The sequence below is a fragment of the Curvibacter sp. EU05-FHT14A10 genome (assembly GCF_058791075.1).
On sequence record NZ_JBYTDE010000008.1, the window covers coordinates 56,754 to 167,834 of the forward strand.

Annotated in this window: 107 protein-coding genes, 1 tRNA gene and 1 riboswitch (1 of these 109 cut by a window edge); of the genes, 65 read left to right on the forward strand and 43 right to left on the reverse strand. The window is 66.1% G+C overall.

The genetic code is table 11. The features are described from left to right. Window positions 1-57: 57 nt before the first annotated feature. Window positions 58-1,731, reverse strand: a complete 1,674-nt coding sequence (locus AC3WUT_RS16550) for an MBL fold metallo-hydrolase (protein WP_492348174.1) — start codon at window positions 1,729-1,731, stop codon at window positions 58-60. A gap of 202 nt (window positions 1,732-1,933) precedes the next feature. On the opposite strand from AC3WUT_RS16550, the gene AC3WUT_RS16555 reads away from it, so the two are divergent. The 6 genes from AC3WUT_RS16555 to bufB all read left to right on the forward strand — a co-directional run bounded on the left by AC3WUT_RS16555 (window position 1,934) and on the right by bufB (window position 7,802). Next, a complete protein-coding gene (locus AC3WUT_RS16555) occupies window positions 1,934-2,941 on the forward strand; it encodes a Bug family tripartite tricarboxylate transporter substrate binding protein (protein ID WP_492348175.1) in 1,008 nt (335 codons plus the stop codon). A gap of 57 nt (window positions 2,942-2,998) precedes the next feature. Beyond that, entirely contained in the window at window positions 2,999-3,874 is an 876-nt protein-coding gene (gene dapF / locus AC3WUT_RS16560; protein WP_492348176.1) for a diaminopimelate epimerase, read from the forward strand. 36 nt (window positions 3,875-3,910) lie between these two features. Then, window positions 3,911-4,609, forward strand: a complete 699-nt coding sequence (locus AC3WUT_RS16565) for a DUF484 family protein (protein WP_492348177.1) — start codon at window positions 3,911-3,913, stop codon at window positions 4,607-4,609. Window positions 4,610-4,671: 62 nt separating this feature from the next. After that, window positions 4,672-5,610, forward strand: a complete 939-nt coding sequence (locus AC3WUT_RS16570) for a tyrosine recombinase XerC (RefSeq protein ID WP_492348178.1) — start codon at window positions 4,672-4,674, stop codon at window positions 5,608-5,610. Between the two features lie 159 nt (window positions 5,611-5,769). Then, window positions 5,770-6,057, forward strand: coding sequence for a BufA2 family periplasmic bufferin-type metallophore (bufA2, locus tag AC3WUT_RS16575; RefSeq protein ID WP_492348179.1), 288 nt, complete (start codon window positions 5,770-5,772; stop codon window positions 6,055-6,057). Window positions 6,058-6,134: 77 nt separating this feature from the next. Then, entirely contained in the window at window positions 6,135-7,802 is a 1,668-nt protein-coding gene (gene bufB / locus AC3WUT_RS16580; protein WP_492348180.1) for an MNIO family bufferin maturase, read from the forward strand. Between the two features lie 30 nt (window positions 7,803-7,832). Here bufB and AC3WUT_RS16585 read toward each other — a convergent pair whose 3' ends face one another. The 3 genes from AC3WUT_RS16585 to AC3WUT_RS16595 are packed head-to-tail and all read right to left on the reverse strand — an operon-like array spanning window position 7,833 to window position 10,977. Further along, a complete protein-coding gene (locus AC3WUT_RS16585) occupies window positions 7,833-8,978 on the reverse strand; it encodes an ABC transporter permease (RefSeq protein ID WP_492348181.1) in 1,146 nt (381 codons plus the stop codon). Then, window positions 8,975-9,961 carry an ABC transporter ATP-binding protein gene (locus AC3WUT_RS16590; RefSeq protein ID WP_492348182.1) on the reverse strand — a complete coding sequence of 329 codons (987 nt, stop codon included), beginning with the start codon at window positions 9,959-9,961 and terminating at the stop codon, window positions 8,975-8,977. The genes AC3WUT_RS16585 and AC3WUT_RS16590 overlap by 4 nt, the downstream gene beginning before the upstream one ends. Beyond that, window positions 9,958-10,977, reverse strand: a complete 1,020-nt coding sequence (locus tag AC3WUT_RS16595; protein ID WP_492348183.1) for an HlyD family secretion protein — start codon at window positions 10,975-10,977, stop codon at window positions 9,958-9,960. The genes AC3WUT_RS16590 and AC3WUT_RS16595 overlap by 4 nt, the downstream gene beginning before the upstream one ends. Window positions 10,978-11,164: 187 nt before the next feature. Here AC3WUT_RS16595 and lepB point away from each other — a divergent pair, with 187 nt between their 5' ends. The 22 genes from lepB (at window position 11,165) to ftsZ (ending at window position 37,192) form a co-directional block, all read left to right on the forward strand. Continuing rightward, entirely contained in the window at window positions 11,165-11,830 is a 666-nt protein-coding gene (gene lepB, locus AC3WUT_RS16600; RefSeq protein ID WP_492348184.1) for a signal peptidase I, read from the forward strand. Window positions 11,831-11,888: 58 nt separating this feature from the next. Then, entirely contained in the window at window positions 11,889-13,091 is a 1,203-nt protein-coding gene (locus tag AC3WUT_RS16605; protein ID WP_492348185.1) for a class I SAM-dependent rRNA methyltransferase, read from the forward strand. A 162-nt stretch (window positions 13,092-13,253) separates the two neighbouring features. Next, window positions 13,254-14,312 (forward strand): CobW family GTP-binding protein, encoded by a 1,059-nt coding sequence (locus AC3WUT_RS16610; protein ID WP_492348186.1) that lies wholly within the window; start codon window positions 13,254-13,256, stop codon window positions 14,310-14,312. Window positions 14,313-14,563: 251 nt separating this feature from the next. Then, window positions 14,564-15,361 carry an RNA polymerase-binding protein DksA gene (gene dksA / locus AC3WUT_RS16615; RefSeq protein ID WP_492348187.1) on the forward strand — a complete coding sequence of 266 codons (798 nt, stop codon included), beginning with the start codon at window positions 14,564-14,566 and terminating at the stop codon, window positions 15,359-15,361. A 36-nt stretch (window positions 15,362-15,397) separates the two neighbouring features. Next, window positions 15,398-17,254, forward strand: coding sequence for an STAS domain-containing protein (locus AC3WUT_RS16620; protein ID WP_492348188.1), 1,857 nt, complete (start codon window positions 15,398-15,400; stop codon window positions 17,252-17,254). Window positions 17,255-17,355: 101 nt separating this feature from the next. Beyond that, window positions 17,356-17,904, forward strand: coding sequence for an ATP-dependent protease subunit HslV (hslV, locus tag AC3WUT_RS16625; RefSeq protein ID WP_492348189.1), 549 nt, complete (start codon window positions 17,356-17,358; stop codon window positions 17,902-17,904). A gap of 56 nt (window positions 17,905-17,960) precedes the next feature. After that, window positions 17,961-19,295 carry an ATP-dependent protease ATPase subunit HslU gene (gene hslU, locus AC3WUT_RS16630; protein WP_492348190.1) on the forward strand — a complete coding sequence of 445 codons (1,335 nt, stop codon included), beginning with the start codon at window positions 17,961-17,963 and terminating at the stop codon, window positions 19,293-19,295. Window positions 19,296-19,600: 305 nt separating this feature from the next. Next, complete coding sequence (gene mraZ / locus AC3WUT_RS16635; RefSeq protein ID WP_492348191.1) at window positions 19,601-20,029, forward strand: division/cell wall cluster transcriptional repressor MraZ; 429 nt, start codon at window positions 19,601-19,603, stop codon at window positions 20,027-20,029. Window positions 20,030-20,038: 9 nt separating this feature from the next. Next, window positions 20,039-20,965, forward strand: a complete 927-nt coding sequence (rsmH, locus tag AC3WUT_RS16640; RefSeq protein WP_492348192.1) for a 16S rRNA (cytosine(1402)-N(4))-methyltransferase RsmH — start codon at window positions 20,039-20,041, stop codon at window positions 20,963-20,965. Between the two features lie 61 nt (window positions 20,966-21,026). Beyond that, the gene (ftsL, locus tag AC3WUT_RS16645) at window positions 21,027-21,338 is read left to right on the forward strand and encodes a cell division protein FtsL (protein WP_492348193.1); all 312 of its coding nucleotides are present in this window, start codon (window positions 21,027-21,029) and stop codon (window positions 21,336-21,338) included. Further along, on the forward strand, window positions 21,335-23,068 hold the full coding sequence (locus tag AC3WUT_RS16650; protein ID WP_492348194.1) for a peptidoglycan D,D-transpeptidase FtsI family protein: 1,734 nt from the start codon (window positions 21,335-21,337) through the stop codon (window positions 23,066-23,068). Before ftsL ends, AC3WUT_RS16650 begins: the two co-directional genes overlap by 4 nt. Beyond that, entirely contained in the window at window positions 23,068-24,591 is a 1,524-nt protein-coding gene (locus AC3WUT_RS16655) for a UDP-N-acetylmuramoyl-L-alanyl-D-glutamate--2,6-diaminopimelate ligase (RefSeq protein WP_492348195.1), read from the forward strand. Before AC3WUT_RS16650 ends, AC3WUT_RS16655 begins: the two co-directional genes overlap by 1 nt. Before the next feature lie 8 nt (window positions 24,592-24,599). After that, window positions 24,600-26,018 carry a UDP-N-acetylmuramoyl-tripeptide--D-alanyl-D-alanine ligase gene (locus tag AC3WUT_RS16660; RefSeq protein ID WP_492348196.1) on the forward strand — a complete coding sequence of 473 codons (1,419 nt, stop codon included), beginning with the start codon at window positions 24,600-24,602 and terminating at the stop codon, window positions 26,016-26,018. A 30-nt stretch (window positions 26,019-26,048) separates the two neighbouring features. Next, window positions 26,049-27,227 (forward strand): phospho-N-acetylmuramoyl-pentapeptide-transferase, encoded by a 1,179-nt coding sequence (gene mraY, locus AC3WUT_RS16665; RefSeq protein ID WP_492348197.1) that lies wholly within the window; start codon window positions 26,049-26,051, stop codon window positions 27,225-27,227. A gap of 3 nt (window positions 27,228-27,230) precedes the next feature. Next, window positions 27,231-28,895, forward strand: coding sequence for a UDP-N-acetylmuramoyl-L-alanine--D-glutamate ligase (gene murD / locus AC3WUT_RS16670; protein WP_492348198.1), 1,665 nt, complete (start codon window positions 27,231-27,233; stop codon window positions 28,893-28,895). Further along, entirely contained in the window at window positions 28,892-30,166 is a 1,275-nt protein-coding gene (gene ftsW / locus AC3WUT_RS16675; RefSeq protein WP_492348199.1) for a putative lipid II flippase FtsW, read from the forward strand. The genes murD and ftsW overlap by 4 nt, the downstream gene beginning before the upstream one ends. After that, window positions 30,163-31,227, forward strand: coding sequence for an undecaprenyldiphospho-muramoylpentapeptide beta-N-acetylglucosaminyltransferase (gene murG, locus AC3WUT_RS16680; RefSeq protein ID WP_492348200.1), 1,065 nt, complete (start codon window positions 30,163-30,165; stop codon window positions 31,225-31,227). The genes ftsW and murG overlap by 4 nt, the downstream gene beginning before the upstream one ends. Beyond that, complete coding sequence (murC, locus tag AC3WUT_RS16685) at window positions 31,224-32,684, forward strand: UDP-N-acetylmuramate--L-alanine ligase (RefSeq protein ID WP_492348201.1); 1,461 nt, start codon at window positions 31,224-31,226, stop codon at window positions 32,682-32,684. Before murG ends, murC begins: the two co-directional genes overlap by 4 nt. Then, window positions 32,684-33,661 (forward strand): D-alanine--D-alanine ligase, encoded by a 978-nt coding sequence (locus tag AC3WUT_RS16690; protein ID WP_492348202.1) that lies wholly within the window; start codon window positions 32,684-32,686, stop codon window positions 33,659-33,661. The genes murC and AC3WUT_RS16690 overlap by 1 nt, the downstream gene beginning before the upstream one ends. Before the next feature lie 6 nt (window positions 33,662-33,667). Next, complete coding sequence (locus tag AC3WUT_RS16695; RefSeq protein WP_492348203.1) at window positions 33,668-34,453, forward strand: cell division protein FtsQ/DivIB; 786 nt, start codon at window positions 33,668-33,670, stop codon at window positions 34,451-34,453. Between the two features lie 48 nt (window positions 34,454-34,501). Next, complete coding sequence (gene ftsA, locus AC3WUT_RS16700) at window positions 34,502-35,731, forward strand: cell division protein FtsA (protein ID WP_492348204.1); 1,230 nt, start codon at window positions 34,502-34,504, stop codon at window positions 35,729-35,731. A 225-nt stretch (window positions 35,732-35,956) separates the two neighbouring features. Then, entirely contained in the window at window positions 35,957-37,192 is a 1,236-nt protein-coding gene (gene ftsZ / locus AC3WUT_RS16705; RefSeq protein ID WP_492348205.1) for a cell division protein FtsZ, read from the forward strand. A 60-nt stretch (window positions 37,193-37,252) separates the two neighbouring features. On the opposite strand, the gene AC3WUT_RS16710 is transcribed toward ftsZ, so the two are convergent. After that, window positions 37,253-38,269: an SGNH/GDSL hydrolase family protein gene (locus tag AC3WUT_RS16710; protein ID WP_492348206.1), complete on the reverse strand. Its 1,017-nt coding sequence runs from the start codon at window positions 38,267-38,269 to the stop codon at window positions 37,253-37,255. A gap of 121 nt (window positions 38,270-38,390) precedes the next feature. Further along, a complete protein-coding gene (locus AC3WUT_RS16715) occupies window positions 38,391-40,178 on the reverse strand; it encodes a methyl-accepting chemotaxis protein (protein ID WP_492348207.1) in 1,788 nt (595 codons plus the stop codon). A 311-nt stretch (window positions 40,179-40,489) separates the two neighbouring features. Here AC3WUT_RS16715 and lpxC point away from each other — a divergent pair, with 311 nt between their 5' ends. The 3 genes from lpxC to thiC all read left to right on the forward strand — a co-directional run bounded on the left by lpxC (window position 40,490) and on the right by thiC (window position 43,741). Continuing rightward, window positions 40,490-41,413: a UDP-3-O-acyl-N-acetylglucosamine deacetylase gene (gene lpxC, locus AC3WUT_RS16720; protein ID WP_019574093.1), complete on the forward strand. Its 924-nt coding sequence runs from the start codon at window positions 40,490-40,492 to the stop codon at window positions 41,411-41,413. Between the two features lie 27 nt (window positions 41,414-41,440). Next, window positions 41,441-41,617, forward strand: a complete 177-nt coding sequence (locus tag AC3WUT_RS16725) for a hypothetical protein (protein ID WP_492348208.1) — start codon at window positions 41,441-41,443, stop codon at window positions 41,615-41,617. A 27-nt stretch (window positions 41,618-41,644) separates the two neighbouring features. Continuing rightward, window positions 41,645-41,767: riboswitch (TPP riboswitch) on the forward strand. A 108-nt stretch (window positions 41,768-41,875) separates the two neighbouring features. After that, complete coding sequence (gene thiC, locus AC3WUT_RS16730) at window positions 41,876-43,741, forward strand: phosphomethylpyrimidine synthase ThiC (protein ID WP_492348209.1); 1,866 nt, start codon at window positions 41,876-41,878, stop codon at window positions 43,739-43,741. 60 nt (window positions 43,742-43,801) lie between these two features. Here thiC and AC3WUT_RS16735 read toward each other — a convergent pair whose 3' ends face one another. Together AC3WUT_RS16735 and ruvC are read right to left on the reverse strand one after the other, a co-directional pair. Next, window positions 43,802-44,110, reverse strand: a complete 309-nt coding sequence (locus tag AC3WUT_RS16735) for a hypothetical protein (RefSeq protein ID WP_492348210.1) — start codon at window positions 44,108-44,110, stop codon at window positions 43,802-43,804. A gap of 135 nt (window positions 44,111-44,245) precedes the next feature. Beyond that, complete coding sequence (gene ruvC / locus AC3WUT_RS16740; protein WP_492348211.1) at window positions 44,246-44,797, reverse strand: crossover junction endodeoxyribonuclease RuvC; 552 nt, start codon at window positions 44,795-44,797, stop codon at window positions 44,246-44,248. Between the two features lie 134 nt (window positions 44,798-44,931). On the opposite strand from ruvC, the gene AC3WUT_RS16745 reads away from it, so the two are divergent. Further along, window positions 44,932-45,552: a hypothetical protein gene (locus AC3WUT_RS16745; protein WP_492348212.1), complete on the forward strand. Its 621-nt coding sequence runs from the start codon at window positions 44,932-44,934 to the stop codon at window positions 45,550-45,552. A gap of 9 nt (window positions 45,553-45,561) precedes the next feature. Here the strand turns inward: AC3WUT_RS16745 and mtgA are convergent, their stop codons facing one another. From mtgA to AC3WUT_RS16770, 5 genes are all read right to left on the reverse strand, one after another. Further along, entirely contained in the window at window positions 45,562-46,293 is a 732-nt protein-coding gene (gene mtgA, locus AC3WUT_RS16750) for a monofunctional biosynthetic peptidoglycan transglycosylase (protein WP_492348213.1), read from the reverse strand. A gap of 16 nt (window positions 46,294-46,309) precedes the next feature. Then, the gene (gene aroE / locus AC3WUT_RS16755) at window positions 46,310-47,140 is read right to left on the reverse strand and encodes a shikimate dehydrogenase (RefSeq protein WP_492348214.1); all 831 of its coding nucleotides are present in this window, start codon (window positions 47,138-47,140) and stop codon (window positions 46,310-46,312) included. Between the two features lie 80 nt (window positions 47,141-47,220). Next, window positions 47,221-48,081, reverse strand: coding sequence for an energy transducer TonB (locus tag AC3WUT_RS16760; protein WP_492348215.1), 861 nt, complete (start codon window positions 48,079-48,081; stop codon window positions 47,221-47,223). A gap of 30 nt (window positions 48,082-48,111) precedes the next feature. Further along, the gene (locus tag AC3WUT_RS16765) at window positions 48,112-50,172 is read right to left on the reverse strand and encodes a ribonuclease catalytic domain-containing protein (protein ID WP_492348216.1); all 2,061 of its coding nucleotides are present in this window, start codon (window positions 50,170-50,172) and stop codon (window positions 48,112-48,114) included. A 14-nt stretch (window positions 50,173-50,186) separates the two neighbouring features. Next, a complete protein-coding gene (locus AC3WUT_RS16770) occupies window positions 50,187-50,774 on the reverse strand; it encodes a YqiA/YcfP family alpha/beta fold hydrolase (RefSeq protein ID WP_492348431.1) in 588 nt (195 codons plus the stop codon). Window positions 50,775-50,931: 157 nt separating this feature from the next. Between AC3WUT_RS16770 and AC3WUT_RS16775 the strand changes: the two genes are divergently transcribed. The 3 genes from AC3WUT_RS16775 to tldD all read left to right on the forward strand — a co-directional run bounded on the left by AC3WUT_RS16775 (window position 50,932) and on the right by tldD (window position 56,058). Then, complete coding sequence (locus AC3WUT_RS16775) at window positions 50,932-53,058, forward strand: HDOD domain-containing protein (protein WP_492348217.1); 2,127 nt, start codon at window positions 50,932-50,934, stop codon at window positions 53,056-53,058. A gap of 85 nt (window positions 53,059-53,143) precedes the next feature. Further along, window positions 53,144-54,298, forward strand: a complete 1,155-nt coding sequence (gene rodA / locus AC3WUT_RS16780; RefSeq protein WP_492348218.1) for a rod shape-determining protein RodA — start codon at window positions 53,144-53,146, stop codon at window positions 54,296-54,298. A 299-nt stretch (window positions 54,299-54,597) separates the two neighbouring features. Continuing rightward, window positions 54,598-56,058: a metalloprotease TldD gene (gene tldD, locus AC3WUT_RS16785; protein ID WP_492348219.1), complete on the forward strand. Its 1,461-nt coding sequence runs from the start codon at window positions 54,598-54,600 to the stop codon at window positions 56,056-56,058. 17 nt (window positions 56,059-56,075) lie between these two features. Here the strand turns inward: tldD and AC3WUT_RS16790 are convergent, their stop codons facing one another. Then, window positions 56,076-58,421, reverse strand: coding sequence for a membrane-bound PQQ-dependent dehydrogenase, glucose/quinate/shikimate family (locus AC3WUT_RS16790; RefSeq protein WP_492348220.1), 2,346 nt, complete (start codon window positions 58,419-58,421; stop codon window positions 56,076-56,078). Window positions 58,422-58,997: 576 nt separating this feature from the next. Here AC3WUT_RS16790 and AC3WUT_RS16795 point away from each other — a divergent pair. Further along, on the forward strand, window positions 58,998-60,122 hold the full coding sequence (locus AC3WUT_RS16795) for a 3-deoxy-7-phosphoheptulonate synthase (protein WP_492348221.1): 1,125 nt from the start codon (window positions 58,998-59,000) through the stop codon (window positions 60,120-60,122). Between the two features lie 107 nt (window positions 60,123-60,229). Then, the gene (gene rocF / locus AC3WUT_RS16800) at window positions 60,230-61,168 is read left to right on the forward strand and encodes an arginase (protein WP_492348222.1); all 939 of its coding nucleotides are present in this window, start codon (window positions 60,230-60,232) and stop codon (window positions 61,166-61,168) included. Window positions 61,169-61,178: 10 nt separating this feature from the next. Here the strand turns inward: rocF and AC3WUT_RS16805 are convergent, their stop codons facing one another. After that, a complete protein-coding gene (locus AC3WUT_RS16805; protein ID WP_492348223.1) occupies window positions 61,179-62,105 on the reverse strand; it encodes a LysR substrate-binding domain-containing protein in 927 nt (308 codons plus the stop codon). 115 nt (window positions 62,106-62,220) lie between these two features. On the opposite strand from AC3WUT_RS16805, the gene AC3WUT_RS16810 reads away from it, so the two are divergent. From AC3WUT_RS16810 to AC3WUT_RS16820, 3 genes are read left to right on the forward strand one after another with little or no spacing between them, the layout of a single operon-like run. Continuing rightward, entirely contained in the window at window positions 62,221-63,162 is a 942-nt protein-coding gene (locus tag AC3WUT_RS16810) for a hydroxymethylglutaryl-CoA lyase (protein WP_492348224.1), read from the forward strand. A gap of 37 nt (window positions 63,163-63,199) precedes the next feature. Continuing rightward, window positions 63,200-64,345 carry a CaiB/BaiF CoA transferase family protein gene (locus tag AC3WUT_RS16815; protein ID WP_492348225.1) on the forward strand — a complete coding sequence of 382 codons (1,146 nt, stop codon included), beginning with the start codon at window positions 63,200-63,202 and terminating at the stop codon, window positions 64,343-64,345. A 51-nt stretch (window positions 64,346-64,396) separates the two neighbouring features. After that, window positions 64,397-65,365, forward strand: a complete 969-nt coding sequence (locus AC3WUT_RS16820; RefSeq protein WP_492348226.1) for a tripartite tricarboxylate transporter substrate-binding protein — start codon at window positions 64,397-64,399, stop codon at window positions 65,363-65,365. Window positions 65,366-65,398: 33 nt separating this feature from the next. On the opposite strand, the gene AC3WUT_RS16825 is transcribed toward AC3WUT_RS16820, so the two are convergent. From AC3WUT_RS16825 to AC3WUT_RS16895, 15 genes are all read right to left on the reverse strand, one after another. Then, a complete protein-coding gene (locus AC3WUT_RS16825; RefSeq protein ID WP_492348227.1) occupies window positions 65,399-66,166 on the reverse strand; it encodes a hypothetical protein in 768 nt (255 codons plus the stop codon). Window positions 66,167-66,323: 157 nt separating this feature from the next. After that, complete coding sequence (locus tag AC3WUT_RS16830; RefSeq protein ID WP_492348228.1) at window positions 66,324-67,028, reverse strand: hypothetical protein; 705 nt, start codon at window positions 67,026-67,028, stop codon at window positions 66,324-66,326. Window positions 67,029-67,146: 118 nt separating this feature from the next. Beyond that, window positions 67,147-67,959, reverse strand: coding sequence for a sterol desaturase family protein (locus AC3WUT_RS16835; protein WP_492348229.1), 813 nt, complete (start codon window positions 67,957-67,959; stop codon window positions 67,147-67,149). Window positions 67,960-67,984: 25 nt separating this feature from the next. Next, window positions 67,985-68,182 (reverse strand): IPTL-CTERM sorting domain-containing protein, encoded by a 198-nt coding sequence (locus AC3WUT_RS16840; protein ID WP_492348230.1) that lies wholly within the window; start codon window positions 68,180-68,182, stop codon window positions 67,985-67,987. A gap of 136 nt (window positions 68,183-68,318) precedes the next feature. Then, complete coding sequence (locus AC3WUT_RS16845) at window positions 68,319-69,002, reverse strand: SDR family NAD(P)-dependent oxidoreductase (protein ID WP_492348231.1); 684 nt, start codon at window positions 69,000-69,002, stop codon at window positions 68,319-68,321. A gap of 226 nt (window positions 69,003-69,228) precedes the next feature. Then, window positions 69,229-69,645, reverse strand: a complete 417-nt coding sequence (locus AC3WUT_RS16850) for a PIN-like domain-containing protein (RefSeq protein WP_492348232.1) — start codon at window positions 69,643-69,645, stop codon at window positions 69,229-69,231. Next, on the reverse strand, window positions 69,642-70,364 hold the full coding sequence (locus AC3WUT_RS16855; protein ID WP_492348233.1) for a DUF433 domain-containing protein: 723 nt from the start codon (window positions 70,362-70,364) through the stop codon (window positions 69,642-69,644). The genes AC3WUT_RS16850 and AC3WUT_RS16855 overlap by 4 nt, the downstream gene beginning before the upstream one ends. 313 nt (window positions 70,365-70,677) lie before the next feature. Further along, entirely contained in the window at window positions 70,678-71,136 is a 459-nt protein-coding gene (locus AC3WUT_RS16860; protein ID WP_492348234.1) for a GNAT family N-acetyltransferase, read from the reverse strand. Window positions 71,137-71,246: 110 nt separating this feature from the next. After that, entirely contained in the window at window positions 71,247-71,807 is a 561-nt protein-coding gene (locus tag AC3WUT_RS16865) for a hypothetical protein (RefSeq protein ID WP_492348235.1), read from the reverse strand. Between the two features lie 144 nt (window positions 71,808-71,951). Beyond that, window positions 71,952-72,026, reverse strand: a tRNA-Arg gene (locus AC3WUT_RS16870). A gap of 58 nt (window positions 72,027-72,084) precedes the next feature. Continuing rightward, window positions 72,085-76,254, reverse strand: coding sequence for a translocation/assembly module TamB domain-containing protein (locus tag AC3WUT_RS16875; protein WP_492348236.1), 4,170 nt, complete (start codon window positions 76,252-76,254; stop codon window positions 72,085-72,087). A gap of 8 nt (window positions 76,255-76,262) precedes the next feature. Beyond that, window positions 76,263-78,197 (reverse strand): autotransporter assembly complex protein TamA, encoded by a 1,935-nt coding sequence (locus AC3WUT_RS16880; protein ID WP_492348237.1) that lies wholly within the window; start codon window positions 78,195-78,197, stop codon window positions 76,263-76,265. Window positions 78,198-78,249: 52 nt separating this feature from the next. Beyond that, window positions 78,250-79,440, reverse strand: coding sequence for a vWA domain-containing protein (locus tag AC3WUT_RS16885; protein ID WP_492348238.1), 1,191 nt, complete (start codon window positions 79,438-79,440; stop codon window positions 78,250-78,252). 28 nt (window positions 79,441-79,468) lie between these two features. Continuing rightward, complete coding sequence (locus AC3WUT_RS16890) at window positions 79,469-80,104, reverse strand: GNAT family N-acetyltransferase (RefSeq protein WP_492348239.1); 636 nt, start codon at window positions 80,102-80,104, stop codon at window positions 79,469-79,471. A gap of 61 nt (window positions 80,105-80,165) precedes the next feature. After that, entirely contained in the window at window positions 80,166-81,008 is an 843-nt protein-coding gene (locus AC3WUT_RS16895; protein ID WP_492348240.1) for an AAA family ATPase, read from the reverse strand. Between the two features lie 112 nt (window positions 81,009-81,120). Between AC3WUT_RS16895 and AC3WUT_RS16900 the strand changes: the two genes are divergently transcribed. Then, complete coding sequence (locus tag AC3WUT_RS16900) at window positions 81,121-81,786, forward strand: c-type cytochrome (RefSeq protein WP_492348241.1); 666 nt, start codon at window positions 81,121-81,123, stop codon at window positions 81,784-81,786. A gap of 96 nt (window positions 81,787-81,882) precedes the next feature. Here AC3WUT_RS16900 and AC3WUT_RS16905 read toward each other — a convergent pair whose 3' ends face one another. Continuing rightward, entirely contained in the window at window positions 81,883-82,317 is a 435-nt protein-coding gene (locus AC3WUT_RS16905; protein ID WP_027475901.1) for a DUF1841 family protein, read from the reverse strand. A gap of 102 nt (window positions 82,318-82,419) precedes the next feature. Next, window positions 82,420-83,223 (reverse strand): IclR family transcriptional regulator, encoded by an 804-nt coding sequence (locus tag AC3WUT_RS16910; protein ID WP_492348242.1) that lies wholly within the window; start codon window positions 83,221-83,223, stop codon window positions 82,420-82,422. Window positions 83,224-83,413: 190 nt separating this feature from the next. Between AC3WUT_RS16910 and AC3WUT_RS16915 the strand changes: the two genes are divergently transcribed. From AC3WUT_RS16915 to pcaF, 3 genes are all read left to right on the forward strand, one after another. After that, window positions 83,414-84,130: a 3-oxoacid CoA-transferase subunit A gene (locus AC3WUT_RS16915; RefSeq protein WP_492348243.1), complete on the forward strand. Its 717-nt coding sequence runs from the start codon at window positions 83,414-83,416 to the stop codon at window positions 84,128-84,130. A 14-nt stretch (window positions 84,131-84,144) separates the two neighbouring features. After that, window positions 84,145-84,792, forward strand: a complete 648-nt coding sequence (locus AC3WUT_RS16920) for a 3-oxoacid CoA-transferase subunit B (protein ID WP_492348244.1) — start codon at window positions 84,145-84,147, stop codon at window positions 84,790-84,792. Window positions 84,793-84,862: 70 nt separating this feature from the next. Continuing rightward, window positions 84,863-86,065 (forward strand): 3-oxoadipyl-CoA thiolase, encoded by a 1,203-nt coding sequence (pcaF, locus tag AC3WUT_RS16925; RefSeq protein WP_492348245.1) that lies wholly within the window; start codon window positions 84,863-84,865, stop codon window positions 86,063-86,065. A 39-nt stretch (window positions 86,066-86,104) separates the two neighbouring features. On the opposite strand, the gene AC3WUT_RS16930 is transcribed toward pcaF, so the two are convergent. Further along, window positions 86,105-86,746 carry a trimeric intracellular cation channel family protein gene (locus AC3WUT_RS16930; RefSeq protein WP_492348246.1) on the reverse strand — a complete coding sequence of 214 codons (642 nt, stop codon included), beginning with the start codon at window positions 86,744-86,746 and terminating at the stop codon, window positions 86,105-86,107. A gap of 102 nt (window positions 86,747-86,848) precedes the next feature. On the opposite strand from AC3WUT_RS16930, the gene AC3WUT_RS16935 reads away from it, so the two are divergent. Beyond that, complete coding sequence (locus tag AC3WUT_RS16935; RefSeq protein ID WP_492348247.1) at window positions 86,849-87,478, forward strand: nucleotide-binding protein; 630 nt, start codon at window positions 86,849-86,851, stop codon at window positions 87,476-87,478. Between the two features lie 62 nt (window positions 87,479-87,540). After that, window positions 87,541-87,996 carry a MaoC family dehydratase gene (locus AC3WUT_RS16940; protein ID WP_019574047.1) on the forward strand — a complete coding sequence of 152 codons (456 nt, stop codon included), beginning with the start codon at window positions 87,541-87,543 and terminating at the stop codon, window positions 87,994-87,996. A gap of 18 nt (window positions 87,997-88,014) precedes the next feature. Here AC3WUT_RS16940 and trmL read toward each other — a convergent pair whose 3' ends face one another. Both trmL and AC3WUT_RS16950 read right to left on the reverse strand, forming a co-directional pair. Continuing rightward, window positions 88,015-88,506 (reverse strand): tRNA (uridine(34)/cytosine(34)/5-carboxymethylaminomethyluridine(34)-2'-O)-methyltransferase TrmL, encoded by a 492-nt coding sequence (gene trmL / locus AC3WUT_RS16945; RefSeq protein WP_492348248.1) that lies wholly within the window; start codon window positions 88,504-88,506, stop codon window positions 88,015-88,017. A gap of 60 nt (window positions 88,507-88,566) precedes the next feature. Next, window positions 88,567-89,247, reverse strand: a complete 681-nt coding sequence (locus tag AC3WUT_RS16950; protein WP_492348249.1) for a ComF family protein — start codon at window positions 89,245-89,247, stop codon at window positions 88,567-88,569. Window positions 89,248-89,313: 66 nt separating this feature from the next. On the opposite strand from AC3WUT_RS16950, the gene AC3WUT_RS16955 reads away from it, so the two are divergent. From AC3WUT_RS16955 to AC3WUT_RS16990, 8 genes are all read left to right on the forward strand, one after another. Continuing rightward, entirely contained in the window at window positions 89,314-90,228 is a 915-nt protein-coding gene (locus tag AC3WUT_RS16955; protein WP_492348250.1) for a methyltransferase domain-containing protein, read from the forward strand. A gap of 93 nt (window positions 90,229-90,321) precedes the next feature. Continuing rightward, entirely contained in the window at window positions 90,322-90,798 is a 477-nt protein-coding gene (locus AC3WUT_RS16960; protein WP_492348251.1) for a DUF2244 domain-containing protein, read from the forward strand. Between the two features lie 67 nt (window positions 90,799-90,865). Then, a complete protein-coding gene (coxB, locus tag AC3WUT_RS16965) occupies window positions 90,866-92,035 on the forward strand; it encodes a cytochrome c oxidase subunit II (protein WP_492348252.1) in 1,170 nt (389 codons plus the stop codon). 38 nt (window positions 92,036-92,073) lie between these two features. Then, window positions 92,074-93,693, forward strand: coding sequence for a cytochrome c oxidase subunit I (gene ctaD, locus AC3WUT_RS16970; RefSeq protein WP_492348253.1), 1,620 nt, complete (start codon window positions 92,074-92,076; stop codon window positions 93,691-93,693). Between the two features lie 25 nt (window positions 93,694-93,718). Beyond that, window positions 93,719-93,829, forward strand: a complete 111-nt coding sequence (locus AC3WUT_RS16975; protein WP_492348254.1) for a cytochrome oxidase small assembly protein — start codon at window positions 93,719-93,721, stop codon at window positions 93,827-93,829. 10 nt (window positions 93,830-93,839) lie between these two features. Beyond that, entirely contained in the window at window positions 93,840-94,463 is a 624-nt protein-coding gene (locus tag AC3WUT_RS16980; RefSeq protein WP_492348255.1) for a cytochrome c oxidase assembly protein, read from the forward strand. Further along, the gene (locus AC3WUT_RS16985; RefSeq protein WP_492348256.1) at window positions 94,460-94,681 is read left to right on the forward strand and encodes a DUF2970 domain-containing protein; all 222 of its coding nucleotides are present in this window, start codon (window positions 94,460-94,462) and stop codon (window positions 94,679-94,681) included. The genes AC3WUT_RS16980 and AC3WUT_RS16985 overlap by 4 nt, the downstream gene beginning before the upstream one ends. A gap of 55 nt (window positions 94,682-94,736) precedes the next feature. Beyond that, entirely contained in the window at window positions 94,737-95,618 is an 882-nt protein-coding gene (locus AC3WUT_RS16990; protein ID WP_492348257.1) for a cytochrome c oxidase subunit 3, read from the forward strand. A 134-nt stretch (window positions 95,619-95,752) separates the two neighbouring features. Here the strand turns inward: AC3WUT_RS16990 and AC3WUT_RS16995 are convergent, their stop codons facing one another. Next, complete coding sequence (locus AC3WUT_RS16995; RefSeq protein WP_019574036.1) at window positions 95,753-95,971, reverse strand: twin transmembrane helix small protein; 219 nt, start codon at window positions 95,969-95,971, stop codon at window positions 95,753-95,755. A 15-nt stretch (window positions 95,972-95,986) separates the two neighbouring features. Between AC3WUT_RS16995 and AC3WUT_RS17000 the strand changes: the two genes are divergently transcribed. Genes AC3WUT_RS17000 through AC3WUT_RS17020 form a run of 5 tightly spaced genes read left to right on the forward strand, consistent with a single transcriptional unit; the run spans window position 95,987 to window position 100,134 of the window. Beyond that, entirely contained in the window at window positions 95,987-96,757 is a 771-nt protein-coding gene (locus tag AC3WUT_RS17000) for an SURF1 family protein (protein ID WP_492348258.1), read from the forward strand. Next, a complete protein-coding gene (locus AC3WUT_RS17005; protein ID WP_492348259.1) occupies window positions 96,714-97,448 on the forward strand; it encodes a redox-active disulfide-containing membrane protein in 735 nt (244 codons plus the stop codon). Before AC3WUT_RS17000 ends, AC3WUT_RS17005 begins: the two co-directional genes overlap by 44 nt. Before the next feature lie 4 nt (window positions 97,449-97,452). Next, entirely contained in the window at window positions 97,453-98,625 is a 1,173-nt protein-coding gene (locus AC3WUT_RS17010) for a COX15/CtaA family protein (RefSeq protein ID WP_492348260.1), read from the forward strand. Continuing rightward, window positions 98,622-99,518 carry a heme o synthase gene (cyoE, locus tag AC3WUT_RS17015; protein WP_492348261.1) on the forward strand — a complete coding sequence of 299 codons (897 nt, stop codon included), beginning with the start codon at window positions 98,622-98,624 and terminating at the stop codon, window positions 99,516-99,518. The genes AC3WUT_RS17010 and cyoE overlap by 4 nt, the downstream gene beginning before the upstream one ends. Window positions 99,519-99,522: 4 nt before the next feature. Next, window positions 99,523-100,134 carry an SCO family protein gene (locus AC3WUT_RS17020; RefSeq protein WP_492348262.1) on the forward strand — a complete coding sequence of 204 codons (612 nt, stop codon included), beginning with the start codon at window positions 99,523-99,525 and terminating at the stop codon, window positions 100,132-100,134. A gap of 43 nt (window positions 100,135-100,177) precedes the next feature. On the opposite strand, the gene AC3WUT_RS17025 is transcribed toward AC3WUT_RS17020, so the two are convergent. Both AC3WUT_RS17025 and rpoH read right to left on the reverse strand, forming a co-directional pair. Next, window positions 100,178-101,158 (reverse strand): Bug family tripartite tricarboxylate transporter substrate binding protein, encoded by a 981-nt coding sequence (locus AC3WUT_RS17025; RefSeq protein ID WP_492348263.1) that lies wholly within the window; start codon window positions 101,156-101,158, stop codon window positions 100,178-100,180. A 135-nt stretch (window positions 101,159-101,293) separates the two neighbouring features. Next, window positions 101,294-102,238: an RNA polymerase sigma factor RpoH gene (rpoH, locus tag AC3WUT_RS17030; RefSeq protein ID WP_492348264.1), complete on the reverse strand. Its 945-nt coding sequence runs from the start codon at window positions 102,236-102,238 to the stop codon at window positions 101,294-101,296. 321 nt (window positions 102,239-102,559) lie between these two features. On the opposite strand from rpoH, the gene AC3WUT_RS17035 reads away from it, so the two are divergent. Together AC3WUT_RS17035 and AC3WUT_RS17040 are read left to right on the forward strand one after the other, a co-directional pair. Then, window positions 102,560-103,144, forward strand: a complete 585-nt coding sequence (locus AC3WUT_RS17035) for a helix-turn-helix domain-containing protein (protein WP_492348265.1) — start codon at window positions 102,560-102,562, stop codon at window positions 103,142-103,144. Next, the gene (locus AC3WUT_RS17040) at window positions 103,141-103,671 is read left to right on the forward strand and encodes a GNAT family N-acetyltransferase (protein ID WP_492348266.1); all 531 of its coding nucleotides are present in this window, start codon (window positions 103,141-103,143) and stop codon (window positions 103,669-103,671) included. The genes AC3WUT_RS17035 and AC3WUT_RS17040 overlap by 4 nt, the downstream gene beginning before the upstream one ends. 362 nt (window positions 103,672-104,033) lie before the next feature. Here AC3WUT_RS17040 and AC3WUT_RS17045 read toward each other — a convergent pair whose 3' ends face one another. Next, window positions 104,034-105,407: an aminotransferase-like domain-containing protein gene (locus AC3WUT_RS17045; protein WP_492348267.1), complete on the reverse strand. Its 1,374-nt coding sequence runs from the start codon at window positions 105,405-105,407 to the stop codon at window positions 104,034-104,036. A gap of 93 nt (window positions 105,408-105,500) precedes the next feature. Between AC3WUT_RS17045 and AC3WUT_RS17050 the strand changes: the two genes are divergently transcribed. Both AC3WUT_RS17050 and AC3WUT_RS17055 read left to right on the forward strand, forming a co-directional pair. Then, complete coding sequence (locus AC3WUT_RS17050) at window positions 105,501-105,644, forward strand: hypothetical protein (RefSeq protein ID WP_492348268.1); 144 nt, start codon at window positions 105,501-105,503, stop codon at window positions 105,642-105,644. Next, window positions 105,641-105,874, forward strand: coding sequence for a hypothetical protein (locus AC3WUT_RS17055; protein ID WP_492348269.1), 234 nt, complete (start codon window positions 105,641-105,643; stop codon window positions 105,872-105,874). Before AC3WUT_RS17050 ends, AC3WUT_RS17055 begins: the two co-directional genes overlap by 4 nt. 214 nt (window positions 105,875-106,088) lie before the next feature. Here the strand turns inward: AC3WUT_RS17055 and AC3WUT_RS17060 are convergent, their stop codons facing one another. Genes AC3WUT_RS17060 through AC3WUT_RS17070 form a run of 3 tightly spaced genes read right to left on the reverse strand, consistent with a single transcriptional unit; the run spans window position 106,089 to window position 108,818 of the window. Further along, window positions 106,089-106,553: a group I truncated hemoglobin gene (locus tag AC3WUT_RS17060; RefSeq protein ID WP_492348270.1), complete on the reverse strand. Its 465-nt coding sequence runs from the start codon at window positions 106,551-106,553 to the stop codon at window positions 106,089-106,091. Window positions 106,554-106,582: 29 nt separating this feature from the next. After that, window positions 106,583-107,542 carry a DUF3034 family protein gene (locus AC3WUT_RS17065; protein WP_492348432.1) on the reverse strand — a complete coding sequence of 320 codons (960 nt, stop codon included), beginning with the start codon at window positions 107,540-107,542 and terminating at the stop codon, window positions 106,583-106,585. 10 nt (window positions 107,543-107,552) lie between these two features. Continuing rightward, a complete protein-coding gene (locus AC3WUT_RS17070) occupies window positions 107,553-108,818 on the reverse strand; it encodes a hypothetical protein (protein WP_492348271.1) in 1,266 nt (421 codons plus the stop codon). 123 nt (window positions 108,819-108,941) lie between these two features. Here AC3WUT_RS17070 and cutA point away from each other — a divergent pair, with 123 nt between their 5' ends. After that, window positions 108,942-109,304, forward strand: a complete 363-nt coding sequence (cutA, locus tag AC3WUT_RS17075) for a divalent-cation tolerance protein CutA (protein ID WP_492348272.1) — start codon at window positions 108,942-108,944, stop codon at window positions 109,302-109,304. 89 nt (window positions 109,305-109,393) lie between these two features. Here the strand turns inward: cutA and ftsY are convergent, their stop codons facing one another. Then, complete coding sequence (gene ftsY / locus AC3WUT_RS17080) at window positions 109,394-110,812, reverse strand: signal recognition particle-docking protein FtsY (protein WP_492348273.1); 1,419 nt, start codon at window positions 110,810-110,812, stop codon at window positions 109,394-109,396. Between the two features lie 28 nt (window positions 110,813-110,840). Between ftsY and AC3WUT_RS17085 the strand changes: the two genes are divergently transcribed. Continuing rightward, a protein-coding gene (locus tag AC3WUT_RS17085; protein WP_492348274.1) for a M16 family metallopeptidase crosses the window boundary here: on the forward strand, window positions 110,841-111,081 show its beginning. 1,229 nt of this gene lie beyond the right edge of the window; 241 of the gene's 1,470 nt are visible here — the first part of the coding sequence; the start codon lies at window positions 110,841-110,843; the stop codon falls past the right edge of the window.

A 111,081-nucleotide genomic window follows, 5' to 3' on the forward strand; every position in this document is an offset into this window, starting at 1 on the left:
TGGAAGAAAGTCGCGACTTTCTTCCAATGGGCTGCAAAAAAGTCGCAATTCCGGGCCTCAGCCCAATGTTGCATCCAGGCTGCGCAGGCGCTCCACATGGGCCAGCAGTGAGCGTTTGGCCACCGGCCACAGGCGGGTAGGCACGTCGGCGTAGGCCAGTTCCACCCATTGTTCAGGGGTGCCCTCGGGGCGTTCGCGCATGGCGGCCAGCACCTTGGCCTCGCGTTGCAGGCGGTGCGCCTTGAGCTGGGCGATGGCGGCCCGCGCCTGGCCCAGCACATAGCCATGGGCCGGCAGGATGAAGTCCACGCCCGCGCGTTCGCAGGCTTGGTCCAGCAGATCCAGCGAGTTGATGTAGTCGGCCATGTTGCCGTCAGGAGGATCGACCACCGTGGTGCTGCCATTGAGGATGTGGTCGCCCGAGAACAGCAGGCCGTCCTCCAGCAACAGCAGGCACAGGTGATTGGCCGCGTGCCCGGGGGTGTGCAGCACCTCCAGGGTGTGGCGGGGCGCGGCCTCGCCAGGGGCTTGCAGCAGCAGGCGTTCGCCATGGGCCAGGGCTCGTTCGGGGCTGAATTCGCTGGCCGCGCGGGCGGTGGGGGCCGAGGCCAGGCCGAGGATATCGGGCACCGGGCGCCCATGGCGCCGGCACAGGGCCTGCAGCGGGGCGGCGCCGGGTGAGTGGTCGGGGTGTGAATGGGTGCAAACGATGTGGCGGATGTCACCGCCGGCAGCGCGCCACAGCTTTTCCAGGTGCTCGGTATCGGCCGGGCCAGGGTCGATGGCGATGTAACCGGTGTCGGGGTCGCCCACCAGGTAACTGTTGGTGCCCGGGCCGGTCATCACGCCCGGGTTGGGGGCGGTCAGGCGTTGCACGTTCTTCAGCAGGGCCACCGGGCGATCGGTCTGCCAGGCCAGTTCGTGCACGATCTGGCCGTCGGGGCAGACCAGGGCCAGTTCGCCGTAGGGCTGTTCGTGCTCCATGTAGCGGGCTTCGTGCCCATTGAGCAGGCCAGCGCGTGGGCAACTGGTCCACAGCGGCTGCTCGCTGGCGCAATCCGCCAGCACGGCGTCGACCGTGGTGTAGGCCTGCAGCCGCTCCAGGGTGCGGATGGTCGGGAAGATGATGAAGAACTGGCCGGCCGCATGGCGGGCCAACGCCTCGGCCGGGCTGACCCACACCGGTTCGAACTGTTCGGCCTCGTCGGCCACGGGCGTCTGGTCGGCCGGCATGCGGGCCACCAGAAAGGGCACGTCAAAGCGCCTGGGCAGGTCGCGGTCGGTGATCCAGTGCGCCAGCACAAACACCTGGTCGGCCGCCATCCGCAGGCCCAGGGCCTGACATTGGGCGGCAAAGGCTTGGCTGCGGTCCAGTTGGGCGATGGTGCTGGCATCGGCAAGCCGGCCGTCGGCCTGCCAGGCCAGCAACACGCCCAACTCCTCGAAGCTCTCGCGGATGGCCGCGATGGCCCGCGTCAGGTTCAGGTCGCTCTGGCCCGGGCGGCGGCGCGCCTGGGCGTGAGAGGCCGCGTCCAGCGCATCGATGCCCCCCCCTGGGAACACATAGGCGCCCGGGGCAAAGCTGGCGCTCATCGAACGCCGGGTCATCAGCACCTCGATGCCGGGCTGCCCATGGGGGCTGGTGGCATCGCGCAGCAGCAGCACGGTGGCGGCGGGGCGCAGGGGGGCGGGTTCGCGTGAAGGGTGCAAAAGCTGGCTTGAACGGGTCATGCGGGCCATTATCGGCAGCGGTGTCGGGGGCGTTGACACCTTCAGGACTGGGGTTTCCCCCAGGACCATCAGGTCGGCACGGTGTTTGCTCGCGACACGGCAGGGCATAAGCAAAGATGTTCCAGGCATGTGCATCTGGTCACAATGCTGCGATTCCTTTCGATTCCGTTTCACCCCTTGTCGATTTTTCGGGAGAGCCTTGATGACAAAACCCCTTCGCCGCGCGCTGTGGCGCCATGGCTTCAACTGGCTGGCTGCCGGCCTGATCGGCGTGGCCGGGCCGGTGCTGGCCCAGGGCGACTGGCCGCAGCACGCGTTGACCGTGGTCATGACCTTTCCGGCTGGTTCGGGCGTCGACGTGGTGGCGCGCCACATCCAGGAGCCCCTGGGCAAGCAACTGGGCCAGCCGGTGGTGATCGACTACAAGCCCGGTGCGGCAGGCAACATTGCCAGCGAGTTCGTGGCGCGGGCCAAGCCGGATGGCTACACCCTGGTGTTCGGCACCGCGGCCACCCATGGCAGCAATGCCGCGCTGTACAAGAAGCTGTCCTTCGACGTCGAGAGCGACTTCGTGCCGGTGGCCCCGGTGCTCGATGTGTCCAACGTGCTCACCATCAACCCCGACGTGATCAACGTGAAGACGCTCAAGGAGTTCGTCGACCTGGTCAAGGCCAACCCCGGCAAGTACAACTTTGCCTCGACCGGCAATGGCACCGGCACCCACATGGCCTTTGCCGAGTTCAATGCCCGGGTCGGGCTGGACATGATCCACGTGCCCTACAAGGGCGGCCCCGAGGCCATGACGGCCGTGCTGCGGGGCGAGACCTGCTGCATCATGAACCAGGTGCAGACGGTGTTGAACCAGTACAAGGCTGGCAAGGTGCGCCTGCTGGGGGTGACCACGGCCAAGCGCGTGGGTGCGGTGTCCGAGGTGCCCACCATTGCCGAAAGCGGGCTGCCGGGCACCAAGGGCTTTGACAGCTCGATCTGGTTTGGCCTTTTTGCCCCCAAGGGGACCGATGCCCGCATCGTGCAGCGCCTCAACAGTGCGGTGCAGGCGGTGTTGGAGAACCCAGAGGTCAAGGCCAAGCTCGAAAGCGCGGGCAACAGCGTGCGCCTGGAGAACCCAGAACAGTTCAAGGCCACCGTCAAGGCCAATCGGCACAAGTGGGCCGAGGTGGTGAAAGCCGCCAACATCACCCTGGAGTGAGCCCAGGCCCGGCGCCCCGGCTTTCGCCGCGGCGCCGGAAGCCCCGATAATCGGGGCATGCAGATCCGCTTCACCAAGATGCAGGGCGCCGGCAATGATTTCGTCGTGCTCGACGAGACCGCCGCCCGCCTGCCCCTGAGCCCGGCGCACTACCGCTACCTGGCCGACCGCCACTTCGGCGTGGGCGCCGACCAGATCCTGACTGTGCGCCCCGGCCCCGCACCCGGCATCGATTTCGAATACATCATCCACAACGCCGACGGCGGCGAGGTGGAGCAGTGCGGCAACGGCTCGCGCTGCTTTGCCCGCTACGTGCGCGACAAGGGCCTGACCACCAAGGATGCGATCCGCGTGCACACCCGCGCCGGCATCATCGAGCCGGTGCTCAATCCCGATGGCCGTGTCACCGTCGACATGGGGGCGCCGGTGTTCGAGCTGGCCGACATCCCCTTTGATGCCACCGATCTGCAGGCCCGGCCGCACGGTTCTTGGCAGCTGTGGCCGTTGGCCCTGGCCGGCCAACCCGCGCTCGATGCGGTGGCGGCGGCCGTGGTCTCCATGGGCAACCCCCACGCCGTGACCCTGGTGGACGACGTGGACACCGCCCCGGTGGCCAGCGTGGGGCCCCTGGTGGAAAGCCATCCGCGCTTTCCGCGCCGGGTCAACGTGGGCTTTCTGCAGGTGGTGTCGCGCAGCCAGGTGCGCCTGCGCGTGTTCGAGCGCGGCACGGGCGAAACCCTGGCCTGCGGCACCGGGGCCTGCGCAGCGGTGGTGGCAGGCATTCGCCTGGGCCTGCTTGACGCCCGTGTCGACGTGCAGACCCGCGGCGGGCAACTCACCATCGAATGGGCCGGCCTGGGCCAGCCCGTGCGCATGACCGGCCCTGCCGTGACCGTGTTCGAGGGCCAGATCGATGTGCCCGACAACCTCTGATTTCCTTCTGACCGTCTTCTTGAGCCCGCCCTCCCCATGACCGCAATCCAAACCCCTGGCATGAACCCGATCACCGAAGACGACATTGCCAACTACCTGGCCAATTCGCCTGATTTCTTCGAGCGCCACGCCGAGGTGCTGGCCAGCGTGCAGATGACCAGCCCGCATGGCAACCGCGCCGTGAGCCTGCAGGAGCGCCAGGCTGAGATGCTGCGCGACAAGATCAAGACGCTCGAAGGCCGCATCATGGACATGATCCGGCACAGCAACGAGAACGCCATCATTGCCGACAAGCTGCAGCGCTGGGCCCTGGGCCTGTTGCGCACCGAAAGCCCGCTGGAGCTGCCCGAGCGCATCGCGGCCGATGTGCGCGGCCAGTTTCAGGTGCCCCAGGTGGCCATCAAGGTCTGGGGCGTGTCGGCCGCGCACGCAGAGCAGTCCTTTGCCCTGGGCGTGAGCGATGACGCCAAGACCTTTGCCTCGTCACTGACGGCGCCCTTCTGCGGCGCCAACCCAGGCTTTGAAGCGGTGCAGTGGCTGGCCGATCCGGCCGCCGTGGTTTCGCTGGCTCTGCTGCCGCTGCGCGTGGGCGCCATCGGCAGTGCCTCGCCAGCCTTTGGCATGCTGGTGCTGGCCTCGCCCGACCCGCAGCGCTTCCACAGCGGCATGGGCACCGACTTCCTGGAACGCATGGCCGAGCTGGCCAGCGCGGCCCTGACGCGCCTGCGCGACTGAGCGGGCCTGTGGACGTCGGGGATCGCGCTCTCCAGCCCCAGGGCCAGTCACTGAGTCAGCCCTTGATTCAGCGCTACCTGGACCATGCGCGCTACGAAAAGCGCCTGGCGGCGCGCACCCTGACTCTCTACACCGAACACCTGACGCGCCTGCAAAGCCTGGCCGACACGGCCGGCCTGGCCCTGCCGGCCGTGCCCCCGGCCCAGGTGCGCCGCTGGGCCGCCCAGTTGCACGGCGCCGGCCTGGGCGGTCGCAGCATTGCGCTGGTGCTGTCCTCGTGGCGAGGCTTTTATGCCTGGCTTGGGCGCGAGGGCCTGATCGCCAGCAACCCCGTGGCCGACGTGCGCGCCCCCAGGTCGCCCCAACCCTTGCCCAAGGCCCTGGGGGTGGACGCGGCGGTGCAACTGGCCGAGCACGACAACCCCGACGACGACCCCTGGCTGGAGGCGCGTGACGCCGCCATGGTCGAGCTGCTGTACGGCTGTGGCCTGCGTGTGAGCGAGCTGGTGGGACTGGACCTGCAGGCCAGCGCCGAGGCGCACCAGCAAGGGCGAGGCTGGGTTGACCTGCACGAGGCCGAGGTGCATGTGATGGGCAAAGGCAGCAAGCGACGCAGCGTGCCGCTGGGCCGGGCGGCCCTGGCGGCCCTGCAACGCTGGCTGACGCTGCGCGGCGGCGAGCTGGCGGGCGCGGCCAGCACCCAGCCGGCCCTGTTCATGGGGCGCCATGGCACCCGGCTGACTCCGCAGTCGGTGTGGCAGCGGCTGCGCCGTCGCAGCCTGCAGGCCGGTCTGCCGGCCGCCGTGCACCCCCACATGCTGCGCCACTCGTTTGCCAGCCATGTGCTGCAGTCCAGCGGCGACCTGCGCGCCGTGCAGGAGCTGCTGGGGCACGCCAACATCAGCACCACCCAGGTCTATACCCGGCTCGATTTTCAGCACCTGGCCAAGGCCTACGACGCGGCCCATCCCAGGGCCCGCAAGAAGCCCGGGCCTTCATGAGCCTGATATTTCAGTTTTTTTGAGTTGCTCTTGTAAGAAGTGAGTGCCGAGACCGACTGACGTGCATCGGAGGCAGCTTCAGCGCTGTTCCGGTAGGACGCAGGCCCCGCCCGTGTCTTTCAGCCATTCATTCACTTTCATTGAATCAGGAGTCACCTCATGAACGCTACCACTCTCAAGTCTGCCGCTTCTTTCGCCCTGGCCGCATCGGCGCTGGCCTTCGCTTCGGCCGCCATGGCTGCCGACACCCCCATGGGTGGCATGGGCAAGTCGGTGGGCGCCAAGGACACCGTGCATTGCTACAACGTCAACGATTGCAAAGGCATGAGCGATTGCAAGACGGCTGAACACGCCTGCAAAGGGCAAAACGAGTGCAAGGGCCATGGCTTCAAGGCCCTCGGCGCCGGTCAGTGCCTGAGCAAGGGCGGCACCATCAGCGATCTTTGATGGCCTGATCTGCCGATCTTTCAGGGGCACGGCAGCGTGCCCTTTGTTCACTGTTTTCACGGTTGCCGCCCGCTGGTATGAGCCCTACCTCCTCTGAGTCGCCCGGTTTCGGCCTGGGCTTGCGCACGCCCCACTACGGTGATTTTCTGGCGGGTCCGCAGCCCCTGGATTGGCTTGAAATCATCACCGACAATTTTCTGGTCGAAGGTGGCAAGCCGCTGGCCATGCTGGATCGCTTCCGCCGTGACTACCCGATGGCCATGCACGGCGTGGCCATGTCCATCGGGTCAGCCCAGGGCCTTGATCTGGCGTACCTGGCCCGCGTCAAGGCCCTGGCCGACCGCGTGCAGCCGATGTGGGTGTCCGATCACCTGTGCTGGACCGGCACACCGGGGCGCTGTCTGCACGACCTGTACCCGCTGCCCTACACCGAAGAGGCGGCGCGACGGGTGATCGCCCACATCCGCCAGGCGCAGGACGTGCTGCAGCGTCGTCTGGTGCTGGAAAACGTGTCGAGCTACTTGCGCTTTCGCGATTCGGCGAGTGCCGAATGGGAGTTTTTGACGCACGTGGTCGAAGCGGCCGACTGCGATCTGCTGCTGGACGTGAACAACCTCTACGTCAGCAGCGTGAACCATGGCTTTGACCCGCAAGACTATCTGCACGCCTTGCCGGCGGCCCGGGTGCGGCAAATCCACCTGGCTGGTCATTCGCGCGATGGCACCCACATCATCGACACCCATGACCACCCCGTGGCACCCGAGGTCTGGGCGCTTTACGCGAGTGCCTGCCAGCGCTTCGGTGCCGTGGCCACCATGATCGAACGCGATGACCACATTCCCCCCTTGTCGGTGCTGCTGGCCGAGTTGGGGCAGGCCCGCGACATCGCCCGCGGGCCACTGGCGGGGGCCGCCCCTGCTGGCCCGTCAGCCGCCTTGCGTTGGCCGGCTGTTGCCGCCACCCCGCTGATTGAACTGCAACACAGCCTCAGCGCCTGCCTGCTCGACCAGGTGCCTGCCGAACAGGCGCTGGCCTTGCTCGACACGGCCCCGTTGGCCGGCACACAGGGCTTGAGTGGCGAGCGCGGCCTGGCCATCTACCGCAACGCCTACCGCGCCCGCCTGGCCGAGGTGCTGGCCGATGCCCACCCGCGCTTGCTGCGCTACATGGGGGGCGACACCTTCGAGGCCGAGGCTCGTTTGTTTGCGGTCACCCACCCGCCTGCGGGCGAAGGGCTGGGCCGATATGGTGCTGGCCTGGCTGATTTTCTGCGGGCCCGCTACCCGCGCAACCTTGAGCTGTATGAGCTGGCGCGGCTGGACTGGGATCTGCGCGCTTGCTTTGACGGGCCCGACAGGCCGGCTTTGAGCGCCGAGGCTGTCCAGGCGGATACCGAGGGGCGCTGGTTGCAGCGCAGCCCGGCTTGCCACCCGGGCCTGGTCTTGCGCGAAGTGAGCACCAATGTGGTGGCCTTGTGGCAGGCATTGGAGGCTGACGACGCGGTGCCTGCGCCCGAGTCCCTGCCGCAGAGTCGCTGCCTGGGCGTGTGGCGCCAGGGCCATCAGCCCCACTTCCGCACGCTTGACGTGGGCGAGGCGATCTTCTTGCGGGCCTTGCAGGAGCCCGGCGGCCACTTGGCTTTGGTGATCGAGCGCTTCAATGGCGGGCCTGTGCTGCCTGAACCGGCCGTGCTGGCCGGCTGGTTGCAACGCTGGTGGGCTGAAGGGTGGCTGGACGGACATTGAGCTTGGCTGAAACCGCCGCGGCCCGGCGCATCAGTCCAGGGTCTGGCGGTATCGCCACAACGCCAGCGCGCCTGCCACACCGAGAAACGCCAGCAGCGGCCACACATCGGGCCAGAGCTGGGCCAGCCCGTTGCCCTTGAGCAGGATGCCGCGCACGATGCGCAGAAAGTGCGTCAGCGGCAGCACCTCGCCGACGCGCTGGGCCCACACTGGCATGCCGCGGAACGGGAACATGAAGCCCGACAGCAGCATCGAGGGCAGAAAGAAAAAGAAGGTGGCCTGCAGGGCCTGCAACTGGTTGCGCGCCAAGGTCGAAAAGGTGAAGCCCACCGCCAGGTTGGCCAGCATGAACAGGCCGATCATGCCCATCAGCAAGCCCAGACTGCCCACCATGGGCACTTCGAACAAGGCCCAGGCGGCTGCCAGGATCACGCCCAGCTGTACGTAGCCCAGCACCACGTAGGGCAGGATCTTGCCCACCATCACCTCCAGGGGGCGCACCGGGGTGGCCAGCAGGTTTTCCATCGTGCCACGCTCGCGCTCGCGGGTCATGGCCAAGCCGGTCAGCATCACCATGGTCATGGTCAGGATGGTGCCGATCAGGCCCGGCACGATGTTGTAGCGCGACAGGCCCTCGGGGTTGTAGCGCCGGTGGATGCGCAGCTCGAAGGGGGCCAGCCCCGGGCGCAGGGCCTGCAGCGGCCCGACCAGGTCATGCTGCAGGGCCGTGGGGGTCAACTGGCCCAGTGCCGCCATCGCGTTGCTGGCCGCACTGGGGTCGGTGGCGTCCACGCTGACCAGCAGCGCCGGGTGTTCGCCGCGCACCAGCCGGCGCGAGAAATCAGGCGGGATCACGATCAGGAACTGCACCTCACCATCTTCGATCAGGCGATCGCCCTCGGCCTCGCTGGCCGGCTGGCGGGTGATGTGGAAGTAGCCGGTGTTCTGCATCGCGGCCACCAGGCTGCGGGCGATGGGGCTGGCATCGGTGCTCACCAGGGCGGTGGGCAGGCCCTTGGGGTCGGTGTTGATGGCGTAGCCGAACAGCACCAGTTGCAGGATGGGTACGCCCACGGCCATGGCAAAGGTGGGCCGGTCGCGCAGCATTTGCTGGCATTCCTTGATGAAGATGGCCAGCATGCGGGCCAGGCTGAAGCGGTGGAGGCTCAGGCTCATGCGGACTCCCGTGGGGTGCCTGGGCCGAAGTTGTCGGCTGCCTGTCCGATCAGGCTGATGAACACATCCTCCAAGTCCGGTGCGGCAGGCTCCCAATGCAGGTCGGCACGTTGCCGCCAGGGCTCGATGGCGGCTTGAAGGCGGGCCGGGTCGCGGCCGGCCACGTGCACCGACTGGCCAAAGGCCGCGACACTGAGCACGCCGGGGGCGACCTTCAAGGGGGCCACCAAGGCGGTCAGGTCGGTGCCCGCGCCCAGGCCCTGGACCGACCAGACGCACAGGCCGGACTCGGCCACGATCCGCTCGGCCGTACCGCGTGCCAGCACTTCACCGTAGGCGATGTAAACCAGTTCGTGGCAGCGTTCGGCTTCGTCCATGTAGTGGGTGGACACCAGCACGGTGATGCCCTCGGCGGCCAGGCGGTGGATCTCGTCCCAGAACTCGCGTCGCGCCTTGGGGTCGACGCCGGCCGTGGGTTCGTCCAGCAACAGCAGGCGGGGTTCGTGCAGCAGGCAGGCTGCCAGCGCCAGGCGCTGTTTCCAGCCCCCGGAAAGGGCGCCTGCCAATTGGGTCTGCCGGCTGGCCAGGCCCAGGCGTTCCAGGGCCTGATCGACTCTGTAGCGACGCCGGTCCAGTTCGAACAGGCGGGCCACGAAATCCAGGTTCTCGCGGATCGACAGATCCTCGTACAGCCCGAACTTCTGCGTCATGTAGCCGACCTGCCGCTTGATGGCCGCGGCCTGGCGCCGGATGTCCAGGCCCAGGCACTGGCCTTCGCCGGCGTCGGGTGTCAGCAGACCGCACAGCATGCGGATGGTGGTGGTCTTGCCGCTGCCGTTCGGCCCCAGAAAGCCGCAGATGCGACCGGGTGCCACCTGAAGATCGACCTGGCGCACCACCTCGCGACCGTTGTAGCGCTTGGTCAGACCACGCACATCGATGGCCCAGCCTGGTGGGCTCGGCCCGTCCTGAGCCGGGTTCATGGCCTGGCCCCGGCGCGCACGTCCAAGCGAACATCCAGGGGCTGGCCCGGTGGCAGGCGCAGCGCATCGGCGGGTGAGGGCAGGGCCTCGACCAGGAACACCAGGCGGGCGCGCTGGCTGTTGGAGTAGATCACCGGTGGGGTGTATTCGGCCTGGGGCGAGAGGGCGCTGATGCGGGCGGGTATGGGGGGGCCGCAACCATCGCAGCTCAGGCTCACCACCTGCCCCGGGCTGAGCGCGCCGCGCTGGTCTTCGGGCACGTAGAAGCGGGCCTTGCGCCGTTCGGGCGGCAGCAGGGCCACCACGGGTTGGCCCGCGTTCACGTACTCGCCCACCCGGAAAAAGGTGTCGGCCACCAGGCCGGCGGCCGGGGCGTACTGGCGTGTCTGCTGCTCGCGCCACAGGGCCTGCTCCCGGGCCTGTGCCGCGGCGCGGCTGCTGGCCTGGGCCGCCGCCTGCGCGTCGCTGCGCGCGGGCAACCGGGCCACCCGCAGGGCGGCCTGCAACTCATCCACCCGGTCCTGGGCCTGCCGGGCGGCCGTGGCCGCGTCGTCCAGGCGAGAGCGAGAGACAAAGGATTGGTCCACCAACTGCTGGTTGCGTCGCCATTCGGTCTGGGCCCGGTCGGCCTGGGCGCGGGCCTGCGACAGTTGGGCCTCGGTGACGGCGATTTCGTCGAGTCGCCGGCCCTTGGCACTGTCGTCGGCCTGGTGGCGTGCCGTGTCCAGCCGGGCATCGGCTTCGGCTCGTGCGGCCTGGGCGGGCTGGTCGTCCAGGCTGAACAACAGGGCCTGAGCCGACACCGTCTGGCCTTTTTGCACCGGGAGCGTGCGCAGGGTGCCCGCCACGGGGGCCGAGAGGTACACATAGTCGCCCTCGACATAGCCCGACCAGGCCGGTTCGGTCGCGGGCTGACAGGCGCTGAGGAGCAGCAGCAAGCTCAGTGGAAGAGCCAGTGCCGGTGGCGAGGGGCGGCGCCAGGCGGTCAGTTGGAGGGGGCGGGCGAGGGAGGGCATGGGGCATTCTGGTCGCCTGCCCCCTGTGTTGACTTGATTCATGTCAAGGGCTGCTGGGGCGCTGGCTTAGCCCAAACTTAAGCGCGCCGCGGCAGGCATGCGGGCCGGCCGCGCGGGCCCCATACTGCGGCTGGGCAGGCGAGCGGTCTCTTCGTGGGGACGGTCTGCTGTGAAAGGCAAAAACGCCATGTGGTACTGGCTCCGTTCCAACCGTTCCTTTCTGTTGCTGCTGATCGGCTTTGGCCTGTTCCGCACGGCCGTGGCCGACTGGAACCCCATCCCTTCGGGTTCCATGCGCCCCAGCCTGCTGGAGGGCGATGTGGTGTTGGTCAACCGGCTGGCCTATGACCTCAAGCTGCCCCTGACCGATGTCGTGCTGGCCCACCTGGGCGAGCCGCGGCGCGGCGACGTGGTCACCTTTTCGTCGCCGCAGGACGGCACCCGACTGATCAAGCGCCTGGTGGCCCTGCCCGGCGACGTGGTCGAGATGCGTGATGAAGTGCTGTGGATCAACGGCGAACAGGCCCGCTACGAGCAGGCCGAGGTTTTGAAGGAGCCCTTGCAAGACGGAATGCAGCGGCCAGCCACCCGGCTGACCGAGTCCATCCAGGGACACCAGCGCCGCGTGCAATGGCTGCAGGGGGTGTCGGCCCGCTCCAGCTTCGGCCCGGTCACCGTGCCCCAGGGGCAGTACCTGATGCTGGGTGACAACCGCGACAACAGTGCCGATTCGCGCTACATCGGCTTCGTGCCGAGGGCCTTGCTGATCGGCCAGGCCCGGGGCGTGCTGGTGTCGGCCGACATCCTGGGGCATTGGATGCCGCGCTTCGAGCGCTTTGGGCAACGCCTTTGAGGTGGGTGAAAGGTCGTCTTTTTAGGTTGGGCGGTAAAAGGAAGGACAATTCCGCCCCATGAAAACGATTCGACTGCGCGAAGGCAAGGAGCGCTCGCTGCTGCGCCGCCACCCCTGGATTTTTGACTCGGCCATTGCCAAGGGCGGTGGCGATGCCGGAGAGACCGTGCGCGTCGAGGCCGCCGACGGGCGCTTTCTGGCCTGGGCCGCCTTCAGCCCGGCCTCGAAGATCAAGGCGCGGGTCTGGAGTTTTGACGAGGCCCAGCGCATCGATGCGGCCTTCATGGGCGCTGCGGTGAAGCGCTCCATCGCGGCGCGCGCCTGGTTCGATGTGCAGAGCAACGGCATCCGCCTGGTGCATGGCGAATCGGATGGCTTGCCGGGCCTGGTGGTGGACCGCTACGACGACACCCTGGTGGCCCAGTTCGGCACCGCTGGCATGGAGCGCTGGAAAGACGTGCTGGCCGACGCCCTGTTGCACGAAACCGGCCTGAGCAAGTTGTACGAGCGATCTGACGCGAGCTCGCGTGCGCTGGAGGGCCTGCCCGAGGTCACGGGCTGGCTGCGCGGCGGCACCTTGCCCAATGGCCAGCCAGCCCCCACCGGCATCACGCTGCGTGAGCACGACTGGCAATTGACGCTGGATGTGGCCGAGGGCCACAAGACCGGCTTCTACCTGGACCAGCGCGACAGCCGCCAACGCTTTGCCGAAGTCACCCGCCAGCGTCAGTTCGGCAGCGTGCTGAACTGCTACTGCTACACCGGTGGCTTCTCCGTGGCTGCGTTGGCCGGCGGCGCGGCCCATGTCACCTCGATCGATTCTTCGGCGCCGGCCCTGGAGCGGGCCCGGGTCCACGTGGCCTTGAACGGCTTTGCGGCCGAGCGTGCCGAATTTCTCGATGCCGATGTCAATGCTTCGCTGCGCCGTTTCGGGGCCGAGGGGCGCACCTTTGACGCGATCATCCTGGATCCGCCCAAGTTTGCTCCGACCGCGGCCCATGCCGACCGGGCTGCCCGCGCCTACAAGGACATCAACCGGCTGGCGTTCAAGCTGCTGGCGCCCGGGGGCGTGCTGTTCACCTACTCGTGCTCGGGTGGCATCAGTGCCGATCTGTTCCACAAGATCGTGGCCTCGGCCGGCAGCGATGCCGGGGTGGACGGCTACATCACCGAACGCCTGGGCGGTGCCCCGGACCACCCGATGACGATTGCCTTCCCCGAGGGCGAGTACCTCAAGGGCCTGGTGGTGGTGCGGCGCTGAGCCAAGCCCTTGCCCGGCAGGGCTTGAAAACCGGGGCTAAACTCCTCAGATCAGGGGTTTGGCCCGGGTGTTGCATGCGCCCGCCGCGTCCACCCCAAGGCACCCCGCCCGCCGCTGCTGCCGCCCCACTTCTGCCGTCTCTCATTTGCTGAAAGTCTTGTCATGGCCCTCATTCCCGTCACCATCCTCACCGGTTTTCTGGGTTCCGGTAAAACCACCTTGCTCAAGCGCGTGCTCACCGAGGCCCATGGCCAGAAGATCGCCGTGATCGAGAACGAGTTTGGTGAAGAGAACATCGACAACGACATCCTGGTCAGCAACACCGAAGAGCAGATCATCCAGATGAGCAATGGCTGCATCTGCTGCACCATCCGTGAAGACCTGCGCGAGACCCTGCAACTGCTGGCGGCCAAGCGCCGCAAAGGCATGCTCGATTTCGAGCGCATCGTCATCGAGACCACCGGCCTGGCCGACCCGGGCCCGGTGGCCCAGACTTTCTTCATGGACGAAGAGATCGCTGAAACCTACCTGCTCGACTCCATCCTGACCCTGGTGGACGCCAAGCACGCGGCCCAGCAACTCAACGATCGCCAGGAAGCCCGTCGTCAGGTGGGCTTTGCCGACCAGATCTTCATCAGCAAGACCGATCTGGTGGCGCCCGAAGAGGTCGAGGCCCTGAAGCATCGCCTGTCCCACATGAACCCGCGCGCCGCTCAGAAAGCCGTGCATTTTGGTGAGGTGGCGCTCAGCGAGGTGTTCGACCTGCGTGGCTTCAACCTCAACGCCAAGCTCGACATTGATCCGGATTTCCTGAAGGAAGACGATCACGATCACCACCATGATCACCATGACCATGCGCCGGGCGAGGCCTGCAACCACCCCTCGCACCAGCACGGCGGACACGGTCATCACCACCACCATGATGACGACGTGAAAAGTTTTGCCTACAAGGCCGAGCGTCCTTTCGACCCGGCCAAGCTGGAGGACTTCCTGGGCGCGATCGTCAACATCTATGGCCCGCGCATGCTGCGTTACAAGGGTGTGCTCAACATGCAGGGCACCGAGCGCAAGGTGATTTTCCAGGGCGTGCACCAGCTGATGGGCAGCGACCTGGGCCCCCAGTGGGGACCCGACGAAGCCCGCGTCAGCAAGATGGTGTTCATCGGCATCGACCTGCCGCGCGACATCTTTTTGCAGGGGCTGGAGCAGTGTCTGGTCTGATCGAGTGACTCGATCGTCATTCCGTATCAAAAATGCAGCAAATGGGCTTGCCTGAGCAGGCAAAAGCCCTAGACTTGCGTCTTTTTGCGGGGGCGGTGGGTCATGAATGTCTCGATTCTGCAACGGTTGACGGCACGCGGGCGCATCCCTATACAATCGCGCCCCGGTCAAAGAGCGGTCCTGCGCACCGGCTCTTTCAAGCCGGCACGCTGGCTTGAGGCGATGGCGCCGGCCTTGCGAGGAGACAGTCTTTGAAAGCCCCCGCCAGCAAAACCAAGGCGGCAGCACCGGTGGTGGCCAAGACGGCCAGCGCAGTGATGAAGGCAGCGGCCTCTCCGGCAACACCGGATTCGGCCAAGACGGTGACTCGCAAGCCGGCCGATCCAGCGTCAGCCGTGCGTGCCGGGAACGAAGTTCCTGCCCCTGCCGAAGATGGGTCTCCGCAACGCAGTGCGCGCCCATCTTCCAGACTGACCCAATTAACCGTACCATCCATGGCCACGGCTTCAGCCGTGGCGTCCACCGCCGCCAAAGCCAGCTTTCTCAACACCATGCCTACGACAATGAACGCTTCGCCCTCCCTTTCGGCGATCAAGAAAGACCCCAAGCTGGCCAACAACTGGAAGACCAAGTCTGTTGAACAGCTGACGGACGAAGAAGTGCTCGCCATGCCCGACACCGAGTACATGAACGAAAAGCAGACGGCTTTCTTCCGCCTCAAGCTGACCCGCCTCAAGCAGGACATGCTGAACAACGCCGGTGAAACCACCGAGCACCTGCGCGAAGACACCGTGGTGGTGCCCGATCCTGCTGACCGCGCCACCATCGAAGAAGAGCATGCGCTGGAGTTGCGCACCCGCGATCGTGAGCGCAAGCTGCTCAAGAAGATCGAGCAGTCGATTGTCCGCATCGACGCTGGCGACTATGGTTACTGCGATGAAACCGGTGAGCCGATTGGCGTGGGCCGCCTGCTGGCCCGTCCTACCGCCACCCTGTCGCTTGAGGCGCAACAGCGCCGCGAGCTCAAGCAGAAGATGTTCGGCGACTGATCCTGCGTTCGCCTTGGCTCTGCAGCTGACGTCTCCATGACCAAAGAAGATCCTTCCGGCCTCTTGTCCAAGGTGGTGCGTTTTGTCACAAGCCCCACCACCAATTGGGGCGATCTGAGCCAGCCGGAAGAAGATCGCGACAGCCAATACAACAAGCAGGCGCTCAAGGAAATGATTGAGCGCAAGCGGCGCAACGATTTTGTGCGCCGCCGCGAGTTTGATCAATTGCGCAAGCTGCGCAAGCGTGAAGCCCTCAATCCTCCGGTCGACCCGGCCCGGCCTTCGTTTTTCCAGAGCAGCCTGGCTTCGCGCATCGAAGACCGTGCCGGCACCCTCAAGAAGATCGACGAGATCGAGGCCCAGATGTCGATGCAGTGGTGGCGCGCCAAGCAAGGGCAACCACCGCCCGGCACGCCTGCGGTGTCGCCGAATGCGTTTGCCCCCACCCGCCCGCTGGGGATGGATTCCGCGGCCGCTCCGTTGGCGGCGCAAGCCGCATCTGCAGCGGCCGCTGCCGCTGCAGGCAAGCCGCCGGTGCTGCCCTCCGATGCCATGCCCTTGAGCATGCCGAGTTCGACGGTCAGTCCGTCGATGTTGCGCAACCTCACCACTCAGCCGGGCAGCCTGATGCCCAGCACCGTTCCTGCCGGCACGCGCTGGGATGCCACCCAGCCCGCCACCCATTTCCCGGCCTTCGCACCCACGGCGGTGCAGCCACAGTCCTCCTCCTCGCCCATCGACTTTGGCGCTACGCAGACCTTTGTGCCCGATTCGCAGGTTTTTGTGCACCTGCCCGAGCTCGAAGAAGCCGCGATACGCTACGCCAATGGCGATGTCGAGGCGGCCGAATCGGCGGTGCTGGAGCTGCTGCGCCAGCCCAGCCTGATCCGGCGCGAGCCCTTGTGGATGGCCTTGTTCGATCTGTACCGCTCCACTGGCCAGCAAGACCGCTTTGACAGCGCGGCCATCGATTTCGCTGGCATCTTCGGCAAGTCCGGTCCTGTGTGGGGCCAATGGTCCGAGGAGCCAGGGCAGCGGCTGCACAGCTTTGACGTGGCTGATCAAGGGCCAGGCTACCAGTGGATCGCTCCACCGGTGCTGACATCCGACGTTGTGCGGGCTCTCAAGGTGGCCCTGGAGCGGGCGGCATCGCCCTGGCTGCTGGATTGGTCGCGCCTGAGCCACATCGAGCCCTCGGCGGTCGAGCCCCTGGCGGATCTGGTGGCCGACTGGGCCAGCTCGCGGGTGCGCCTGCGCTGGCAAGGCCTGGCCGCGCTGGACGATCTGCTGCGCACACAAACCCCTTCCGGACACGCAGACACCCCTCAGTCCTGGTGGCGCCTGCGCATGGAGTCGCTGCGATTGCTGGGCCGGGCCGAAGAGTTCGAACTGGTGGCGCTGGATTACTGCGTGACCTACGAGTTGTCGCCACCGTCGTGGCAGGCGCCGTATTGCGAGTGTCTGGTGCTCTCTGGTGACGGTTCTGCCGTGCTGGTTCAGCCACCGTCGCCGGATGTCATGCCCGCCCAGGCTTCGCGCTACCAGACCGAATTTGCCTCGACCGCCCTGGTGGGCGAAATGTCTCAGATGGACACCAGCATGGGGGTGTCTTCGCCGATCTCGGTGGCACTGTCGGGTGAGGTGACCACCGACATCGAGGGGACTTTGCCCGTGCCCTTGCCGGGCTACCAGATTCCCCGCGTGCTGGTGGTCGATTGCGCCCGTCTGGTGCGCATCGACTTTCTGGCGGCAGGCTCGGTGCTCAATTGGGCCGCGGCCCGCCAGGCAGAGGGAACCCAGGTTCAGTTCCTGCACCTGAACCGGCTTGTGGCCGTGTTTTTCAATGTGATCGGCATCAATGAGCATGCCAGGGTGATTCCCCGGCAGGATTGACCCCCCCGTCCCGGCGCCCTGGGCGCTTGGGCTGACCAGCGGCGCGATGAGTGGTTGATGACCCGTTGCAAATCGGCGCTGCGCCCTTATCTCAAGACACTATGGAACAATTTCACGGAACGACCATCCTCAGCGTGCGTCGGCAAACCCCCTCCGGCGTGCTGGTGGCGATTGGTGGCGACGGCCAGGTGACCCTGGGCAACATCGTTGTCAAAGGCACGGCACGCAAAGTGCGCAAGCTGCACCATGGCCGGGTGCTGGCCGGATTTGCCGGCGCCACCGCGGACGCCTTCACCTTGTTCGAGCGCTTCGAGGCCAAGCTGGAAAAGCACCAGGGCCATCTGGTGCGTTCGGCCATCGAACTGACCAAGGAGTGGCGCACCGACCGCGTGCTGCGCCGCCTGGAGGCCATGCTGGCCGTGGCTGACCGGGAGGCCTCGCTCATCATCACCGGCAATGGCGATGTGCTGGAGCCCGAGCAGGGCATCGTGGCCATCGGGTCGGGGGGCTCTTATGCGCACTCGGCTGCGAAGGCCCTGATCGAGAACACCGATCTGCCACCCGAGCAGGTGGTGCGCAAGTCGCTGGCGATTGCTGGCGAGTTGTGCATCTACACCAACATGCACCACACCCTCGAGACCCTCGACTGATTTGCCCGTTTCAGCCGGCCAGCCCCAGGCGCTGGCAGGCTCCCCAGGATCTGCCCATGTCTTCCATGACCCCCCAGGAAATCGTGTCCGAACTGGACAATCACATCGTCGGTCAGGCCAGTGCCAAGCGTGCGGTTGCCATTGCACTGCGCAACCGCTGGCGTCGTCAGCAGGTGGATGCCAAGCTGCGCCCCGAGATCACCCCCAAGAACATCCTCATGATCGGCCCCACCGGCGTGGGCAAGACCGAGATCGCACGCCGCCTGGCCCGCCTGGCCGATGCCCCCTTCATCAAGGTCGAAGCCACCAAGTTCACCGAGGTGGGTTATGTGGGCAAGGATGTCGACTCCATCATCCGCGACCTGGCCGAGGTGGCGGTCAAGCAGGCCCGCGAAACGGCCAAGCGCCAGGTGCGTACCCGGGCCGAAGACGCGGCCGAAGACCGCATCCTCGACATCCTCATTCCGCCGGCCCGCCCAGTCTTTGGCAGCGAAGCGACCGAGCCCGCACCGGACGGTGCCGCCCGCCAGGCCTTTCGCAAAAAGCTGCGTGAAGGCCAACTCGACGACCGCGAGATCGAGATCGATCTGGCCGACAACAAACAGCCCCTGGAGATCATGGGCCCCGCCGGCATGGAGGAAATGACCGAGCAACTGCGCGGCATGTTCAGTCAGATGGGGCAGGGCAAGCGCAAGACGCGCAAACTGCGCATCGCCGATGCACTGCGCCAGCTGGTTGACGAAGAGGCGGCCAAGCTGGTCAACGAAGAGGAAATCCGGGCCCAGGCACTCAGCCATGCCGAGCAAAGCGGCATCGTCTTCATCGATGAAATCGACAAGGTCACCTCGCGCAGCGAAGGCAGTGGCGCCGAGGTGTCGCGCCAGGGCGTTCAGCGCGACCTGCTGCCGCTGGTGGAGGGCACGGCCGTGTCCACCAAATACGGCATCATCAAGACCGACCACATCCTGTTCATTGCCTCGGGCGCTTTCCACCTGAGCAAGCCCAGCGACCTGATCCCCGAATTGCAGGGGCGTTTTCCGATCCGGGTCGAGCTGCAGTCGCTGTCGGTCGAAGACTTCGAGGCCATCCTGGTTCAGACCCATGCCTCCCTGGTCAAGCAGTACCAGGCCCTGCTGGCCACCGAAGGCGTCACCCTGGAGTTCACCCCCGAAGGCATCACCCGCCTGGCTCACACGGCCTTCCAGGTCAATGAACGCACCGAAAACATCGGCGCCCGCCGCCTGTCCACCGTCATGGAGCGCCTGCTCGACGAAGTGAGCTTCGACGCTGCCCGGCTGCAGGGCCAGACCGTGCGCATCGATGCCGATTTTGTCGATGCGCGCCTGGCTGAATTGAGCCAGGACGAGGATTTGTCGCGTTACATCCTCTGACAATCTGAGCCCCCTGTCCAGGCGGCCCAACCAGGGCCGCCTGGGCGCGTTTGCGCTTCACTGGAGCTTCACAGTTCACTTTCAGAGCCTGAGCTAAGTGCTTCACCTGGAAGGATTTTTGACTGAGCGTGACTTTCGGTTTGGTCTCTAAGTCCTTGATTTCATTACAAAAAATTGTGGCAAGTCCTCTTGCGGCGTGAGCATTTCCTGCTACAGTGGAAAAAAGTGCAATTAAGTGGTGAAAAGTGCCTTCAAAAGCTGTTTTCGCCACTTCTGCACCGGAAATCAACCTGGGGTGTGCTGTCGTGTTTCAAGGGGCTTCGTCTCTGAGTCTGGATGCGAAGGGCCGGCTTTCTGTGCCGACCCGGCATCGTGACGTCCTGAGCGCGACCGCTGCTGGCCAACTGACCATCACCAAGCACCCTCATGGCTGCCTGATGATTTTTCCGCGCCCTGAATGGGAGAAATTCCGCGAGCGTGTGGCCGAGTTGCCGATGTCCGCCCAGTGGTGGAAGCGCATCTTTCTGGGCAACGCCATGGACGTCGAGATGGATGGAACCGGCCGTGTGCTGGTTTCGCCTGAGCTGCGTCAGGCTGCCGGCATCGCCAAAGACACCATGCTGCTGGGCATGGGCAATCACTTCGAGCTCTGGGACAAGGCGACCTACGACGAGCAGGAAGCCAAGGCCATGCAGGGCGACATGCCCGAGGTCTTCAAGGACTTTTCTTTTTGAGGCCCCTCGGTGGACAACCCCTTTCAACACACCACGGTCCTGCTCGACGAGGCGGTCGACGCCTTGCTGGGCAACCCCCCGCCCGACAGCCCGGCCACCTATGTGGACGCCACGTTCGGGCGCGGCGGTCACTCGCGTCTTCTGCTTTCGCGCTTGCGACCGCATGACCGGCTGATCGCATTCGACAAAGACCCCGATGCCATCCAGGAAGCCGCGCGCATCTCCGATGCGCGTTTTTCCATCAGGCACGAGGGTTTCTGCCACCTGGGCGAGCTGCCGGCCGGCAGCGTCCAGGGTGTCCTCATGGATCTGGGCGTGAGCTCACCCCAGATCGACAACCCGCAGCGTGGATTCAGTTTTCGCTTCGATGGCCCGCTGGACATGCGCATGGACACCACGCGCGGCGAGAGCGTGGCCGAGTGGCTGGCCACGGCGGAAGTTCAACAGATTTCGGAGGTGATACGTGACTACGGCGAAGAACGGTTTGCTTTTCCGATTGCAAAGGCGATTGTGGCTCGCCGACAGGAACGGGGCCCAATTTCAACCACCGCCGAGCTGGCCGAGCTCGTGGCTGGCACGGTCAAAACCCGCGAGCCGGGCCAGAACCCTGCAACGCGCACATTTCAGGCTCTTCGGATTTTCATCAACGCCGAGCTTGAAGAGCTGCAACAAGCGCTAGAGGCCTCGCTGTCGGTGCTGGCACCCGGCGGACGACTGGCCGTGATCAGCTTCCACTCGTTGGAAGACCGCATCGTCAAGCAGTTCGTGGCCAAGCATTCCAAAGAGGTGTACGACCGTCGTGCCCCCTTTGCCGCGCCGCAGCCCATGAAGTTCGAGGCGCTGGACCGCATCAAGCCTGGTGAGGCCGAAGTGGCCCGCAACCCGCGCGCACGCAGCGCCATCATGCGGGTGGCCCAACGCACGGAGGTGGCATGAGCGCTTGGCGCCAGCCCGTCGTCACCTTGGCTGCAGCCCTTGGCTGTGGGGGGCTGCGCGCGTGACCCGTCTCAACCTGGTCCTGCTGGTGGCCATCGTGCTCAGCGCGCTGTACCTGGTGCACAACCAGTATGAGTCGCGTCGCCTGTTCATGGCGCTGGACCGGGCCCAGGCCGAGGCGCGCAAGATCGAACTCGAGAACGACCGCCTGCAAGTCGAGAAGCGTGCCCAGGCCACGCCCTCGCGCATCGAGCGACTGGCCCGCACGCAGCTGCAGATGCGCAATGCCACGCCGTCAATCACCCAATACGTCCAGTACAGTGGCGGCCCCCAGGCCGACGCCCAGGGCGACGCTGCCAAGGGCAAGCCATGAGCCGCAGCGTGCTCTATACCTCCAGCCCCTTGCTGGCCAGCAAGACCCCGGTCTGGCGCAGCAAGTTCATCGTGGCCGTGGTGGCGCTCGGCTTTCTGGGGCTGGCGGCCCGCGCCGCCTACATCCAGGTGGTGGCCAACGCCTTCTTCCAACGTCAAGGCGAGGTTCGCTTTGCGCGCACGCTCGAACTGCCGGCCAGCCGTGGTCGCATCCTGGACCGCAATGGCCTGATCCTGGCCTCCAGCGTGCCGGCGCCCAGCCTGTGGGCCATCCCTGAAGACGTGGACCGCGACCCGGTCAAGCTGCGTGAACTGGCCCGCCTGATCGAGATGCCTCTGGCCGAGCTCAACAAGAAACTCGAAAACGAAGACAAGTCTTTTGTCTGGATCAAGCGCCAGGTCGATGAACCCGTGGCGCGCAAGGTGGCCGAACTCGGCATCAAGGGCATCTACCAGCGCAAGGAATACAAGCGCCAGTACCCCGAGGGCGAAAGCGCCGCCCACGTGGTCGGCTTCACCAATGTCGAAGACCAGGGTCAGGAAGGCATCGAGCTGGCCTTCAACAAAGACCTGGGCGGCAAGCCCGGTTCACGCCGCGTGATCAAGGACCGCCTCGGCCGCGTGGTGGAAGACGTGGGCGAGCAGATCCCCCCGATGGATGGCCGTGACATCGAACTCAGCATCGACAGCAAGGTGCAATTCTTTGCCTACCAACGCCTGCGCGAGGCCGTGATCGCGAACAAGGCCAGGGCAGGCAGTGTTGTCGTCATCGACTCCAGCACCGGTGAAGTGCTGGCCCTGGCCAACTACCCCAGCTACCAACCCGACAAGCGCCAGAACCTGAGCGGCGAGCAACTGCGCAACCGCGCCCTGACCGACACCTTCGAGCCTGGCTCGACCATGAAGCCCATCACCGTGGGCATGGCCCTGGAGGCGGGTCGCATCACGCCCCAGACCATCATCGACACCACCCCGGGCCGCCTCACCATCACCGGCTCGACCATCACCGACACCCACAATTACGGCGTGCTCACGGTCGAGGGGGTGATCCAGAAGTCGAGCAACGTGGGCGCCACCAAGATCGCCCAGCGCATGAGCCCGCACGAGATGTGGGACACCTACTCGGCACTCGGCTTCGGCCAGAAGCCTCAGATTTCCTTCCCCGGCGCCGTGTCGGGCCGGGTGCGTCCCTACAAGAGCTGGCGCCCGATCGAACAGGCCACCATGTCCTACGGCTACGGCCTGTCGGCTTCGCTGTTCCAGATGGTGCGTTCCTACACCGCGTTTGCGCATGACGGCGAGATCATTCCGGCCACCATCCTCAAGAGCGACAGCCGCGCCAGCGGCGTCAAGGTGTTCTCGCCCCAGACCGCTACCGCCGTGCGCAAGATGCTGCAGATGGCGGCCGGCCCGGGCGGCACCGGCATGAAGGCCCAGACCGTGGGCTACTCGGTTGGGGGCAAGTCGGGCACGGCACACAAGCAGGTCGGCAAGGGTTACGCCAGCAACAAATACCGTTCGTGGTTCACGGGCATGGCACCCATCGACAAGCCCCGCATCATCGTGGGTGTGATGGTCGATGAGCCCAGTGCCGGCCAATACTACGGTGGCACCGTGGCCGCCCCGGTGTTCAGCGAGGTGGTCCAGCAGACCCTGCGCATGATGGGCGTGCAGCCGGACCTGTCGGTCAAGCCCCAGGTGGTGGCGCAGGAAGTCGAGGAGTCCTTCTGATGCTGAAGCCTCTCCAAAGCCCTGCCGAGTTGGTGGCCTGGCTGCGAGCCAAGGGCGCGACCGATATCGTGCCCGACAGCCGTCAACTCGCCCCGGGGGCCGCCTTCATCGCCTGGCCCGGTGCGGCCACCGACGGGCGCCGTTATGTGCGTGCGGCCCTGGCCCAGGGGGCGGTGGCCTGCGTGGTTGAAGGCAGCGGTCTGGAGGCCCTGGCCGACTGGCCGCTTGACGCGCCCGTGGCTCGTTTCGAAGGCCTCAAGGCGGCCACCGGCCCCCTCGCCGCCCAGTGGTTTGAGCACCCCAGCGAACAACTCGATTTGCTGGCCATCACCGGCACCAACGGCAAGACCTCCACCGCCTGGTGGCTGGCCCAGGCCCTGTCCAACCTGCCCGCCGGCCTGGCCCGACCCTGCGCCATGGTTGGCACGCTGGGGACCGGCCGGGTGCCGGTCCCCGGCGCGGCCGATCCGCTGGCACACATCAGCGGCACCGGCATGACCACCCCTGACCCGGTGTTGCTGCAGCGTCAGTTGCGCAGCTTCGTGAGCCAGGGCTTGAAGGCCTGCGCGATCGAGGCCTCGTCCATCGGCCTGGCCGAGCACCGACTCGATGGCTGCCGCGTGAGTGTGGCCTTGTTCACCAACTTCACCCAGGACCACCTCGACTACCACGGCAGCATGGCGGCCTATTGGCAGGCCAAAGCGGCGTTGTTCAACTGGCCGGGATTGCGGGCCGCCGTGGTCAATGTGGACGATCCCCAGGGCGCCGCTCTGGCTGAGCGCCTGAAGGCCGGCCACCTCGAACTCTGGACCGTTTCCCTGCAAGGGCCGGCCCGCCTGAGCGCCAGCGGCCTGCGCCTTGGCGCACGCGGGCTCAGCTTCGAGATCCATGAGGGCGAGCACACGCACACCCTGCACACCGCGCTGATCGGTGCCTACAACGTCAGCAATCTGCTCGGCGTCATCGCCGCCCAACGGGCCCTGGGCGTGCCGCTGGACGCCGCCGTGGCGGTCTGCCAGACCCTGCTGCCGGTGCCTGGCCGCATGGACTGCCGGGGTGGCGATGGCCAAGCCCTGGTGGTGGTCGACTACGCACACACCCCCGATGCGCTCGAAAAAGCCTTGCAGGCCCTGCGTCCGGCAGCCACCGAACGCGGTGGGCGCCTCTGGTGCGTGTTTGGTTGCGGGGGTGACCGTGACCCGATCAAGCGCCCGATGATGGCGGCGGTGGCCGAGAAAGAGGCCGACATGGTCATGGTGACCAGCGACAACCCGCGCTTCGAAAAGCCAGAGCTCATCATCAGCCAGATCCTGCTGGGCCTGAGCCATCGCCACTGCGTGGAGGTGCAGGTGGACCGGGCGGCCGCCATCCGCGAGGTGTTGGCCCAGGCCGCCCCAGCCGATGTCGTGCTGGTGGCCGGCAAGGGCCACGAGGCTTACCAGGAGATCGAAGGCGTGCGCCAGCCGTTCTCCGACCAGAAGATCATTGAAGAGGCCCTGCGCCACAACGGAGAAGGCCTTTGACGACCTGCATGCTCACCCTGGCTGAAGTGGCCGCCGCCTTGCCTGGCGCGCGCCTGCTGGGCCAGCCCGACACCCCTTTGCTGCGGGTGCACACCGATACCCGCAGCCTGCAGGCTGGCGATCTGTTCGTGGCCCTGCGCGGCGAGCGTTTCGATGCCCACGACTTCATGCCCCAGGCCGCCGCGGCCGGCGCCCGCGCGATCCTGGCTGAACGCGGCCTGAGCGAGGCCGGCCTGAGCGGCGTCGAAGTGGCAGACAGCCGACTGGCCCTGGGTACCCTGGCCGCAGCCTGGCGCCGGCGCTTCACGGGCCCGCTGATCGCGGTCACCGGCAGCAATGGCAAGACCACCACCACCCAGATGCTGGCTTCGGTGCTGCGCGCCCATTGGGGCGAGGCCGCGCTGGCCACGGCCGGCAATTTCAACAACGACATCGGCGTGCCGCTGACCCTGTTGCGCCTGCGCCCCGAACACCGGGCGGCCGTGGTCGAGCTGGGCATGAACCACCCCGGCGAGATCGCCTACCTGGCCCCGCTGGCCGCGCCCACCGTGGCCTTGGTCAACAACGCCCAACGCGAGCACCAGGAGTTCATGGGCACGGTCGAAGCCGTGGCCCTCGAAAATGGTCAGGTGCTGACCCAGTTGATGCCCGGCGGCGTGGCGGTGTTCCCGGCGGACGAGCCCTATGCCGGCTTGTGGGCCGATCTGGCCGGACCGACAGCCCGGCTGCTGCGCTTCTCGGCCACCGAGGGCGTGGCCGCCGAGGTCACGCTGCGCGCGGCCCGCTGGACCGGCGCGGCCTGGGCCGTGCAGGTGCACAGCCCGGCGGGCGAGCTTAATTACACCCTGGCCCTGGCCGGCCTGCACAACGTGCGCAACTCGCTGGCCACCGTGGCCTGTGCCCTGGGCGCCGGCGTGCCGGTGGCGGCCATCGAACAAGGCATTGCCGCCTTCACCCCGGTGAAGGGGCGCTCGCGCGCCTGGCAGGCCTTGTTGGGTGAGGGCGCTTCCGCCCACCCGCTGACGGTGGTGGACGACACCTACAACGCCAACCCCGATTCGGTGCGCGCGGCCATCGATGTGCTGATCAGCCTGCCTGCGCCGCGCCTGCTGGTGCTGGGCGACTTCGGCGAGGTGGGCGAGCAGGGCCCGGCCTTCCATGCCGAGGTGGGCGCCTATGCCCGTGAGCGCGGCATCGATCAGGTGCTGACCTTGGGCGAACTGACCGCCGAAACCACCCGCGCCTATGCGGGTGGCCGGCATTTCACCGATTTCGACGCCTTGCGCGACGAGGTGCTGGCGGCCTTGCCGACCTGTGCCTCGGTGCTGGTGAAGGGGTCTCGTTTCATGAAGATGGAGCGCGTGATTGCGGCGATCGAAGCCGCCACCCGCCCCGCTCAGGAGGTGTCCCATGCACCGCTGCCCTGAGACTGTGTTTGTATTTGAGGAGAAGCAACCATGCTGCTGAGTCTTGCCCAATGGTTGCAGACGCTGTCGCCCGAGTTCGGATTTTTCCGGGTGTTCCAGTACCTGACCTTTCGCGCCGTCATGGGCGCCACCACGGCCTTGCTGATCGGCCTGCTGGCCGGCCCGGCCGTGATCCGCCGCCTGCGCGCCCTCAAGATCGGCCAGCCGATCCGCGGTTACGCCATGGAAAGCCACCTCAGCAAAAGCGGCACCCCCACCATGGGCGGTGTGCTGATCCTGCTGTCGATCGCCATCTCCACGCTGCTGTGGTCGGACCTGAGCAACCGTTTCGTCTGGATCGTGCTGCTGGTCACCCTGGGCTTCGGCGCCATCGGCTGGGTGGACGACTGGCGCAAGGTGGTCAACAAAGACCCCGAGGGCATGCGCTCGCGTGAAAAGTATTTCTGGCAATCCGTGATCGGCCTGCTGGCGGCGCTTTACCTGGTGTTCAGCATCTCCGAGGTGTCCAACCTGCGCGTGTTCGAGCTGTTCATCACCTGGGTGCGTTCTGGCTTTGACGTCAACCTGCCGCCCAAGGCCGGTCTGCTGCTGCCCTTCTTCAAAGAGGTCAGCTACCCGCTGGGGGTGTTCGGCTTCGTGATCCTGACCTACCTGGTGATCGTGGGATCGAGCAACGCGGTCAACCTGACCGATGGCCTGGATGGCCTGGCCATCATGCCGGTGGTGATGGTGGGCTCGTCGCTCGGCGTGTTTGCCTATGTCACCGGCAGCGCTGTCTACAGCAAGTACCTGCTGTTCCCGCACATCCCGGGTTCGGGCGAATTGCTGATTTTCTGCTCGGCCATGGCCGGCGCCGGCCTGGCCTTTCTGTGGTTCAACACCCACCCGGCCCAGGTCTTCATGGGCGACGTCGGGGCCCTGGCCCTGGGCGGTGCCCTGGGCACCATCGCCATCATCGTGCGCCAGGAAGTGGTGCTGGCCATCATGGGCGGCATCTTCGTGGTCGAGGCCTTGTCGGTGATGCTGCAGGTGAGCTGGTTCAAGTACACCAAGCGCAAGTACGGTGAGGGTCGGCGCCTGCTCAAGATGGCGCCGCTGCACCACCATTTCGAGAAAAGCGGGTGGAAAGAGACCCAGGTCGTGGTCCGCTTCTGGATCATCACCATGCTGTTGTGCCTGCTGGGCCTGACCACCCTGAAGCTGAGGTAAGCCGTGAGCCCGTCCTCCCTGCAAGATCAGCCTGTCCTCATCCTGGGCCTGGGGGCTTCCGGCCTGGCGATGGCGCGCTGGTGCGCGCGCCAGGGCGCCCGGGTGACGGTGGCCGACAGCCGTGAGCAGCCGCCGCAACTGGCCGCGCTGCAGGCCGAATGGCCCCAGGTCCGCTTTGTCGGTGGCCCCTTCAGTGCCGCCCTGGTCGAGGGCCGCGATGTGCGTGCCGTGTTCCGCTCGCCCGGCCTGTCGCCTGCTGCGGTGGCGGTGGTGTGCGATCCGGCGCGTGCTGCGGGCCTGTGGGTGGGGGGCGAACTGAGCCTGTTCAACCACGCACTGGCCCAACTGGCCAAGGTGGACGAAGCCCCGGCCGACGTGCCTTCCGACACCGACACCGACACCGACACCGACACCGACACCGACACCGACACCGAGCCTGCTTCTGAAGCCTTGCCCGAGGCCGCCGCCGAGCCCGAGCCACCGGTCCGTGCGGCCCAGGGCTACGCCCCGGCCGTGCTGGCCATCACGGGCACCAATGGCAAGACCACCGTCACCTCGCTGACCGGCCAGCTGGTCGAGCGGGCGGGCAAGACCGTCGCGGTGGCTGGCAACATCGGGCCCACCCTGCTCGATACGCTGCAGCAGCACCTGGACGCCGGCACCATGCCCCAGGTGTGGGTGCTGGAGCTGTCCAGCTTCCAACTCGACGGCATTTCAGGCTTCGAGCCGACGGCTGCCACCGTGCTCAACGTCACACAAGACCACCTTGACTGGCATGGCAGCCTGCAGGCCTATGCCCAGGCCAAGGCCCGGGTGTTCGGCGAGCGCTCGCTGATGGTGCTCAACCGCGACGACGCGATGGTGATGGCCATGTTGCCGGCCCCGCTGCGGGTGAAGTTGCAAAAGCCCCAGGTCCGGGCCCACGTGACCTTCGGCGCCGGCATGCCGCAGCGCCCGGGCGATTTCGGCATCGAGGTGGTCAATGGCATGGCCTGGCTGGTGCGCGCCCTGGAGGCCGATGAGACCCGCAAGCGCCGCAAGGACGAAGCCGAAGAATTGCACATCCAGCGCCTGATGCCCGCCGATGCCTTGCGCATCCGTGGCCGCCACAACGCCACCAACGCGCTGGCCGCACTGGCCCTGGCCTGCGCGGCAGGGTGTGCGATGGCCCCGATGCTCTATGGCCTGCGCGAATACCTGGGCGAGCCGCACCGGGTCGAGTCGGTGGCCCTGGTGCGCGAGGTCGAGTACTTTGACGACAGCAAGGGCACCAACGTGGGCGCCACCGTGGCGGCCCTGCAGGGCCTGGGCGCCGACCGGCGCCTGGTGGTCATCCTGGGGGGCGACGGCAAGGGGCAAGACTTCTCGCCTCTGGCCGAACCTGTCAGCCGATTTGCCCGCGCGGTGGTGTTGATCGGCCGTGATGGCCCGCAGATCGGCGCTGCCCTGCAAGACAGCGGCGTGCGTTGCGACACTTGCGCCACCTTGCCCGAGGCCGTGCGCCTCGCAGCCGAACTGGCTCAGCCCGGCGATGCCGTGCTGATGTCGCCGGCCTGCGCCAGCCTCGACATGTTTGACAACTACGCCCACCGGGCCCGCGTGTTCTGCGACACGGTTCAACTGCTGGCCGAAGAGGCGGGCCAGACCCTGGAGGGCGGCTTCGCATGAACACGCGCAACGCCTCCCTCAGCCTGTCGGGCCGGCTTTCGGGCTGGTTCAGCGGCGTCTCCAAAGCCGCTGGCGAGGTGCTGCCCGTGCGCACCTGGTCGGCCGACGAGGGGCGTGGCGAGCCGATGCGCGCCAGCATGCTGGGGGTGGATCAGGCGCTGGTCTGGGTCACGGTGGCCCTGCTGGCCTGGGGCCTGGTGATGGTGTATTCGGCCTCGGTGGCCATGCCCGACAACCCGCGCTTTGCCAACTACACACCGACCTACTTTCTGACCCGCCACGCCTTGTGGCTGGTGATGGGCTTTGTGGCCGCACTGCTGACCTTCCAGGTGCCCATGAAGGTGTGGGAAAAGGCCGCGCCCTGGCTTTTCGTGGTCTCGCTGCTGCTGCTGATCATGGTGCTGATCCCGCACGTGGGCAAGGTGGTGTATGGCGCGCGCCGCTGGATCGGACTGGGCCCGTTGAGCTTTCAGCCCTCTGAGCTGGCCAAGTTCGCGGTGCTGCTCTATGCGGCCGACTACATGGTGCGCAAGATGGAAGTGAAGGAGCGCTTCTTCCAGGCCGTCTGGCCCATGGGGGCCGCCGTGGCCCTGGTGGGGGCCTTGCTGCTGGCCGAGCCCGACATGGGCGCTTTCATGGTGATCGCCGTGATCGCCATGGGCATTCTGTTTCTCGGCGGCGTCAACGCGCGCATGTTCTTCCTGATTGCCGCGGTGCTGGTGGGCGCCTTCGGCCTGATGATTGCCGCCTCACCCTGGCGGCGCGAACGCATCTTTGCCTACCTCGACCCCTGGAGCGAGCACAACGCCCTGGGCAAGGGCTATCAGCTGTCGCACTCGCTGATTGCCATTGGCCGCGGTGAGATCTTCGGCGTCGGTCTGGGCGGCAGTGTCGAGAAACTGCACTGGCTGCCCGAGGCCCACACCGACTTCCTGCTGGCCGTGATCGGCGAAGAATTCGGTCTGGTGGGCGTGTTGTGCGTGATCGGCCTGTTCCTGTGGATGACGCGCCGCATGATGCACATCGGCCGCCAGGCGATCGCCCTCGACCGGGTGTTCCCGGGTCTGGTGGCGCAGGGCGTGGGCATCTGGATGGGGTTCCAGGCCTTCATCAACATGGGCGTGAACCTGGGCGCCTTGCCCACCAAGGGCCTGACCCTGCCGCTGATGAGCTATGGCGGCTCGGCGGTGCTCATGAACCTGGTGACCATCGCCGTGGTGCTGCGCATCGATTACGAGAACAAGGTGATGATGAAGGGAGGCCGCGTATGAGCGCCAAGACCGCCCTCATCATGGCGGGTGGCACCGGTGGCCACATCTTCCCCGGCCTGGCCGTGGCCGAAGCCCTGCGCGAGCGCGGCTGGCGCGTGCATTGGCTGGGGGGGCCCGACAGCATGGAAAGCCGGCTGGTGCCGCCGCGTGGTTTCACCTTCGAGACGGTGGACTTCTCGGGCGTGCGCGGCAAGGGTCTGAAGACCCTGGTCCTGCTGCCCCTGCGCCTGCTCAAGGCCTTCTGGCAAAGCCTGCAGGTGGTACGCCGCGTGCGGCCTGATGTGGTGGTGGGCCTGGGCGGGTACATCACCTTTCCGGCCGGCATGATGGCCGTGCTGCTGGGCAAACCCCTGGTGCTGCACGAGCAGAATTCGGTGGCCGGCATGGCCAACAAGATCCTGGCCGGTGTGGCCGACCGCGTGTTCACCGCCTTCCCGAAAGTGATGGCCAAGGGCCGCTGGGTGGGCAATCCGCTGCGCGCGGGTTTCACCACGCAAGCCAGCCCCGCCGAGCGTTTTGCCGGGCGCAACGGCCCCCTGCGGGTGCTGGTGGTGGGCGGCAGCCTGGGCGCCAAGGCCTTGAACGACACCGTGCCGCAGGCGCTGGCCCTCATCCCCGAGGCCGAGCGCCCACAGGTGATCCACCAAAGCGGCGCCAAGCAGATCGACGCCCTGCGCGAGGCCTACCGCGCCGCCGGCGTGCAGGCCGAGCTCACGCCCTTCATCGACGACACGGCCACCGCCTTTGCCCAGGCCGACCTGATCATCTGCCGCGCTGGCGCCAGCACCGTGACCGAGATCGCGGCCGTGGGCGCCGCAGCGGTGTACGTGCCTTTCCCCCATGCGGTGGACGACCACCAGACCACCAATGCCCGCTTCCTGGTCGAAGCGGGCGGGGGCTGGCTGTTGCCGCAGACCGAACTCACGCCCGAGCACCTGGCCGGGCTGATTCTCCAAACCACCCGCGCCGACCTGCTGGCGCGGGCAGAGCAAGCCAAGAAGATGCAAAAAATTGAAGCCACCACTGAGGTGGTGAGCGCCTGTGAGGAGCTGGCCCGATGAAGCACGCCATCCGTCACATCCATTTCGTGGGCCTCGGCGGGGCCGGCATGAGCGGCATTGCCGAAGTGCTGCACAACCTGGGCTACACCATTTCGGGCTCCGACCTGGCCGACAGCGCCACCCTGCGCCGCCTGCAGGGCCTGGGCATCCGCACCTTCGTGGGTCACGATGCGACCCACCTCGACGAGGTGGACTGCGTGGTCACCTCGACCGCGGTGCGGGCCGACAACCCCGAGGTGCTGAAGGCCCGTGAAAAACGCATTCCGGTGGTGCCGCGCGCCGTCATGCTGGCCGAGTTGATGCGCCTCAAGCGCGGCATCGCGATCGCCGGCACCCACGGCAAGACCACCACCACCAGCCTGGTCACCAGCGTGCTGGCCGAAGCCGGCCTGGACCCCACTTTTGTGATTGGTGGCCGCCTCAACAGCGCCGGCGCCAATGCCAAGCTGGGCAGCGGCGACTACATCGTGGTTGAGGCCGACGAGTCGGACGCCTCGTTCCTGAACCTGCTGCCGGTGATGGCGGTGGTGACCAACATCGATGCCGACCACATGGAGACCTACGGCCACGACTTCAACAAGCTGAAGTCGGCCTTTGTGGATTTCCTGCACCGCATGCCCTTCTACGGCACGGCCATCCTGTGTTCTGACGACCCGGCGATCCGCGAGATCATGCCCCGCGTGCAGTGCCCCATCACCAGCTATGGCTTCGGTGAGGACGCTCAGGTGCGCGCCGTCGATGTGCGCGCCGTGGACGGCCAGATGCATTTCACCGTGCAGCGCCGCAATGGCGTGACCCTGCCGGACCTGCCCGTGGTGCTGAACCTGGCCGGTGAACACAACGTGCTCAATGCCTTGTCGGCCATCGCGGTGGCCGTCGAACTGGGCATTCCAGACGAGGCCCTGCTGCGCGGCCTGGCCCAGTTCAAGGGCGTGGGCCGGCGCTTCCAGCGCTATGGCGAACTGCCCTCGGCTGACGGTGGCCGCTTCACCCTGATCGACGACTACGGCCACCACCCGGTGGAAATGGCGGCCACCCTGGCGGCCGCACGCGGCGCGTTTCCGGGCCGTCGCCTGGTGCTGGCTTTCCAGCCGCACCGCTTCACCCGCACGCGCGACTGCTTCGAGGACTTCATCAAGGTCATCGGCCGCGCTGACGCCGTGCTGCTGACCGAGGTGTATGCCGCCGGCGAGGCCCCCATCGTGGCGGCCGACGGCCGAGCCCTGGCCCGCGCCTTGCGCGTGGCGGGCCAGGTCGAGCCGCTGTTTGTCGACCGGGTTGAAGAACTGCCCCAGGCCATTGCCCGCAACGCCCGCGCCGGCGACGTGGTGATGTGCATGGGTGCGGGCTCCATCGGCGGGGTGCCGGCCAAGGTGGTCGAGTGGCTGCAACAGCAGGCACCTCAGGGTGCCGCGGGTGTGCAGGGTGTGGTGAGCGATGTCGGAGGGCAGGGGTGATGAACATCCAGGCAAGTGAATTGGGCAAGGTGGCGGTGCTGCTGGGCGGTACCTCGGCCGAGCGTGAGGTGTCGTTGATGTCGGGCCAGGGCGTGCTGCAGGCCTTGTTGTCGCGTGGTGTGGACGCCCACCCCTTCGATCCGGCGGGGCGCGATCTCAGCGAGCTCAAGAAGCACGGCTTTCAACGCTGCTTCATCGCCTTGCATGGCCGCCACGGCGAAGACGGCACGGTGCAGGGGGCCCTTGAGTTGCTGGGCATCCCGTACACCGGATCGGGTGTGATGGCCTCCAGTGTGGCCATGGACAAGGTCATGACCAAGCGCCTGTGGAGCGCCGAGGGCCTGCCCACGCCGCGTTATGTGTGGCTCTCGCCCGAGCAGCAGACCCGCGAGCTGGTGCGTCAGGTGCCCGATGAGCTGGGCCTGCCCCTGATCATCAAGCCCCCGCGCGAAGGCTCGTCCATCGGCGTGACCAAGGTGCGTGGCTACTCGCAGATGCAGGACGCGGTCACCCTGTCGGCCCGCTACGACCCCGATGTGCTGTGCGAAGAGTTCATCGAGGGCGAAGAGGTGACCTGCCCGGTGCTGGGCACCGGTGCCGAGGCCCGGGCCCTGCCGGTGATCCGCATCGTCGCCCCCGAAGGCGCCTACGACTACCAGAACAAGTACTTCACCGACGACGTGAAGTACCAGTGCCCGAGCGGCCTGCCGCCCGAGGAAGAGGCTGAGATCCAGCGCATCGTGCTGGCCTCGTACCGTGCCCTGGGCTGCCGGGGTTGGGGCCGTGCTGATCTGATGATCCGCGCCAGCGACCGCAAGCCTTTCCTGCTCGAGATGAACACCTCGCCGGGCATGACGGGCCATTCGCTGGTGCCGATGTCGGCCCGTGCCACCGGTCTGAGCTATGAAGACCTGTGCCTGCAGGTGCTGGCCACGGCCACGCTCGACAGCCCCGCCAAACCTCTGGCCGGAGCCTGATGCGCCATGAGTGATCCCCTGGCCGTACCCTTGGACGTCAAGCTGATGAACCTGACCGCTTCGGTCCTGTTCATGGGCTGTGTCGCCCTGGTCGTGGCTGCGGGCGGCTGGTGGGTGCTGCGGCACCCGGCGTTCTCCATCGGCAGCCTGTCGGTGCAGGGCGAATTCACGCACAACAACGCGGTCACGCTGCGTGCCAATGTGGCGCACAAGCTGGTGGGCAATTTCTTCACCGTCGACCTGCGTCAGGTGCGCGAGGCCTTCGAGGGGGTGCCCTGGGTGCGCCATGCGGCGGTGCGGCGCCAGTTCCCCAATCAGTTGCAGATCACCCTCGAAGAGCACGTGCCGGTGGCCTTGTGGGGCCCGGAAAGCGGCTCGGGCATGCTCAACAGCTTCGGCGAGGTGTTCGAAGCCAATGTGGACGATGTGGATCAGGACGACCTGCCGCGCCTGTACGGCCCGGCCGGCCAGTCGGTCGAGGTGCTCGACATGTATGGCCGCCTGCGCCCCATCCTCAAGCAGGTCGAGCTCGACCTGGCTGAACTCGAACTGACCCCGCGCGGGGGCTGGCGTGCCACGCTCGATTCGGGCGCTGCGATCGAGCTGGGCAGTGGCAGCATCAATGAAGTGCTGGCCCGCACGCGCCGTTTTGTGGCCACCCTGACCCAGGTCACCTCGCGCTACGGGCGGCACCCGGGCTCGCTTGAATCGGCCGATCTGCGCCACACCGAAGGCTATGCCCTGCGCTTGCGCGGCGTGACCACGGTCAGCGCCGAACAGCCCAAGAAATAAGAACAAAGAACACCGACCCAACCAACACAGAATAGAACAGGTAAACATATGGCAAAGGAATACAAGGATCTGGTGGTGGGCCTGGACATTGGCACTGCCAAGGTCATGGCGGTGGTGGCCGAGGTCCTGCCTGGGGGCGAGCTCAAGCTGGCCGGCCTGGGTGTGGCCCCCAGCAATGGCTTGAAGCGCGGCGTGGTGGTGAACATCGATGCCACCGTGCAGAGCATCCAGCAGGCGCTCAAGGAAGCCGAGCTGATGGCCGACTGCAAGATCACGCGTGTCTACACCGGCATCACCGGCAGCCACATCCGCGGCCTCAATTCCAGCGGCATGGTGGCCGTCAAGGACAAGGAGGTCACCCCGGCCGACGTGGCTCGGGTGGTGGAGACCGCCAAGGCCATCAACATTTCGACCGACCAGCGCCTGCTGCTGGTCGAGCCGCAAGAGTTCGTGATCGACGGCCAGGACGTCAAGGAACCGATCGGCATGAGCGGCCTGCGCCTGGAGGCCAAGGTGCACATCGTGACCGGCGCCCAGAGTGCGGCCGAGAACATCATCAAGTGCGTGCGGCGTTGCGGCCTGGACGTGGAGCAGCTGATGCTCAACCCGCTGGCCTCCAGCCAGGCGGTGCTGACCGATGACGAGCGCGAGCTCGGAGTGGCCGTGGTCGACATCGGCGCCGGCACCACCGACGTGGCCATCTTCACCAATGGCGCGATCCGCCACACCGCCGTGATCCCGATCGCGGGCGACCTGATCACCAGCGACATCGCGATGGCCTTGCGCACGCCGACGAAGGATGCCGAAGACATCAAGGTCGAGTCGGGCTATGCCAAGCAACTGCTGGCCGACGCCGAGACCCAGGTCGAGGTGCCGGGTCTGGGCGATCGCGGCCCGCGCATGCTGAGCCGCCAGGCTCTGGCCGGCGTGATCGAGCCGCGTGTCGAGGAAATCTTCTCGCTGGTCCAGCAGGTGATCCGCGAGTCGGGCTACGAAGAGGTGCTGTCCTCGGGCATCGTGCTCACCGGCGGCAGCGCCGTGATGCCGGGCATGGTCGAGTTGGCCGAAGACATCTTCCTGAAGCCCGTGCGCCGTGGCCTGCCCAAGTACGCCAGCGCCCTGTCCGACATGGTGGCCCAGCCGCGCGCGGCCACCGTGATGGGCCTGATGGAAGAAGCCCGCCAGGCCCGTATCCGCGGCTTCAAGGTGGCGCAGAAGAGTGGCTCCATGAAGACGGCCTTCGGTCGCTTCAAGGACTTCATCGTGGGGAACTTCTGACATGGCCCTGCGGCCCTTTCTCATGGCTGGCAGCACCCTGTATTCAGGGGTGCCGGCCCTGGGGCCGCCGCCTCGCAAACCCTGGCTGGCCAGAGGTAGCCCGCCACTGCAAAAAAAGGAGCGCTGGCACTCTACAGGACCGCCATAAGACGCTCAAGGCAAGTCACAATTCCGTCAGTAAAAATTTTTGGCAATTGCAAAGCAGGCAGATTCAGGAGCAACAAGATGACCATCGAAATGATCGAAGTTGAAGAGTTCAACATGGGCACTCAGATCAAGGTGATTGGTGTTGGCGGGGGGGGCGGAAACGCCGTGGAGCACATGATCCAGCGTCATGTGCAGGGCGTTGAATTCGTCTGTGCGAACACCGACGCTCAGGCCCTGGGCCGCAGCGCGGCCCATCGCACCATCCAGCTCGGCCAGAGCGGCCTGGGTGCCGGCAGCAAGCCCGACAAGGGGCGCGATGCCGCCGAGGCGGCCCTGGAAGACATCCGTGCCGCCATCTCGGGCGCACACATGTTGTTCATCACCGCCGGCATGGGCGGTGGCACCGGCACTGGCGCCGCGCCTGTGATCGCCCGCGTGGCCAAGGAAATGGGCATTCTCACCGTCGGCGTGGTGACCAAGCCCTTCGACTGGGAAGGCAAGCGCCGCATGGCCAATGCCGACGACGGTCTGGCCGAACTCGAGGCCAATGTCGATTCGCTGATCGTGGTGCTCAACGAGAAGCTGCTCGACGTGCTGGGTGACGACATCACCCAGGACGAAGCCTTCGCCCATGCCAACGACGTGCTGAAGAACGCCGTGGGTGGCATTGCCGAAATCATCAACGAGTACGGCCATGTGAACGTCGACTTTGAAGACGTGCGCACCGTGATGGGTGAGCCCGGCAAGGCCATGATGGGCACGGCCGTGGCCAGCGGTCCTGACCGCGCCCGCATCGCTGCCGAGCAGGCTGTAGCCTGCCCGCTGCTCGAAGGCATCGACCTCTCGGGTGCCAAGGGCGTGCTGGTGTTGGTGACCGCCGCCAAGGGCAGCCTGAAGCTGTCCGAGTCCAAGCTGGCCATGAGCACCATCAATGCCTACGCATCGCCCGATGCGCATGTGATCTACGGCGCCGCCTACGACGACTCGCTGGGTGAGAACATCCGCGTGACCGTGGTCGCCACCGGCCTGAGCCGTCAGAACGCCCGCCGTGCCGCGCCTCCGCTGCAAGTGCTGCGCACTGGCACCGACAACGTCGGCTTCAACCTGCCCGTGGCCTCGTCGGGCGGCAGCGTGGCCGGTGTGGCCCAGGTGGGCATGGGCAGCACCGTGGGGGGCTCGGACTACGGCAGCATGAGCGTGCCCAGCGTGTGGCGCACCAACCGCACCCAGGCCGCCGCCAAGGTCGATGCCCTGGTGTCGGGCGGCATGGACGACCTGGAGATCCCGGCCTTCCTGCGCAAGCAAGCCGACTGATCAAGCCCTCACAGGCCACCCTGGGTGGTCTGCGACCCAAGCCACGAGGCCCTGTGCACGTCAATGTGCCAGGGCCTCGAGTTTTTTCAGCACCTCTTCAGCCAGCAGGGCGTGGCCTCGGGGCGTGAAGTGGAAATCGTCCGCATACAGAAAGCGTTCGGCCGCATCGGGCTGCACCAGGGTCTGGGCCGAGCAAAAGACGGCGCTGGCCGAGGGGACGGTGTTGGTGCAGGCGGGGGTCTGGACGTCGATCAGGCCATAGGTGGCGGGTTGGGTCAGCAGGCGTTCCCCCAGCGGGCCCCAGTCGACCCAGACCAGGCCGGGTGGCTGACCCAGGGCGGCCTGCAGGCGCTGTTCGAAGCGCTGCGCCCAGGCGCGCACCTGGCGTCGCTGTTTCTCATCGAGCCAACGCTGCGCAAATGGGTTGTTGGAAAAGTCGAGGGCCAGGCCCAGCACCACCAGCGGAGCACCGTGTTGCAGCAGTCGTTGCACCTCGGCGGCCAGATCGTCGGCCGCCTTCTCGACACCCGCCGTGCCCTGGGCCAGTGCCTGGTCTTCGTCCAGCCCGGGCGGGCGTGACCAGAACGCGGCATCGAACTGGGCAAAGAGGTCGTTGCCACCGGCCGCCAGCAGAACCAGCTCGCCCTTGACCATCGGCCCCTGGGCCAGGCGGGCCGAGATCTGAGCCCGCACCGGTGTCACGTCATCATTTCGGCCCAGGGCGCTCACACCGGGGAGCAGGGCCACGCGGGCACCGCCCTCGGCGTAGTCGTTGCCCCCCACCACCTGGGCCTGGGCGCCGTCGCCCACCAGGCGCCGAGGTGTCAGTTTCACGCCATAGCGGGCCGCCACCACTTCGGCCCAGACCTGGCCCGGGTTGACCGTGAACTTGCCGGGTTGGGAGGAATCCCCAGCAAAAGGACCATAGGTGCCCACATCGCTGAGGCTGTCGCCGAACACAGTGACCTGCTGCACGTGCAGCTGGGGGGCCGGGGGGGCGTCGCTGCCGCCGCAACTGGACAGCAAGAGGGCCAGTGAGAGCCAGAGGCTCAGGCGGGGTGAGGTCGGTGTTTTCATGGGGCTGCATCCTGTAAACAGAAAGCAGCCACTCTAGGAAGGCCCGCCGGTCAGCCGGAGCGGGGCCGGCTGGACGGTTGGCGCAAGGGGCACGGGCGGTTTCGCGGCCCCTGACAACCGCTCAGAAAGATTCCCAATCGCCCTCGGCGCTGGGGGCTGGTGCGGCGCTGATGCGCGGCGTGGCGGCGGGTGTTGGCGCAGGGGCGGGTGCCGTGGTGGCCTTGCTGGCCGCCTTGCCAGGCAGGGCCTTGGCGGGCGCGGCGCTCACCCGCGGGGCCGGCGCGGCGCGGGGGGCGGCCGGGCGCAGGGGGGCCGCGGGCCGCAGGCGGGGCGCGGCCACTTCGCTGCCATGCACGCGGAAGCGGGCCACCACCTCGGTCAGGCGCATGGCCTGTTCGCGCAGGCTGTCCGCCGCTGCGGCCGATTGCTCGACCAGGGCCGAGTTCTGCTGGGTCATCTGATCGAGCCGGTTGACGGCGGTGTTCACCTGGGCAATGCCCTGGCTTTGCTCCGAGGTCGCGGCGCGGATCTCGCCGATGATGTCGGTCACGCGCTGCACGCTGGCCACGATCTCGGTCATGGTGTTGCCGGCGTTGCCCACCAGGCGGGTGCCGCTTTCCACCTTCTCGACCGAGGCGCCGATCAGCGACTTGATCTCTTTGGCTGCCTCGGCACTGCGACCGGCCAGGCTGCGCACCTCACCGGCGACCACGGCAAAGCCGCGGCCTTGCTCACCGGCGCGGGCGGCTTCCACCGCCGCATTCAAGGCCAGGATGTTGGTCTGGAAGGCGATCCCGTCGATGACACCGATGATGTCGGAGATCTTCTTGCTGCTGGTGTTGATCTCTTCCATGGTGGACACGACTTCCGACACCACCTGACCCCCGCGCTGTGCCACTTCGGCGGCCGAGTTGGCCATCTGGTTGGCCGTCTGGGCCGAGTCAGAGGTTTGTTGCACCGTGCTGGTCAGCTCTTCCATGCTGCCGGCGGCGGCCTGCAGGTTGCTGGCGGTCTGTTCGGTGCGTTGTGACAGGTCGGTGTTGCCCTGGGCGATCTCGCTGGAGGCGGTGGCAATGCTGTCGGTGGCTGAACGCACCTCGGTCACCAGGCGCCGCAAGGACACCACCATGTGCTCCAGCGCATCCAGCAACGAGCCCGCCGGCGAGGGGGGGATCTGCACGTCCAGATTGCCTTCGGCCACTTCCGACATGGCCGCCATGGCCACGGTCGGGTCGCCACCGATCTGCTGGATCACCGAGCGCGACACCATCACCCCGATGCCGCCCACGGCCAGGATCACGAAGGCCACGATGCCCAGGTCGAACAGCAGCGTGTCACGCACCATCTTGTCCACGTCATCGGTGTACACGCCCGAGCCCACCATCCAATTCCAGGCGTCCAGGCGGATGGCATACAGCGTCTTGGGCACCAGGGTCTGCTGGCCCGGGCGGGCGAACTGGGTGGGCACGAAGGCGCGGCCGTCCTTGCTGGCGCGGATGGCGTCGGCCAGCAGCTTGATGATGTCGGTGCCGGCACCGTCCTTGATCTGGCCGGCCATGTCTTTGCCCTCCCATTCGGGCTTGATCGGGTGCATGACACCTTTGCCGTCCAGGGTCCAGATGTAGAAGTACTCGGTCTTGCCTTCGGGGCCGCCGTAGCGCGACACGCGCAGCGCGTCCTTGGCAGCGGTCTGGGCGTCTTCGAGCGACATGGCGCCGCTGGCGGCCTTGGCCTGGTAGGCCGCCACAATGCTGTAGGCCCCTTGCACGGCCGTGGTCAGTTGTTCCTGGCGGGCGTCGATGATCATGCGCCGCTGCTGCAGCAGCGAGCCGATGGCCAGCACAGCGATGGCCAGCAGGGCCATGGACATCAGCAGCAGGATCTTGGTTTTGAAACTGAGTTTGTTCATGGTGGAGGGGGCTGAAAATTGAAGTGAGGGGCCGAATGAATTCTTCGGTCCGATGGACGCGCTTTGCACACGGATGAGGGGTATTTTCGACGCGACTTCCGAGGCTGAGGAGTCGGGTCGGGCCATTAAGTAAAGACCCTATGATCTGGGTCATGGTGCGGCTTGACCTGTGTTCGCTGTGCGGTCGTGACGGGGCCGCTGCAGGCTGGGTTCACTGCGTCGTCAGAGGGCGCCGTGTCCTGGGGGGGGGCTGTATCCGTTGGATACCCCTCTCGACCTTGCGACGCATGGCCTGGACTTAAAATGAAGCCATGCTGCAGCAACGAACCCTCAAGACCCTGACCCGCGCCGTGGGCGTCGGCCTGCACAGCGGGCAACGGGTCGAACTGACCCTGAGGCCTGCGCAACCCGACACGGGCATTGTGTTCCGTCGCATCGATCTGCCCGAGCCGGTGGACATCCCCATCACCGCTCAGGCGGTGACCGACACCCGGCTGGCCTCCACCATCTCGGCTGGTGGGGCCAAGGTTCACACGGTGGAGCACCTGATGTCCGCCTGTGCCGGTCTGGGCATTGACAACCTGTACGTCGACATCACCGCCGAAGAGGTGCCCATTCTCGACGGCTCCTCGGCCTCGTTCGTGTTTCTGCTGCAGAGTGCCGGCATCGAGCTGCAGAAGGCGCCGCGGCGTTTCATCCGCGTCAAGCACCCGGTCGAGGTGCGAGAAGGCGAGGGCGCGCAGGCCAAATGGGCCCGTCTGACGCCTTACCACGGCTACAAGCTCAATTTCGAGATCGACTTTGGTCACCCTGCGGTGGATTCCACGGGCCAGTATGTGGCCTTTGACCTGGGCAGTGGCAATTACAGCCGTGACATCGCCCGCGCTCGCACCTTCGGCTTCACGCGTGACTTCGAGATGCTGCGTTCCAATGGCCTGGCCCTGGGCGGCGGGCTGGACAACGCCATCGTGATGGACGACTACAAGGTGCTCAACAGCGACGGCCTTCGCTACGACGATGAGTTCGTCAAGCACAAGATCCTCGACGCCATGGGCGATCTGTACCTGATCGGCAAGCCGCTGCTGGCTGAGTACACCGCCTTCCGCTCGGGTCATGCCATGAACAACCGCTTGCTGCGCGAACTGCTGGCCCACCCCGAGTGCTGGGACATGGTCACTTTCGAGGACGAGCGCCAGGCACCGGCCGGCTTTGCCCAACCTGCCCGGGCCTGGTAGGCCAGTCCCCCACCGCTGATCCCGCCCATGTTGCTGTTTCGCTGGTTGGTCCTGTTGCTGCTGTTGGGGGCCGCCGTTTGCTTTGCGTTTTATGTTGGCACCGGCCAGCCCCGCTTCAAGCGCTGGGGCTGGGCTGTGCTGAAGTGGACGCTGATCGCGGCCTTTGTCTTCTTTGCGGTGCTGATTCTCGAACGACTGGCCTGACGCCGACACCCTGCGCCGCGTATACTTCGCGCTGCTCCGGGGTGCACCATGTGCTGAGACGGCGGCTGTTGGATCGAATCCGGCAGGCACGCTGAACCCGACGAACTTGATCCGGTTAATACCGGCGTAAGAAGAGCTGAACTTCAGGCCTCTGGTCCTCCCTGCGGAGGGCGGCAGGCCGCAACACCCCCGCCAGGGGGCTCGGTTGCAGGGTTCACTCCGGGGCTTTCAGTCTGCCTGCCGGAAAGGACCCACACCATGAACGCCCCCGATCTCCAAGCCCGCGAAAAATTCGCCGAGTTGCTGTCGCTCACCCGCGAACCCTTCCCCGCCTCCACCAAGGTCTACGAGGCAGGGGCCCTTCACCCGGACCTGCGTGTGCCCATGCGCCGCATTGACCTCAGCAATGGCGAGCAGGTCACGGTGTACGACACCTCGGGCCCCTACACCGAGCCCAGTGCGTCCATTGACGTGCGCCGTGGCCTGCCCAGCGTGCGTGGCGAGTGGATTGCCCGCCGCGGCGACACCGAAACCTACGAAGGCCGGGCCCGCGTGGCCCTGGACGATGGCCAGAAGGGCGATGCCGAGGATGCCCGCCTGCAAGCCTTGCGTGACGAGGCTGCGGGCCTGCAACGCCGTCCGATCCGCGCCAAGGCGGGCCGCAACGTGAGCCAGATGCACTACGCGCGCCAGGGCATCATCACGCCCGAAATGGAGTTTGTGGCCATCCGCGAAAACGGCCGCCGTGAATGGATGGCCCAGTACCTGGCCGACGAGGCCCGCGAAAAGCGCCTGCAGGGCAACCCCATGGGCGCCATGATCCCGAAGATCATCACGCCCGAGTTCGTGCGTGATGAGGTGGCCCGGGGCCGCGCCATCATCCCGGCCAACATCAACCACCCCGAAGTCGAGCCCATGGCCATCGGCCGCAACTTCCTGGTCAAGATCAACGCCAACATCGGCAACTCGGCCGTCACCTCCAGCATCGAGGAAGAGGTCGAGAAACTGGTCTGGGCCATCCGCTGGGGCGCAGACAACGTGATGGACCTGTCCACCGGCCGCAACATCCACACCACGCGCGACTGGATCGTGCGCAACAGCCCGGTGCCCATCGGCACCGTGCCCATCTACCAGGCCCTGGAGAAGGTGGGCGGCGTGGCCGAAGACCTCACCTGGGAGATCTTCCGCGACACCCTGATCGAACAGGCCGAACAGGGCGTGGACTACTTCACCATCCACGCTGGCATTCGCCTGGCCCACATCCACCTGACCGCCAACCGCCGCACCGGCATCGTCTCGCGCGGGGGCTCGATCATGGCCAAATGGTGCATCGCTCACCACAAGGAAAGCTTCCTCTACGAGCATTTCGAAGACATCTGCGACATCATGAAGGCTTACGACGTGAGCTTCTCGCTGGGCGACGGCCTGCGGCCCGGCTCGGGCTCGGACGCCAACGACGAGGCTCAGTTTGCCGAGCTGCACACCCTGGGCGAGCTGACCCAGGTGGCCTGGAAGCACGATGTCCAGACCATGATCGAAGGCCCCGGCCACGTGCCCATGCACATGATCCAGGCCAACATGACCGAGCAGCTCAAGCACTGCCACGAAGCCCCGTTCTACACCCTGGGCCCGCTGACCATCGACATCGCCCCGGGCTACGACCACATTGCCAGTGCCATCGGTGCCGCCATGATCGGCTGGATGGGCACGGCCATGCTGTGCTACGTCACGCCCAAGGAGCACCTGGGCCTGCCCGACCGTGAAGACGTCAAGCAGGGCATCATTGCCTACAAGATCGCGGCGCACGCGGCGGATGTGGCCAAGGGGCACCCAGGTTCAAGAGCCCGCGACGACGCGCTGTCGCAGGCGCGCTTCGATTTCCGCTGGATGGACCAGTTCAACCTGAGCCTGGACCCTGACACGGCGCGCAACTTCCACGACGAGACCCTGCCCAAGGATTCGGCCAAGGTGGCGCACTTCTGCTCGATGTGCGGGCCCAAGTTCTGCTCGATGAAGATCACCCAGGAGGTGCGCGAATTTGCCGCTCAGGGCATGGCCGAGAAATCCGACGAGTTCAAGCGCGCCGGGGGTGACCTCTACGTGCCGATCAAGCCGGTGGCCTGATCGCGCAGGCCCTTGAGTGGCCACGGAGGGCGGGGCGCACCGGCTGGGTCCGGCCGGCGCTCAACGTTCCTCGGTGCGCTGCAATACCAGCCGGGTCAGGGGCATGGTGAGGTTTTCGGGCTCCACCGGGTCAGGGTGCCCCTGCAGGTACACCATCAGGCGTCCGCGCCGCAGCAGCACGTGGCTGACGGTCATGTCCCGGCCTTGCCAGCCCACGCTGCAGCCTGGCTTGTACAAGGCCAGGCTGTAGGTCAGCGGCGCCACGGGGGGCGCGGCAGTCACTGGGGCGTTCGGTTCCGGGCGGTCCAGGGCAGCAGAGGCTGCATCGGCAGCTGGAAGCTCGAAAGCCTCGTCAAGGGTGGAGAACATGGGTGATGGGTTGGCCGGTGCCGGCCGGCAGGAGGATCCCCGCCAGCGGTAGTTCGAGCGTAACCCAGTCGGGCGGGTGAAAACCGTCGAGCAGGTGGCAAATTGCCCCCCATTCCCGGGCCCCTGCCCAGGGCATCAGTAACTGCGCCCGCTTTTGTACATCGCGTGGGTCTTGCGCTGCAGGGTGCCGCCAGCCTCGTTCAGGCGGCTCATGGCCTGGCCCGCGTGGGCGTGGGTGATGGCCATGCCCAGGGCGTCGGCGGCGTCCGTGCCGGGCAGGCCGGGCAGTCGCAGCAGGCGGCGCACCATCTCCTGTACCTGCGACTTGGCCGCCCGTCCGTGGCCGACCACCGCCTTCTTCATCTGCAAGGCGGTGTACTCGGCCACCGGCAGGTCGCATGACACCAGGGCCGTCACGCAGGCGCCACGCGCCTGGCCCAGCAGCAGGGTCGATTGGGGGTTGACGTTGACAAAGATGATTTCAACGGTGGCAACCTCTGGCTGGTAGCGGGCACTCACCTCGCGGATGCCGTCGTACAGCACTTTAAGGCGCCCGGGCAGGTCGCCCAAGGCCAGGTGGGTGGTCTTGATGGTGCCGCTGGCCACGTAGCTCAGCTGTGAACCCTGAACGTCGATCACGCCAAAGCCGGTGGTCTGCAGACCGGGGTCGATGCCAAGAATTCTCATGAGGCCGCCAGTGTAGAGGGTCTCACGCAGGGACTGGTTCAGGAGCAACTTGGCAAACCCTGACCAGGGTCAGATCGTGTGAATGTGATCGCGGATTTACAATTGTTACCTTTACCTCCGATGGGACATCCTCCATGAACTTGAGAGCAGGGGGCTCGGGCGCGGACAAAGGCCTTGCCACGCAGCAGCAACGTCTGCTGCTGCGTCTGGCCGCCCGTCATCGCCAGCGCTCTCTGGTGCAGGCGCGTGGGCGCTGCTTCTCGGCGTCGTTGGATCTGGCCCTGGACGCCCACAAGCGGGGTCTGGCCGTCACGCTGCTGCGCTGGCGCGTGGTGGGGCAGGACGATTTTGTCGACCATTGGGCCGTGCGTTTTGATGACAAGCAGGCCCTGGACCTGAGCAGTGTGCAATTCGATCCGGCCGGCCGCCTGCTGCAACCGATCGGCCTGTACCCCACGCAGTTCGTGGACCGCCGTGAGTACCCGGCCAGCTTGTTTCTGCCCACCTATGCCCGGGTGGCCCTGCACCGGCGCGGGCGCCTGCCCCTGACCTTTCTCAGCTCGGTGTGCAGCGCCATGTGGCGCCATGACCTGGGCATCGCGTGGCGGCGTCTGTCCCTGCGGGAGGTTGCAGAGGTGACCTTGCGCTATGGGGCTCGGCGTCTGGTGCTGGGCATCGAACGTTGGCGCCGCAACCTGGAGCGACGCGAGCGCCGCCTGCGCGGTTTGCCGCCCACAGGACAGACGATGTTGTGAGCGCCCCTTTCAGGGCAGGATCGAGTTGCTCATCCGGCCCTGGATCACGCTGCTGCGGCTGGCCAGGTAGGGTGAGTTGGGCATCTGTTCAAAGTACTTGGGCCGCGGCAGCATCACGGCCAGACGGGCGGCTTCGGCGGGGCTCAAGCGGGCCGCCGGCTTGCGGAAGTAGTGCTGGGCTGCAGCCTCGGCCCCAAACACGCCTTCACCCCATTCGACGCTGTTGAGGTAGATCTCCAGGATGCGCTGCTTGTCCAGAAAGGCCTCCAGCAACAGGGTCAGCATCAGCTCCTGGGCTTTGCGCGGCAGGGTGCGCTCGCCCGACAGCAGCAGGTTCTTGGCCAGTTGCTGGGTGATGGTCGACCCCCCCACCACCTTGGGCGAACGCGTCTTGCTGGCGCTGCCAGGGCGCAGGCTCTGCACGCGGGCCTCGGCCTGGGCATTGCGTTTCCAGGCCTTCTGGATGGCGTCCCAGTCCACACCGTCGTGTTGGGTGAAGCCATCGTCCTCGGAGGCGATCACCGCCCGCTTGAGGTGGTCTGAAATCTGGCCATAGGGCACCCATTGCTGCTGCCAGCGCAGGTGCCCGGTTTCGCGCCGGATGCGCACCGCCTCAGAGCGCTGGAACGCGGTGGAGGCCGGGTCCAGAACCGTCAGCGTCGCCACCCGCAGCACAAAGAACAGCTCCAGCGCCAACCAGGCCAGCAACAGGCAGGCGCTCCAGCGCAGCAGGGCTTTCATGGCCTGGCGTGCTGCCTCACAGTTGCTGGCGCAACTCAGCCAGAACCTGGGCTGAAGGCGGGCGCACGCCGCGCCACAGGGCAAAGGCCTCGGCCGCCTGTTCCACCAGCATGCCCAGACCGTCGCGGCCCTGGGCTCCGTGGGCACGCGCCCAGTCGAGGAAGCCCTGGGCCGCCGGGCCGTACATCATGTCCAGGGCCAGGCAGCCGGGGCGCAGCACGCTGGCGGGCACGGGCACGCCGGCACCGCTGAGGCTGCTGGCCGTGGCGTTGATGACGACGTCGAAGCTGCCTGTCAGTGTCTCCAGCGCCGGGGCCTCCAGGGCCACACCGTGGCTGCGGGCCAGGGCCTGATGCCGGGCCACCAGGGCGATGGCCTTGTCGTGGGTGCGGTTGACCACGGTCAGGCGGGCTGGGCCTGCCTCCAGCAAGGGGCCCAGTACCCCGGCGGCCGCCCCGCCGGCACCGATCAGCAACAGATCCTGGCCTCGCAGCGGCACGCCCGCGTTGTTCTGCAGGTCGTTGACCAGCCCGATGCCGTCGCTGTTGTCGGCGTACAGCCCATCGGCGCGCAGGGTCAGCACATTGGCGGCGCCGGCCAACTCGGCGCGAGGGCTCCGCACCTTGGCCGCCTGAGCCGCCTCGAACTTGAAGGGCACGGTCACGTTGCAGCCTTTGCAGTCTTCAAGCTGCAGCTGGTGCAGGGTTTCGTGGAACTTGTCGAGCTCGACAAGCCGGCGCCCGTACTGCAGGCGCTGACCGGTCAATTCGGCAAAACGGGTGTGGATCCAGGGCGAGCGGCTGTGTTCAACCGGGTTGCCCAACACGCAATAGTGGTCTTGGCTCATGAAGAGGGCTGGCTGGGGCCTGGTGCGCAGGCCGGGGTTGTCTCGGTTGTGTCTCGGGTCGTCTCAGAATTTCAGCGCGATTATCGGACGTTGGCTTCCAGGGTTTCATCGCGGGTGAAGCGAAAGCGCGACACCACCACGATCTGATCGGCCTGGCGACGCATCGCCGGGTTGAAGTTGCCAAAAGGCTCGGCCGAGCGCGCAATGGCCTCGGCTCGCCGGTCCAGCGTGCGATTGCCTGAGCTTTGCACGATCTCGGTGGACAGCAGGCGCCCGCTGGCATTGATGGTCAGCGTCATGGTCAGCTCGCCATACAGTTTCTTGCCGTCTTTCTCGGGGAAGTTCTCGGTCCCCTTGTCTTCCACCTTGTGGCGCAACTGGTCGTAGTAGGTGGCATACACCTCTTCGCGTGTGGCCGGGCTGATGTAGCGCTTTTTGGGACGGGCATTCTCTTCGTTGATGCGCCGTTCGATCTCGGCCAGCAGCTTGAGCAGTTGGCGGCGCTTCTCCTCCTGGGCCTGCTCCTGGGGTGTCAGGCTGCTGCGGGTCGGGTCGGGCCGGGGCAGGCTGGCGAGTTGCTGGTGCACGCTGGTCAGCATGCGGGCCTGCAGTTGTTCCAGTGCAGCCAGCTGGCGCTGGCTTTCTTCGAGGGTGTCGCCCACGCTGTTGAGTGCCGAACTCGGCAGGGGCGAGGTGGCACGGCCCCGGCTGGCCTCGCCACCGCCCGCCAGGCTGGCCTGGGCGATGGCCGTGGGCCGCTCGGCCCGGGCGTCCGACTTGGCGTTCACCAGAATCACTTCGAGCGGGGTGTCCTGGAACACCCGGTTGAAGGATTCCGGGTCGACGATGCGCAGCGTCAGCAGGCCGGCATGCACCAGCGCTGACACGGCCAGCGTGATCTGCAGGGTGCTGAGGTGGTGCAGGAAGGCGAGGGCTCGCACGGTGAGAGCGGGTCGGGTCGGGTCAGGGACTCAGGCGGTGCTCGCTTCGCCCGCAGCGGGCTCTGCTTCGTTCACATCCACCGCAATCGCGATCGGGCCGGCCACGGGCTCGTCGTCGCCCTCGTCCTCGTCGCCAGCGTCCAGCGGCAGTTCGGCATCGAGCCGCTCCACGATGGTGCCACTGACGTCGAGCGCGATCTCGTCGATCTCACCCAGCTTCACCCGCACCCGGGCGCCGCGCGGCAGCCCGTTCATGCCGTGGGCCGCCAGCACCAGGGGCAGCTCGTCGGCGCGCACCAGCACGCTGCCGTTGGGGCCTTCCTTGAACACGGCCGCGGTCAGCTCGGTGATGGCGTTCTGTTGCACGTACTTCAGCGTCCAGAAGCGCTCCATGCCGGCCTGGTAGCCGTTGTAGGCACTGTAGGCCGCATCGAAGCCACTGATGATCGAGAACAGTTCCGCGTCCTTGGGCTTGAACGGGGCCGCCAGGGCCGCCGTCTTGCCGTGGCGGGCGCAGGCGATGATCTGCCATTGATTGACCAGGTCGGTGTAGCGGCGCAGGGGCGAGGTGCTCCAGGCGTAGGCTTTGACGCCGATGCCCGCGTGCGGCTGGGCCTTGGTGCCCATGCGCACCTTCACCCCGGGGGCCAGGCTGGCCTGGCTGCGGTAGATGCCGGGCACGCCGCATTCGGCCAGCCACAGGCCCCAATGGCTGTTGGCCAGGATCATCGCCTCGGCCACGATCAGGTCGAGCGGGGCGCCGCGCTGGCGCACGCTGATCTGCACGGTTTCGTGTCCGCTGGGCTCCGCGCCGTCGTTGCCGACCAGGCGGAAGTTGTAGTCGGGCCGGTTGAAGGTCTCGGGCTTGCCGCGCACCACCTCACGGCGGGCCTTCAGGGTTTTGGCCAGACGCCACAGAAAGGCCATGGTGGCGTGGGTCATGCCCCCGGGCAGTTCGGTCTGGCCCGGGTTGTCGCTCTCCATCCAGGCCTCGGTGACCACCTTGTCGAGCTGGTCGTGGCGCAGGTTGGCCGCGATCGGCACGCGTTCGAGGCGGGTTTCGCTGGCCTGGATCTCCAGGCTGGCTTCGTCAAAGGTCACGTACAGCGACACCGCCGGGCAGGCGCGGCCCTCGGACAGGGTGTAGCGCTGCACCACCTCGTCGGGCAGCATGGTGATCTTGTAGCCCGGCATGTAGACGGTGGACAGGCGATGCCGGGCCACCTGGTCGATCGGTGTGCCGGTCTGCAGTGCCAGGCCGGGCGCTGCAATGTGCACGCCCAGGGTCACCTTGCCACTGCCCAGGCCCTGAACCGACAGCGCGTCGTCGATCTCGGTGGTCTGCGAGTCGTCGATCGAATAGGCCTGCACGCTGGCCAACGGCAGCTCGTCGGTGATTTCGGGCGCTTGCAGGACCGGAAACCCCGTGCCCTTGGGGAAGTTGTCGAACAGAAAGCGCTTCCAGTGGAACTGGTAGGCCGAGTCGATGGCACCCGCCTGACGCAGCAGGTCCAGCGGCGCGGTCTGGGTGGCGCGTGAGGCCTCGACCACGGCCTTGTACTCGGGCGCGTTCTTGTCTGGGCGGAACAGGATCTTGTAGAGCTGATCGCGGATCGGCTGCGGGCATGCGCCCTGGCCCAGTTCGGCGGCCCAGTCGGCGATCTGTTGCAGCAACAGCTTTTTCTTCTCGATCGCGGCCAGCGCCTGCTGCACGATCTCGGCCGGGGCCTTCTTGTAGCGGCCCTTGCCAGCGCGGCGGAAGTAGTGAGGGGCCTCATGCAGGCGGAACAGGGCCGCCGTCTGCTGCACCAGGGTGGCCTGTTCGCTGAAATAGTCGCGGGCCAACTCGGCAAAGCCGAAGTCTTCTTCGGGCGCAAACTCCCAGGCCAGCTCCAGCTCGATGCCTTCGGCTGCAGCCTGGGCCTGGGCGATCAGCTCGCCAGGGGCGGGCTTGTCAAATTTGAGCAGCAGGTTGGCGGCCTTGACCTTGACCCGCTTACCCGATTCCAGTTCCACCTGCAGGGAGCTATCGGCTTCCGACAGAATGCGTCCGGCCTGAAATTTGCCGGCTTCATCAAACAGTGCGTACATGCCGCGATTGTCCCCTAGACCAGATCCAGAAAACCCAGCACCTCATCGAGGTGGGCCGGAAAATCACTGAGCGCATGGTCGCCGCCCTCCAGCACATGCAGGCGCGCACCGGCGTAGCGCGCACTCATTTCTCGCCAGTCCAGCACCTCGTCGCCCTGGGCGATCAGGGCCAGTTCGGGGCCTGGAGCGCAGCGGCCTTCCCCGGCCATGGCCTGCAATTCGTCGACAAAACGGGGCTCGAAATAAAAGCGCTGTTCGGGCTGATGCCAGAAGGTCTGCTCGCCGATGTAGCGTGCCAGGTCGCGTGCTGGATCCACCGCCGGGTTGATGAGCACCGATCGGCAGCCCGTCTGGCGCGCCACCCACGAGGCGTAAAACCCACCCAGCGACGAGCCCACCACGGCCATGCGGGCCTGCGGCCAGTCGCGCAGGCCTTCGCTCAGCAGTTCGGCGGCGGCACGGGGCGAGGGGGGCAACTGGGGACACCACCAGTGCACCTGGGGGTGCCGTTCGGCCACTGCTGCGGCCATCTGGCGGGCCTTGGCCGATTGCGGGGAGGATCGGAATCCGTGCAGGTACAGCAGGTGGGTGGTGCAGGGCATGGGCTGGATAGGCACTGTGGACGGATTCACGGCGAATTGGAAGGCTGAAGTTGGGGTTGCAGTTGAGATCACGGCCGGTCAACAGGCCCTAAACTGGGCGGCATGGCGGGCGCATGCCTGCCCGCCCTGAAACGCCCCGATTCTTCTATTTTGCGACATGAGTGAGCCCAAGTCTGCTGCGCCACCGCCCGAGGCGGGGATCCTGCTGCCCCACGAGGCAGTGGCTGCCGCGCTGGCTTGGCCCCAGGCGCGCTGGGAGCAGGGCCTGGCCGAAACCCCCGAGGAGGGCGTGTTTGCCGCGGGGGTGCTGCTGGCTGAAATGCTCACCGGCACGGCCTCCGAGCAGCGTGCGGCGGGCCGCTCGCACGACGCGCTGGAGCGCCGTTTCCAGGACCTGCCCGAAGACTGGGGGCGCAACCTCGACCCGCCTTTGCAGGCCCAGATCACCCGCGCCCTGAACCCCGAGCCCGAGCTGCGCTTTGCCCAGGTCACCGAGTTCCAGGCCGCCCTGTCGGCCTGGGCCGGCACGACGGCGGCACGCACGCTCGAGACCTTGCTGACGCGCATGCGCCGCCAGGGCGACTTTCCGGCCCTGGCCGACTCCATGGGCCGCATCCTCAAGGTGGCCGGCTCCGACGATCACAGCCTGGAAGACCTGGCCCGCGAGATCCTGCGCGATGTGGCCCTGACGCAGCAGTTGCTGCGCCTGGTCAACAGCGCGCAGTACGCCCAGGTCAGCGGCATGGTGACCACGGTGTCGCGGGCGGTGGGGCTGGTGGGCTTCAATGGGGTGCGTAACCTGGCCCTGAGCCTGAAGCTGCTGGAGCGCATGCCCGACCAGGCGCATGCGGTCCAGCTCAAGACGCAGTTCCTGCGCGCGCTCATGGCGGGCTCGCTGGCCAGTGAGCTGTGCGCGGTACAGCACCTGCGCGAAGACGCTTTTCTGGCTGCGCTGTTCCAGAACCTCGGTCGCATGCTGCTGGGCTATTACTTTCCAGCCGAAGCGGTGCAATTGGAGCGGGCCGTGGCCGAAGAGCGCTTTTCGGGCGGCGAGGTCACGGCAGCCATCCATTACCTGGGCCTGAGCCTGGAAGACTTCGGCTGCGGTGTGGCGCGCAGCTGGGGCCTGCCCACCGACCTGCTGTATTGCATGCGCCGACCTTTCGGCCGCCCCCCGGCCCGCCGCCCGCAGACCGGGCGCGAGTACCTGCGCTGGCTGGCCGTGGCGGCCAACGACCTCACGGCCGCGCTGGCTGGCCCTGACAGCGTTGAGCCGGCGCAGCGCCTCAAGGCCGTCACCGACCGCTATGCCCGGGTACTGGGCCTGGGGGCCGAAGATTTCCAGGACGGCGTGATCCAGGCCCAGGCCCGCCTCAAGGGCATGGCCGACGCCCTGGGCTTTCCGGCCAGCCAGACGCGCAGCCTCACCCAACCCGTACCTCAACCCGCCCCCCAGCCCGCCCCCCAGCCCGCCCCCCAGCCTGCTCCACAGGGGGGACTACCCTCTTTGCCAACCCCGGCTGCTCCCGGGGCCCTTGCCGCACCGGCGCCTGCGCAGGGGGCTGCACCAGCGCCCGTGGTCCTGGCGCCCAAGGCGGCCGTGGCCGCGGCACCTGTGGTGCGGCCACCAGCCGGCGAACCCGCCCCGGCAGTCGCTCATTCGCGGCCTGCACCCCTGGGGCCGGCAGCCGGGCCCTCGTCCACCCAGGCGCGCACGAGCCGGCTGGGCCGTCAGCACGAGGCCCTGCGCGCGCTGGAGCGCAGCCTGCAGTCCTGGCTGGACGAGCCCGATGCGGCCCGCCAGGTGCCATTGGCGGAAGGCTTGCGCAAGCTGGTCACCGGCTTGCACGGCGCGCTGGAGACCGATCGGGTGGTGTTTTGCCTGCGCGACCCCCAGGCCGCTGCCGTGTCGGCCCGCCTGGCCGTTGGGGTGGGGGCGGCGCCACTGCAGGCGGTTTTCCGCGTCGAGTTGGGACCGGGGCAGGGCGGCGCGCTGGGCCAGGCCTGCCGCAGCGGCGAACTCACGGTGGTGCCCGATGTGGCCTCCGACCCGGCCTTGCGCCGGCAATTGCCGGCCTGGTTGTGCGAACCCGCGGCACCTGCCGCCTACTGGTTGCTGCCCCTGCTGCACCGCGACAACGTGTTTGCCCTGTTGTATGCCGACACCGCCACGCCCGGCACCTTGCTGATGGACCCGGGCTCACGCGAACTGCTGCGCAGACTGGGCGCGCAACTGGTGCAGTTGTTCCGCTTGCGCCAGGCGCGTCCCGACAAGGCGGCCTGAGCGGCACCTGCCCCGCGGCCAGCGTGCGGCGCACTCAGTAGCCGGGCCGGCCGGTCAGACTTGTCGCTGGGCCGATAATCGCGCCATGTCCGCCGTCTTTGAAAAGCCGTCCTTGCGCCAGCGTCTGATGCCCCTGTTCCAGGGCTTCGACGGGCCCTTGGCGTTTGCCGTCTTCCTGCTGGTGTGCGCAGGTTTGCTCACCATGTATTCCTCTGGCTATGACCATGGCACGCGCTTTGTCGACCATGGGCGCAACATGATCCTGGCGGGCATGATCATGTTCGTGGTGGCCCAGGTGCCGCCCCAACGCCTGATGACCTTCGCCGTGCCCCTGTATGTGCTGGGGGTGTCGCTGCTGGTGGCCGTGGCCTTGTTCGGCCTGACCAAGAAGGGCGCGCGCCGCTGGATCAACCTGGGGGTGGTCATCCAGCCCAGCGAGATCCTCAAGATTGCCATGCCACTGATGCTGGCCTGGTGGTTTCAGCGCCGAGAGGGGCAGCTGCGACCCCTTGATTTTCTGGTGGCCGGTCTGTTGCTGGTGCTGCCGGTGGGCCTGATCATGAAGCAACCCGACCTGGGTACCTCGCTGCTGGTGCTGGCCGCGGGCCTGTCGGTGATCTTTTTTGCCGGGCTCAGTTGGCGCCTGATCCTGCCGCCGGTGCTGCTTGGCGTGATCGGCGTGGCCCTGATCGTGTGGTTCGAGCCCCGGCTGTGCGCTGATGGCGTGCGCTGGCCGGTGCTGCATGATTACCAGCAGCAGCGCATCTGCACCTTGCTCGACCCCTCGCGGGACCCCTTGGGCAAGGGTTTTCACATCATCCAGGGCATGATCGCGATTGGTTCGGGGGGGGTGTTCGGCAAGGGCTTCATGGCAGGCACCCAGACCCACCTCGAGTTCATCCCCGAGCGCACCACCGACTTCATTTTTGCAGCGTTCTCCGAGGAGTTCGGCCTGATCGGCAACCTGTGCCTGGTGGTGTCGTTCCTGTTCCTGATCGGGCGCGGTCTGATGATCGCGCTGGAGGCGCCCACCCTGTTCTCGCGCCTGCTGGCCGGGGCCGTGTGCTGCATCTTCTTCACCTACGCCTTTGTGAACATGGGCATGGTGAGCGGCATCCTGCCCGTGGTGGGCGTGCCTTTGCCCTTCATCAGCTACGGCGGCACGGCCATGGTCACACTGGGCATGGGGCTGGGGATTCTGATGTCGGTGGCGCGGGCCAAGCGCCTGGTACCCACCTGAATGTGCCCCCACGCTCCTTCACTTCGTGTGGTCGCTGCCCCCCGGAGGGGGCCCAGCCCGCCTTGGGGCGGCCCGGCGTCGGGCTGATGTGGCCCCCACGGTCGTGCACTTCGTGTCACTCCCACGTGCGGCCGCGAGACGCGGACGCTCTTCGCCCTGTCCAGCCCTGCGCAGGCAGGCCTGGAGCCGCAGGGCTCAGCTCCCCAAGGGGGCTCAGGCCAGCTTGGGGCGGCCCGGCGCCGGCCTGGGCCTTGCCCCCACAGGTCGGTCGGGCGGCGGGCGAGCCCTAAAATGGCCGCATGATTTCACGCGAACCCACCCTCGAGCGCCTGGCCATTGCCCGGCAATTGCTGCTTGAACCCTTTGGTCTGGACGAGACCCATCTGACGAAGGCGCTCAACGAGATCCGGGCGCACCGGGTGGACGACGCGGATCTTTACTTCCAGTACACCCGTGCCGAGGGCTGGAGCCTGGAAGAAGGCATCGTCAAGACAGGCTCTTTCAGCATCGACCAAGGGGTGGGCGTGCGCGCCGTCAGCGGCGAGAAAACCGCCTTTGCCTACTCCGACGACATTTCGCTGGCCTCGCTGCTGGACGCGGCCCACACGGTGCGCACCATCTCGGGCCAGGGCGGCAACGCCCGGGTGCGGGCGGCAGCCCGCAAGGTGGCGCCCAGCCGTTCGCTGTACCCCGGGCTCGACCCGATCGCCACCCTGGACAGCACCGCCAAGGTACGCCTGCTGGAAAAGGTGGAGCAGCGCGCCCGGGCCCGCGACCCGCGCGTGGTGCAGGTGATGGCCGGCCTGGCCGGTGAGTACGACGTGGTGCTGATTGCCCGTGCCGACGGTACCCTGGCGGCCGATGTGCGCCCGCTGGTGCGCCTGTCGGTCACCGTGATCGCCGAGCACAATGGCCGCCGCGAGGTGGGCTCGGGCGGTGGCGGTGGTCGTTTCGGCATGGCTTATTTCGACGACGCCGTGATCGACACCTATGTGTCCGACGCGGTGAACGCGGCACTCACCAACCTCGAAGCCCGCCCGGCCCCGGCGGGTGAGCTGACCGTGGTGCTCGGCCCGGGCTGGCCCGGTGTGCTGTTGCACGAAGCCATCGGCCACGGCCTGGAGGGCGATTTCAACCGCAAGGGTTCGAGCGCCTTCACCGGCCGCATTGGCCAGCGTGTGGCCGCCAAGGGCGTGACCGTGCTCGACGACGGCACCATCGCCGACCGCCGTGGTTCGCTCAACGTGGACGACGAGGGCCACGTCACCCAGCGCAACGTGCTGATCGAAGACGGTATCTTGAAGGGCTACATCCAGGATTCGATGAACGCCCGCCTGATGGGCGTGAAACCCACCGGCAACGGCCGCCGCGAAAGCTACGCCCATGTGCCCATGCCGCGCATGACCAACACCTACATGCTGGGGGGTGACAAAACCCCCGAAGAGATCGTGGCCAGCATCAAGAAAGGCTTGTACGCCACCAATTTCGGTGGCGGCCAGGTCGACATCACCTCGGGCAAATTCGTGTTCTCGGCCAGCGAAGCGTACTGGGTGGAAAACGGCAAGATCCAGTACCCCGTCAAGGGCGCCACCCTGGTGGGCAGCGGCCCCGAGGCCCTCAAGCGCGTCTCCATGATCGGCAACGACATGCGCCTGGACAGCGGTGTGGGCACCTGCGGCAAGGAAGGCCAGAGCGTGCCGGTGGGGGTGGGTCAGCCCACCCTGCGCATCGATGGCATGACGGTGGGCGGCACCGCCTGAGCCTGCGCTGCTGCCCCTCAGCGCAGGGCAAAAGCCATCACATAGTCGCCCAGGCGCTTGGAGTACGCGGCCCCGCCGGCCGTCACCACGATGTACTGCTTGCCTGTCTTGGGCGACACATAGCTCATGGGGGTGGCGCTGCTGCCCACGGGCAGCGGGTGTTTCCAGACCTCGGCACCCGTCTGGGCGTCGTAGGCGCGCAGGTAGAAATCCTGGCTGCCCGAGTAGAACACCAACCCACCCGCCGTGCTCAGCGTGCCTGCGTAGCTGGGCATGCCGATGGGCATGGGCAGCCCCAGCCGCAGGCCCAGGGGCCCCTGCTCACCGGCGGTGCCCGCAGGCACCTGCCAGGCCACGCGCCGGGTTTTCAGGTCGATCGCCGTCAGCGTGCCGAAGGGCGGTTGCACGCAAGGCACCCCCAACTTGGACAGCCAGATCGTGGTGTAGATGCCGTAAGGCGTGCCCAGCTGGGCCGAGGGCCCATGCCCATCGCTGACCGGCGGGTGGGCTTTTGAGAACTCGGCATAGTCGGCGCGTGGCACCAACTGGAACACGCTGGGCACGCGGATGTCGTTCAGAAACACCCGTTGGTTGTGGGGGTCCACCGACACGCTGCCCCAGTTCATGCCGCCGACATTGCCGGGCTGCTGAATGGCGCGCTGCAGGCCGGGCGGCGTGAAGTCTCCGTCGTAGCGCATCTGGCGGTACTCGATGCGGCACAGCAACTGGTCGAACATCGTCATGCCCCACATCTTGTTTTCGCTGAGGTGTTCGGCCCCGACGGTGGGCAGGCCGACCGAGTAAGGCTGTGTGGGTGACAGTGTTTCTTCGGGGACGGCACCGTTTTGCGGCACGGGCTTTTCGGCCACTTCGGCCAGGGGTTTGCCGGTGGCGCGATTCAGCAAGAAGATCTGGCCGCGCTTGGTGGTCTGCAGCACCGCCGGCACCTGGCCGCCCTGGCCGTCGGGCAGATCGATCAGGGCCGGTTGCGAGGGCAGGTCGTAGTCCCAGAGGTCGTGGTGCACGGTCTGGAATGACCAGCGTGGCCGCCCGGTGCGGATGTCCAGCGCCACCAGCGAGGAGTTGTATTCGTCCGAGTGGGCCGGCCGGTCGCGCCCGTAGTAGTCGGGCGTGGCATTGCCCAGGGGCGCGTAGACCAGGCCCAATTCGTCGTCGTAGGCGGCGGTGCTCCACATGTTGGGCGTGCCCCGGGTGTAGCTCTGGCCCTCGGGGGGCAGGCGGGTGGTGGCCGGGTGGCCCAGGTCCCAGGCCCACACCAGGTCACCGGTGCGGGCGCTGAAGGCGCGGATCACGCCCGAGGGCTCGCCGCGCATCTGGTTGTCCACCACCCAGCCGCCCACCACGATCAGGTCGCGTGCCACCAGCGGGGCCGAGGTCTGGAAATAGAAGCCAGGCTGCACCGGGCCCATGCCCTGGGCCAGCGACACCGTGCCCTGTTGGCCGAAACCTTCGCATGGCTGGCCGCTGTGCGCGTCCAGCGCGATCAGGCGGGCATCCATGGTGGTTTGCACGATGCGCTCGCGGCAGCGGTGGGCAGCACCGCCTGCGGCCGTCGTGGGGGCGCCGTCCGGGCCAGGCTGGGTGTCCCGCCAGTAGCCCAGGCCGCGGCAGCGTTGCCAGAACGGGGCGCTGGCCTGGGGGTCGAACAGCCAGCGCTGCTGGCCGGTGTCGGCGTCCAGTGCGATCACCCGGTCGCGCCGGGTGCAGCTGTACACCAGCGTGCCGATCTGCAGCGGGGTGTTCTGGTCCACCCCGGGCTGGGTGTCGCCGCTGCGGTAGGTCCAGGCCGGTTGCAGGCGGTACACGGTGTCGCGGTTGATCTGGTCGAAAGGGGCATCGCGCCGCCCCTCAGGCGTGCGGCCGTAGGCCAGCCAATCCGCAGGCCGGTTGTCGCCGCGCGGCGGGTCATAGGCCATCGTCGCATCCGGCCGCACCTCACCATGCGGCACAAAGGCCAGCGCCAGCCCCAGCATGAAGGCCAGCCCAAATCCCAGGCCGGCCAGCGCGGTGCCTGCGCCACCCGGCCCCTGGGCCGGGCGGGGCGCCAGCAGCAGCGACACGGTGGCCAAGGCCAGCGGCGCCATCAGCCGAGGGAACAGGGCCCAAAAGTCGAAGCCGCATTCCCACAGTGCCCAGGGCACACTGAGCACGGCCAGTGCGGCCACCCACCAGGCCCCGCTGGCCCGTCGGCGCCCCATCAGGCCGGCGGCACCCAGCAGCACCAGGCCGGCCGCCAGGTAATAGGGCGAGCCGCCCAGCCACAGCAACTGGCCGCCCCCCAGGCTCAAACCCAGCGCCATCAAGGCCACGAGCAAGGCCCAGGCTCGTCCGATCAGACCCATGTCGCACTCCTTCAGCAAGGTGAAAACCCATTCTTTGAAGCACTTGGGGTCGTCGGATGGCAATCGCGCGGGTGCTCGGTCAGGCGGTCGGGCTGGGCTGCGCAAGGGTGGGCTACGCACCCAGGATGGCGGAACCCGGGCCGCCACCCTGGCAGGTGGATGAACGGTTGTGAGTACCGTCCGGCCCCTTGCTACACAAAAAAGCAAATATTTTTATGTGCCGCCAAAGGACGGTTGCGACGGCCTTTTTGCCTGTTTTTGAGGCAAAAGTGCGTTCTTGTCGCGCCATTCGCGCGCTTTGCGCACGCTGGCGATGCCTATCGCGCAAAAAAACCGATGTGGTGTGCGAGCGACAGACGGCAACTTTGGCTTTTGCTGTGCTAAATTGCCTGCCATGCAAGTTCGCGCAGCCTTTTATTTTTACTTTTGGTTCTCTGTCCCCGGCGGACGAGAGGCGAGCGCGTAAGCACCCGAACACCCCCTCCCAGGAACCGCCGAAGCTGAAAAGCCCGGCGGTTTTTTTCTGCCCGACCGAAAACCGATTCCAACCCGTTTCAAATCCAAAGGAGCCCCGCCATGAACAAGCCCAGCACCAAGGCCGATGCCTGGTACGCGAATGTCGACAAGACCAGCCAGACCGACGACAAACGCATCAAGGACATCACCGTGCTTCCCCCGCCCGAACATCTGATCCGCTTCTTCCCCATCCACGGCACGCAAGTCGAGTCGCTGATCACCGAAACCCGTCACAACATCCACAACATCATGGCCGGCAAGGACGACCGCCTGCTGGTGGTGATTGGCCCCTGCTCGATCCACGACCCGGCGGCCGCCGTCGAATACGCCCGCCGCCTCAAGGTGGAGCGCGAAAAATACGCCGACACGCTGGAGATCGTGATGCGTGTCTACTTCGAGAAGCCCCGCACCACCGTCGGCTGGAAGGGCCTGATCAACGACCCCTACCTCGACGAGAGCTACCGCATCGACGAAGGTCTGCGCATTGCCCGACAACTGCTGATCGAAATCAACCGCCTGGGCCTGCCGGCCGGCAGCGAGTTCCTCGACGTGATCTCGCCCCAGTACATCGGCGACCTCATCAGCTGGGGCGCCATCGGCGCGCGCACCACTGAAAGCCAGGTGCACCGCGAGCTGGCCTCGGGCATTTCGGCCCCGATCGGCTTCAAGAACGGTACCGACGGCAATATCCGCATCGCCACCGACGCCATCCAGGCGGCCGCCCGCGGTCACCACTTCCTGTCGGTGCACAAGAACGGCCAGGTCGCCATCGTGCAGACCCAGGGCAACAAGGACTGCCACGTGATCCTGCGCGGCGGCAAAACCCCCAACTACGATGCCGAGAGCGTGGCCGCGGCCTGCAAGGAACTGGAAGCCTCCAAGTTGCCCGCCACCCTGATGGTGGACTGCAGCCATGCCAACAGCAGCAAGCAACACCAGCGTCAGATCGACGTGGCGCGTGACATCGCCACCCAGATCGAAGCCGGTTCGCACCAGGTGTTCGGCCTGATGGTGGAAAGCCACCTGCAAGCCGGCGCCCAGAAGTTCACGCCGGGCAAGGACGTGGTCAGCGCCCTGGAATACGGCAAGAGCATCACCGACGCCTGCCTGGGCTGGGACGACTCGGCCGACGTGCTGGCCCTGCTGTCCGACGCCGTCAAGACCCGCCGCGCCCGCAAGGCCTGAGCGCTGTTGCGCCTTTGAAAAGAGCACCCTCGCGGTGCTCTTTTTGCTGGTGCGGGCCAAGGCCTTGCTTTGTATAGTGGGCAGTCAGCCACCTCCAGGAGCACCGCATGAACCCGCCCACCGCAGCTCGCACGCCCCTGGCACCGGTCTGCCTGATTGGTGCCCCCACCGATGTGGGGGCCAGCCGCCGGGGCGCCTCGATGGGCCCGGAGGCCTTGCGGGTGGCGGGCCTGGCGGCGGCCTTGCAAGGCCTGGGTCGGCAGGTGCTGGACGGCGGCGACCTGTCTGGGCCGGCCAACCCGCAGAGCCTCGTGCAGGCGGGCTACCGCCACCTGGACGAGGTCATCGCCTGGAATCGCGCCGTGTACCGGGCCACGCTGGCCAGCCTGGGTGCTGGGCAGTTACCGGTGCTGCTGGGCGGCGACCACAGCGTGGCGATCGGCTCGATCAGCGCCGTGGCCCGGCATTGCCGTGAGCAGGGCCAGCGCCTGCGGGTGCTGTGGCTGGATGCCCATGCCGATGTCAATGTGGGCGAAACCACCCCCAGCGGCAACCTGCACGGCATGCCCGTGTCCTGCCTGTGCGGCCTGGGCCCCGAGGCCCTGACCACCCTGGGCGGCCCGATGCCCGCGCTGCAGCCCTCTGAGTTGCGCCAGATCGGCCTGCGCAGCGTGGACCCGGCCGAAAAGCTCGAACTGCGCCACCTGGGCATCGAGGCCTACGACATGCGTTTCATCGACGAACATGGCATGGCCGAGACCCTGCGCCGGGCCCTGGCCGGGCTGGACGAACACACCCACCTGCACGTGAGCCTGGACGCCGATTTTCTGGACCCCGACATTGCGCCGGGCGTGGGCACTGCGGTGCCTGGGGGCCCGGGCTACCGCGAGGCCCAGCTGTGCATGGAAATGGTGGCCGACACCGGCCGGCTGGGCTCGCTCGATGTGGTGGAGCTCAACCCTGCCTGCGATGTGCGCAACCAGACCGCCGAGTGCCTGGTGGCCATGATCGAGAGCCTGCTGGGCAAATCGGTGCTGCTGCGCTGAGCAGGCGGGCTCAGGCCGCAGTCGGCGGCGCCGACCCGCCAGCAGCCCGTTCTGCCAGATAGGCCAGCAGGCGCTGCGCGGCCGGCGTCAGGTCCTGCTGGCGCCGAAAGCAGATCGAGAACGTGCGGTGGGCCCAGTCGTCCAGCAGGGCCACGGTCTGGATGCGGCCTGCCGCGGTGTGCAGGCGGCTGATCTCAAGCGGCACCACGCTCACCCCCAGGCCGGCACTGACCACCCGGAAGGCCGCGTCAAAGTTGGACACCACCGCCCGGTAGCTCAGCGGCTTGCCCGCCTTGACCGCACAGCGATGCAGCAGGGTGTAGACCGCCGTGGCCGGCGGCAGCCCCACGTGCTCGAAATCCAGCGTGTCTTCAAAGTGCAGCGCCGGGTGCCCGGCCAATGGGTGGCCTTGCGGCACGGCCAGCACCAGCTCGTCGCGGCGGTAGGGGCGGCTTTCCAGCCCGCCCAGATCGACCTGGCTCCAGCACACGCCGAGCGACACCGCCCCGTCGCGCACCAGGCCCACGATGTCGTTGGAGACCCGTTCTTCGATGGCGATCTGGATGTTCTGGTGCCGGGGCTCGCGCATGAAGCCCGCCAGGTCATCCAGCAGCGATTCGGCGATCGCCGAGGCACTGGCCACCACCCGCACATGCCCTTGAATGCCCCCTTTGAAGCCGGCCATGTCGGCTTCGATCTTCTCCATCGTGAACAACACCGTGCGGGCATGCTCCAGCAGCACCTGCCCGGCTGGCGTGGGTTCGGTGCCGCGCCGCCCGCGCACCAGCACCTGCAGGCCCAGGGCGTCTTCCAGTTGGGTGATGCGCTTGCTGATGGCCGAGGGCTCGATCAGCTCCTGGGCCGCCGCATCCTTGATGTTGCCCAGGTCGCAAACGGCCACCAGCAGGCGCAGGGTTTTCAGGTCAAGGTCTCTCATAGGGTTTCCATTATGGAATTCAAACGGTGCCGATCTTTCATTTGATGTTTTATTCGGAATTTTAGAAACTCTCAGAACTTTCAAAACACGTCCTTGAGACGCGGAGACAGCCCTCATGACCCCACTTCCCCCCCGCGCGGTGATCCGCGAGGTCGGCCTGCGCGACGGCCTGCAAAGCATCCAGACCGTTTTGCCCACGGCGCAGAAAGTGGCCTGGATCGATCAGGCCCATGCCGCCGGACTGCGTGAGATCGAGGTGGGCTCGTTTGTGCCGGCCCGCCTGCTGCCCCAACTGGCCGACACCGCCGAGCTGCTGGCCCATGCCAAGACCTTGCCCGGGCTGTTTGCCTCGGTGCTGGTGCCCAACCTGCGAGGCGCAGAAGCCGCCCTGGCCGGCGATGCCGACCTGATGCTGCTGCCGTTGTCTGCCAGCCATGCGCACAGCCTGGCCAACCTGCGCAAGACCCCCGATGAGGTGGTGGCCGAACTGGGCCGCATCCGGGCCGCCCGCGATGCCTCGGGCCGCAAGACCCTGATCGAAGGCGGCGTTGGCACCGCCTTCGGCTGCACCCTGCAAGGCGAGGTGAAGCCCGCCGAAGTACTGCGCCTGATGCAGGCCCTGCTGGACGCCGGTGCCGACCGCGTGAGCCTGGCCGACACGGTGGGCTATGCCGACCCGGCCTCGGTCAGCCGCCTGTTCGAACAGGCCCTGCGCCTGGTGGGCGAGCGCTTCTGGTGTGGTCATTTCCACGACACCCGCGGGCTGGCGCTGGCCAATGTCTACGCCTCGCTGGCGCTGGGAGTGAACCGCTTCGATGCCTCGCTGGCCGGCATTGGCGGCTGTCCGCACGCGCCCGGTGCCAGCGGCAATGCCGCCAGCGAAGACCTGGCCTTTCTGCTCGAAGCCGGCGGTGTGGCCACCGGCATCGACCTGCCGCGCCTGCTGGCCCTGCGGGCCCAGGTCACGGGCTGGCTGGCCGGCGAGGCCACGCACGGCAGCCTGCACCGGGCCGGCCTGCCCAAGACCTTTCTGCCAGCCGGTGCCATGCCCTGCTGAGCCCCCACCCCTGCATATCCACCCCAACGAGACTGGCATGAACACAGCACAAGGCACCGGCCTGCCCCTGGAAGGCGTCCGCGTCATCGAATTCACCCACATGGTCATGGGCCCCACCTGCGGCATGATCCTGGCCGACCTGGGCGCCGAGGTCATCAAGATCGAACCCCCGGGCGGCGACAAGACTCGGCAGTTGCCCGGCCTGGGCATCGGCTTTTTCCGCAGTTTCAACCGCAACAAGAAAAGCGTGGTGCTGGACATCCAGACCCCCGAGGGCCTGGCCACCGCCAAAGAGCTGATCGGCCAGAGCGACGTGTTGCTGGAGAACTTCCGCCCTGGCCTGATGGACAAGCTGGGCCTGGGGGCCGAGGCGCTGCGGGCCGCGTTTCCGGGCCTCATCTACGTGTCGCACAAGGGCTTTCTGCCCGGCCCTTACGAAGACCGCCTGGCGCTGGACGAAGTGGTGCAGAACATGGCCGGCCTGACCTACATGACCGGCCCCAAAGGGCGGCCGCTGCGGGCCGGCACCTCGGTCAACGACATCATGGGCGGCATGTTCGGCGCCATCGGCGTGCTGGCCGCGCTGCGCGAGCGTGAGCGCACCGGCCAGGGCCAGGCGATCCAGAGTGCCCTGTTCGAAAACTGCTGCCTGCTGGCCTCGCAGCACATGCAGCAGTTCCAGATGACCGGCGAGGTGCCGCCGCCCTTCCCCTCACGCGTGTCGGCCTGGAGTGTGTACGACACCTTTGACGTGGCCCATGGCGAACAGCTGTTCATCGGCGCGGTGAGCGACAAGCAGTTTCTTGCCCTGTGCGCGGTGCTGAACCGCCCCGACCTGGCCAACGACCCGGCCCTGGCCACCAATGCCCAACGCGTGGCTGTGCGCCCCGACTTGCTCGCCCGCCTGGCCGAGAGCACCATCGGGTGCGAGATCAAAGACCTGTGCGCCCGCCTCAAGGCCGCCGGCCTGCCCTACGCCAAGGTGGTGCGCCCTGATCAACTGGTGCACGACGAGCACCTGCTGGCCAGCGGTGGGCTGGTCCCCATGCAGACCGAGGACGGCGGCAGCACCCAGGCCGTGCTCTTGCCCCTGTTGATGGGCGGCCGCCGGCCCGGCGTGCGCCACCCCCTGCCCCGGGTGGGCGAACACACCGACGAGGTGCTGGCCACCCTGAAGCGCTGAAACCGGATTCGCCCCGACAAGAAGCCAAAAATCAGAATCGAGACAAACACCATGAACTTCCATCTGAAACGCCGCGCCTCCCTGGCCCTGGGGGCTGCCCTGATGCTGGCCGGTGCGGCCTGGGCCGACCCGGCGCCCATGCGCGTCATCCTGCCCATCGGCCCGGGTTCGGGGGTCGACACCATCGTGCGGGCTGCCCAGGTGGCCCTGGCCAAGGCCCTGAACCAGCCTGTGGTGATCGAGAACCTGCCAGGCGCCGGCGGTATCACCGGCACCTCGGCCCTGGTCAAGGCCGCACCCGATGGCAACACCATCGCCTTCATCTCGAACAACCATGCGGTCAACCCCAGCGTGTTCAAGAAGCTGCCCTACGACAGCCTGAACGACATCACGCCCATCAGCGTGGTGGGCGGTTCACCCTTTCTGCTGGTGGTCAATCCCAAGCTGGTGTCCGCCCGCAACGCCAAAGAGCTGCAGGCCTTTCTGAAGATCAAGCCCGAAGAGCACAACTACGCGTCGTCCGGCAATGGCACGGTCATCCACCTGGCCGGCGAGATGGTCATCGACGCCCTGGGCGTGCCGGTGCGTCATGTGCCCTACAAGGGCATGGGCCCCATGATCACCGACATCATGGCCGGTCAGCTGGAGATGGGGGTGGCTGCGGTGCCCGCGGTGCAGGGCCAGCTCAAAAGCGGCAGCCTGCGCGCCATCGGCGTGCTGGGCAAAAGCCGCGTGGCCTCGCTGCCTGAGCTGCCCACCTTTGCCGAGCAGGGCTTCCCCGAGGTGGACGTGATGGGCTGGTTCGCCGTGGTGGGCCCGGCCAGGCTGCCGGCGGCTCAGGTCAAACGCATCCACGAGGCCGTGGTGGCGGCCTTCGCCGACCCCGAAGTGAAGGCCGCCATGGCCAAGCAAGACAACGTGATCAACCCGGGCACCCCCGAGGCGGCGCGGCAGTTCCTGAAGGCCGAGCAAGAGCGCTTTGCCCACATCGTGGCCAAGGCCAACGTGAAACTGGATTGAGTGGGTGGGGGCGGGGCCTGCAGCGCAGTCGGCTCAGCGGCCGTCCAGAATGCTGCGCTGGCGTTCCAGGTAGATTTCGGGGCTGATCAGGTTGGCGTCGCGCATGCGCTTGAGTTCCAGCAGGCGTGCCTCGGTCCCACGGGTGTTGTTGGCCGTGACCTGGGCGTAGGCCGCGGGTGTGGGCGCACTGGCGGCCAGGTCGATGGCCGAGGCCTGCTGGGATGGGGTGGCCGCCGGCGCCGGCGCCTGGGCTTGAGCCTGCGCCGGGGGTTGGGGCTGGGCCACAGCTACCGGCTGGGCGGCGGCCTGCGGTTGAGCCTGCGGCAGGCCCTGGGGGTGAGACGGGGCGGCGTCTGCCGGGATGCTGCCCGAGCCCGGGGTGCCGGTTCTGGGGGTTTCCACCTTGGTGACCAGGCCCATGACCACCTGGATCAAGGTGGGGTACTCGTAGGCCGAGCCGGTGTTGTGGTCGATCACGGCCCCGATGCCTCCGCCAAAGATGATGTTGCCGAACATCGAGCCCTTGGTGTCCGACACCACGGAGGCCTGACCGGTTTCGTGGCCGACCTTGGTGCATTGCACCAGCATGTCGTCGTTGGAGCGGCGGATCTGCACCGAGCCCGGTGTGGTCACAAACCACTTGCCCTTGTTGTTGGTCAGCTCGCAGGCGGCACCCGGCACTTCAGCGCCGGCCCTGTCACGGGTCTGCAATGACACGCTTTGGCCCGTGGTACCCGTGATGGACGAGCATCCGGTGCTCAGCAGGACGATGGACGCCAGTGCGGCGAAACGGCTCTTCATTTCAGTCTCTCTCCCTATTTGAAACAAGATGTATCGTATTCGATACGTTGCTTCAAAATGGCAATACAGAACTGAATATCTGATCTTGATCATTTTCGGGGCCGTCATACGGCTGGCGCCGTGTGCGTCAGAGGCATGCCGGCCGCCCGGCCGAACGTCAGAACGCGTACTGCAATCTGACGGACACCATCTGCCCCTGCTGCCCATACGATTTGCCCACCAGGTAGGCCACGCTGTAGCGCAGCGACTCTTTGCGGCCCAGGCCCAGGCTACCGGTCAGCACCGGCCCCACGCGGTGGGATTGGCGGCTGGCGGGCAGCCATTGGTCCCAGGGGCCCAATTCACCAAAGCCCTGCAGCCCGACCTGCAGCCCAGGTCGCCAGTGGTACTTGGCCTGCCACTGGTATTTCATCTCGGCCGGCACCGGTGAGGCCGCTCGGAAGGTGCGGTCAAAGAACACATTGCCATTGAGCTGAAGCCGGCCCACCTCGGTCTGCAGCACCGGCCCCCACTGGAACACGGTGCCATCGGCGGCATCGTGGTTGAACATCAGCTTGCTGTGCAGGGCCAGGTCAAACGGGTACTGCCCTTGGGTCAGCAGGTAGTCGTTCTGCCAATGAAGCGCCTCGGCCCGTGTCTGCCAGAAGTCCGGGCCGATCGCGCTGGCAAACACCTCGGTGTACCAGCGGCTGGTGACGCCATGGCCCACGCCCACCTCGGGCCAGACAATCTGGCGCCGGTGCTTGGATTCGACCGTCCAGTAGCGAAAGTCGAGGTTGGTCTCGCCCTCGTTGTCGTAGACCGTGACCAGGTAGTAGCTGGGGTCAGCCTGGGCGGCGCTGCAGCTCAGCAAGCTGGCCATTCCCAGGGCCCAGGAGATTGGGCCGCTGGTCCGAAGGGAGCGTCTCGACGTTGGCGTTTCGCCTGGCTGGGGGAGGGGCGTCGAGGGCATGGAAGGCCTGGTGATGGGCGATCTGGGCTCAGGCTTCGGGCATCCGCTGGAACGGCGCTCGCAGCATGCCCCAGACGCTTTGCCAGCGCTCGTCCCTCTGGCTGTCCAGGCCTATGCGGGCGGGGCCCTCGGCGCTGGGTTGGCGCGTGCTGCCCAGCAGGTGGTCCCAGACCGAAAGACACAGACCGAAGTGACAGGCGCGGCCGTCGGCGTCGGCATCGTGGTGGTCACGGTGCTGGGCGGGGGTCACCAGCACCGGGCTCAGCTTCTCCACCCAGTCTGGAAAGCGCACGTTGGCGTGCTGCACCAGACTCAGCGCATTGCAGACGATGGCGCGCAGCCCCTCGATCCACAGCGGCAGGCCCAACACGGCGTAAAGGCCCAGGGTGGCCAGCACATGCACGGCGGTGTCCACCGGGTGGGTGCGCAGGCCGGAGCTGACGTCCAGATGCGAATCGCTGTGGTGCACGGCATGAAAGCGCCACAGCAGGCCGACCCGGTGGCTCAGCCGATGCACCCCGTAATCCAGCAGGTCGGAGGCCAACCAGGCCAGCCCGCATTGCGCGGCCAGCGGCAGGTGTTGTGCCAGGTTCAGTCCCCAGTCCGTGCTGCGCAACAGCAGGCTTTGAGAGGACACCAGCCACTGGCCGGCGAGGTAGTCGGCCCCCAGCACCACCCAGACAAACAGACCCAGGTTGCGCCCCACATGGCGCCAACGGGCGCGGGCGGTGCCAAAGGCCTGGCGTGGCTGGCCGTCCTCCCACAACAGAAAGAAAGCCAGCAGGCCCAGCAGGCTGCCCGCATACAGCACGCGCACCCAGACAAGGGTCTGCGGACTCATGGTGCGCTCTCAGGGGCCGGTCGCCTCACTTCTTTTTTCCACGCCGCCGGATCACCACGCCGGCCACCACCCCGACCAGGGTCACCAGACCCGTGAGCCCGATCTCATCCAGAGTGGGCACAGACTGGGTCTGGGTGTTGACGGCATTCGCACAGCAGGCGGTGCGAACCAGCAGGAGCCCGAAAAGAACCCCAAGGGCTCGGAGGGGGAGTGTCGTGTTCATGTTTCAAATTGTGGCATGAGGCGGGGGCATGTGGGGGCTGGCTTCATGTCATGCCCGGACGGGCACCTTCGCCGAGGCTCGGTCGCCAGGCCTGTCGTGGCGGGCTCAGTGGCCTTCGATCGGGCATTGGTTACCCTCAGCGCCCCACCCACCCGCCACACACCGGAAACACCTGCCCCACAAAACAGGCTGCGGGCGCGCTGCACAGGTAGGCGGCAAACTCGGCATCTTCGCGCGCACTCACCAGGCGGCCCAGTGGCACCTCGCGCTTGAGCCGCTCCTGGAAGCGCGGGTCGGCCTGCACCTCGGGCGGGAAGTAGGTCGGGTTCTCGACCAGGTTCTGGGCAATGGCATTGACCTGGATGTTGTGCGGCGCCACCTCGACCCCCAGGGCCTGCACATAGGCCAGTTGAGCCCCCCGCGCGGCACTGTAGGTCGAGGCGCGCTTCATGCCCCGCAGGGCCGCCGCGCTGCCCATCACCAGAATCCGGCCGCTGCGCCGGGCCATCATCGCCGGCAGCACCGCCTGGCAAAGCCGAGGCAGCGGATCGACCAGGGCGGCAAAGGTGTCGCGCCACTCCTGCTCGCTGACCTGGTGCGCCAGCGTGCTGGGCGCCGGCACCGCCAGATTGGCCACCAGCACATCAATGGGCCCGTGCTCGGCCACCAGGCGGGCCGGGGCTTCGGGATCCATCAAGGGGCGGTCGTCGGCCAGCACCACGGCCCCGTGCTCGGCAAACACCTCGCACAGCGTGGGGCCCATGAATTCGGTGGACTGGGTGATCAGCACCCGAAGCCCGGCCAGGCGTTGTGAAGTCATGGTGGTCTCCTTTGGGTTGGGCATGCAGCACGGCTGATGGCGGCCCTGGCAACGGTCCATTGCGGTTGCGGCGAGGCAAGGGTAGCGGGATCGACGCCGGGGGCCAAGGGGGCGGGGAGCCGAAGCCGGGTCAATCGACGGCTTGTCCTCAGGGGGGTGCACCAAGCCCGACGCACTCCGGCTGTTTGCTGTGCGGCGCGCGAACACACGTCTAGTCGCCCCAGCGTCAGATTTGCTGAAAGCGCCCTGAGGTGCTCCACGGCACCTCCATGGCTGCCCGGTCGGTGGCACAGGCCTGATCGACGATCCGTGGCCACCATTGAACGAGTTGCGCTGTCATGTCCCAGTAGGGCTTGCTGGCCCAAGACTTCTGCAGCACGAACACCGACAGGCCGTGTTGGCGCTGCACTTGGCGTTCCGCTCCCTTTTGCTTGCGGAAGTTGTCGCGCGAAACGATCGTCCAGCGTGCGCTGCGCTCGTGGCCAAGTGCCGTGAGCCAGTCGATATCAGCGGTGTCTGCCGCGAACTTGTCTGTGAGATGCACGATCTCTCCGATCTGCCCAGGCTCGAAGCGATGGTGGCTCAGGCGAGCCAAAGCGCCTGCCCAGTTGGGCGGAAGATTGGCGTCAAAGATGAAGTTCAATGCACCGCCTGCTTGAGATCTTGCTCAAAGCGGATCGCGGCTTCGACAGCCTTCAAGGGAACCCCGTAAACCCGTGACGTGATCGTCAACGCTTTCTCGTCGGCACCTTCTGCCTTGTAGGCTGCATACAGCGTGCTGGTGGGCGTTGCCGTGGCGTCAATGATGGGGACGCCAAAGCTGCGAGCCGGGTCGATCACGATGAGGGATTTGGTGCCACCGGGGTACCAGCGCTTGGCATGGTGTTTGTTTGTGTCGTAGACCAATCCGTCATACAGAGAGGGTTTGATGATGTCCTTGAACACAGACTGGCGACTCTTCAGATCGACCAGCGAGTTGTCGTTCATTTCTTCAGACACCGCCTCGGCGTAAATCGTCCGGCCATCCGTTTTGAATTGGGGCAGCGACATCGGGTGTGTGACACCAAAGAGCTCAGAAGCCGTGGTCAGACACCTGCGAATCACGGAGAGCGCAACGCCGGCCCGGGTGAACTCGCGCACAAAACGCAGTTCCACCAAGTCACGAAAGCCAATGACATCTTCATCAAAACGCTCGTTGGCCAGTTCATGTGTCCAAAGCGGTGAGCTGTCCACGCGCGATGCGGCATCGCCGGGCTTTTTGAGGTAGTGATACCCAAAAAGCCAGCGACGAATGTCCCGAGTTGGCACGCCGATCAAGCGCGACGCCTCTGGGATGGAGTAGATGCCGGTGCCGCTGTACATACCCGTGCGAGTCTACATCCGCGCCGTTTTCCGCGTGTCTGGGCGGCATCACGCCGGTCGGACCGGCTGCCGATGTGACGCCAGGTTGAAGGCAGTGAACCCATTGGTGGGCGTGAAGGTTGCGATCGAGAGACCGCTGGCGCATACCGAGCGCAACCAGGTGCGAGCGGCCTACAACAGGCCCACCTGTCTGCTGGACTGACGCCGGCTCATGGATTGGTGGGGCGACTTCCTCAAGGTGGAAGAGATTTCCTAGACTCGAAGGGCATTCAGTGAGGGCCAAGCGACGCGCAGGATCGTCGCGCCGTTGGCTTCAGCTGCGCTCCACGACCTCGCCCCCCAAGCGCCGATAGAACCGCAACCCGGCCTGGTTGGCCTCGAACACCCACAGGTACACCCCGGCTGCCTTGGCCTTGGCCGCCAGCGCCGAGGCTGCAGAGCGGATCAGGCGTTCGCCGATCTTCTGGCCGCGCAGCGCCGGCGAAACATGCAGGTTCTCGATCAGGCTGCCCCATTGGGCGTCGGCGTCGCAGTAGGCCGACAGAAAGGCCGCCGGCCCGGTGCTGGGCGACTCGGCCACTAGCACCTGCCGCGTCTCATCAGGCGCCGCCAGCCGGGCGGCCCACAGCTCGCTTCGGTTCTGTTCAATCGGCCCGGTGAGGAATTCGGGCGAGAGCACATTCGAATAAGTGTCGCGCCAACTGGCGCAGTGAATGGCAGCAATGCGGGGGGCATCGTCGGCCCGGGCCGGGCGGAGAGCGGTGCGTGTCAAGGAAGTTGTCGCCTGATTCATGCGCGCCGAGGCGCTTTATCCTGTGCTGATGTCGGCGTTTCGATGGGCCCCAACTCCAGCATCCCCAATGCCTCGATCACCGGCAGCTCCTAGGCCATCGGATGGGCGTTGGCCATGTCCTTGATGCAGGCCCACACAAAGGCCTCGCGGCGGGCCTCTGGGTCATCATTGACGGTCAACTGTCGGGGCCGCTCGCAATGGCGCACCAGGGCCAGCGCACGGGCCAGAGGCTCACCCATCTCCGCCAACGCCTGGTAGACCTGCAGGTGGGCGTACGCCTCGAAGGCCGCACGATGTGCGAGCAGATAGCTTTGGGCATCGTTGGAGGCTTGCACCTGGGGCTCAAAGGTGTTGGCCTCGCACTCGGCCAGGGTCAGGCGCAATTCCTCGGCCATGGTGGCCGCGTCGTTCTTGTTGAACAGGGCGTTCTTCACTTCCTTGGTCGGGGTGTAGTTCGCAGCCGCAAAGGCCCGGCGGAAGAGGTCGTGTGGATCAGCCGCGGCCTGCTCATGGGCGGTGATCTTCGAGCGCAGTTCTTCACAGCGCTGCAGCAGCTCGGCATAGGCTTTGCCGGGGCCTGTACTGCGGGCTTTGCCAAGGTCCGATATCGGCGCAGATGCCCTTGTGGGCGGTGCGCCAGGCCGTTTCATGCTCCCTTTGCTGGCGTCAGGGGAAAATACCGTTCGTGTCAGATAGGGGCTGCAGCGCGGTGCCGCTGGGCAACAAAAAACCCGCCAGGCCAAGGGCGGGGCGGGTTCTATGGCAGCGGAGAGACACCGCCTGAAATGTTCAGATGGTCCCTTCGACAGGAATCGAACCTGTATCTAGCGCTTAGGAGGCACTCGTTCTATCCATTGAACTACGAAGAGTGGACCGCCCGGGATTGTAGGGCCTGCGCGGGCAGGATTCAGTCAGCCCGGCATGGGTTCAGTCGTAGCTCAGCGTGAAGATCAGGTCGACGGCGCTTTTTTCGCCGGTCTGGGCGCGCAGGGTGAAGCGGCGGGTGAGGTCGTAGAAGATGTAGAAGGTGCCCATGGTGCCGGCCAGGCTGCGTTCGTACGACACATAGAAGTCTTTGGACAGGCGTTTGCCCAGGGTGAGGGCGGCGCTGGTGACGCCGGTGTCGGTGTTTTTGACGCCGCTGAACGAGACTTCGTCCAGGCCCAGCGATTGGGCCAGGCTGTCTGACAGGCCTCGGCCGCCGCCCAGCAGGGCCAGGGCGGCCTGTTGCAGCAGGGCCGATTCGGCGGCGCCGTTGGCGGCGGCGCGGCCCAGCACCAGCCAGGCCAGTTTGTCGGCATCGGCCATTTCGGGCTCCGAGAACAGGCGCACGCGGGGGGACAGCACGGTGCCGCTGATCTGCACGCCGACGCGGGTCGAGAGGTTGGGCCGGATGGCCAGGATGTCGAGCGAGGGGTTGTCGTAGGCACCGCTGAAGCGCAGCACGCCGGTTTCGATGTTGAGCTGCTGGCCATAGGCCTTGTAAGTGCCCTGGTCGGTGCGCAGTTCACCGGTGATCTGGGGTTCGGTGCTGCCCGGGCTCAGGCGCAGCTTCAAGCTGCCGCGCAGCCGGGTGACAAGGCCGCGGCCCTGCACACGAAAATCGTTGCCCAGATCGAGGCTGACCTGCACGTCGGCTGCGGGCAGGGCGCTGGGCGGCTGGGGGGCGGCGGCCGTGGCCTGGTTGGCGGTCTGGCTGGTGGTTTTGCTGGCGGCCTGGCCGGCACCGTGGCTGCCGGGCTGCACCAGCACATCGGCGCCCAGGCTGGGGGCGGTTTCGTCGGGCAGGACGAACAGGGCCTGGTCGGCCTTGAGGTCGCCGCTGACCTTGAGCTGGCCTTGTTCCAGCCGGGTGTTGAGCTCGCCCGACAGGGCCAGGCGGCGGTCGGCGCGGCTGGAGACCCGCAGGCGGTTGGCGCGGGTTTGCAGCTGCAGTTGCAGTTGCTGGCCGTTCCAGTGGGCGCTGCCTTGCGCGCTCAGGCTGCCGCCGTCGCCGCCGGCACCGGGGGCACCGCGCAGGGTGAATTCGGTGATGTCGATCTGGTGACCGCTGAGCACGGCGCGCAGTTTGCCGTCGCGCAGTTCCACCCCCTCGACCACCGAGCGCAGGGCCAGGTCGCTGGCGCGGATTTCACCTTGCCATTCGGGGTTTTGCAGCGTGCCCTTGAGGGTGGCCTGGGCGTCCAAGGTGCCGCGCATGCGCCAACCCGGCGGCGCCAGCACCGACCACACGCCCAGCTTGGGCATCTGGGCGTTCAACGAGCCGCTCAACGGGGTGTCGGGTGGCCAGCTCAGGCCTTGCGGGCCGTTGCTGAGGCGGGTGGCAAAGCGGGCCTGCAGCTGGCCGGCGCGTTCGCTGTCCCATTGCACGGCGGCGCTGAGGGCGCCTTCGTCCAGGCTGAGCGTGGCCTCGGCCACGCGGGCGCCGGCGCTGCGCTGGGCTTCGTTGGCCTGCACGCCCTGGGGCAGGTCTTCGGCCTGCAGGCGCAGGTCGCCGCGTTGCCGGCTCAGGCGCAGCCGGGCTTTCAGGCCGGGTTCGGCGCTGGCGCTCCAGTCGGCGTTCAGCAGCAGGTCGCCCGAGATGCCCAGGCTGGCACTGCTGGCGCCCTGGGCCAGGGCCATGAGTTGTTCGATCCAGGGCAGCGACAGGTCCTGGATCTGGCCACTGGTCTGCCAGCGGGCCTGGCCTTTTTGCTGGGCCCAGCGGGTGTTCTGCCAGCGCAGGCTCAGGTCGGGCACGCCGGCATGGGCCAGGCGGGCTTCGCCCGGGGCCAGCGTCAGTTCGGTCAGGTCGGCCTTGGCCTGGTGGTTCAGGCTCAGTGTGGCGGGGGCGCTCAGGCGCAGGCCCCAGGGCGCGGCGGTGGCGCTGTCTTGCAGGTTCAGGCTCAGTTCGTCCAGACGGGCGGCCCAGTTGAAGGCGCCCGGTGGGTTGCTGGCGCTGGGCCCGGCATGGACGCTGGCCTGCAGGCGGGCCTGGCGGGCGCCTTGGCGGGCCTCGCCGCTGAGGCTGAGTTCGAGCGGCGGGGTGGCGGGTGGGTTGCCGCTGCCGGGCAGGGTGCCGTTGAGGCGCAGCTGCAGCTGGCGCAGGGCCAGGGCAGGGCGTTGGTCGGTGGCGGCCCAGTCCAGACGGGGCAGGTCGAGTCGGGTGCTCAGGCTCAGGGCCTGGCCGCGGCGTGGTGCGGCCTGACCTTGCCAGGCCGCCAGCATGGCGCCCCAACCCCCTTGCCATTGGCCGTCGAACTGGCCCTGGCCTTGTTGGGGCAGCGCGGCGGCTGGGGTGCCCAGGCCGGGCAGGCGGGCCAGCCATCGGCCCAGGGCACCGGCGTCGCTCAGTTGGGCCTGCCATTGCCCCTGGCCCTGGTCGGCCCCCAGGTGGCCTTGCATCAAGGCATTCAGGCCCGGGGTTTGCAGTTTCAGGTCGGCCCGGCCCTGGCGCTGGCCGGTGTGCCATTGCAGCGAGCCCTCCAGTCGGGCTTCGGCCAGTTCCAGCTTCAGTTGCTGCAGTTGCAGTTCGCCCCCTTGCCATCGCCCCTGGGCCTGGGCCTGGCGCAGTTGCAGGGCGGTCCACAGGGCCTGGGCGGGCGCGGGTGGGGCCTTGGCCGCCGTGGTTGCCGTGGCGCTGGTGCGGGCTTGGGCTGCCTTGCCTGCGGGCTCAGTGCGGGCCTGCGCCTTGGCCTGGGGCTGGGTCCGGGGCGTGCTTGGGGTGGGGCGTGCCGGGCCGCCGGCCTGGGGGCTGAGGTCGACCTCAAAGCCCAGGGCATCGGCTTGGCCGCCGAGGGCGCGCAGCGCCAGGTGGCCGTTGAGGGGGGCGGGCGGGGCGGCGCTGTGCAGGCGCTGGGGCGAGACGCCCTGCAGCGTGGCCTCGGTCAGCCAGGGGGTGGTGCTGCCGGCCTCCCAGCGGCCTTTCAGGCGCAGGGTGCCGCCGCCCAGCCGGGCTTCGACCGGGTCGATCACCCAGGCACGACCTTGCTGTTGCAGGCGGGCGCTGAGCTGCTCCAGGGGCAGACGTTGCTGGTCCCAGGGGCCGGGCTGGGCGTTGCGCAGGTCCAGCCGGGCCTGCCAGGCCGGGGCCTTGCCGTCGCCGGGGTGGATGTCGATCGTGCCCGAGAGGGCGGTGCTGGGGGCTTGGGGCCACAGCAGGCTGAGGTCGATGCCTTGCAGGTGGGCCTGGGCCTCGGGCAGTACCTGTTCGGCCCAGGGGCGCAGGCGGGCCTGCACCTGGGCCTGCATGGCGCCGGGTGTCGGGCCGGGTGTTGTTGCGCGGCCCTGGCGGGTGGTGGCGTTGGCGGTGGGTGGGGGGGCGCCATCGGGGTCCAGCACGGCTTCCAGGGCGATTTCGGCGGCGGGGCCCGACAGCGTGCCCTGCAGGCCGGCGCGGGCCAGCAGTTGTGCGGGGGCGGGTGCGCCCAGGTGGGTGGGGATCTCGCCCTCCAGTTGGGCCTGCAGGGCCATGGGGGCGGCGCCTTGCAGGCTGACCTGGCCGCTGTAGTGGCCAGCCGCCACGCCCAGTTCGGACCATTGCAGGTGGTGTTGCTCGCCGTCGTAGTGGTAGTGGCCGTCGAGGTGGCTCAGCACCAGGCCGCCCTGGTCGGGCAGCTGGATCTCGCCCAGTTGCAGCGGGGTGTCGATGGTGAGGGGCAGGGTCAGCTCGGTCAGCGGTGGGCTGGGCGGGGCCTTGCCGTTGTCGCGCAGTTCCAGGCGCTCGGCGCTGAGTTCGCTCAGGGCCAGGTGGCGGCTCAGCAGGGCCCGCCAGTCCCAGCGGATGTGCAGGCCGGTGAGGGTGGCCCGCGTGCCGGGCTGGGACCAGTGGATTTCGGCGATCTGGCCGCCTTCGCGCAGGGTGCCGCTCACGCCGCTGACCTGCAGTTGGCGATCGGCTGGCAGCCAGCGTGGCAGCAGGTTCAGCGTGGTGGCCAGCGAGCCTTCGCTGCCGCTCCAGACCCAGGCGGCCGCCCCCAGGGCCAGGGGCAGGCCCAGCAGGCCGGCCGCGCACAGGGCGGCCAGGCGCAGGCGGCGGGCCCAGGGCCGTGGGCCTGCGTGGCTTGGGCGGCTTTGGTGTTGGCCCGCTTGGGACTCGTTGGGTGGCTGGGCGCTCATGTTGATCTTCAGAAGCTGAAGCCCACGGCCAGGTGCAGGCGCAGGCGACGGGTGGCGGCCCCCCAGGCCAGGTCGACTTCCAGGGGCCCCACCGGGCTGCGCCAGCGTGCGCCCACGCCCACGCCGACCTTGGCACGCAGGTCGTTGGCCTGGTTGGCCACGGCGCCGGCATCGATGAACACGGTGCCATCGAACTCGGTGGCGCGGCCGTTGTGCACGATGGGCTTTTGCCATTCGAGGCTGCCCACGGCGAGGTAGCGGCCGGGCTCCAGCGTGCCGTCGGCCTGCACGACACCGATCTCGCGGTAGCCGTAGCCGCGCACGGTGGTGTCGCCCCCGGTCAGGAACAGCTGGGTGCTGGGCAGGACCACGCTGCTGCGGGCCCCCACGGCGCCACCTTCGGCGCGCCAGGCCAGGCGGGGTGTCTGGGCGGCGCTGGGGTAGGCGCTTTCGTTGATCGGGATGAAGCCCAGCACGCGGGCGCGGCTGCGCAGGAACGGCGAGCGCTGGCTGCCCAGGGTCAGGCCTGGGCCCACCTCAACCGCCAGGCCGTAGCCCCGGGTGGGAAAGGGGATGTTGTTGAAGTTGCGCTGGGTCCATGCATAGTTGGCCGACACGCTGGAGGCGCTTTCAGCGGGGCTGCTTTGGGTCAGGGTGTGGTCGTACTGCAGGTAGAAATTGCGGTCGTAGTGCTCGTCGGTCTTGGCACGCCCGCTTCGCAGCGTCAGGCTGTTGACGGGGGCGGTGCTGCCGGTCTGGCGCTGCAACTGGCCCGAGGTGACCCAGCGCCAGTTGTCTTTGTCGGGCTGGCTGGTGAGTTCGCTGCTCAGGGTTTTGGTGTCGCGGTCCAGCGACAGCTTGGACAAGGCTTTCCAGTCCAGCCAGGGCAGTTTGCGCTGGGTGAATTCGGCTGACAGGCGGGCCCCGCTGTCGGTGCTGGCGCCCACGCCCAACACCAGCTTGTGCAGCTTGGCTTCGCGCACCTGCACGCGCACCGGCGCGGCCTGAGGGGGGCCGCTGGTGTCGAGCGACATGAACACCGAGTCGAAATAGCCGCTGTCGGCCACGCGCTGCTGGGCCTTGAGCAGATCGACCTGGGTGTAGGTGCTGCCGGTGGGGATCTGGGCCAGGCGGCGCACCAGCTCGGCGCTGTGGTGCTGGGTGCCTTCGACCAGCACCTCGCCAAAGCGGAAGTCGGGGCCCGAGTCCAGGGTCAGGCTGAGTTCGGCCTGCAGCGTGTCGGGGTCGATGCTGGCCTGGCTGTCGACCAGGTGGCCGGTGGGGTAGCGGGTGGCGGTGAGGCGGCGCAGCGCTTCGGTCTTGGCATTGTCCCAGGCGGCCTGGGTGAAGATGCTGCCGGTGCGCAGGCCCCAGGTCTCGGTCAGGCTGCGCTGCACGGCCTCCAGTTCGGGGTTGCGGGCCACGTCACCGCTGAGTTGCAGTTTGAAGGTGCTCACGCGCACGGGTTCGCCGGGGGTGACTTCGATCAACACTGACCAGGGGGCGTGCTGGGCGGCACCGGGTTCGGCGGCGGGCGGGCTCGGGGCGGGGCCGGCAGGCTGGGGGGCGGTGGCGGGGTCGGTCACCGAGATGCTGACCTCGGCGCTGAAATAGCCCTGGGTGGCCAGCAGCTTGCGGGCGTTGTCCTGGGCGCTGACCAGCAGGCGGTCCAGTTCGTCGCGGTCCAGGTCTTGCAGGCCGCGGTACTGTTGCAGCTCCAGGTGGCGCAGCAGGGTGTCGCGCAGCGGCTCGGGGGCATGCACCTCCAGGAGGAAAGCTGGGGGCGCGGTGGTGCCGGTCGAGCCCTTGTCTGGCTGGTGGGGCGTGGCCGAGGTGCTGCTGGCCAGCGTTGGGGTCGGTGTGGGGGGCTGGGCGTCGCCTTCGGCACGCGCGGGTCGGCCCAGGGTGGCCAGCAGCAACACCACCGAGCACGCCAGCCCCATCAAAAAGGCCGGCTTGAAAGCCGGCCTGCCTCGCCTGTACCAAAACATGTGTCTATTTTGACAGCATGCGCATCGCGTCTTCGAGGCCTTTGAGTGTCAAGGGGTACATGCGCTGGTTCATCAACTGCTGGATCACGGCGATGCTCTGGCGGTATTGCCACACGCCCTGGGGCTCGGGGTTGATCCAGGCAAAGCGCGGAAAGGTGTTGGTCAACCGCTGCAGCCATTCGGCGCCGGGTTCCTCGTTGTTGTACTCGACGCTGCCGCCCGGTTGCAGGATTTCATACGGGCTCATGGTGGCGTCACCGATGAAGATCAGCTTGTAGTCCTTGTTGTACTTGCGCAGGATGTCCCAGGTGGCGAACTTCTCGGAGAAGCGGCGCTTGTTGTTCTTCCACATGTAGTCGTACACGCAGTTGTGGAAGTAGTAGAACTCCAGGTGCTTGAACTCAGCCTTGGCTGCCGAGAACATCTCTTCGACCCGGGCGATGTGCTCGTCCATGGTGCCGCCGACGTCCATCAGCAGCAACACTTTCACATTGTTGTGACGTTCTGGCACCATTTTGATGTCGAGCCAACCCGCATTGGCGGCGGTGGATCGGATGGTGTCGGGCAGGTCAAGCTCTTCGGCTGAACCTTCGCGGGCAAACTTGCGCAGGCGGCGCAGGGCCACCTTGATGTTGCGCGTGCCCAACTCCTGGGTGTCGTCGTAATCTTTGTAGGCGCGCTGGTCCCATACCTTGACGGCGCTCTTGTTGCGGCTTTTTTCTTGCCCGATGCGGATGCCCTGGGGGTTGTAGCCGTTGGCGCCAAAGGGGCTGGTGCCGCCGGTGCCGATCCACTTGCTGCCGCCTTCGTGGCGTTCCTTCTGCTCTTCGAAGCGCTTTTTCAGCGTTTCCATGAGCTCGTCCCAACCCATCTTCTCGATCTTGGCTTTGTCTTCGGGGCTGAGCTCAAGCTCGAGGTTCTTGCGCAACCATTCAAGCGGAACGTCTTTGGTGAAGTCGGTCAGCATCTCGACGCCCTTGAAGTAAGCCGCAAAGGCGCGGTCGAACTTGTCGTAATGCTTTTCGTCCTTCACCAGGGTGAGGCGCGACAGGTAGTAGAAGTCGTCGATTTTCCAGGCCTCGTCCGATTCGGGGCCCACCACGCGGGCCTGCAGGGCCTCCAGCAGGGTGAGGAACTCTTTCACCGAAACAGGAAGTTTGGCGCTGCGCAGCGTGTAGAAGAAGTCGATCAGCATGGACGGCTCCAGGTCAGGTCACGGGGGCTTACTTGCCGCCGTGGACCACCGCGGGCGGTGGGGGTGTTTGCGGGTAGCGCTGCTTGAGCAGGTACAGCAGCTGGGCCTTGGCCTCGGGCCATTCGCCGGCGCTCATGCTGTACATCACGGTGTCGCGCACCGTGCCGTCACGGCGCAGCGCGTGGTGGCGCAGCACGCCATCCTTGCGCGCGCCCAGGCGCTCGATGGCCTGTTGCGAGGCGTGGTTGAAGTTGTCGGTGCGCCAGCCGACCAGGGCGCAGCCCAGGGTGTCGAACGCATGGCTCATCAGCAGGTATTTGGCGCTGGTGTTGACGTGGGTGCGCTGGACCCGTTTGGCGTACCAGGTGTAGCCGATCTCGACGCGACGGATGGCCGGCACGATGTCGTGGTAGCTGCTGGTGCCGATCAACTGGCCGCTGGCCTCTTCGATCACGGCGAAGGCAAAGCGGTTGCCCGCCTCGCGCATCTGCAGGGCGGTTTCGATGTAGGCGCGGGTCTGGCCGGGCTCGGGCACCGAGGTGACGCGGATGTTCCAAAGCTCGCCATCGGCGGCCGCGGCGGCCAGGCCGGCTTCATGGGCCAGGCTCAGGGGCTCGAGGCGCACACCGTTCAGGCGCAGGGTGACGGGTTCAACAAAAGACATGGTTTCTCCGGTGCCATGCGGGTGCCGCACTGCCGGGGCAGGGCGGGCAGCTCGGGATGGGTCAGCGGTTGCGCTGGTTCATGAAGACCAGCTTTTCAAACAGGGTCACATCCTGTTCGTTCTTCAGCAAGGCGCCCACCAGAGGGGGCACGCTGACCTTGGCGTCGGCACTTTGCAGGGCCTCCAGCGGGATGTCTTCGGCCACCAGCAGCTTGAGCCAGTCGAGCAGCTCGGAGGTGCTGGGCTTTTTCTTGAGGCCGGGCAGGTTGCGCACGTCGTAGAAGGTCTTCATGGCGGCTGCCAGCAGCTCGGCCTTGAGGGTGGGGAAGTGAACGTCGACGATCTTCTTCATCGTGTCGGCGTCGGGGAACTTGATGTAGTGGAAGAAGCAGCGGCGCAGGAAGGCGTCGGGCAGCTCTTTCTCGTTGTTCGAGGTGATGAACACCAGCGGACGGTTCTTGGCCTTGATCAGTTCACGGGTTTCGTAGCAGTAGAACTCCATGCGGTCGAGTTCGCGCAACAGATCGTTGGGGAACTCGATGTCGGCCTTGTCGATTTCGTCGATCAGCAGGGCCACCGGCTGCTCGGCCGTGAAGGCTTGCCACAACACGCCCTTGACGATGTAGTTCTCGATGTCCTTGACGCGTTCGTCGCCCAGTTGCGAGTCACGCAGGCGACTGACTGCGTCGTATTCGTACAGACCTTGCTGGGCCTTGGTGGTCGATTTGATGTGCCATTGCAACAGTGGCACGCCCAGGGCTTCGGCCACTTCTTCGGCCAGCATGGTCTTGCCGGTACCGGGCTCGCCCTTGACCAGCAAGGGCCGCTTGAGGGTGATGGCCGCATTCACGGCGAGCATCAGGTCTTGAGTGGCGACGTAATTTTGTGAGCCTTGGAATTTCATGGACAAGTGTTCGCTTAACAGATGTGTTGCAGAAGCGGGGCTCGATATAATCAATCGTTGATTTTTCTCAATCCCCTCGGTACCCAATCATCCATTTGATTGTGCTCGCAAAATGAACAAGATGTTGACAACGGTATTTGCCCTTGCTGTCGCTTCCGTGACCGCTTTTTCGTCGGCCGTCCACGCTCAGGAGGTCAAAGCAGATGTCAACGCCAAGGTGGCGATGTGCATCGGCTGCCATGGGATTGATCGCTATCAGGCGACCTTCCCCGAGGTCTACAAGGTGCCGCGCATCGCCGGCCAAGGCGAGAAGTACATCGCTGCTGCCTTGAACGCCTACAAGAAGGGCGACCGCAAGCACCCCACCATGCGCGGCATTGCCGATTCGCTGAGCGAGCAAGACATCGCCGAGATCTCGGCCTATTACGCCCAACTGGGCCATGTCGAAGGCGCTACCTTGCCCGACAAGCTCAGCCGCGAACCCAACACCCAGGTGGCGGCCCTGCTGAACAAGGGCGCTTGCGTGTCCTGCCACGGCGCCAACTTTGCCAAGCCCATCGACCCCTCGTACCCCAAGATTGCCGGCCAATACAGCGACTACCTGTATGTGGCGCTCAAGTCCTATCAAATGGGCAACAGCCCGGTGATGGGCCGCAACAACGCCGTCATGGGCGGGGTCGCCAAACAGTTCTCGCATGCTGAACTCAAGGCCCTGGCCTCGTATGTCAGCACCCTCGACAGCGACCTGAAGACCGTGCCTGAGTCGCGCTTCCGCTGATCAAGCCCCAGGCGTTGAACGCCCTGGCCATGAAAAAAGCCGCTGATCATTCAGCGGCTTTTTGTTTTTCTGCTGGGCCGGTTGCTTGGGGCGGCCTCAGTCGCGTGTGGCGGCGCGTTGCACGCTGTCGATGTAGGCATGGCCATCGGGGGGGCGACCGCTGCGCTGGCTTTCCCACAGCATGCGTCCCAGGAACTCCATGGTTTCGTGGTGGGCGCCGTGCAGCGAGTCGCGGCGGGCGGTCAGCAGTTCAACCGCCTGGCGGATGCCGCGGGGCTGGTCAATGCTGCATTGCTCGCTGATCGACAGGTGCATCGAGAGGTGCAGAAAGGGGTTGGTTTCGCCCTTCTGGCTGTCATACACGCGGGCCACGGCCGCGTCGGCATCGGCCAGGTCGGCGTGGTATTCGGGGTGCTCGTCGATCCACTGACCGGCCAGGGTTTCAATGGCCTCCATGGCCAGGCCCTGGCGGGACTTGGCATAGACCGAGCAGAAGAAGCGACGGACGTCGTCTTGAGAGGGGTTGAACATACGCCCGAGCGTATCACCCTGGGCGATGCCCCCACGCGTACAGGGGGGCGGCAGAGCCTGTTCAATGTCTTGCGCGACCCGAGGGGGACTTTGACCAGGCTCTCAGGCCCGTGGCGTGCCCACCATGCGCGAGATCGACTGGGCTGCCTGCAGCAGATGGGGCAGCATGCGGTTCTGCATGTCGAAGGCGCTGTTGCGGTTGGCCTGGCCGCTGATGTTGAGGGCCGCGATCACCCGGCCGTTGCGGTTGACCACCGGTGCGGCCATCGAGATCAGTCCTTCCTCGAGTTCTTGATCGACCAGGCACCAGCCCTGGTCGCGTGCCTGGCGAACCCTGGCCAGCAACTCGTCAACCTGGGTCAAGGTGTGCTGCGTCCGGGCCTGGAGTTCGGTGCTTGCCAGGCGGCGCTGGACCTCTTCGTCGGGCAGGCTGCCCAGCAGAATGCGGCCCATCGAGGTGCAGTAGGCCGGCAGGCGGCTGCCCACGCCCAGGTTGATGCGCATGATCTTGTGCGTGGGCACCCGCAGCACATAAATGATGTCGTTGCCCTCGAGCACGGCCGCCGAGCAGGACTCTTTCACCCGGTCGACCAGCCCTTCCATCACCGGCTCGGCCAGGTTCCAGATCGGCATCGACGACAGGTAGGCAAATCCCAGGTCCAGGATGCGCGGTGTGAGTCGGAACTGGCGTCCGTCGGTCTCAACATAGCCCAGAGTCTGCAGGGTCAACAGGATGCGACGGGCACCGGCGCGGGTGAGCCCGCTGCGCCCGGCGACTTCGGTCAGGGTCTGTTGCGGCGCGGCTGCGCTGAAGGTGCGGATGACCTCCAACCCCCGAGCAAAGGACTGCACATAACTGTCGCCAGGGCGTGGGGCCGCGTTCTCGTGGTCAGGTGACGTTGCCATGGTGTTGACTATCTCCTAAAATTCATTGTGCGAACCAATGTTCTTATTATGAACAAATTGACTGACCATCGATGCAGATGGCCGAGTTTTTTGCTCATGCTTAGTCACATGTGACGATTTTGCCCGTCTGGTCGCTAGGGTATGCCGTTTGAGCCTATCTGTGCCACTACCGTTTGGAGATATTTAATTCATGATTGACAAGATCGCTGCCTCAGTGGCAGAGGCTTTGCAGGGGGTGCAGGATGGCGCCACCGTGCTGATCGGTGGCTTTGGCACCGCGGGCATTCCACTTGAACTGATCGACGGCCTGATCGCTCAGGGCGCCCGCGATCTCACGGTGGTCAACAACAATGCCGGCAATGGCGACGCCGGGCTGGCGGCCCTGTTGCAGACCGGGCGGGTGCGCAAGATCATCTGCAGCTTTCCCCGTCAGGCCGATTCCCATGTGTTTGACGCGCTGTACCGCCAGGGCCGCATCGAGCTGGAACTGGTGCCCCAGGGCAATCTGGCCGAGCGCCTGCGGGCAGCCGGGGCGGGCATTGGTGCGTTCTATACCCCGACCGGCTTCGGCACCGAACTGGCCATGAACCCCGATGGCAGCCCCAAGGAGACCCGGATCATCAATGGCCGTGGTCAGGTCCTGGAGTACCCCATTCATGGGGACGTGGCGTTGATCCAGGCCGAGCGTGGCGATCGCTGGGGCAACCTGACCTACCGTCAGGCGGCGCGCAATTTCGGCCCGGTGATGGCCACCGCTGCCCGTTGTACGGTGGCCACCGTGCACGAGGTGGTCGAGTTGGGCCAATTGGACCCTGAGGCCATCGTCACCCCCGGCATCCATGTGAGCCATGTGGTGCCCGTGCCCCGCCGCGCCACCACGGCCGGCGGTTTCAAAGCAGCGGCTTGAGAGGAGACCCAGCCATGACCCCCCCATATCAGCCCCGCAGCAAAGACGAACTGGCGCGCCGCGTGGCCGCCGACATCCATGACGGCGCCTACGTCAATCTGGGCATCGGCATGCCCACCCGGGTGGCCAATCACATCCCCCCCGGGCGCGAGGTGATTCTGCAAAGCGAGAACGGCATCCTGGGCATGGGCCCGGCCCCGGCCCCTGGCCTAGAGGACTACGACCTCATCAACGCCGGCAAGCAGCCGGTCACCCTGCTGCCGGGCGGCGCCTTCTTTCACCATGCCGACAGCTTTGCCATGATGCGTGGCGGCCACCTCGACATCTGTGTGCTGGGCGCCTTCCAGGTGTCGGCCACGGGCGACCTGGCCAACTGGAGCACCGGCGAGCCGGGCGCCATCCCCGCCGTGGGCGGCGCCATGGACCTGGCGATTGGCGCCAAGCAGACCTGGGTCATGATGGACCTGCTGAGCAAGTCGGGCCAGAGCAAGGTGGTGGCGCAGTGCACCTACCCCTTGACCGGGCTGGCCTGCGTGAAGCGCATCTACACCGACCTGGCCACGCTCGAATGCAGCCCCCAGGGCCTGCGCCTGATCGACGCCGTGGACGGCCTCGGGCGCGAGGCGCTGCAAGACCTGATCGGCCTGCCCTTGCTGGATTGAGGCTGATATCCGCCCACCAAGAGCCCACCAAGAGCCCCCCCAATTTCAACCCCGGAGACTAGGACCAACCATGACACAAGCTTTTATCTGCGACGCCATCCGCACGCCCTTCGGCCGCTACGGCGGCGCTCTTTCCAGCGTGCGCACCGATGACTTGGGCGCGATTCCGCTCAGGGCTCTGATGGAGCGCAACCCCGGGGTCGACTGGGCCGCTGTGGCGGATGTGATCTATGGCTGCGCCAACCAGGCCGGTGAAGACAACCGCAACGTGGCCCACATGTCCAGCCTGCTGGCTGGCCTGCCGATCGAGGTGCCGGGCGCCACCGTCAACCGCCTGTGCGGCTCGGGGCTGGACGCGATCGGCACCGCGGCACGGGCCATCAAATCGGGCGAAGCACGCCTGATGATCGCGGGCGGCGTGGAGAGCATGAGCCGTGCCCCGTTTGTGATGCCCAAGGCCGAAAGCGCTTTCAGCCGTGCCAATGCGGTGTACGACACCACCATCGGCTGGCGCTTCATCAACAAGCTCATGAAAGCCCAGTACGGCGTGGATTCCATGCCCGAAACGGCCGAGAACGTGGCCACCGATTTCGGCATTGAGCGCGAGGCCCAGGACCGCATGGCCCTGGCCAGCCAGATGAAGGCCGTGGCCGCACAGAAGGCCGGTGTGTTCGACGCCGAAATCGTGCCGGTCACCATTCCCCAGAAAAAGGGCGACGCGGTGGTGGTGAGCCAGGATGAGCACCCCCGTGCCACCAGCCTGGAAGCCCTGGCCAAGCTCAAAGGGGTGGTGCGCCCCGATGGCACCGTGACCGCAGGCAATGCCAGCGGCGTCAATGATGGCGCGTGTGCACTGCTGCTGGCCGATGAACGCACGGCCGCGCAATACGGCCTGACCCCGCGTGCCCGCGTGGTGGGCATGGCCACGGCGGGCGTGGCACCGCGCATCATGGGCATTGGCCCGGCACCAGCCACCCAGAAAGTGCTGGCCCTCACCGGCCTGAGCCTGGCGCAGCTCGATGTCATCGAGTTGAACGAAGCCTTTGCGGCACAAGGCCTGGCGGTCCTGCGCCAGTTGGGCTTGCAAGACGACGATCCTCGCGTCAACCCGAACGGTGGTGCCATCGCGCTGGGCCATCCGCTGGGCGCCAGCGGGGCCCGTCTGGCCACCACCGCGATCAACCAGCTGCACCGCAGCGGTGGCCGCTACGCTTTGTGCACCATGTGCATCGGCGTGGGGCAGGGCATTGCCGTGATTCTGGAACGCGTGTAAGCGGCCGGGTTGGCGTGCCGGGAGGGCAGGCCGGTAGGTTCAAAGACGCCGCCAGCCCGGCAGTTGCCAGTCGCGCCAGAGCGCCAGGCCCCTGAGGCCGGCGGTGCAAAGCGCGCACAGCATCAGCGCCGGTGACTCGGGTACCTGGGCCTGCACCAGCCCCAGGTACAGCCAGCCGCCCACAAAGGCGCAGACCGCATAGGGGCGGTGGTCATGGAATGCCTTGGGAATCTGGTTGCAGACAATGTCACGCAACACGCCACCGAAGACGCCAGTGATCACGCCCATCATCACCGAGATCAGCCCCGGCATGCCCAGGTCGTTGGCCATGTCCACGCCCACCCCGGTGAACAGGCCCAGGCCAATCGCGTCGGGCAGTTGAATGGCGCGTTCGGTGGGCTCGAAATGGCGCCGCTTCAACAGCAGCAATGCCGCCAGGCTCAGGCCCAGGATGCCCCACACATAGTCCACGTGGCGCACCCAGAAAAATGGGCGCTGGTCGAGCAGCAGATCGCGCAAGGTTCCCCCGCCGAAGGCCGCCAGAAAGGCCACCACGCACACGCCGACCGGGTCGAGCTTCTTGCGCGCCCCCTCCAGCACGCCAGAAAGCGCAAAGGCCAGGGTGGCCGCCAGCTCCAGCAAATGCCTCAGCCAGGGCTCCCAAAATGAGACTGTGTTCATGGTCGGGCATTGTGCACGGGCATGGGCCGACCGCGATGGGACTGGCCCCGGTCATCGGCAGCGGCTAACATGCGCCGCATACGCAAGTCTTGGAGGATCGATATGACGGTGCTTGTCGTCGCCAATCCCAAAGGAGGAGTGGGCAAATCCACTCTCAGCACGCAGGTGGCGGGCTACTGGGCCAGCCAGGGCCAGACGGTGGCCCTGGGGGACATTGATCGGCAGCAATCGTCGCGCTTGTGGCTCAGCCTCCGGCCTGCGACGGCCGCGCCGATCGCTGTCTGGAGCGTCCAGGACGACGACAAGGAACTGGCCCGGCCCCCGAAGAGCGTGCAGCATGCCGTGCTCGACACACCGGCCGGCCTGCATGGCGGGCGCCTCAAAGAGGTCATCCGCCTGGCCGACAAGGTGATCGTCCCCTTGCAGCCCAGCATTTTCGACATGTACGCCACCCAGGATTTTTTGAACCAACTGGCCGACATGAAGCGGGCCCAACGGGTTGAGATCGGCATCGTGGGCATGCGGGTGGACGAGCGCACGATCGCCGCCGAGCGCCTGCATGAGTTTGTCGATCGCCTGGGCCTGCCGGTACTGGCCACGCTGCGCGACACCCAGAACTACATCCACCTGGCCGCCAGCGGACTGAGCGTGTTCGACGTGGCGCCCGGGCGTGTGGCCAAAGACCTGGCTCAGTGGCAGACCCTGTGCGAGTGGCTGGGCCGAGCGACCTGACGTGGATGCGCCATGTCGCGTGGCCGACATGGGTGGGAACAGGCCGCCGCTAAAGTGCTTGCATGAAAACCTTCCAGACCCTTTCCGACCTGGCCGCGTGTGTGGGCCAGGAAGTAGCCATCAGCGATTGGGTGACCATCACCCAGGAGCAGGTCAATCAGTTTGCAGAAGCCACGGGCGACCATCAATGGATTCACATCGACGTTGAACGGGCCAAGCAGGGGCCTTTCGGCGGCCCGATTGCCCACGGCTTTCTCACCTTGTCCCTGTTGCCGCGCTTCTTTGGCGAGACGCTGGCCGTGACCGAGGCCCGCATGGGCGTCAACTACGGGCTCAACAAGGTTCGCTTCCCGGCGCCCGTGCCGGTGGGCAGCCGCCTGCGGGCTCGTCTGCGCCTGCTGGAGGCCTCGCCCATCGATAACCAGGGCTACCAGTTTGCCTGGGAGGTGACGGTCGAGCGCGAGGGCGGCAGCAAGCCGGTGTGCGTGGCCGAATCGCTGGCCCGGCAATACCCCTGAGCCTTGTCCGAGCCGCGCTCAGGTAGCCCCGGTGGGGGTGGCCTGGGCACCGCCGAAGCCGTTCTGTCGCCAGGCCTCGAACACGGTCACGGCCACCGCGTTGGACAGGTTCAGGCTGCGTTGGTCGGGGCGCATCGGCAGGCGCAGTCGTTGCGACAACGGAAATTGATCTCGCACCTCAGGGGCCAGGCCCCGGGTCTCGGCGCCGAACACCAGCCAATCCCCGGGTTGAAAGCTCAACTCGAAGGCGGGGCGCGATCCGCGGGTGGTCAGGGCGAACATGCGGTCGCGGGCTGGTTGCTCTTGCGCCAGAAAGGCCTCCCAGTTGGCGTGGCGGCGCAGTTCGGCGTACTCGTGGTAATCCAGCCCGGCGCGGCGCATGTAGCGGTCTTCCATCGAGAAGCCCAGTGGCTCGATCAGGTGCAGGGTGCAGCCCGTGTTGGCCGCCAGGCGGATGACGTTCCCGGTATTGGGCGGGATTTCGGGTTCAACGAGAACAATGTGAAACATTCCGCCATTGTCGCGCGCCTACGTGCCCAGGGCTGACGCAGGGGGTGGATCCTGGCGCCCTCAGCGGGGCGCGGGCGTGCGGGCCAGCACGCAGGCATGCACCTCACGGGCGCCGCCCGCCTGCCTCACCACCCGCGCTGCGCTGTGCAGCGTGGCCCCGGTGGTCATCACATCATCGATCAGCAGCACGCGGCGGTTCTTCAGCCGCGCGGCCTGATCCGGATTGATGGCAAAGCTGTGGCGCAGGTTGCCCAGGCGCTGGGCCCGGGTGAGCCGGGCCTGCGCTGCCGTGTCCTGCAGGCGCCACAGCAAGTCGGTGTGCAGTCGGCACGGCGTCAGCTGTTGGGCCAGCAGGGCAGCCTGGTTGTAGCCGCGTTCACGCAGCCGCTGCCTGGACAGGGGAATCGGGATCACCCAGTCGGCCTGCTGAACCGATTCGGCCACACCCGGGGCCTGCATCATCAATTGGCCCAGCATGCCGGCCCAGGAGGGGTCGTCATGGAACTTGAAATCGGCAATGCAGGCTGACCAGGGAAAGGTGTAGTCCAGCGCCGCTTGGCAACTGGAAAGTGCCGGTGGATGCAGCAGGCAGGGGCCGCAAACCGGATGGCCTGACTCGACACGGATGGCGCAGCGGCGGCAGCGTGGCACGGGGCGCGCAAAGCGACCCACGCATTCCTCGCACACGCGTTGCGCTGGCCAGGCCCGGCACACCGCGCACTGACTGGGAATGCGGGTCATCATTGCCTCGAAAAGCCGCGCCAGCATGGACTCAATATACTCGCGGGCGCATTGTCGAGAGCCCGCATGAACCACCCGTCCCCCCCTACCATCGCCCCCTCTGCCGTGCAACGCTGGGGACGTGTCGCCAGCCAGGCTTCGCCCTGGCTGCATGAAGAGGTGGCCCGGCGGATGGAAGAGCGCCTGCAGTGGATCGTGCTGCAGCCCAAAGCCTGGTTGGACTGGGCACCCGCTCGCGGGGGGCTTGAGGCGCACCAGCGCCTGCTGGCCCGCTACCCCAAGGCCGTGCCCCACGTGCACGAGCCTTTCGAGGTTGATCGGGCCCAGGCCCGCCAAAGGCATGAACCGGCCTGGTGGCAGCCGGCTCGCTGGATGGGGCCGGCATCGCATCTGGGCTTGCCGGCACCGGGTGCGGTGCAGATGGTCTGGTCCAACATGGCCTTGCACCTCAGTGAGCAGCCCAGGGCCTTGATGGATGCCTGGCATGAGGCCCTGGAGGTGGGGGGCTTTCTGATGTTCTCCTGCCTCGGACCAGACACCTTGAAAGAGCTGCGCGCCCTGTATGCCGACGCGGGCTGGCCCGAGCCGGGCCCCGCTTTCACCGACATGCACGACTGGGGTGACATGCTGGTCGAAGCCGGATTTGCCGAGCCGGTCATGGACATGGAGCGCATTGTGCTCAGTTATGAGTCACCTGAGCGACTGTTGCAGGAACTGCGCGAGCTCGGCCGCAACCTGAATCCGGGGCGCTTTGCCGCCTGTCGCGGCCGAGGCTGGCTGACCGAATTGAAGCGCCGCTTGCAGACCCATGACGCCCTGACGGGGCCCACGCCGGGCCAAATGAGCCTGACCTTTGAAATCATCTACGGCCACGCTTTCAAGCCGGCGCCGCGCATCCGATTGGCACCTGAGAGTGCGGTCTCATTGGAGCAAATGAAGACAGTGTTGCGCCAGGGCAAAAAGAATTTGCCGCCTGTTTGAGAATTATCAAACCCAGGTGGTCTGTCGGGTAAACTTGGCCCGGGTTTTCTCAGGGCATTTTCCCGTGCAACCGTTTCATCGGGGGCTTGAGGCATGTCAGATCTGGCATTCCGTTTTGCTCGTGCCTCGGGCGGGGAGGTCGACTGGCGACTGCGCCGCAATTGCTCCGTGACACCGGTGCAACTGGCTTGGTTCTACGGCTCGATCTGTCTGGTTTCGACGGTGATTGCGGGGCTTTGCTGGCACCTGGGAGCGAAGCTGGTGATGGTTTTCACGGGCATCGAACTGCTGGTGGTTGGTGTAGCGTTCATGGTGTTCGCACGTCATGCCACCGACGGTGAGCGGATCCTCCTCAAAGAGGGGCGTTTGCTGGTGGAGTTGGAGCAGGCAGGGCGCCTGGTTCGGACAGAGTTCAAGTCCGACTGGGTGAGGGTGGAGCCCAAGGGCGGGCACCGTTCCCTGATTGAGGTGTCCGGCCAGGGGCGGACGGTCGAAGTGGGGCGCTTTGTGCGCCCCGAATTGCGTCCGGTGCTGGCCAGTGAGATTCGAAGGGCTTTGCGAACCTTGTGACCTTCGGTGCCGCGGTTCGCTGGCACGGTGGCGTCGATTACATAGAGGCAATGAAGAAGTGAACACGATGAAGAGCATTTCCAACAAGTTGGCTTCGCTGCTGCTGACCGCTGGCGCCCTGATCGGCACCGCCGCTCATGCGGTCAATGACCTGCCCGGCGGTCCGGCCGTCCGACAGCTCAACCTGGCCCCCCCGGTGACCCGGATCGCCGAAGAGCAGCATTTCCTGCACTGGATGATGTTGATCATTTGCGTGGTCATCTTCGTGGCCGTGTTCAGCGTGATGTTCTATTCGATCTGGAAGCACCGCAAATCGGTCGGCTACAAGCCGGCCACCTTCCACGAGTCGACCACCGTGGAAATCATCTGGACCATCGTCCCCTTCCTGATCGTGATCGGCATGGCCCTGCCCGCCACCAAGGTGGTGGTGGCCATGAAAGACACCTCCAATGCCGACCTGACCATCAAGGCCACCGGCTATCAGTGGAAATGGGGTTACGACTACCTCAAGGGCGAGGGCGAAGGCCTGTCCTACATCTCCACCCTGGATGCCACGCAGCGGGCCATGTCCAACAACGGTGCCAAGGGCGACATTCCTGACAACTACCTGCTCAAGGTCGACAACCCGCTGGTGGTGCCCGTGGGCAAGAAGGTGCGCATCATCACGACCGCCAACGACGTGATCCATGCCTTCATGGTGCCGGCCTTCGGCATCAAGCAAGATGCCATTCCCGGTTTTGTCCGCGACACCTGGTTCCGTGCCGAGAAGGCCGGCGACTACTACGGCCAGTGCGCCGAACTGTGCGGCAAAGAGCACGCCTACATGCCGATCCATGTGAAGGTGCTGGCCGCGGCCGAATACTCACAATGGGTCGAAGCCGAGAAGAAAAAAGCCGCCGCCAAGGCCGATGATCCGAGCAAGGTCTGGACGATGGACGACATCCTCAAGCGTGGCGAAAAGGTCTATGCCTCGAACTGCGCGGCCTGCCACCAGCCCAATGGCAAGGGCGCTGGCCCGATCAAGCCGCTCGACGGGTCGGCCAAGGTGCTTGATGCCGACCACGCTCTCCAGATCGCTGTTCTTCTGAATGGCCAGAACAACGGTGCCATGCCTTCCTGGAAGCAGCTGTCGGACACCGACATCGCTGCTGTGGTGACCTACACCAAGAACAATTGGTCCAACAAGACGGGTCAGCTGGTGCAGCCTGCTGAAGTGCTCGCACTGCGCGGCAAGTAATCCGACGTCGCCCCTCCAGATTAAGACAAGGAAACATCATGAGTGCAGTTCTCGACCACCACGATCATGCGCACGACGATCACAGCCACGGCGCCCCGGCGGGCTGGCGGCGCTGGGTTTTTGCGACCAATCACAAGGACATCGGCACGCTCTATCTGCTGTTCAGCTTCACCATGCTGATGATCGGTGGCGTGCTGGCCCTCGGCATCCGTGCTGAACTGTTCCAGCCCGGCCTGCAGCTGATGAACCCCGAGCTGTTCAACCAGCTCACCACCATGCACGGCCTGATCATGGTGTTCGGCGCGATCATGCCGGCCTTCGTGGGCTTCGCAAACTGGATGCTGCCGATGCAGATCGGCGCCTCCGACATGGCCTTTGCCCGCATGAACAACTTCAGCTTCTGGCTGATGATCCCGGCCGCACTGATGCTGGCGGGTTCGTTCTTCATGCCCGGCGGTGCTCCTGCTGCCGGCTGGACGCTGTATGCCCCGCTCACCCTGCAGATGGGCCCTTCGATGGACGCCGGCATCTTTGCCATGCACATCCTGGGCGCTTCGTCGATCATGGGCTCAATCAACATCATCGTGACGGTGCTCAACATGCGCGCCCCCGGCATGACCCTGATGAAGATGCCGATGTTTGCCTGGACCTGGCTGATCACGGCCTACCTGCTGATCGCCGTGATGCCGGTGCTGGCGGGTGCCATCACCATGACCTTGACTGACCGCCACTTCGGCACCAGTTTCTTCAACCCCGCCGGTGGCGGTGACCCGGTGATGTACCAGCACATCTTCTGGTTCTTCGGTCACCCCGAGGTGTACATCATGATCTTGCCGGCCTTCGGCATCATCAGCCAGATCGTGCCGGCTTTCGCCCGCAAGAGACTGTTCGGTTATGCCTCGATGGTGTATGCCACCTCGTCCATCGCCATCCTCTCGTTCATCGTGTGGGCCCACCACATGTTCACCACCGGCATGCCTGTGACCGGCCAGCTGTTCTTCATGTACGCCACGATGTTGATCGCCGTGCCCACGGCCGTGAAGATCTTCAACTGGATTGCCACCATGTGGCAGGGTTCGATGACCTTCGAAACCCCGATGCTGTTCTCGGTTGGCTTCATCTTCGTGTTCACCATGGGCGGTTTCACCGGCCTGATGCTGGCCATGGCGCCGATCGACATCCAGCTGCAGGACACCTACTACGTGGTGGCCCACTTCCACTACGTGCTGGTGGCCGGCTCGCTGTTTGCCTTGTTCGCCGGCTTCTACTACTGGTCGCCCAAGTGGACGGGTTTCATGTACAACGAAACCCGCGGCAAGATCCACTTCTGGTGGTCGCTGATCGCGTTCAACGTCACCTTCTTCCCGATGCACTTCTTGGGTCTGGCCGGCATGCCCCGCCGCTATGCCGACTACCCGATGCAGTTTGCCGATTTCAATGCCGTGGCATCGGTCGGTGCCTTTGCCTTCGGTCTGGCCCAGGTGTACTTCTTCGTGTTCATCGTGCTGCCAGTGATGATGGGCAAGGGCGACAAGGCCCCGCAAAAGCCTTGGGAAGCCGCTGAAGGCCTGGAGTGGGAAGTTCCCTCGCCGGCGCCGTTCCACACCTTCGAAAATCCGCCCAAGCTCGACGCCACGGCCTCGCGCGTGATCGGTTGAACCCCTCCACGGACCCGTCTGAACCATGACTCCCGAACAAAAGAAGAACAACCTTCGCCTGGGCCTGATCCTGGCTTCTGTGGCCGCGGTGTTCTTCATCGGGTTCATGGCCAAGATGGTGTTGCTCGCGCACTGAACGGACCCGCATGAGCCGCCTTGAAAACACCCGCATGGTTGGCAAGCTGGCCGTCGTGGTGGCAGGCATGTTCGCCTTCGGCTATGCCCTGGTGCCCATGTACAAGGCCATCTGCGAAGCCACGGGCATCAACATCCTGGCCCTGGTCGAGCGCGAGGTGCCGGGGAGCGGGCCCACGGGGCGCAATGTCAAGCTGCCGGCCAACACCCAGATTGACACCAGTCGGACCATCACGGTTGAATTTGACGCCAACTCACGCGGGCCCTGGCATTTCAAGCCGGCCCAGAGTTCTTTGCAGGTTCACCCGGGTGAGTTGACCACGGTCATGTACGAGTTCCAGAACGTGCAGGACCGCCGCATGTCGGCCCAGGCCATTCCCAGCTATGCACCGCGGCAGGCGGCACCCTACTTCAACAAGGTGGAGTGCTTCTGCTTCAACCAGTACACCCTGGAGCCCGGCGAAAAGAAGCAGTGGCCGGTGGCTTTCGTGATCGATCCCAAGCTGTCCAAAGACGTGAACACCATCACCTTGTCCTATACCTTCTTTGAGGTGGGTGGCAAGACGCCGGCGGCGCCTGAGGGCCAGACGGCTCTGGCGCCCGTGGTGGGTGCAGGTGCGAGGGCCGGCTCATGAACCAGCCGCTGGGTAAGCCGTCCTCGCCGCGACGCAAAGGGTCCTGGCTGCGCACCGTTCAGGCAGTGGCGTGGTCTTTCGTGGGCATTCGCAAGAACAGCGACTACCAGGAAGACACCGCCAAGCTCAATATTTTCCACATCCTTGCCGTCGGTCTGGCTGGGGCTCTCCTGTTTGTGCTGGGCTTGATTGCCCTGGTGCACTGGGTGGTCCAGTGACTGGCATGGCTTGTTCCAGAAATTCAATCAGAGTTAGAGAGAGACAGGAGCAAAAATGAGTTCGACAACGCATGGTGGAGCCCCTTATTACTTCGTTCCTCATGAATCACGGCATCCCGTGATGGGGGCGATCGGCCTGTTCTTCGTGATCATGGGGGCGGCCAACTGGATCAACAGCGGTGAGTGGGGCCCTTACGCCTTGGCTTTCGGCCTGGTGTGGTGGTTTGTGGTGCTTTACCAGTGGTTTCGCGACGCCATCGCTGAGAGCGAGGGGGGGCAATATGGTCACAAGATCGACCTGTCCTACCGCTGGAGCATGACCTGGTTCATCTTCTCTGAGGTGATGTTGTTCGGTGCTTTCTTCTCGGCTCTGTGGTGGGCTCGCGCGCACTCGGTGCCGGCGCTGGGCAACCTCGAGAACGCCTTGCTGTGGCCCGGCTTCCAGGCCGCCTGGCCGGGCACGGTGGCCGGCGCCACCGGATCGCCGGCTGGCACCATCGATGCCTTCCAGACCATGACGCCGTTCTGGTTGCCCACGATCAACACCGCGCTGCTGCTCACCTCGGGCGTCACACTGACCATCGCTCACCACGCCATGCAGGCTGGTCAGCGCAGCAAGACGATTCTGTTCATGTGGACCACGGTGCTGCTGGGGGTGGTCTTTCTGTTCGTGCAAGGTTACGAATACATGCACGCCTACAGCGAGATGAACCTCAAGCTCAGCTCGGGTGTCTATGGCTCGACCTTCTACATGTTGACGGGCTTCCACGGTTTCCACGTGTTCGTGGGTGCGCTGATGCTGTTCTTCATCACGCTGCGCCTGCAAAAGGGCCACTTCACGCCTGAGCGCCACTTTGGCTTTGAAGGCGCTGCCTGGTACTGGCACTTTGTGGACGTGGTCTGGTTGGGCCTGTACGTGCTGGTCTATTGGCTGTAACAAGCCCCAGACCTGACAAAAAAGCGCCGCAAGGCGCTTTTTTGTCGCCGCTTGCGATCTCCGGGCCTCCGGTCAAGGCCGGGCCTTTGAGTCGGGTGGCGCGGCGTTGTGACGGGCTGCTGCGCCTATGATGGTCAGCGGCCGGCGGGAATGCCGGTCGGTTGAATCCAGCCCAATTTCCAACTGATCAGAATGCAGGCGAACAGCAGCACCGAAAAGCCGACGCGAAAGGCCAGTGCCCGGGCCATGTTCGGTTTCTCGCCGGGTTGGCGCTTGCCTTTGAGCATGAAGAACAGGGCCGTTCCCAGGCTGAGCAAAATGGCGGCAAAAGCCAGGATGACGAGGTATTTCATGAAGGCGATTATCCTGTGAAGCGTTCAGGCGCGTGGCACAACAGCTTTGGCAAAAGCCAGCTCAACAAGCGCTTCGTCCTCATCACGGCCGCGGCGCTGTTCGGCGTGCTGCTCACGCTGGGGCTTGGTCGCTGGCAGTTGGGGCGCGCTGCCGAAAAAGAGCGGCTCCACGAGGCCATGGTGCACCAGGGAGCCCTGCCACCCCTGACTTGGCAAGACTGGTTGCAGGCCAGCCGTGCCGGGCAAGACCTGAACTACCGGCGCATCATGCTGCGCGGCCAGTGGCTGACGCATCACACCCTTTACCTCGACAACCGTCAGATGAACGGTCGCCCCGGCTTTTTTGTGGTGACGCCCCTGGCCCTGCCTGGCAAGGCGGGCGCGGTGCTGGTGCAGCGGGGCTGGGTGCCACGCAATTTCCAGGACCGGGCCCGTGTTCCGGAGGTGCAGACGCCTTCAGGTGAGGTCGTTCTGCTGGGCCGTGTCGCACCACCACCGGCCCACCTGCTGGAACTGGGGACGGCCGCTGCCATCGAGGGGTCTTCCCGCATCCGGCAGAATCTCGACGTGAATGCTTTCAGCGAAGAGATCGGGTTGCGATTGCAAGCGGGTTCCGTGGTTCAGATCGATGCCAGTTCGGACGGCCTGCAGCGCGACTGGTTTGAACCCGGTGCCGGCACCGAAAAACATTACGGTTACGCTTTCCAATGGTTCGGCCTCAGCGCCCTGATGGCCACTCTTTATGTCTGGTTTCAAATTGTCCGACGCAAACCCCGCTCGCCCTGATCTGTCGCCACTGCCGCATCTGCCCGACTCGCCCCTGGGGCTCACGGTGCATTCGATGCCCACGCCCGAGCAGATGGCCGGCGCCAACGGTGCGCGCACACGCCTGGGCCGTCTGAAGATGCTGGCCGTGCTGCTGGTCTGCGCTGCGCCAGTGCTGGCCTCTTACCTCACCTACTACGTGATTCGACCCAGCGCGCACAAGAGCTACGGCGAGTTGATCGAGCCTCAGCGAGAACTGCCCGCCCTCACGGCCCAGGGGCTGGACGGCCAGCCAATGGCCCTGTCATCGCTCAAGGGCCAGTGGCTGTTGATCAGCGTGGCGGGCGGTGCCTGTGATGAGGCTTGTGAAAAGCACCTGTACCTGCAGCGCCAGTTGCGCGAGAGCCTGGGCAAGGACAAGGACCGCCTGGACTGGGTCTGGCTGGTACCCGACCAAACGCCGGTGCGCCCGGCCCTGTTGCCCGCATTGGGGCAAGCCACGGTGTTGCGCGTGGCCCCCGAGGGCTTGAACGCCTGGCTGAATCCTGCCGCTGGCCAGGCCCTGGCCGATCATCTGTACCTGGTCGACCCGATGGGCCACTGGATGATGCGCTTTCCGGCCCGACTTGATCTGGCAGGCGCGGCCAAGGCCAAGCGGGATCTGGAGCGCCTGATGCGAGCCTCGGCCGGCTGGGATGAGGCGGGGCGCTGACACCATGAACACGCTTCAGCCCGCCTACGACCTGTCGCCCCTGCTGCAGGTGATGCTCATGGGCGCCTTGGTCGCCTCCGGCCCCTTGCTGTGGTGGTGGCTGCGTCACCGGGGGCGCAATCCTCAGGGGCGTTTGCAGGCCTTGACCCTGGTCACCTTGTTTCTCACCTTTGATCTGGTGTTGTTCGGCGCCTTCACCCGCCTCACCGACTCGGGCCTGGGCTGCCCCGATTGGCCGGGCTGCTATGGCCACGCCAGCCCGCTGGGCGCGCAGGCGCCGATTGCCCAGGCCCAGCAGGCCATGCCCACCGGCCCGGTCACCCATGGCAAGGCCTGGGTTGAGATGGTGCACCGCTACCTGGCCACCGGTGTGGGGGCCTTGATCGTGGCCCAGTTGGTCCTGGCCTGGCGCCGCCGGCGCGACCAGCGTCGCCAAGGACGCCGGGGTCCCGGGCTGGGCTGGCCGGTGCTGACCCTGCTCTGGGTTTGCCTGCAAGGGGCTTTCGGCGCCTTGACGGTGACGATGAAGCTGTTTCCGGCGATCGTGACCCTGCATCTGGCCGGTGGCCTGGTGTTGCTGGTGTTGCTTGCGGTGCAGGTGGCGCGCCAAGGCCTGGCCGAGGGCGCCCTGCGGCCTGTATCGGTGTCGCTGGGCCTGTACCTGCTCACGGGGGCGGCCGCGCTGCTGCTGACCGCCCAGGTGCTGTTGGGGGGCTGGGTCAGCACCAACTACGCGGTGTTGGCCTGCAGCAGTTTCCCCCAGTGCCAGGGCCAATGGTGGCCTGCGATGGACTGGACGGGCGGTTTTGAACTGTGGCGCCCGCTGGGCCAGTTGGCCAGCGGCGAGCAACTCACCTTCGCCGCGCTCACGGCCATCCACTTTGCCCATCGGCTGGCGGCGGGTGTGGTGTTGCTTTGCCTGGGTGTGCTGAGCTGGCGTTTGTGGCGGGTTCCCGCGTTGCGGGGCCAGGCGCGCTGGCTGGCTGCCTTGTTGCTGTTGCAGGCCCTGACAGGTTTGAGCAACGTGGTGTTGGGCTGGCCGCTGATCGCAGCGGTGGCGCACACCGGCGGTGCCGCTGCCCTGGCCCTGGTGTTGACGCGGGTGCTGACCCTCAGCAGCCCCCGCGGAGCCTTTTCCTCTTCCGTATCCCTGAGCGCATCGAGACTGTCTGCATGAGCGTCGCCCCTTCTGTTTCCTACCCCTCCCTGGCGCGGCAGTTCTATGCGCTGACCAAGCCCCGGGTGGTTCAACTGATCGTGTTCTGTGCCTTGATCGGCATGGTTCTGGCCGTGCCTGGCGTGCCCAGCCTGTCGGATGTGGGTCTGGCCGCGGTGGCCTCACTGGGCATCTGGCTGGTGGCGGGCGCGGCCGCGGCCTTCAATTGCCTGGTCGAAAAAGGCATCGATGCCAAGATGAAGCGCACCGCTTGGCGTCCCACGGCCAAAGGCGAGTTGAGTGATCGCCAGTCGCTGGCGTTTTCGGCGCTGCTGTGCACGGCGGGCTCGGTGCTGCTGTATGTGTGGGTCAACCCGATCACCATGTGGCTGACCTTTGCCACCTTTGTGGGCTATGCGGTGATCTACACCGTGATCCTGAAGCCACTGACACCACAGAACATCGTGATTGGGGGCGCCTCGGGCGCCATGCCCCCTGTGTTGGGTTGGGCGGCCATGACGGGCGAGGTGAGCCCTGAGGCACTGATCCTTTTCCTGATCATCTTCCTCTGGACGCCGCCGCATTTCTGGGCACTCGCCCTCTACCGGGTCGAGGACTACCGCAAGGCCGGGCTGCCCATGCTGCCCGTCACCCATGGCAACGAGTTCACCCGGTTGCAGGTGTTGCTGTACACCTTTGTGTTGTTTGCCGGGTGCCTGATGCCTTTTGTCTACGGCATGAGTTCCTGGTTTTACCTGGTCGCGGCGGTGCTGCTCAGTGGCGGCTTCATTGCCTATGCCTTCCGCCTGTGGCGCTCCTATTCGGACGAGTTGGCGCGCCGAACCTTCCGTTTTTCTCTGATCCACCTGAGCCTGCTGTTTGCGGCCCTGCTGATCGACCACTACCTGTTCTGATGCCATGAAGAAACGACAAGTGCTCCAATGGGGCTTCACCGTGCTGGGGGCCGCCATGGCCGCGAGCTTGATGACAGCCTGTGCCCCGGCCAAGACCGAGTTCAAGTCGGTCGACATCACGGGCGCCGAATACGCGCGCGACTTCAAGCTGCCCGACCAGAATGGTCAGGTGCGCACGATGGCCGATTTCAAAGGCAAGGCCGTGGTGGTCTTTTTTGGCTACACCCAATGCCCCGATGTCTGCCCCACCACCATGTCAGAGCTGGCCGAGGTCAAGCGCCAACTGGGGGCCGATGGGGAGCGCCTGCAGGCCGTCTTCGTGACCGTTGACCCAGCGCGCGACACCGCTGAACTGCTCAAGGCCTACATGGGCAACTTTGATCCGACTTTCATTGCACTGCGGCCCGAAACGCCCGAGCAACTGGCGGCGCTCGCCAAAGACTTCAAGATTTACTACAAGAAGGTCGAGGGCAAGACTGAATCCAGCTACACCATGGACCATTCGGCTGGCAGCTACATCTACGATCCGCAGGGTCGACTGCGCTTGTTTGCGCGCTACGGGTCGGGCCCGCAGGCCCTGTTGTCCGACCTTCAGGCCTTGCTGCGCGCCTCCTGATCTGCTGGGCCCCGTGGTGATGCGAGGCTTCGCGGGGCGGGCCTCAATCGGCCTGGATGCGCTGCTTCTGGATCACCTCGCCCATGCTGCGGGTGTCCGCCTTGATCCGGTTGGCCAGGCCTTCGGCCGAAGTGCCGGCCACCTGCCAGCCCATCTGGAACAGTTTCTCGCGCACTTCGGGGGTGCGGGCAATCCCGCTCAACAAATCTGAAAGCCGGGCCACGATCGGCGCCGGCAGGCTGGCCGGGGCGGCCACGGCGTTCCAGATTTCCAGGTTGAATCCTGTCACACCCGACTCGGCCAGGCTGGGTACCTCGGGGGCCAGCGAGCTGCGGGTGGACGATGTCACGCCAATGGCGCGCAGCTTGCCCGCCTTCACCTGGGCCAAAGCCAGGCCTGGCGGCAACAGGGCCAGCTGCACCTGGGAGCCCAGCATGGCGGTGATCACCTGCGGGTTGCCTGGGTAGGGCACGTGCACCGCCCCCAGGTGGGCGCGGGCCTTCAACATCTCCATGCCCAGGTGGGCCACAGTGCCCACCCCGGGTGAGCCATAGCTCCATTGTTCGCCAGCTTTGCGTGCCGCCTCCAGCACGGCCTGCGGTGTGGCGCCTGGCAGGTTGGCCGGGGCAGCGAGGATCAGCGGCGCGGTTCCGATCAGGCTCACTGGCGCCAGGTCTTTGAGCGGGTCGTAATGGATCTTGGGGTTGAGCAGCCGGGCAATGGTCATATTGCCGTTGATCATCAGGCCCAGGGTGTGGCCATCGGTGGCATGGGCCACGGTCTCGGCGGCAATGTTGCCCCCGGCTCCCACACGGTTTTCCACGATCACCGGCTGTCCCAACGCCTTGGACAAGGGCTCGGCCAGGGTGCGGGCCATCAGATCGGGTGACGATCCACCAGGAAAGCCCACCACGATGCGAAGCGTCTTGTGGGGCCATTGGGCTGGGGTCTGGGCCAGCAGGGGCAAGGAAAGACCGCTCAAGGTCAGGCCCAGGGCCTGGCGGCGTGAAATGGAAGTTGGCATGGCAGCGGCTCCGCGCATCGCAAATCAGTGCAAGGGCCAACAGTGTGCCCTATGAAGGCAGGCGGCCCGCCTCTGCACGGGCTCAAAAACAAAAAGCCGGACGGATCCGGCTTTGAAGAAAAAGGCGGGGCCTCTTCAGGCGAACTCGGCCAACGCTTTTTTCATCTTCTTCATGGCCGCCACTTCAATCTGGCGGATGCGTTCGGCGCTGACCTTGTACTCGGCCGCCAACTCATGCAGGGTCATGCCGCCCGAGCCATCGTCGTTCACCTTGAGCCAGCGCTCTTCCACGATGCGGCGGCTGCGTTCGTCCAGACCGTTGAGCGCGCTGGCAATGCCGTCGCTGGCCAGCACATCGCGCTGGCGAGATTCGATCATGGCGGTTGGTTCATGGGCGGCGTCGGCCAGGTAGGCGATGGGGCCAAAAGCCTGATCAGAGTCTTCGGAGGGGCTTGGGTCCAGCAGGACATCGCCACCCGACATGCGGGTTTCCATTTCCATGACCTCTTCGCGCTTCACGTTGAGATGCTGCGCCACCACGTCGATTTCGTGTTCGCTCAGCGTGTCGCGGTGCGTGCTGCCATCGTCCATGGCATCGGCCTTGAAGCCTTGCTTCATCGAGCGCAGATTGAAGAACAGCTTGCGCTGGGCCTTGGTGGTGGCCACCTTGACCATGCGCCAGTTCTTCAGGATGTATTCGTGGATCTCAGCCTTGATCCAGTGCAGCGCGTAGCTGACCAGGCGCACGCCCTGATCCGGGTCGAAGCGTTTGACGGCCTTCATCAGGCCCACATTGCCTTCCTGGATCAGATCGCCTTGTGGGAGGCCATAGCCCAGGTACTGGCGCGACACCGACACCACCAGGCGCAGGTGCGACAGCACCAGTCGGCCTGCGGCCTCGACGTTGCTGTCGTCGCGCAGTTCACGGGCGTACTTTTGTTCTTCTTCGAGGGTGAGCATGGGCAGGCGGTTGACGGCCGAGATGTAGGCGTCAAGATTGCCCAAGGCAGGCACCATGGCCCACGGGTTGGCCGGGGTGATGGCAGTGGCTGCAGCGGTCATTGAAGTTTGGATTTTCATACCAGAAATCCTTTCCATGGCGGAATATTAGCACTCTCTGTGACTGAGTGCTAAACCGAAAGTTCCCGCCCTTTTGAGCGCCGGGGCATCCCAGGCAGATGGGGTGGGGCGCGGCCTCTTCAAGGAGGCCGTCTCGGTGGTCGAGGAACTCTTCGTGGCCTTGAAGTCGGCGCCAAGGTGTTGATCCGATGAGGCGAATCCTCGATGCGCCAGCCGCCGACCCCACATGATCGACCGCCGTCCACGGCGGAGTGCCTTTGTCTGTGTGCAGGCCTGTCGCTCATTCCTTTTTGATGGATAAAAATCCATTAAAATGGATCCATGGACATTGACACCTTTCTTGCGCAACGTGTGCGCGATCTGCGCAAGGCTCGTGGGCTCACGCTTGAGCAACTGGCAGAGCAGAGCGGTGTCAGCCGGTCCATGATTTCGTTGATTGAGCGCCAAGAGACCAGCCCCACCGCAGCGGTCCTCAACAAGCTGGCGGATGCGTTTGGCATCTCGCTGTCCTCGCTGTTTGCAGGGGGCACCCCGCCCAAGGGGGATCCCGTCTGTCGGGCGGCTGAACAGCCGGTATGGACCGACCCCGCCTCGGGCTATCTGCGTCGGCAGTTGTCACCCTCCGGGCTGGAGTCGCCGGTTGATCTGGTGGAGGTGATCTTCCCCCCGGGTGAGACCGTGGTCTTCGACAACCCGGTGCGCAAGGCCAGCGTGCAACAACAGATGTGGGTGCTCGAAGGGGACATGGCGGTGACCTTGGGCGACCAGACCTGGCAGCTTCAAAGAGGGGACTGCATGGCGATGACACTCGCGGCCCGGATCACATTCCACAACCCCAGTCTCACGGCAGCCCGCTACCTGCTGGTCCTGACCACGGCGACAGAGCCCCCTCGGAGCTTGGTATGACAGCCCATCGATTTGTTCAATGCACGCACGCCGCCCATGCGCAGCCCATTCTTGACATCTTCAACGAAGCCATCCTGAACTCCACCGCCTTGTATGACTACAAGCCACGCACGCTTGAAAGCATGGCGACGTGGTTCTCGAACAAGGACAAAGGGCGTTTTCCAGTCATCGGAATCGAGGATGAAGCCGGGAAACTGCTGGCCTTTGGCAGCTACGGCACCTTCAGAGCGTGGCCCGCCTACAAGTACACGGTGGAGCATTCAGTCTATGTGCACCAGGACCACCGAGGGCAAGGGCTTGGCGCCAAGGTGATGCGTGCGTTGATCGAAGAGGCCAGAAAGCAGGGTGTGCATGCACTCATCGGGGCCATCGACGCATCCAACTCGGGAAGCATCGCCTTGCATGCCCGCCTGGGGTTCAAACACGTCGGCACCTTGCCTGAGGTGGGCTTCAAGTTTGGCCGATGGCTTGACCTGGCGTTTTACCAATTGACGCTGGACACGCCGCTGAGCCCTGTCGACGATTGAGGGGCCGCCGGCCTGCGACGGGGCACGGTCATGATCGTGTCAACTCGGATGCCGTGGGACACCGAAGCTGAGCCTGGCCTGAGGCCGACCTCAGTCGGGTCGTCCGAATGGGGGGGGAGCAATTTGGTGTTGCCTTGCTGGTTAAATTGATATCGGACGCGTTGAGAAATCATGGCCCCGATGAGGTGATGGATTCAGTTCAATACCCAGCTGAAATGAGGTATTCAATTGCTTGAGGGGCGTCGGTTGGATTGATCAGATAATCTCACTTATCGATTTTTTTGACGCCTGTGGCTTGGTTTTAATAAATCAAAACTGTGGTGCAGACGGATTTGACCTGTCGCTCAAATCGCTGCGGCGCCTCAGGCTTCAGGTCGCCTCGCCAGTAGATCAGACAGCCCTCGAAGACCCGCCTGCAAGAGGTCCCGGTCTCTCACACCCCCCAAAGAAATCCGGATGGCATTCACTGATCCGCTGTCCATGGCGAAGGCCTGCGCCGGCGTGACCGCGATGCCCTCGCGGTTGGCCGCACGCGCAAGCTCAGAGGGGGGCCAGTGCGCAGGCAACTCAAGCCAGGCATGCAGACCGTCCCCGGTGCCTTGGTACCGACCCGCCAAAATATCCCGGGCCATCCAGTGGCGCCGGCGTGCCTCCTTGCGGACGCCTTCCATCAATCCGGCCGCCGAACCGTCAAGAATCCACTGGGTGGCCAGTGCTGCCGACAGAGGTGAGGCCATCAGCGCAAATGACTTCAGCGCGGCCAGAAAACGTTCGCGCTCGTGCGGGGCGCGTATCAGCACGAAGGCGACGCGCAAGCCGGGCGTGAGGCATTTGGACAGCGTTGAGATGTAGCTCACCTGATCGGGGGCATGGGTGGCCACAGGCGGCGGCGGGGCATCGGCCAGGAGCCAGTAGGGGTCATCTTCGATGATCCGCACATCGCAGCGCCTGGCGATGCGGGCAATCTCCTGGCGTCGACGCGCTGACAGCGTCACGGCGGTTGGGTTGTGCAGGGTGGGGTTGAGGTAGAGCAGCCGGGGCTGGTGCCGGCGGCAGGCCTCCTCAAGCCGCTCAGGCACCATGCCGTGCCGGTCTGCGCCCACCGTGATGAGTTGACGGCCGAATTGGCTTGCTGCGGCCCGCAGGCCGGGGTAGCCCATGGGCTCTGCCAGGATGACATCGCCAGGCTTTGTCAGCGCAAGGATCAAGGCGGCGATGGCCGCTTGCGCTCCCGGACAGACCAGCACCTGCCGAGAATCCACGGGCCCCAACATCGGTTTCAGCCATTGGGCGCCAGCCTGGCGGTCAAAGTCGCTTCCACCGGCCAAGTGGTAGCTCATCAACAATTCACCGTCCATCCCCCTCAGCACTTGCGACAAGCCTTGTTTCAGCAGGTCGTCAAAATCCACGCCATCCGGTGGGGGAGGGGTGTTCATGCTCAGGTCGAGGCGGGCGGTCAGCTCGACCTTCGGGGCTGCAACATAGCTGCCTCTGGCGCCACGGCCCTCCAGCAGTTGGCGGCGTCGGGCCTCGTCGTAGGCGCGGGTGATCGTCGTCAGGTCGACGCCGAGCTGGGCTGCCAACTGGCGTTGTGGCGGCAGGCGGTCACCGGGCTTCAGCGATCCTGCGACCACGGCCGCCTGCAAGGCATCTGCAATCTGCAAGAAGCGAGGCTCGCCGAGCATGACCAGTCGCGGCAACCAACTGGGCAAATTGGGGTCGTGTGGGGCATTCATACTGGGACAATTTGTCTCAATGTATGGAAATTGTTTTTAAGTAGTATGCCTGCATGGCTTATGGCAATCTCATTGTTTTTAAATGATGTCTGAATGTCATTATCCGGATATCAGGCAGATGTCCCGGTTGATGATGGGAAATGCCGGGGTGATATTTTTGAACTGAAATGGCGAGGGGTGCCGACGGCATTCCGCGCCATCGAGGCTCTCAATGAAGCGTTGGAATATAGAAAATGATGGATTGGGTCCCCGTAGTCTTCGTGACTTTCAAAGTGATCGTGCTTGGCATCGGCATGTTTTTCGCCATCAAGTGGCATTACGACCAAGAGAAAAAGAAGAAGGAGACGCGTGTGCTACTGCGCGCCAGCGGCAAGGTGGCCGCGGTCTTTGTGCTGTCACTGCTGGGGCTGGGCTTCGTCACTTTCGACCTGGCCGGCATGCTGGGGCTGGACCTGTCCTGGCCATGAGGGTCGAGAACCGTGATTCGCTGTCTGGTGTTGCCCTGGCCACGCCCCTCCCAGACGGCGATGCTCGAACGGCAACTGCTGGTTCTGTCCCCGCCAGACTTGGACAAACTTGTGGACAAGCCGTGTCCTGAGCGTTGAATGGGGTGCTAAGTTCTTGATTTGAAAGGGTTGTCCTTGCGCTGCCTGTTTTTTGAGCAGGCCATGCACCAACCCATCAGCGGGGCGACTTCAGGATGTCGCGGTACATGGGCGCCAGAATGGCCAGCAGCCGGTTCTGGGTCCGGAACGGCACCCCTTGTTCGTCCATGGCGAGTTGCAGGTCTTCGACCAGGGCGTTGAAGTGCGTCATGGTCAGGGCCAGTTCCTCGTGCGCGTCCTTCATCGAGTTGCCTTCGTAGTGGCAGGGGCCGCCCGTCAGTTCGCACAGCTGGTCCGTGATCTGGTCCTGCAGCCCCTTGAGCTTGATGCCCTTGAATTTGTCGGCAATGCGTGGGTTGGCTGCCGAGCGTTTGAGCATGCCGGCCACCACGGCGTCGATGCCGGCGCGCTCACCCAGTGCACGGTACAACGCGGCATCGGCCGGGCGGGCGGGCACATAGTGGTCAGGGTCTGCGCTGGCCGAAGCGGTGGCCACCAGCATCAAGGTGGCCATGGCAAGGGGCAGAAGTCGGTGGGGCATGAGCTTGTCCTGAAGGCTGTAGGGGGCGCTCAGTAACTGACCTGGCCTGACAGGTACCAGCCCCGCTGGCGCCGTTGTTCGGTCACGCCGGGCACGATGCGGCCCAGGTCCACATAAGCGGCGGTCAGTGAGACATGGCGCTGGGGCGCCCAGGCCACGAACAGGTCTTTCCAGTCGTCCTGGCGCAAGGCGTTGCCCAGGCCGGCGGCGCGCCCCACGGCCTCCAGGTTGTTGGGCATGAAGCGGTACTCCGCGCCCACGGCCAGGTCTTTGCGCAGCAGGTAGGCCACGCTCAGCTCGGGGTTCAGGCTCGCGCCGTGGCGCCCCGGCGCGGCAGCGCCGAAGCCCAGCAGCCCACCCTGGTTGGCCTGGGTGTAGCGCAAGGTGGCATTGAGCAGCAGGCCCTGGGCCAGCCACAGTTTGGTGGCCGAGACATACACATCGGTGCCCGAATTGCGCACGCCCAGAAAGTTGAACACCGGCTGCAGCGAGCCCGCCTGGGTGTGCTTGTACTGCAGGCCCACCGCCAATTGAGGCATCAGGGTGTCGCTGTCCAGGATCGCATCGCCGCCCAGTCGCAGTTTGGCCCCCAGCACATCCATCTTCAGGTGCGGGCCGGGCTGCACGTCAAAGCCCAGCGCGTTCAGTGCCGTGGCCGGCCCGGCCGAGAGATCCTGCTGTCCCACGCTCAGCTCGATCTGATTGCGCAGGTTCAAGGTCAGGCCATAGGTCTTCAGCCCGTAGTCGCGGGTGGCCAACTGGTTGAGGTTGGCGCTCAGCCCGATTTCACCATCGGTGGCCTGGGTACCCATCACAGCCCAGGGCACGATGCCACCACCGGCCGCCCCCTCGACGGTCGAAACACCGCCTGTCAACAGCAGCTTGCCGCTGTCTGCCCGGGCCTCGCCCTGCAGCCCCAGGCCCAGCAGCAAGGTCGCCAACAGCCCGGCAGCGGCTTTCAGACGAGCGCAGCGTTTTGGCATGGTGATCGCGTGGGGCTCAGGGCAGGACCGAGGGGTTGGAGAAATAGGCTTTGGAGTAGGTCTTGAACTGACCACCATCGGTGGTGATGTTGGTCTGGGTGACTTCGCCCGGGCTGAACACCACGCCCACCCCCCCGGCCGCGACCAGTTCGTTGGGGTGGCTCAGGAAGTAGCGCACGCGGTTGTCACGCCAGGGGCTTTGCTTGCTGGCCGTGGCAGCGGGCACCCCCAGGGGGGTTTGCCACCACAGCAGGGGCCGCCCCAGGCCCTGGAAGAAACTGTTGGCGGTGGCAAAGTGTTCGGTGAAGGTGGGCGAGGTGGTGTTGGTCTCATCCCAGTACCAGTTGCTGCCGCTGCGCACACAACTGCCCACACTGGATTGCGCCTCGAAACAGCCCGCGTCGCGGTCCAGCGTCTGCATGACCACGAAGTCGGCCTGGCCGGCCCCCAGCTTTTGCATGTAGCTCACTTCGGTGGACAGCAGGTCGCCAAACAGCGAGGGCGGGAAACCCACATACGCCTGGGGCGCATATTGGCGCGCGGTCTGGATCAGGCAGGCGGCCATGCCGGCCACAGTGTTGGGCAGGGTGGCACAGTCGGGGTTGGTGTTGACGTAGACGAACATCTGCGTGGGGTCGGCGTTCACCCGGTGCGTGTAACCCCAGAAGTCGGGCTCGAAATTGACCAGGGCCGGCTTGCCATAGGTGGCCAGTTGCTGGAACAGCAGACGCGTGTTGTCCCAGTAGTCCTTCATGAAGCTGGTGTCGGTCAAGCCAGTCAACACCCCATCGCCGCGGGTGGCCATCTGGTAGAGGGTGAACATGGGCACGGCCCCCAACTGGTCGGCGCGCTGCGCCACCAACTGCACGTAGGCGCCTGAGGGGCTGTTCCAGCTCGGCCAGGCGCTGGCGCCGGCCCCCACCAGGTACTGGTCGTAGATGTCGGGGGTGAGCGTCTGCGACTGGATGGGGGCGACGTCGGTCGAGCCCAAGCCCACCAACAGGCGCTGGCTGCGCCCCAGGGCTTTGGCCAGCACCCCGGGCCGTTGGGCCAGGGCGGCTTGCTGGATCAGCGTGTGGCCATCGGTGGTGGCGCTGCCCGACCCACTGCCTGATCCACTGCCTGAACTATCGGACCCGCCCGAGCTGCCGGAACTGCCCGATCCGGTGCTGGTGCTGGACGATCCCCCGCCGCCGCCACCACCACAGCTGGCAACGAAGACGATGGCTGCAAGCGCCATCAGGCGAAGGGCATGGCTGGGTCGGTGTGTAGGCAAAAACATGCCCATCAGTCTACTGAAAGCAACCGGTCATGGGCATGACAAGCCCCTTTTTCTGTCATGAGTCGGTGCATGCCCGCCGGATGCTGCTGCGTCACAATCCCGGGTCTGTTCTGGAGCCTGACCATGTCCACGCCGCCGGCCAATCCACTGCCCTCCCCCATCGAAGCCTCTTCGGTGACCCTGTGGTGTGTCACCACCACCGTGGGGCAGGCCACCGATGCCGACGCGCTCGCCAAACAGGTCTTGGGGCAGCGCCTGGCCGCCTGCGTCCAGGTGGAACCCCTGCAGTCGCACTACCGCTGGCAGGGCCAGACCCTGGCCGAGCCGGAATGGCGCCTCACGCTCAAGACAACCGCAGCGGCCGGCCCGGCCTTGCTGGCGTGGTTGAAGCATCACCATCCCTACGACTTGCCCCAACTGTGCTGGGCCCCCTGGCAGGCCTCGGCCGACTACGCCCAATGGGTGCGTGACAACGTGAACCCCTGAGAGGGCAGGGCGGTTTCGCCCGACACGCTCACCTGAAATGAAAAAGGCCCGCCGATGGGCGGGCCTCGTGGCCAGTGGGGGGCCGGGCCTCAGGACAGCAGGGCCTGGGCAAACTCGCGGGCGTTGAAAGTCTCCAGGTCTTCCAGCTTCTCGCCCACGCCGATGAAGTACACCGGCACCGGGCGCTCCTGGGCGATGGCGGCCAGCACGCCCCCCTTGGCGGTGCCGTCGAGCTTGGTCACGATCAGCCCGGTCAGCTTCAGCGCGTCGTCAAACGAGCGCACCTGGGCCAGGGCGTTCTGGCCGGTGTTGCCGTCGATCACCAGCAGCACCTCGTGCGGCGCGGTGGCGTCGGCCTTGTTCACCACGCGGCGGATTTTCTTGAGCTCCTCCATCAGGTGCAACTGGGTGGGCAGGCGTCCGGCCGTGTCCACCAGCACCACGTCCTTGCCACGGGCCTTGCCCGCGGTGACCGCGTCGAAGCTCACGGCCGCCGGGTCACCGCCCTCCTGGCTGACGATCTCGACCGTGTTTCGATCGGCCCACACGCCCAGCTGTTCGCGGGCGGCGGCACGGAAGGTGTCGGCCGCAGCCAGCAGCACCGCAGCCCCTTCGTTGGCCAGGTGCTTGGTCAGCTTGCCGATCGAGGTGGTCTTGCCCGCGCCATTGACGCCGGCCACCATGATCACGGTGGGCGTGAACTCACCGATCACCAGTTGCTTTTCAAGCGGGCGCAGCAGATCGGTGATGGCGTCGGCCAGCAAGGCCTTCACCGCGGCCGGGTCGGTGGTCTTGCTTTCCTTCACGCGGCGCTTGAGATCGGTCAGCAGGTGCTCGGTGGCCTTGACGCCGGTGTCGGCCATCAGCAGCGCGGTTTCGAGCTCTTCGTACAGGGCGTCGTCGATCTGCGTGCCGGTGAACACCGTGGCCAAGGTCGAGCCGGTCTTGCGCAGGCCAGCCTTCAGCTTGTCCAGCCAGCCTTGCCGCGCTGGCGCAGGGACTGGCACCGCCACAGGGGCAACGGCAACGGGCGCCGCGGCGGGTACCGGTGTCCTCACAGCCGGGATCGGCGCCGGTGCCGGTGCTGGTGCTGGTGCAACAACTGGAGCAGGTGCAACGGGTGCAGGTGCAACTGGAGCAGGTGCCGCAACGGGCGCCGGGGCGTCGACCTGCGGTGCGGCCGGGGTCGACGGCGCAGAGGCCAGCGCAGAAGCCGGCGCTGATACGGGCGGTGCGGCTGGAGGTGTTGCTGGAGCTGTTGCTGGAGGTGCGGCGGGCACCGCGATGGCCTGTGGCTCGGCAGGGGGCTCAGCCGGTGCGGCTGGCTTGCCGCCGAAGGCATTGCGCAGCCAGCTCAGGCCGCCTCCGTTGGTGCTTGTCGGGGCCGGCGGGGCTGCGGGCGCAGAGGTTTCAGGCACGGCAGCGGGCGCGGGCGCCGAAACGGCCGGCGCGCTGGCGGGTTCTGCCGGGGCAGGAGCAGGGGATTTTTTCTTGAAAAAGCTGAACATTGCGGGGTTCTTAGAATCCCATCATTCTATGAAACGCACACCCACCCTTCTGGCCGCATTGATCTGCGCCCTGGCGGCCCCTGTTCTGGCGCAGTCCACACAGGCTGCGGCCCCGCCTCAGGCCCCGCTTTCCGCGGCCACCCCAACGTCCGTTCCAGCGCCGGTCCCATTGGCCAACGGGGTGCACCAGTACACCCTGGCCAACGGCATGACGCTGATCGTCAAGCCTGACCACCGCGCACCCACCGTGGCCCACATGGTGTGGGTGC

Excerpts from the sequence above, each read along its gene's own strand:
- AC3WUT_RS16550 (WP_492348174.1), bottom strand. The coding sequence starts at position 1,731 with ATGACCCGTTCAAGCCAGCTTTTGCACCCTTCACGCGAACCCGCCCCC.
- AC3WUT_RS16555 (WP_492348175.1), top strand. The coding sequence starts at position 1,934 with ATGACAAAACCCCTTCGCCGCGCGCTGTGGCGCCATGGCTTCAACTGG.
- dapF (WP_492348176.1), top strand. The coding sequence starts at position 2,999 with ATGCAGATCCGCTTCACCAAGATGCAGGGCGCCGGCAATGATTTCGTC.
- AC3WUT_RS16565 (WP_492348177.1), top strand. The coding sequence starts at position 3,911 with ATGACCGCAATCCAAACCCCTGGCATGAACCCGATCACCGAAGACGAC.
- bufA2 (WP_492348179.1), top strand. The coding sequence starts at position 5,770 with ATGAACGCTACCACTCTCAAGTCTGCCGCTTCTTTCGCCCTGGCCGCA.
- bufB (WP_492348180.1), top strand. The coding sequence starts at position 6,135 with ATGAGCCCTACCTCCTCTGAGTCGCCCGGTTTCGGCCTGGGCTTGCGC.
- AC3WUT_RS16585 (WP_492348181.1), bottom strand. The coding sequence starts at position 8,978 with ATGAGCCTGAGCCTCCACCGCTTCAGCCTGGCCCGCATGCTGGCCATC.
- AC3WUT_RS16590 (WP_492348182.1), bottom strand. The coding sequence starts at position 9,961 with ATGAACCCGGCTCAGGACGGGCCGAGCCCACCAGGCTGGGCCATCGAT.
- AC3WUT_RS16595 (WP_492348183.1), bottom strand. The coding sequence starts at position 10,977 with ATGCCCTCCCTCGCCCGCCCCCTCCAACTGACCGCCTGGCGCCGCCCC.
- lepB (WP_492348184.1), top strand. The coding sequence starts at position 11,165 with ATGTGGTACTGGCTCCGTTCCAACCGTTCCTTTCTGTTGCTGCTGATC.
- AC3WUT_RS16605 (WP_492348185.1), top strand. The coding sequence starts at position 11,889 with ATGAAAACGATTCGACTGCGCGAAGGCAAGGAGCGCTCGCTGCTGCGC.
- AC3WUT_RS16610 (WP_492348186.1), top strand. The coding sequence starts at position 13,254 with ATGGCCCTCATTCCCGTCACCATCCTCACCGGTTTTCTGGGTTCCGGT.
- AC3WUT_RS16620 (WP_492348188.1), top strand. The coding sequence starts at position 15,398 with ATGACCAAAGAAGATCCTTCCGGCCTCTTGTCCAAGGTGGTGCGTTTT.
- hslV (WP_492348189.1), top strand. The coding sequence starts at position 17,356 with ATGGAACAATTTCACGGAACGACCATCCTCAGCGTGCGTCGGCAAACC.
- hslU (WP_492348190.1), top strand. The coding sequence starts at position 17,961 with ATGTCTTCCATGACCCCCCAGGAAATCGTGTCCGAACTGGACAATCAC.
- AC3WUT_RS16650 (WP_492348194.1), top strand. The coding sequence starts at position 21,335 with ATGAGCCGCAGCGTGCTCTATACCTCCAGCCCCTTGCTGGCCAGCAAG.
- AC3WUT_RS16655 (WP_492348195.1), top strand. The coding sequence starts at position 23,068 with ATGCTGAAGCCTCTCCAAAGCCCTGCCGAGTTGGTGGCCTGGCTGCGA.
- AC3WUT_RS16660 (WP_492348196.1), top strand. The coding sequence starts at position 24,600 with ATGCTCACCCTGGCTGAAGTGGCCGCCGCCTTGCCTGGCGCGCGCCTG.
- mraY (WP_492348197.1), top strand. The coding sequence starts at position 26,049 with ATGCTGCTGAGTCTTGCCCAATGGTTGCAGACGCTGTCGCCCGAGTTC.
- ftsW (WP_492348199.1), top strand. The coding sequence starts at position 28,892 with ATGAACACGCGCAACGCCTCCCTCAGCCTGTCGGGCCGGCTTTCGGGC.
- murG (WP_492348200.1), top strand. The coding sequence starts at position 30,163 with ATGAGCGCCAAGACCGCCCTCATCATGGCGGGTGGCACCGGTGGCCAC.
- murC (WP_492348201.1), top strand. The coding sequence starts at position 31,224 with ATGAAGCACGCCATCCGTCACATCCATTTCGTGGGCCTCGGCGGGGCC.
- AC3WUT_RS16690 (WP_492348202.1), top strand. The coding sequence starts at position 32,684 with ATGAACATCCAGGCAAGTGAATTGGGCAAGGTGGCGGTGCTGCTGGGC.
- AC3WUT_RS16695 (WP_492348203.1), top strand. The coding sequence starts at position 33,668 with ATGAGTGATCCCCTGGCCGTACCCTTGGACGTCAAGCTGATGAACCTG.
- ftsA (WP_492348204.1), top strand. The coding sequence starts at position 34,502 with ATGGCAAAGGAATACAAGGATCTGGTGGTGGGCCTGGACATTGGCACT.
- ftsZ (WP_492348205.1), top strand. The coding sequence starts at position 35,957 with ATGACCATCGAAATGATCGAAGTTGAAGAGTTCAACATGGGCACTCAG.
- AC3WUT_RS16710 (WP_492348206.1), bottom strand. The coding sequence starts at position 38,269 with ATGAAAACACCGACCTCACCCCGCCTGAGCCTCTGGCTCTCACTGGCC.
- AC3WUT_RS16715 (WP_492348207.1), bottom strand. The coding sequence starts at position 40,178 with ATGAACAAACTCAGTTTCAAAACCAAGATCCTGCTGCTGATGTCCATG.
- lpxC (WP_019574093.1), top strand. The coding sequence starts at position 40,490 with ATGCTGCAGCAACGAACCCTCAAGACCCTGACCCGCGCCGTGGGCGTC.
- AC3WUT_RS16725 (WP_492348208.1), top strand. The coding sequence starts at position 41,441 with ATGTTGCTGTTTCGCTGGTTGGTCCTGTTGCTGCTGTTGGGGGCCGCC.
- thiC (WP_492348209.1), top strand. The coding sequence starts at position 41,876 with ATGAACGCCCCCGATCTCCAAGCCCGCGAAAAATTCGCCGAGTTGCTG.
- AC3WUT_RS16735 (WP_492348210.1), bottom strand. The coding sequence starts at position 44,110 with ATGTTCTCCACCCTTGACGAGGCTTTCGAGCTTCCAGCTGCCGATGCA.
- ruvC (WP_492348211.1), bottom strand. The coding sequence starts at position 44,797 with ATGAGAATTCTTGGCATCGACCCCGGTCTGCAGACCACCGGCTTTGGC.
- AC3WUT_RS16745 (WP_492348212.1), top strand. The coding sequence starts at position 44,932 with ATGAACTTGAGAGCAGGGGGCTCGGGCGCGGACAAAGGCCTTGCCACG.
- mtgA (WP_492348213.1), bottom strand. The coding sequence starts at position 46,293 with ATGAAAGCCCTGCTGCGCTGGAGCGCCTGCCTGTTGCTGGCCTGGTTG.
- aroE (WP_492348214.1), bottom strand. The coding sequence starts at position 47,140 with ATGAGCCAAGACCACTATTGCGTGTTGGGCAACCCGGTTGAACACAGC.
- AC3WUT_RS16765 (WP_492348216.1), bottom strand. The coding sequence starts at position 50,172 with ATGTACGCACTGTTTGATGAAGCCGGCAAATTTCAGGCCGGACGCATT.
- AC3WUT_RS16770 (WP_492348431.1), bottom strand. The coding sequence starts at position 50,774 with ATGCCCTGCACCACCCACCTGCTGTACCTGCACGGATTCCGATCCTCC.
- AC3WUT_RS16775 (WP_492348217.1), top strand. The coding sequence starts at position 50,932 with ATGAGTGAGCCCAAGTCTGCTGCGCCACCGCCCGAGGCGGGGATCCTG.
- rodA (WP_492348218.1), top strand. The coding sequence starts at position 53,144 with ATGTCCGCCGTCTTTGAAAAGCCGTCCTTGCGCCAGCGTCTGATGCCC.
- tldD (WP_492348219.1), top strand. The coding sequence starts at position 54,598 with ATGATTTCACGCGAACCCACCCTCGAGCGCCTGGCCATTGCCCGGCAA.
- AC3WUT_RS16790 (WP_492348220.1), bottom strand. The coding sequence starts at position 58,421 with ATGGGTCTGATCGGACGAGCCTGGGCCTTGCTCGTGGCCTTGATGGCG.
- AC3WUT_RS16795 (WP_492348221.1), top strand. The coding sequence starts at position 58,998 with ATGAACAAGCCCAGCACCAAGGCCGATGCCTGGTACGCGAATGTCGAC.
- rocF (WP_492348222.1), top strand. The coding sequence starts at position 60,230 with ATGAACCCGCCCACCGCAGCTCGCACGCCCCTGGCACCGGTCTGCCTG.
- AC3WUT_RS16805 (WP_492348223.1), bottom strand. The coding sequence starts at position 62,105 with ATGAGAGACCTTGACCTGAAAACCCTGCGCCTGCTGGTGGCCGTTTGC.
- AC3WUT_RS16810 (WP_492348224.1), top strand. The coding sequence starts at position 62,221 with ATGACCCCACTTCCCCCCCGCGCGGTGATCCGCGAGGTCGGCCTGCGC.
- AC3WUT_RS16815 (WP_492348225.1), top strand. The coding sequence starts at position 63,200 with ATGAACACAGCACAAGGCACCGGCCTGCCCCTGGAAGGCGTCCGCGTC.
- AC3WUT_RS16820 (WP_492348226.1), top strand. The coding sequence starts at position 64,397 with ATGAACTTCCATCTGAAACGCCGCGCCTCCCTGGCCCTGGGGGCTGCC.
- AC3WUT_RS16825 (WP_492348227.1), bottom strand. The coding sequence starts at position 66,166 with ATGAAGAGCCGTTTCGCCGCACTGGCGTCCATCGTCCTGCTGAGCACC.
- AC3WUT_RS16830 (WP_492348228.1), bottom strand. The coding sequence starts at position 67,028 with ATGGCCAGCTTGCTGAGCTGCAGCGCCGCCCAGGCTGACCCCAGCTAC.
- AC3WUT_RS16835 (WP_492348229.1), bottom strand. The coding sequence starts at position 67,959 with ATGAGTCCGCAGACCCTTGTCTGGGTGCGCGTGCTGTATGCGGGCAGC.
- AC3WUT_RS16840 (WP_492348230.1), bottom strand. The coding sequence starts at position 68,182 with ATGAACACGACACTCCCCCTCCGAGCCCTTGGGGTTCTTTTCGGGCTC.
- AC3WUT_RS16845 (WP_492348231.1), bottom strand. The coding sequence starts at position 69,002 with ATGACTTCACAACGCCTGGCCGGGCTTCGGGTGCTGATCACCCAGTCC.
- AC3WUT_RS16855 (WP_492348233.1), bottom strand. The coding sequence starts at position 70,364 with ATGTACAGCGGCACCGGCATCTACTCCATCCCAGAGGCGTCGCGCTTG.
- AC3WUT_RS16865 (WP_492348235.1), bottom strand. The coding sequence starts at position 71,807 with ATGAAACGGCCTGGCGCACCGCCCACAAGGGCATCTGCGCCGATATCG.
- AC3WUT_RS16875 (WP_492348236.1), bottom strand. The coding sequence starts at position 76,254 with ATGAGCGCCCAGCCACCCAACGAGTCCCAAGCGGGCCAACACCAAAGC.
- AC3WUT_RS16880 (WP_492348237.1), bottom strand. The coding sequence starts at position 78,197 with ATGGGGCTGGCGTGCTCGGTGGTGTTGCTGCTGGCCACCCTGGGCCGA.
- AC3WUT_RS16885 (WP_492348238.1), bottom strand. The coding sequence starts at position 79,440 with ATGCTGATCGACTTCTTCTACACGCTGCGCAGCGCCAAACTTCCTGTT.
- AC3WUT_RS16890 (WP_492348239.1), bottom strand. The coding sequence starts at position 80,104 with ATGTCTTTTGTTGAACCCGTCACCCTGCGCCTGAACGGTGTGCGCCTC.
- AC3WUT_RS16895 (WP_492348240.1), bottom strand. The coding sequence starts at position 81,008 with ATGAAATTCCAAGGCTCACAAAATTACGTCGCCACTCAAGACCTGATG.
- AC3WUT_RS16900 (WP_492348241.1), top strand. The coding sequence starts at position 81,121 with ATGAACAAGATGTTGACAACGGTATTTGCCCTTGCTGTCGCTTCCGTG.
- AC3WUT_RS16905 (WP_027475901.1), bottom strand. The coding sequence starts at position 82,317 with ATGTTCAACCCCTCTCAAGACGACGTCCGTCGCTTCTTCTGCTCGGTC.
- AC3WUT_RS16910 (WP_492348242.1), bottom strand. The coding sequence starts at position 83,223 with ATGGCAACGTCACCTGACCACGAGAACGCGGCCCCACGCCCTGGCGAC.
- AC3WUT_RS16915 (WP_492348243.1), top strand. The coding sequence starts at position 83,414 with ATGATTGACAAGATCGCTGCCTCAGTGGCAGAGGCTTTGCAGGGGGTG.
- AC3WUT_RS16920 (WP_492348244.1), top strand. The coding sequence starts at position 84,145 with ATGACCCCCCCATATCAGCCCCGCAGCAAAGACGAACTGGCGCGCCGC.
- pcaF (WP_492348245.1), top strand. The coding sequence starts at position 84,863 with ATGACACAAGCTTTTATCTGCGACGCCATCCGCACGCCCTTCGGCCGC.
- AC3WUT_RS16930 (WP_492348246.1), bottom strand. The coding sequence starts at position 86,746 with ATGAACACAGTCTCATTTTGGGAGCCCTGGCTGAGGCATTTGCTGGAG.
- AC3WUT_RS16935 (WP_492348247.1), top strand. The coding sequence starts at position 86,849 with ATGACGGTGCTTGTCGTCGCCAATCCCAAAGGAGGAGTGGGCAAATCC.
- AC3WUT_RS16940 (WP_019574047.1), top strand. The coding sequence starts at position 87,541 with ATGAAAACCTTCCAGACCCTTTCCGACCTGGCCGCGTGTGTGGGCCAG.
- trmL (WP_492348248.1), bottom strand. The coding sequence starts at position 88,506 with ATGTTTCACATTGTTCTCGTTGAACCCGAAATCCCGCCCAATACCGGG.
- AC3WUT_RS16950 (WP_492348249.1), bottom strand. The coding sequence starts at position 89,247 with ATGACCCGCATTCCCAGTCAGTGCGCGGTGTGCCGGGCCTGGCCAGCG.
- AC3WUT_RS16955 (WP_492348250.1), top strand. The coding sequence starts at position 89,314 with ATGAACCACCCGTCCCCCCCTACCATCGCCCCCTCTGCCGTGCAACGC.
- AC3WUT_RS16960 (WP_492348251.1), top strand. The coding sequence starts at position 90,322 with ATGTCAGATCTGGCATTCCGTTTTGCTCGTGCCTCGGGCGGGGAGGTC.
- coxB (WP_492348252.1), top strand. The coding sequence starts at position 90,866 with ATGAAGAGCATTTCCAACAAGTTGGCTTCGCTGCTGCTGACCGCTGGC.
- ctaD (WP_492348253.1), top strand. The coding sequence starts at position 92,074 with ATGAGTGCAGTTCTCGACCACCACGATCATGCGCACGACGATCACAGC.
- AC3WUT_RS16975 (WP_492348254.1), top strand. The coding sequence starts at position 93,719 with ATGACTCCCGAACAAAAGAAGAACAACCTTCGCCTGGGCCTGATCCTG.
- AC3WUT_RS16980 (WP_492348255.1), top strand. The coding sequence starts at position 93,840 with ATGAGCCGCCTTGAAAACACCCGCATGGTTGGCAAGCTGGCCGTCGTG.
- AC3WUT_RS16985 (WP_492348256.1), top strand. The coding sequence starts at position 94,460 with ATGAACCAGCCGCTGGGTAAGCCGTCCTCGCCGCGACGCAAAGGGTCC.
- AC3WUT_RS16990 (WP_492348257.1), top strand. The coding sequence starts at position 94,737 with ATGAGTTCGACAACGCATGGTGGAGCCCCTTATTACTTCGTTCCTCAT.
- AC3WUT_RS16995 (WP_019574036.1), bottom strand. The coding sequence starts at position 95,971 with ATGAAATACCTCGTCATCCTGGCTTTTGCCGCCATTTTGCTCAGCCTG.
- AC3WUT_RS17005 (WP_492348259.1), top strand. The coding sequence starts at position 96,714 with ATGTCTGGTTTCAAATTGTCCGACGCAAACCCCGCTCGCCCTGATCTG.
- AC3WUT_RS17010 (WP_492348260.1), top strand. The coding sequence starts at position 97,453 with ATGAACACGCTTCAGCCCGCCTACGACCTGTCGCCCCTGCTGCAGGTG.
- cyoE (WP_492348261.1), top strand. The coding sequence starts at position 98,622 with ATGAGCGTCGCCCCTTCTGTTTCCTACCCCTCCCTGGCGCGGCAGTTC.
- AC3WUT_RS17020 (WP_492348262.1), top strand. The coding sequence starts at position 99,523 with ATGAAGAAACGACAAGTGCTCCAATGGGGCTTCACCGTGCTGGGGGCC.
- AC3WUT_RS17025 (WP_492348263.1), bottom strand. The coding sequence starts at position 101,158 with ATGCCAACTTCCATTTCACGCCGCCAGGCCCTGGGCCTGACCTTGAGC.
- rpoH (WP_492348264.1), bottom strand. The coding sequence starts at position 102,238 with ATGAAAATCCAAACTTCAATGACCGCTGCAGCCACTGCCATCACCCCG.
- AC3WUT_RS17035 (WP_492348265.1), top strand. The coding sequence starts at position 102,560 with ATGGACATTGACACCTTTCTTGCGCAACGTGTGCGCGATCTGCGCAAG.
- AC3WUT_RS17040 (WP_492348266.1), top strand. The coding sequence starts at position 103,141 with ATGACAGCCCATCGATTTGTTCAATGCACGCACGCCGCCCATGCGCAG.
- AC3WUT_RS17045 (WP_492348267.1), bottom strand. The coding sequence starts at position 105,407 with ATGAATGCCCCACACGACCCCAATTTGCCCAGTTGGTTGCCGCGACTG.
- AC3WUT_RS17050 (WP_492348268.1), top strand. The coding sequence starts at position 105,501 with ATGTCATTATCCGGATATCAGGCAGATGTCCCGGTTGATGATGGGAAA.
- AC3WUT_RS17055 (WP_492348269.1), top strand. The coding sequence starts at position 105,641 with ATGATGGATTGGGTCCCCGTAGTCTTCGTGACTTTCAAAGTGATCGTG.
- AC3WUT_RS17060 (WP_492348270.1), bottom strand. The coding sequence starts at position 106,553 with ATGCCCCACCGACTTCTGCCCCTTGCCATGGCCACCTTGATGCTGGTG.
- AC3WUT_RS17070 (WP_492348271.1), bottom strand. The coding sequence starts at position 108,818 with ATGTTTTTGCCTACACACCGACCCAGCCATGCCCTTCGCCTGATGGCG.
- cutA (WP_492348272.1), top strand. The coding sequence starts at position 108,942 with ATGTCCACGCCGCCGGCCAATCCACTGCCCTCCCCCATCGAAGCCTCT.
- ftsY (WP_492348273.1), bottom strand. The coding sequence starts at position 110,812 with ATGTTCAGCTTTTTCAAGAAAAAATCCCCTGCTCCTGCCCCGGCAGAA.